The sequence below is a fragment of the Actinoallomurus sp. CA-142502 genome (assembly GCF_050936355.1).
Lineage (GTDB): Bacteria > Actinomycetota > Actinomycetes > Streptosporangiales > Streptosporangiaceae > Actinoallomurus > Actinoallomurus iriomotensis.
Genome location: NZ_JBNJMY010000001.1, coordinates 6,541,464 through 6,652,165, shown reverse-complemented (window position 1 = coordinate 6,652,165; position 110,702 = coordinate 6,541,464). Strand labels below are relative to the sequence as shown.

Sequence of the window (110,702 nt, the reverse complement as noted above, 5' to 3'; positions counted from 1 at the left end):
GAAATAAACAATGAGACTGCTGGAAGATTCGTCGGAGACGGTGTGAAGGGTCGTCGGCATGCCAATCACAGACCGGCAGCAATTGCGCACCCTGCGCGTTGACGGACGTGTCCGTTCGGTCAGCGCCGATGCTAATCGGGCAGTCCAGAAATGACTAGTGGTGTCATTTTTGCGATTTCTCATGCATAATCTTCGCGCTGTGATCATCGGCGTGCCGGGGCGACCCGGCGCCCAGGCGGGAGGTTGCCGGATGAGCGACGGTCGGATGGCGCAGCCGTTGGAGACCGACCGCCCGACCCCCTTCGATCCCCCCGTGGAGCTGCGGAGACGAGCCTCGCTCACCCGGCTGGCCTACCCCGACGGTCACGTCGGCTGGGTGGCCACCGGCTACGGCGTCACCCGGGCCATCCTGGCGGACCCGCGCTTCAGCACCCGGCGCGAGCTGCTGCACCAGCCGGTCGGGAACGAGCGCGCGCACGAGCGGCCGACTCCGGCGGAGCCGGGCATCTTCCCGCACATGGACCCGCCCGAGCACACCCGGTACCGCCGCCTGCTGAGCCGCCACTTCGGGCCCCGGCGCGTCGCCGAGCTGACGCCCGCGATCCGGCGGTACACCGCGGAGGCGCTCGACCGCATGGCGGACGGCGGGTCGCCCGCCGACCTCGTCGCCGCGTTCGCCGTGCCGGTTCCGGCGCTGGTGATCTGCGAGCTGCTGGGCGTACCGCCGGAGGACCGGCACGCGATCCAGGCGGCGACCGCGGTGATGAACGACCTGGAATCGACCCCCGAGCGGGCGGTCGAGGCCGTCCTGTCGATCACCGGAACGGTGCGCGGCCTCCTCACCCGCCTGCGCGGCCGGTCCACCACGCCGGAGGACGGGCTGCTGGCGCACGCCGTGGCGACCGGCGACCTCAGCGACGACGAGCTCACCAACCTCGGGATGGTGCTGCTGGCCACCGGCCACCTGCCCACGTCGAGCATGCTCGCGCTCGGGACGTTCGTGCTGCTGACCGAACCGGCCGAGCGGGCCCGGCTGACCGCGGACCCCGGACTCGCCGAGCCGGCGGTCGAGGAACTGCTGCGCTACCTGTCGATCCTGCAGTTCGACGTACGGCGCACCGCGCTGGTCGACGTCGAGATCGACGGCCACGTCATCGCGGCGGGTGAGACGGTGGTGCTGGCGCTGCCGGTGGCGAACCGGGATCCGGGACGCTTCCCCGACCCGGACACGCTGGACGTGGCACGCTCCGCGACCGGGCACCTGGCGTTCGGGCATGGTATCCACCAGTGTCTCGGGCAGCATCTCGCGCGCGCCGAGCTCCGCATCGCGCTGACCGCGCTCTTCGAGCGCTTCGCGGACCTGCGCCTGGCCGTTCCGGCGGCCGAGGTGCCGACCCGCGAACGCATGGCGGTGTACGGAGTGGACCGGCTGCCGGTCGCCTGGGGCGCCGTACCGGCCGAGGGATAGGGAGGATCATGCGCTACAGGACCTTGGGCGACTCGGGCCTTCGGGTGTCGGTGGTCGGGCTGGGCTGCAACAACATCGGTGCGCGCATCGACGTCACCCGTACCCGGGAGGTGGTGGACGCGGCGATCGACGAGGGGGTCACGCTCTTCGACACCGCCGAGTCGTACGGCGCGTCGCCGGGCGCCTCCGAGGAACTCCTCGGCGAGGTGCTGGCCGGTCGGCGCGACAAGGTCGTGCTGGCCACCAAGTTCGGCAGCCGCGGGAAACGCCCCGACTACGGGCAGGGCGAGGCGCACGGAGCGCTCGGCGGCCGGTCGTACATCCGGCGGGCGGTGGAGGGGTCGCTGAGCCGCCTGCGCACCGACCACATCGACCTCTACCAGTACCACTTTCCCGACGGCGTCACTCCGATCGAGGAGACCCTCGACGCGCTGACCGAGCTGGTGCGCGAGGGCAAGGTGCGCTACATCGGCAGCTCCAACCTCAGCGGCTGGCAGATCGCCGAGGCCGCGCACGTCGCCCGCGCGCGAGGCTGCGCGTCGTTCGTGTCGGCGCAGAACCACTGGTCGCTGCTGGGCCGGAACGCCGAGCGCGAGGTGGTCCCGGCGGCCCTGCACTACGGGGTCGGCGTGCTGCCGTACTTCCCGCTGGCCCACGGGCTGCTGACGGGCAAGGTGCGACGCGGGCAGGAGCCCCCGGCCGGAAGCCGGCTCGCCGAGCGCTCCCAGCTCATCACGCCGGAGCGGCTGGACCGGGTGGAGGCGCTGACGTCCTGGGCGGAGAAGCACGGCCGGTCGCTCCTGGACCTGGCCATCGGCGCGCTGGCCGCGCTGCCCGGCTGCGGTTCGGTGATCGCCGGTGCGACCCACCCGGACCAGGTACGGGCCAATGTGGCCGCCGGCGACTGGGCGCCGACCGCCGAGGAACTGGCCGAGATCACCGCGCTGGTGCCGCTCGGCTGACGCTCACCAGGTGACGGGCATGGCGTGCAGCCCGAACAGGCCGGAGTCGTAGGCGAAGGGCAGCGCGTCGAGCCCGGCCGCCAGGTGCAGTGTCGGCATCCGGGCCAGCAGGGTGCCGTAGGCGATCTCCAGCACGGCTCGGGCCAGGTTGTGGCCGACGCACTGGTGCACCCCGTGGCCGAAGGCGAGATGGTGGTGCGCGGACCGGTGGACGTCGAACTCGTCGGGGTTCTCGAACGCCCGCTCGTCCCGGTTGGCGGAGGCGGCCAGCACCGTCAGCCGGTCGCCGGCGCGGATCCGCAACCCGCCGATGTCGAGGTCGTCCGCCGCCGCCCGGTCGAAGCTGACCCAGTCCTGCACCGAGTGGAAGCGCAGCAGTTCCTCGGTCGCACCCGGCAGCAGGCCCGGATCGGCGCGCAAGGCCGCGAGCTGCGCCGGGTGCTCCAGGAGCGTCACCACGCCCAGCGAGATCATGTTCGCCGGCGACTCGTAGCCCGCGAGCAGCAGCAGGAACCCGATGTTGATCAGCGCGTCGGCGGTCAGCTCCCCGGTGGGCAGGTGCCGGCCGGCCAGCCGCCCGATGAGGCCGTCGTGTGGCGCGTGCTCGGCGCGGCGGATCAGCTCGCCCAGGTAGCCGCGCAGGTCACGGGACGCCTGGGGCGCTCTCGGGTCGATGGTCATCACGCTCAGCATCCGGAGCCGTGACTCGAAGAACTCATGATCGGCGACCGGGACGCCGAGCAGCTCGCAGACCACGCGCGCCGGGACGGGGCGCGCGAACGACTCGACGAGGTCGGCGGGCGGCCCGGCCTCCAGCATGGTGTCGATCGCCGCGTCGACGATGCGCTGGACGCGCGGCCGCATGGCGGCCACCGGGCGGGCGCCCAGCTCCGAGATCAGCAACCGCCGGTACCGGCTGTGCTCGGGCGGGTCCATGTCGATGAAGAAGCCCTCGTCGGGCCGATCGTCGTCGGGCCCCCGCGGGCGTTCGGGCCGTCCGGTGTCCGAGCTGATCCGCGGGTCGCTGAGGATCTGCCGCGCCTCGGCGTGCCGGGTGACCGCCCAGACCGGCGCGCCGTTGGGAAGCACGGCACGGACGAGCGGCCCGTCGGCGCGCATCCGCCGATATTCGGCCGGTGGAGCGAACGGGCAGGTCCGCTCCATCGGGAAGGCCGGTGAAGCGAGCATGTCGTGCTCGGATGGGCTCATCGCGGTTCTCCCTCGGCGCGCGCTCCAGGATGCCGCCGCGCCGTGGGCCGTGTCCAGAGGCCGACGAGGCGGTGGCGATCATGCGTCGGGAGCGAGTGCCGGTATCCTGAACCCGCGGGGCCGAGTGGCCCCCGCGCGGCGGTGGGGCCTGCCGTACCCGAACCGCGGCACTCGTGTCGCCAACGGTCCCTGCTTGTGACAGCACACGCCCGCGCACTCACGTGGGCGTCTCGCGAGTAGGGAGATCGGTACGCATGACGGCACCCGACAACCGGGTCCACGAGCCCATCGATCCTGACATCGACCTGAGGATGCGCGCGCGGCGACATGAGCTGACACGCGGCCAGGCGCCCGTGGTGGCGGTCGTCGCGGCCGGCGGCGCGCTCGGCGCGGCCGCCCGCTACGGCGCCGGGCTGATCTGGCCGACCGCGCCGGGGACCTTTCCGTGGGCCACGCTGGCGATCAACGCGCTCGGCTGCGCGATCATCGGCGTGTTCATGGTGGTCATCACCGACGGATGGTCGGTGCACCGGCTGGTACGGCCGTTCGTCGGCACCGGCGTCCTGGGCGGTTTCACCACCTTCTCCACCTACGCCGTCGACATCTCTCACCTCATCGACGCCGGCCGCGCGCGTACCGCGCTCGGCTACCTCGCGCTGACCCTCGTCGTGGCACTCGGCGCGGTGTGGGCGGCGGCGGCCACCACACGTCGTCTGATCGCAAGGAGACGGTCATGACACGCCTTCACGGTTCGGCACTACGCCTGACGATCTTCATCGGGGAGAGCGACCAGTGGCATCACAAGCCCCTGTTCACCGAGATCGTGCACCGCGCGCACAAGGCCGGCCTGGCCGGCGCGACCGTCATCCGGGGGTGCGAGGGCTTCGGGGCCTCGTCCCTGATCCACACCAGCCGGCTGCTGTCGCTGAGTGAGGACCTGCCGATCGTCGTCATCATCGTCGACGCCGAGCCGCGCATCCGGGACTTCCTCCCCGAGCTGGACGAACTGGTGACCGAGGGTCTGGTGGTACTGGACGAGGTCGAGGTGCTGCGCTACACCGGGCGCGAGGAGCCGCGGTGAACTGGCTGCTCGTGATCGTCGGCGCCATGGCCGGGGCGCCTCTGCGCTACCTCGCCGACCGGGCCGTCCAGACCCGCCACGACGCCGTCTTCCCCTGGGGGACCTTCACCGTCAACGTCGCCGGCTCCCTGATCCTGGGGTTGCTGGCCGGCGCGGTCACGTACCACGCGGCCCCGGCCGGCGTGCAGCTGCTCCTCGGCACCGGCCTGTGCGGCGCCCTGACCACCTACTCCACCTTCTCCTACGAGACGCTGCGGCTGGCCGAGACCGGCGCGAGGTTCTTCGCCGCCGCCAACGTCATCGCCAGCGTCGTCGCGGGGCTGGGAGCGGCCTTCACCGGCACCGCCATCGCCGAAGCGCTCTGGGCCCACTGACGCGGCCCGCGACGCCTCCGCGCGAGGGAGCGCCTCGGGCCGCCGCAGAATCTTGTCCCATGCGTTACCGCAGGTCACAGCCCTTCCTGTGGCTCACAAGGGTCGTGTTCCGTGACTTGTCAACTCGCCCATGGGAGCGATAGACAGTTGGGAGCCGGTGGTTTCGACACCACGTCATCGAGCGATAGACCGCCGCAGGCCCGACCGGCTCGCGGCTCGCACATCATCCACACCTGACATTGCATCCTGGGCCAACGATCGGCCGGTGTTTCCCCGGAACGCCTGCGCGATCGCATCGGCGGTACTTTCCCCCACCGCGGAGCACCGGCCCGGGCAGGCAGCCACCGGCATCGGCGAGGAAGGGGGAACCTCATGGTCGCGGACAAGATTCCGCCGCTGTTCTCGGCGTCATCGCGTCACACCGGTCCATGTCCGGTGCTGGAGGTGGCCGGCGAGATCGACCTGGCCACCGCGCCCTGGCTGCAGGACCACCTGATCGAGGTCATCAACGCCCAGGACGGGTCGGCCGACCTCATCCTGGACATGACGAAGGTGGAGTTCTGCGACGCCAGCGGCCTGCGCGTCCTGGTGAGCGCCCAGCGGTGGATCCGGCAGCGCGGAGGACGGCTCCGCGTGATCTGCCCCGAAGGCCCACTCCTGCGCATCCTGCGCATCACCACGCTGACCCGCCTGCTGTCCGTCCACCCGACCATCGAAGACGCCCTCGCCGAGTCCCCGCCGTGCGGCACCGCACCGGGCACCCGGTCGCCGGCGGTACGCACCGGGGCGGGATGAGTTTTTCCGGCTGATCCGCCTGCTGTCCGTCTTCAGGGGGCGTCCGGCTGGTGTGTGGGCGCCCAGAGTCGGTCGGCGTCGCCGGCGGCGAGCCGGCCTCGGTAGACGTCGATCTTGTGGTCGATGAGCTGGAGGTGCTGCTGGATCTCCGCGAGTCTGGTGAGTACCTCGGCGATGGTCACGCCCGCCGGGGGAATGGAGGCGGTCTCCGGCTGTGAATCGACTTCGAGCACGCTCTAAATCCTAGCGTCGCGTCTCGGCGGCGCCGGTCGCGCGTGCGCCGCGTCCTCACCTCCGGGCCGCCCGCGCGGCCGTGCGTCAGCTGTCTTCGGCCTGGAGCGGGTCGATCGGGATCGTGGGCAGCTCGCCCAGGGCGCGCTGTTTCGCCGTGGCGGCCGAGAGGGCGGCGATCTCGTCGTTGAAGTTGCCCAGATAGGCCGCGTACGCGCTCGAACTCGTCAGCTTCATGTCCGTCTCGTCGTTGTGGTAAAGCGCGTTGGTCGTGTAATTCGCCGAGCCGGTCATCACGATCTGCCGTCCGCTGACGCCGTCGTAGCGGCCGTTGATCAGCAGGTACTTGTTGTGCGTGTAGTACGAGGCGTAGCCGTCGGCGTTCGTACCCTGAGTCGTGTCCCGTACGTCGACCTTTGATTTGGCCAGCGTCGACCGGACGCCCGAGGAGACCTGGTCCTTGGTATAGATGACGGCGACCTTGCATCCCTTCGACGCCATGCTCGCCAGCTGTTTCGCGACCGCGACCCGGTTGTCGCTCCACTGGTACATCGCGATGCGGACCTGGGTGGCATAGGTCTTCGAGCAGGTGACGAGCTTCAGCATGCCCAGGATCGTGTCACTGGCGCCGCTCGCCTTCGGCCAGTAGTACGCCTTGGGATTGGAGCCGTACGTCCAGTAGTAGTTCGTCTTGTGGGTTCCCGCCGAGCCCTTCGACATGTCGGTGAAGTTCTTCACGTAGGCGTCGTACAGGCCACTGTTGCCGACAATGGTGTAGCTGTTGTTCCAGGTCACCTCGGCCTGGATCGCCGTCGGGTTCGCGCTGGTCAGCGTCACGGTCGGCTTGCCGCCGCCAGAGAACAGAAAGAACTTGGTGTGCAGCCAGGAAACCGGCTTGCCGCCCGAATAATGGTGCGCCATGCACCCGCCGTAGCACAGGGCGGCGTAACTGCTCGCGCTCTTGGTGCTGACCTTGCTGCCGAGCTCGGCGACGAGACGGTTCCAGAGGCTGTTCTTCGCGTGCTGGTCCATGAGGACCTTCACGTGAACGCCGCGTTTGTGCGCGGCGATCAGGGCGTTGGCGACCTCGTCCAGGTCCATGCTGTAGACCGCGACCCGGATGACCGACCCCTTCGGGGCGGCGGCGATATCGGTCTCGATCTGCTGCATGATGGCGTACTGCTGACTGTGCGTGCCCTCGGGGTCATTGAAAATCGCCCCGGCCCGCGGCGCGAACGCCGCGTCGGCCTCGCCGGCGGTCCAATAGCCGAGGCCGGTGGCTACGAGGCCGGTACTCGCGAGCAGTGCGACGCTGCGTCTCTTCCAGTCGGTCATGCATTCCCCCTCAAAGCCGCCGCGACTCTACCTAGACGGACAGTAGGGGCAACAGCCCTTACCGAGGCAATCCACTCGTGAATTAACAGCCAGTTAACTTTCGCTGACTCGATCGTCCGCCAGGTTGGGGAGCCGGCCGCCGTCATGGCGGTCTCCAACTTTTGGGGGTAACCTCCTTTTGGTAGTTACCTCTGATCGTCGACAGTGAGGAACCTCCATGACTGGCGCCGGTGGACGCAAGTGGTGGGCCCTGGCCGCCGTCAACCTGTGCGTGCTGGTGGTGACCCTGGACGGCACCGTCCTGTCGGTGGCGTTGCCGGAGCTGGCGAAGGCGCTCTCGGCCACGGAGTCGGGCCTGCAGTGGTTCCTGTCCGGCTACCTGCTGACTCTCGCGGCCGGTGTGCTCCCGGCCGGCCTGGCCGGGGACAGGTGGGGCCGGAAGAAGGTGATGCTCGTGTCACTGGCGGCCTTCGGGGCCGGATCGGTGCTGTGCGCCTACGCGCCCTCTCCGGGCATCTTCCTGACCGCGCGGTTGCTCATGGGGTTCGCGGGCTCCGGCATCACGGTCATGGCGATGTCGGCGCTGACCGTCCTGTTCGACGACCGTGAGCGGGGTGCGGCGGTGGGCGTGTACGAGGTCGCCAACTTCCTGGCCCTCCCGGCCGGACCGATCCTCGGCGGTTGGATGCTGACGCACCTGTGGTGGGGCTGGGTGTTCCTGATCAACGTCCCGGTCGTCGCCGTCGGGCTGATCGTCGGCACCGTCCTGGTGCCGGAATCACGTGCCACCAAGCGTCCCGACCTCGACCTGACCGGGATGATCTCGTCGGTCATCGGGCTCGTGGTGCTGACGTACGGCCTGATCGAAGCGGGTGAGCGCGGCTGGAGTGCGGCCGTCACGCTGACGACGACCGCCGGCGGCATCGCGATACTGGGCGGATTCTTCGCCTGGGAGCGGCGGCTCGGCGGCCGGGGCGGCATGCCGATGGTCGATCCCGCGCTGTTCCGGTCCAGGGCGTTCTCCTGGGGAGCCGTCCTGAGCGGGACGGCGGGGCTGTGCGTGGCGGGGCTGCTGTTCAGCATGCCGCAGTACTTCCAGGCGGTGCAGGGGGCCGACGCCATGGAGTCGGGCCTCAAGATGCTTCCCTTCGTCATCGGCCTCGTCCTCGGCGCCCTGCCCGCCGGCCCGCTCGCGAAGGCCGCCGGCGCGAGGCTTACCATCGCGCTGGGCTTCGTGCTGGCCGGTGTGGGTGCTGGGATCGGCGCCGTCACCAGCGCCGTCTCGGCCACCGCGTTCGTCGTGGTCTGGATGGCGGTGCTGTGCGCGGGTGTCGGGCTGGCCCTGACCGCCACGACGTCGGTCGCACTGTCCGAACTGTCCGTTGAGCGCAGCGGGATCGGCTCCGCGGTGGTCCAGACGTTCCAGAAGACCTGCGCTCCGCTCGGCAGCGCCGTCATGGGAAGCGTGCTCGCCGCGTCGTATCAGGCGCGCCTGGGCCACGCCGGCCTTCCGGTCGGCGCCGCTCCGGAGATCCGCCACAGCGTCTTCAGCGGACTGGCCATCGCCGATCGGCTTGGCTCGCTCTCGCTCGAGCGCAGGATCCGGGACGCCTTCGCGTACGGCCTGGACGTCTCGCTGCTGGCCACGGCCGGCATCGCCCTCACCGGCCTCATCCTGACCTTGACGTTCGCACCCCGGACCAGACCCGCCGGGCATGCCGGGGCGACGATCCCGGATGGCGCTCATGCGGGCAGAAGCTGACCGCCCGGGGTCTCTCTCGCGGGGGTGCGCCGGAGCCCACCGGCCGCGTACGCGGAGATGATCGCCGAGGTCCCGCTCGTACGGTCAGGTGTGAGGGAGAGGAACGGTCAGGCCTACGGCCCGCTGATTCGTCAGGCGGGCGGCCGGTCCGTGGATGCTGAGGCCGGTAACGGGCGCGTTCGTCTGTGCGGCGAGGTTGTGGTCGTACGGGTGGGGCGGCCGGTTCGCGGTCGCCGAGGTCGGCAGCGGGGCGTATTCGCGCGCGTTCGCCTGTACGGCCGGGCCATGGCCGTGCGGGCGGGGTGATGCCGTCTCGGTGGCGTACTTCGCGACCGCGACGATCGTGCCGGGCCCGGCGCCCGCCGTGTGGAGCCACCCGGCGACGGGACTCCGCCGACCGCTCCATCGCGACCGTGCGCCGCGACGCGGCTGCCCGCGCGGCCGGCGCGCGCCAGGTCGGCGATCACCTCCGCGCGCGGCGACGCCACAGTGACTTCGCGCGGGCGCCGTGTGGAGGTGATGGTCGTTCCGCGGGGCGCGGATCAGTGCGCGCCGACACCGCTCAGCAGCGTGTCGACCACCACGTCGGCGGCCTGTGCGGCACTCAGCTCGGGCAGGTTCTCCGCGGCGCGCCGTATCAGCGGTGGCAGGAGCGAACTCACCCAGCCGGGCGGCAGGTCGGACCGCAGCAGCCCTTCCTCGGTAGCGCGCCGCAAGAAGGCGTCGACCTCATCGATCAGGCGCTGACGGCGCTCGCGGATCGTCTCCTCGGTGAGCAGGAGGCTCGTCTCCACCGGCCATTTGCGGTTGACCGCGACGATGCCCTCCACGTAACGGTGCAGCGCGACCGCGGGCGGGGCCTCGCGCAGCCTGGCGGCCTCGATGGCCTCCTCGACCGCGTCGTACCGGACCTTGTACACGGCGGCCAGGAGTTCCTCGCGGGAGGAGAAGCGGCGGTAGACGGTGCGCCGGTCCACTCCGGCGGCCGCGGCGATGGAGGCGATGCTCGCCGAGGGGTCGTCGGCGAGCAGGCGGGCCCCCGTGCGCAGGACGAGTTCCAGGTTGCGTGTCGCGTCTGCTCTCACCCGGCTCAAGATACCTGTTCGTGCAGCAGATGAAGGGTTTTTCGCCACACTTTGGGAGACTATACCTATCCAAATGCTACCCATATGAGGCAACTAGAGCTCAATCGTGTAGCACATCGCTGATCACTTGGCTCGCCAACGAGGTAACTCTGATCGTAAGTGCTACTCTGTAGAGACAGTTGACCGGATGTGGAGGAGCGGAACATGGCTAGGACATGGTTGATCACCGGGGCGTCGCGTGGTTTCGGCCGCCGTCTGACCGAGGCGGTCCTGGAGGTGGGGGACCAGGTCGTCGCCACCGCGCGACGGCCGGAGCAGTTGGACGACCTGTCGGCCCGGTACGGTGAGCGGATTCGGGCGGTCGCACTGGACGTCACCGACGCCGCCGCGGCCTCCGGTGCGGTGAAGGAGGCCACCGAGGCCTTCGGCCGCCTCGATGTGGTCGTCAACAACGCGGGCTACGCCAACAGCGCGCCGATCGAGGAGATGGCGGAAGACGACTTCCGCGCCCAGATCGAGACCAACCTCTTCGGAGTCGTGAACGTGACACGGGCCGCGCTGCCCGTCCTGCGCGCCCAGCGGTCGGGGACCTTCGTGCAGTTCTCCTCCATCGGGGGACGCGTCGGCGGCACGCCTGGGATGGGCGCGTACCAGACCGCGAAGTTCGCGGTCGAGGGCTTCTCCGAGGTGCTCGCCAGCGAGGTCGCACCGTTCGGCGTGAAGGTGGTCATCGTCGAGCCGGGCGCGTTCCGTACCGACTGGCAGGGCTCGTCCATGCGAATCCCGCCCGTCGGACCCGACTACGAGGAGACGGTGGGCGCCATCAACCGCTATCGGCGGGCCAGCGACGGCACCCAGCCAGGCGACCCGTCCCGCGCCGCCAAAATCATCATCGACGTGGTCGCGGCCGACGACCCGCCACGACGCCTCATCCTCGGCGGCGGCGCCGTCACGCTCGCGCGGGAGGCCGCGGAGGCCCGCGCCGCCGAGACCGAGAAGTGGGCCGACGTGAGTCGCTCCGCCGACTATCCGGCGGAGGAACGCTAGCCCGTCCCCGCCGGCGTACCCGCAGCGATCCGGAGGCGAGTACGCGTACTCGTGCCGAGACCGTGGTCGTTTCCGACGAGCGTGAGGCGAGTCATGCCGCACAGTGTGGGGACCGAAATAATTCTCACCTCAGGCGGGTCGCCATAGGTGGCCGCCTCACTCGACATGCCGCTCGGACCGGCCGATCCGCCGGTGCTATGCGATGGTCTTGAGGATGTTGATCAGCGCGGTGGTCGCGGGTGGGTCCGGCGGCTCGCCGTAGGTCGCGGCGAAGATCTGCCGTGTGTTGCCGGTGATCTCGGTGGCGTGGATCCCCGGCGTACGGTGGGCTTCGAGTGCGAGCCCGGGGAGGGTGGCGACGCCCATGCCGGCCGCCACGAGCGACTGGACCACGACCATGTCGTCGCTGAAGTAGGAGATCCGCGGGGTGAAGCCGGCACGCTCACAGGCGTCGACCATCGCCGCGCGACAGCGTTCGCACCCGCCGACCCAGGCGGAGTCGCGGTGGTCTTCCAGGCGCTGGTCCGGCTTCTGGCTGATCAAGTAGAGCGGATCGTCCAGCAGGTGGGTCAACCGGAGACCCTCCGCCTCGTCCGGGGTGTCGGAGTGCCGGAAGACCAGGGCGATGTCGACGTGCCCGGCGCGCAGCATCCGCAGTGCCTCGACCGCGTGCACGTCGGTGAGGATCAGCTCGATGCCCGGGTACGACGCGGACAGCTCGGCCGCCGCCTTGGGGACGATCGTGCTGAGGACCGTCTGGAAGCCGGCGACGCGGACCCGTCCGGCCCGGAGCCCGACCTGGGTGGCCAGCTCCACGGAGGCCGCGTCCACGCGTCCGATGATCTCTCTGGCCCGCCGGGCGAGGAGCTCGCCCTCGGGGGTGAGCCGGATGCCGCGGACCACGCGCTGGACGAGCCGGGCCCCGGTCGCGGCCTCCAGCCGCCGGAGGTGGTGGCTGACCGAGGGCTGGGAGTAGTGCAGTTCCTTGGCCGCCTCGGTCACCGACCCGTGGCGGGCGACGGCCTCCAGCACTCGCAGGTGCGTCAGGTTCATAAATCAACATTCTCTATGCGAAGTCGATGTTTTTGGCATTGGACGTCATGAAACAGGACCGGGAGCATCGTCGTCATGACGGAGCAGCTCAGTTCGCCACCGATGGTGGCTTCCGGCGTCGACTCGCCACCCAGGCCCGGCCTGGCCGAACTCGTCGCGCGTATCGGGCCACGCGCCCGACGGCGCGCCGATCCGCGGACCATCGCGCAGCAGGTGGCCGACGTACTCGAGGAGACGATGCCGAGCGTCGACCTGCTCACCGCGGCCGAGCGCGCCGGCTCGCCCGACGGCTACACCCGGCACACCCTGCATACCGAGGCGACGTTCTCGGTGTCCGCCGTGGTGTGGAGACCGGGCCAGGTGACGGACATCCACGACCACCTGGTGTGGTGCTCATTCGTGGTGCTGCAGGGCGCCGAGACCGAGACCCTGTACGACATCGACGGCGACCGGCTGGTCGAGATCGGCGAGCGACGGCGGCCCGCCGGCTCGGTCACCGGCGTCGCCCCACCCGACGACATCCACCGGGTCCGCAACACCGGTGACACGACCGCGATCACGCTTCACGTGTACGGCGCGGACCTCAGCAGCGGCACCAGCGTGCGCCGTACCTACGCGTTGAAGGACGACCGGTGAAGCCGGACGAGATCAGCGAGGTTCTGAACCGGCCGATCAGCCAGGAACTGCTGGCCCGCGACGTGACCCGCCTGGCCTACGTCGCCAAGGACGGCACGCCCCGCAACATCCCGATCGCGTTCGCCTGGAACGGCTCCCAGGTGGTCATGTGCACCGCGAAGAACGCCCCGAAGCTGACGGCCCTGCGTCACAACCCGGCGGTCGCCCTGACGATCGACACCGAGGTGCACCCACCCAAGATCTTGCTCATCCGCGGTCAGGCCGAGCTGGACTTCGTCGATGGAATCCCGGACGAGTATCTCCAGGAGACCAGTTCGTACGAGATGACGCCCGAGCAACGGGTCGAGTGGGAGGCCGGCGTCCGCTCGCTCTATCACGACGGCATGGTCCGGATCGTCGTGACCCCGACGTGGGCGAAGCTGATCGACTTCGAGACGACCCTCCCGAGCGCGGTCGAGGAACTGATCCGGCAGCAGGAAGAACGTCAACGCGGCTGACGGATCGCCAGGATGGCCTCCGCAGACGAGATACTGAGGTGTACGAGAAATGACATTTGCTGCAGTCGGCGCCACGCGGAAACTCGTGGTCCAGCAGTGGGTTACCGTCGACAACATCGCGGCGGAGGAGGACGGCGGGCTCAGCTTCGTGTCGGGGGAGCCCTTTTCCGAGAAGAGCGACCCTGCGTTCAAGGCGAGCGTGATGGGGTTCATCGACTCGGTCGACACGATGATCCTCGGCGCGAACACCTACGCCCAGTCCAAGGACTACTGGCCGTACGCCGACGAGCAGGGTGAGTACGGCGAGAAGCTCAACAACCTCACCAAGTTCGTCGTCTCCTCGAAACTGGATGAGGCCTCCTGGGGCGACTTTCCCGCCGCGACCGTGACCCGTGACCCGGTCGCCACCATCCGGGAGCTCAAGGCGCAGAGCGGCAAGGACATCTGGCTGTGGGGGAGCTTGACGCTCATGCGCTCCCTGCTGGACGCCGGCGTCGTCGACGAAGTCCAGATGCGAGTCTGCCCGGCATCACGGGGCAGGGGAACGCGCGTTTTCGAGGATCGGCAAGACCTGAAGCTGGTCGAGGCGACCCCGTTCGAGAACGGTGTGGCGCTTCTGCGCTACGAGATCAGGCAATAGGCGAAGTTCTTTCGGAGAGTTGGACGCCGGTGATGCCGCTCGTCGGGCATCGGCCGGCGTTCGCTCTTCCGCTACCGGCCGTCCCGACGGTGAGCGGGTCACCTGTACCTTCGTTCAGCCGGAAAGCCCGGCGTCGAACCGGCCCAGCTCGGCGAGGCGAGCGAAGTCCGGCAGCTGCGACATCTCGACCGGATCACCGGAGGATACGGTCAGCGGCATCGGCAGGTACGCACCGCGAACCCGTTCGCAGTTCAAGCCACCTCTCTCCGTGCCAACCGCCATCACTCGGCAGGCTTCACGATCGCAAGGCCTACACCGCGACCCGCACGGTGATCGTTCCCGTGTACATGGCTCCGCACGTGGGTCCGTACGCCAACGTGGGTGCTGTTACACCCGCGGCGATCGCCGTCGCGCTGGCCTGTTACGCCCAGATCTGGTGACCTGCCAGGACACCGTTGACCGAGGACCGCCAGGAAACCTCACACCAGGGTTCCCGAGTGGTCTCCTTCCGCCGCCGTCATGACGGCAGGAAGATGGCGGTCGCCTCGTCGGCGAGTACGGCGGAGTGCGGGGCGTCCGGATCGGTCTGTGCGAGGTGCAGCAGTCCGAGGATGGCCGCGTAGGCGACCCGTGCCCGAGACGTCGCCCGGTCCGGAGGCAGGCCGAGCTCGCGGTAGGTGCGAGCCAGGAGTTCCAGCCGGGCCTGGTTCACCTGGTGAACCGCGTCCCTGACCCGGGGGTCGTTGCGGTCGCCGAGCAGGCTCAGGTGCACCGACGGCGCCAGCGGCTGGACGGCCTGCACGACGGTGGTGAGCAGCTCGCGCAACCGCCGTGCCGGATCGGCGATCGCGGCGAATTCGGCGAGTCCCTCGGCGCCGTGACTTCGCGCCCACTCCGTGAGTGCCGCGGTGATCAGCTCGTCCCGGTTTCGGTAGTGCGCGTAGAAGCTGCCCTTGGTCACGCCGAGCGTCCGCGCCAGCGGTTCGACCGCGACCGCGGCCAGCCCGCCGTCCGCGATCGCCTTCAGCGCGGCCCGCGCCCAGTCCTGGGCGGACAGCCGGGACGACTCGTTCACCACGGGCAACAGGATACGCCAGCGTATTGACGGGTTCGTCAAGCGAAAGATACGGTGGCGTATCAATACGCCACCGTATCCATATGCGACAGTATTAAAGAGAGGTCGGATGGAGCACATGAAGGTTCGCCGAGTTGTCACCGGCCACGACGCCCAGGGCAAGGCCCGCGTGGTCGACGACCGTGATGTCGAGCCCATCACTTCGGAGCTGATGCCCGGCTGCGCGTTCTTCCGGCTGTGGGGCCGGGACGAGCGACCCACGTTCCCCGACGACGGCTCGCCGCGCCGTGCCGAGGCGTGGTACCCGCCCCGAGACGGATCGCGCTTCATGATCAACACCGTCCCGCCGGGTGAGCTGCTCCCGGCTCCGGATCTGGACGTGGCCGCCGCTCTGGAGGAGCTGGAGCGGCAGATGCCGGGGGCGATGGCCGCGAATGAGCCCGGCGCCTCGGGGATGCACACCACCGACAGCCTCGACTACGTCCTGGTCGTCTCGGGCGAGGTCACACTGGAACTCGACGACGGGGAGCAGACGGTGCTGCGGGCGGGTGACGTGGTCGTCCAGAACGGCACCCGGCACGCCTGGCACAACCGCGGCACCGAACCCTGCACGATCGTCGGCGTCGCCATCGGCGCGGACCGCACCCGGCCCGCGTAGCGCCACAGGGCGGTGATCCGCCGCCCCTCGACGGCGCGAAGCCGATGTCTGGGCCGAGGAGGTGCGCCAGGGCCCGTCGTGGATGTGCCGTCCCGCGCTGCGCGTCGACTCCACGGCCAGGCCCGTTGGTAACAGGCGCCGTGCCCGCCCAGGTGCCGGGCGTGCACGGGCCTTCCGGAGGTACGGCAGGCCGGCCACCACGGGCTGTCGGCGCTCACCGCGGTGGTCGACCGCAACCGGCTGCAACAGGGCGCTCGCACCGAGGACACCAAGCGGCTGGAGCCGCTCGCCGACAAGTGGATCAGCTTCGGGTGGGACGTTCGCGAGTGCGACGGCCACGACCACCGCCGGCTGCTGGTCGCGTTAGCCCCGGCCACCGGCGACAAGCCGGTCTGCGTCATCGCCCACACCACGAAGGGCAAGGGCGTGTCGTTCATGGAGGACCGCGTCGAGTGGCATCACAAGGTGCCCTCCGCTGAGCAGGCCACCGCGGCCTTCGAGGAGCTGGCCCGATGACCGACACCGTCACCACCGCGCCGCTCTTCGACCGCAGGCCGTCACCGTCGTCCCGGCACGGACCGAAGCGTCCCCGGTGAGCGCCCGCACCACGTGTGCATGCGCTTCTTCGACGAGCGCGGGGCTCGGCCGTTCACGGCTAACGGACGGTGAGGACGACGCACGCACCTGACCAGCGTCGCCGAGCAGCGCAGCCAGGCCAGGGCGGCGCTGGCCCGGCTGCGTCAGGACATCGACCCCGACACGCTGGTCGGCGACCTGCCGATCGGCACCCAGCAGCTGGTGGAGATCGCCCGGGTGCTGTCCCAGGACGTCCGCATCCTGATCATGGACGAGCCGACCTCGGCGCTGAGCAACGCCGAGGTCGACGTGCTGTTCGAGGTGATGGACGACCTGCGGACGCAGAACGTCACCATCATCTACATCTCTCACAAGCTGGACGAGTTCCGCCGGATCGGCGACTACGTGACCGTGCTGCGCGACGGCGGGCTCGTGGCCGAGGCGCCGATGAGCACGCGGCATCGACGTCGGCGCCAAGACCGAGATCTTCCGCATCATGAGCGGCCTGGCCACCGAGGGCCTGGGCGTGCTGTTCGTCAGCTCGGAACTGGCCGAGGTGATGGGCATGTCCGACCGGATCCTCGTCATGGCCCGTGGCCGCATCACCGCCGACCTGCCCCGCGCTGAAGCGACTGAGGAACGGCTCGTCAGCGCCTCCGCCTCCACGACCGTCATGAAGGTGAGCCCATGAGCACCAGCGCGGAACCTGAAATCGAGAACAGCGCGTCGGCCGATCCGGTCACGCCGGTCTCGCGCGCCGGTCGCGGGACGCAGCTGGCGATGCTCTCCCTGCGGGGCCGCACCCTCATCGTGCTGATCGTCCTGGTGATCATGTTCGGCCTGATCTCCGGCGACTATCTGACCACGAGCAACCTGCTGCTGATGAGCGAGCACGTGTCCATCACCGGGCTGATGGCCATCGGCGTCACCTTCGTCATCCTCACCGGCGGCATCGACCTGTCGGTGGGCTCCGTCGCCGGCCTGGCCGGGATGATCGCCGGTGGGCTGCTGTACGAGGGGCTGAAACTGCCCGGCGGTGACACCCTGTGGTTCTCCACCGTCATGGTGATCGCCCTCGCGATCCTGGCCGGTGCCGTGGTTGGACTGATCAACGGTCTGCTGGTCACCAAGCTCAAGGTGGCGCCCTTCATCGCCACCCTCGGTGTCCTGTACGCGGCCCGCGGCCTGGCCGACCTGCGGAGCAACGGCGCGACCTTTCCCAACCTCGCCGGGTCGCCCGCCCGGCACGACACCGGTTTCTCCACTCTCGGCATCAAGAGCTGGCTCGGCGTGCCCGTCGCCATCTGGATCATGGTCCTGGTCGCGGCGGTCGCGGTCCGCATCACCACGCGCACGCCGTTCGGCCGCCGCGTGTACGCCGTCGGCGGCAACGAACGCGCCGCCGAGCTGGCCGGCATCCGTACCTCCCGCGTGAAGATCGCGGCGTACGTCATCTCGGGGGCGTGCGCCGCGCTGGCCGGGCTGATCCTCACCTCCGAGCTCGGCGCCGCCTACCCCGACAGCGCCACGACCTACGAGCTCAACGCCATCGCCGCCGCGGTGCTGGGCGGGACGTCGCTGACGGGCGTCAAGGGCACCGTCATCGTGCTGGCCGTCGTCATGGAACAGACGCAGGAGCGCGTCAAGACCCGCTTGACCACATAGCCGCGCCCCGCAGGCTCGCATCCCGTCCCCGGACCACATCCGCCCGAAAGGAAGACCGACCGTGCGTCGTCTCTCTAACCGTAGCCGCGTCATCGGCTTCGCCAGCGTCACCCTCGCCGCCGCCCTCAGCCTGAGCGCCTGCGGCGGCGAAGCGCCAACTGGGACCAGACCGAGGCGCTGCAGAAGGTGCAGACCATGCTGCAGGCCCACTCCAACGTCAAGGGCATCATCGCCGGCAACGACACCATGGCGCTGGGCGCGTGGTCGGCGCTGCAGGCCGCCAAGAAGACCAACGTCGTCGTCACCGGCCTCGACGGCAGCCCGGACGTGGCCGCGTCCATCCTCAAGCACGGCATCAAGGCCACCGTTCTGCAGCCGGCGGCGAAGATCTCCCAGATGGCCGTCGACCAGGCCGACAAGTACCTCAAGAGCGGCTCCACCGGCCAGCCGGAGAAGCAGTCCGTCGACTGCGTGCTCATCAACGCCGACAACGCCGACAAGCTCCACAACTTCTCGCTGGACTCCTGAGCGCCGGTCGACGCACGCGGACGCCTCCCGATGACCTGACAGGGTGGTCGGGAGGCGGCGCGCGTTGTGAGTGGGGCTCGCCGTGGAGCCGGTACCAGCATCGTGGCCGGACCCGAGTCGGCGCCGCCCAGGGCCCTGGGACTTGGCGAACGATGTCCGAATCCGGGGAGTGCCATGAAGGCACGGGTGGCACGCCTTCAGGGTGGGCCGGCTCCGCCGTGAGCCGCTCTCCCGGGAGGGTCTGGTGGCCGAGGAACTGTCGCCGGTGGTCGTCGGCGTGGATGGTTCGGATCCGTCGCGCGTCGCGTTGAGGTGGGCGGCCGAGGAGGCCGTACGGCGTGGCCGGCCGCTGCGGATCATGCACGCGCTGGAGCCCTGGGGCGAGGTGCCGTTCTACCCGGTTCCCATGATGACGGAGATTCTCCAGCAGGCCGGCGGGGCGATCCTCGAGCAGGCGATAGGTGAGGTACGCGGGTGGGAGCCCGGGCTGCCGGTGACGACGGCGCTCGTCGCCGAGCCGGCGTCCGTGGCGCTGCGGCGCCAGGCCGAGGAGGCGTACGAGGTGGTCGTCGGCCACCGGGGGCGCGGCGGCTTCGCGAGCCTGCTGCTCGGTTCGGTGAGCCTGCACACGGCGGGCTACGCGGACGCCCCGGTCGTGGTGGTACGGGACGGCGACGGCCCCGAGCGACGGCGGATCGTCGTCGGCATCGACCTGTCGGAGCATGCGGCCACGGCACTGCGGTACGCGTTCGAAGCGGCGGTCGTGCGCGAGGCGTCGCTTCGGGTGATCTACGCCTGGTGCCCGCCGGAGGGCCCGTACGCGGTGATGGAGGTCGGTGAGCTGGCCCAGGTCGCCCACCGGGAGGCGCATGACATCGTGGCGCCCTGGCGCGACCGGTACCCCCAGGTCGCGGTGGCCGAGGACTGTCCTCGCGACCATCCCGTCAAGGCGCTCGTGGCGGCCTCGGCCGACGCGGACCTCATCGTCGTCGCGGCGCGCGGGCACACCGGGCTGCGGCTCGGTTCGGTCAGCCACGGCCTGATCCACCACGCCCGCTGCCCCGTGGCGGTGGTGCCGTCCGGTGCGAAGGGCGAGGCCGGATAGATGCAGCGGATGAGCGGCATCGACGCCGGGATGTTCTTCGCCGAGAACGAGACGAGGCCGTTGCAGATCGCCTCGGTGAGCGTCTTCGACGGTCCGGCGCCCACCTACGGGGAGTTCGTCCGCGCGCTGGTCGCCCGGCTGCTGGGCCTGCCGAGATTCCGCCAGCGGGTGCGTCGGGTGCCACTGGACCTCGGCCGCCCGGTATGGGTGGACGACCCGCACTTCCAGCTTCTCTACCACGTGCGTCACACCGCCGTGCCGGCGCCCGGGGGAGCGGAGGAACTGCGCAACCTCGCCGGCCGGGTGCTCGGGCAGCGACTGGATCTCAGCCGCCCGCTGTGGGAGATGTGGCTGGTCGAGGGGCTGGAGGAGGACCGGTGGGCGATCATCAGCAAGGTCCACCACTGCATGGTCGACGGCGTCGGCGGCAGCGACCTGATGACCAGCCTGTTCGACCTGAGCCCCGGGGAGGTGCCCGTACGGGACGAGCGCGGCCCGATTCCGCTTCCCGAGGCCGAGCCGGAGCCCTCCCGCCCGTCGCTCGTGCTCGCGGGCGTCGTCGGTACGACGATGGAGCAGCTCCGGCAGGTGGCCCGCCTGCCGGAGCTGACGCGCCACTGCCCCGCGACGGCACGGTTCGTCCGCGGCCTGCCGGCGTACGCCCGGCGGCTGCGGGAGGGCCGCGGCGCGTCGTCCCTCAACGGCCCGACGAGCCCGCACCGCCGGTGGGCCTGGACCGAGGCGGATCTCGGGGAGGCGCGCCGTATCAGCGATGCCCTCGGCGGGACCGTCAACGACGTCGTGCTGGCGGCGGTCGCCCGGGGCTTTCGTGACCTGCTCGCCGAACGCGACGAGCTGCGCCCCGACACCGTCGTACGGACCCTGGTGCCGGTCTCGGTCCGCCTGCCCGACGAGAAGGGAACGCTGACGAATCGCGTGTCGGGCGTGCTCGTGAGCCTGCCGTGCGGACGGCCGGATCCCCTGTGCCGCCATGAGCTGATCTGCCGGCAGACCACGGCGCTCAAGGCCAGTCACCAGGCGGTGGGCCCGACGGTCTTCACCCGGATGCTCGGCCTGGCGCCCAACGTCCTGGCGGTCGCGGCCCGTACGGCGCTGCGCATGCGGCAGCCGTACATCCAGACGATCACCACCAACGTGCCCGGCCCGCCCGTCCCCCTGTACGCGATGGGACGACGGCTGGCGGCGATCTATCCGTACGTGCCGCTGGCCGCCGGAATACGCGTGTCGACCGGGGTCGTCTCCTACCTCGACACGCTCTATCTCGGCATCACCGGTGACTTCGACGCGATGCCCGACATCGAGCTGTTCAGCCGTGGGGTCCGGCACGGGTTCGACGAACTCGCCGAGGCCGCGTCGCCCGATCCCGTCGTCGTGTGACGATCAGGGCCCCGGCGAGGGGCGCGTCGCTCCCGCCCGGTCCTCCTCGGCGTGGCCCATCTCATCGATCACACCGACGACGCCGTCGACGGCGGCCGTGAGCCGGACCGCGATCGAGATGAGGTTCTCCTGCGGCAGCGTCCCGGACAGGGTCACGACGCCGTTGCGGACCCGGACCGAGACCGCTGCGGGGTCGGTCAGCAGCAGACGGGCGAACACCTGCTGCAGGACCTCATCGCGGATCTCCTCGTCGGTGCGGGCGAAGACGTGGAGCAGGTCGCGCCGGCTGACGATCCCGACGAGACGGCCCTGGTCGTCGACCACCGGCAGGCGCTTGATCCCGCGCCGGTCGAGGAGCTGCGCGGCCCGTACGATCGTGGTCTCCGGCCGCACGCTCACGGCCGGCGTCGTCATCAGGTCCGCGGCCGTGGTCGCCCGGCCGCCGTGGCGCCTGCGCAGCCCGAGCCGTCTCGGCCGGGCCTCGACCGCCTCCTTGGCGAGCAGGTCGGACTCGGAGACGAACCCCAGCACCCGATGGTCCTCATCGATCACCGGCAGGGCCGTGATGCCGCGTTCGATCATGACGTGGACGATCTCGTGGAACGGGGCGTCCGGGTACGCGCTCACCACGGACTTCGTCATGACGTCCGCTACCGTCCGATGCCTCATATGGGTCCCCCCTTCACGTCCGCGTGGTGCCTCAGCCGGGCGCCAGCTGCGGGCGGCGATGCCAGACGTGAGCGGCCCCGGGCGGACGGATGGCGCACAGGGCGAGCTCGACGGACTTCTCGACGGGCCCGGAGGTGTCGACGGGTACGGCGTCGGGCCAGGGGGCCGCCGTCTCGGCCATCCGGGCCGCGATCGCCGGGTCCGCGTCGGACACGCCGCCGGTGCGCGTGAGCAGGCGCTCCTCGGCGAGGTGCGTATGGCAGTTCAGGGCGGTCAGGTCGGCGTGCTCGGCGAGCGCGGCGGCCTCCGCCCGGAACTCGGCGGAGGTCCAGGAGGCGTCGAGGATGACCGATTCGCCGTACGAGAGGAGCCTTGTCGCGCGCCTGAGCAGCTCGGCGTAGGTGCGCCGGTTCCAGAAGGCGGTGTAGATCCCGGCGCCGAACGCCGCCGCGGCGGAGACGTCCGGGGAGACGTCGGCGAGTTCCTTGCGGATCCGGTCGCTGCCCAGGACGGTGCAGCCGAGCCGGTCGCCGAGAGCCTCGCTGAGCGCGGACTTGCCGGTGCCGGGCAGCCCGCCGACGAGGATGACGCGTACGGCGCCGGCGTTCAGATGGCGCAGGGCGATCTCGGCGTACCGTCCGGCGGTGGCCGCCGCCCCGGCCTCGCCCTGGCCCCAGCGCAGGCAGGAGACCTTGGCGCGGACGAACGCCCGGTAGGCGATGTAGTGGTGACGCAGCGAGGGCGGCGCGGGGTCGTCGGCGTACTCGGAGTACCAGGAGAGGAAGTGCTCGCCGAGCCGCGGCGCGTTCAGGCGCTCCAGGTCCATGCAGAGGAACGCCGCGTCGTCGAGGCCGTCCAGCCGGCGCAGCCGGTCGTCGAAGTCCAGGCAGTCCAGCACCCGAGGGCCGTCGTCGAGGCAGAAGATGTCATCGGCCATCAGGTCGCCGTGCCCGTCGACGACGCGGCCTTCGCGGATCCTGGCGTCGAACAGGCGCTCTCGCCCGTCCAGGAAGCGCAGCGCCCGCCGTTCGATCTCGGTGGCCTCCCGGGCGTCGATCGCCCGCCCGTGAAACGGCCTGACCTGGTCGAAGCCGTCGGTCCAGCGCCGCCGTACGGCATCGCGGGTGGCCTCCGCGGAGATCTGCTCCCCACGGGGGGCGCTCGCGTGCACGCGAGCGAGCAGGCGGGCGATCGCCCGCAGCGCGTCATCCACCGGCACGCCCGTCTCCACGAGGTGGGAGAGCCGCCGTTCGGCGGGCATCCGGCGCATGATGACGAGGTGGTCGCAGGGCAGCCCCGACGACAGGGTCACGTCGGCGACGCCGAGGTAGACGTCGGGGGAGAAGCGCCGGTTGAGCTCGACCTCGCGGTGGCAGGCGCGTTCGCGGCGCTCGCGCGTGGAGAAGTCGAGGAAACCGAGGTTCACCGGCTTCTTCAGCTTGAACGCGCGGTCGCCGACGAAGAACACCACCCCGGCATGGGTCTCCGCGACCCCGGCGGCGCTCATCGCCCCGGCTCTCCGGTGAAGGTCGCTGGCATGGTCTGGCTCCTCCCGTGCTCTCCCACTCTGGCCCACTCTGGCCCCCGGAGGTCGCGGCATCCAGGGCCATCCGTCCCCTGCCGGTGGGGCAGAACGGCCGTGATCGCCGAACCGGGCCGAAGGTCCCTCGACACGCGTCCATGCGCCCCTGCCCGCCGGGCCACGGGCTGGCGAGCATGTGGACATGCCGACCCTGCGCGACTTCCTGCGGCGCTGGCGTCCGGCGGTCGCTCCCGGCGCCGCCGCACGCACGGGCGTACCGGCTGATCGGCCGGCCGGGCCGGCCGAGGAGCTGATGGCGGTCTTCCGCGCGCTGGAGCCGGTCCACGCCGAATGCCGGGCGATCGGCGACGCCGCGAGGCGTGACGCGAGCGCCGAGACCGCGGGGGCACGGGAACGGGCCGAGGCGATCGTCGCCGAGGCGCGAGCGGCGGCTCCCACGCGGCGGCGCGAAGCCATGGCGGATGCCCGTGCGCGTAGTGCGGCGGAGAACGCGGCCGTCATCACCGAGGCCGAACGGCAGGCCGACGACATCCGCCGCCTCGCCGCGGAGCGGATGCCCGAGATGATCGACAAAGCCGTGGGACTTCTCGAACGGGAGTTGCGGTGAGCCGGCGCCCGTACGCGAACGCCGCCGGAGCCCGCGCCGGACCGTGAGGATCGGCGGGACGTCGTGACGGCCGCCTGGGTGGCGGGAACCACGCGAGCGAGGGCTCTCGCCCGGCGCTGCGCCGGGCCCGACGTCGCGCGCCGGGTCGCGTCCTCGCCCGCCCTGGAAGGGGCGCTGGCCCGGCTCGACGCGACGCCGTATCGGCGCGGGGTCCGTCCCGGTCAGAGCCTCGTCGAGGCCCAGCACGCGCTCCTCGGCACGCTGCTCTGGCAGGTGCGGGTGCTCGCCGGCTGGCTGCCCGGCACCGGCGCCGCGGCGCTGCGGGCGCTGGCGGGCTGGTTCGAGATCGCGAACGTCGACGCGCTGATGTCGGGCGGCCCGTTCTTCGAGCTGGGCACGATGGCCACCGCCTGGTCCGACCTGCGGAACGCGCCCGATCTCCGCCGCGCGCTCGCCGCGTCGCCCTGGGGCGACCCCGGCGGGGACGACGCGCGGAGCATCCAGCTCCGCATGAGGACGCAGTGGGCCCGCCGCGTCGCCGCCATCTCGCCGGACACCCGGCCCTGGGCCGCCGGCGCCCTCGCACTGCTCGTCGCGCGCGAACGCTTCGCCGAAGAGCACCCGGTGCCGGAACCTCCCGCCGACCTCGTCGGGAGTCGGACCGTACGGGCGGGTGACCTCGCCGAGTTCGGCCGCCGTCTCCCCGACCATGCCGCCTGGGCGCTCCGGGGAGTCCGGCACCCCGCCGACCTGTGGGCCGCCGAGGCGCGCTGGTGGTCCCGGCTGGAACGCGACGGGCTCGCGCTCCTGGCGGGCGCACGCCTGGATCTGGGACCGGTGCTCGGCGCGGTGGCGGTGCTCGCGGCCGACGCGCGGCGGGTGCGCGCCGCGCTGGAGCTGGCCTCACGTGGCGGTCACCCTCGGGAGGCGTTCGATGCGGTCATGGCGTGAGTCCCTTCGACCGGTGCGGATGGACCGGATCGCCGTGGTGGCCCCGGCGGACCGGATGAGAGCCGTCCTCGTACGGCTGGCCGGCACCGGGACCGTCGAGTTCGACGACGCGACGCCGGCTCCCGCGCCGGAGGCGGTCCTGTCGGTCCTGCCTCCGCCCGCCACGGGCCGGCCCGAACTCCTCGCGGGAGAGGCGGCACTGCGGGCACACTCGCGGGCCTCGACCACCCGCGACGGGGTGAGCGCCATCGCCGGCTGGGCCCCGGCCGACACGGTCGGGCGCCTGTCCGCGGACCTCGAGGCCGTGGACGGGGCGGTCGTCGTCCTGTCCCGTCCCCGCGGCGTGGAGATCCCGTCGATGCTGCGTCCCGGCGGCGTGCGCGGGTCGCTCGGCTCGCTCGTCGAGACGTACGGCACGGTTCCGTACCGGGACGTCGATCCGACGCCCGTCGCCGTGGGGGCGTTCCTGCTGATGTTCGGGATGATGTTCGGGGACGTCGGCCACGGGGCGCTGCTGCTGCTGATCGCCGCCGCACTAGCGTTCTGGCACCGCCTGGCGCGGTTCCGGCGGGCCTGGCCGTTCGCCGCCGGCACGGGCCTGGCCGGGATCGTCTTCGGCGCGCTGTACGGGGAGTTCTTCGGCCCCACCGGCGTGCTGCCGGCACTGTGGCTACGGCCGCTGGAGCGTCCGGTGGCGCTGATGGCGGCGGCGGTCTTCGTGGGCGCGGCGCTGCTGGCCGGCGCATTGGCTCTCGGCACCGTCAACCGCGTTCGCGAGGCGGGCTGGAGGGCCGCGCTGTACGCCTCTTCGGGGATCGCCGGAGTCGCGCTGTTCGCCGGGCTGGCGGTCGTCGCGGCCGGCTGGTACGCGAGCCTGGTGCCGCTGGTCGTCCTGGGCGCGGTGCTGGCGTCGCTGGGAATGGTCCTGATCTTCGTCGGCTTCACGGGCGAAGGAGGCGTCTTCGAAGCCTGTGTCGAACTGTTCGACACCGTCCTCGGCCTCGGTTCGAACGTGGCCTCGTTCACACGGCTCGCGGCCTTCGGGCTCACGCACGCGGCACTGGGCTCGATCGTCTGGGCGGGCACCCGTGCCCTGTGGCCGCGGGGAACGGCCGGCGCCGCCGGGGCGGTCGCCGTCTTCGTCGCCGGAAACCTGCTCGCCTTCGCGCTGGAGGGCCTGGTGGTGGCCGTTCAGGCGCTGCGTCTGGAGTACTACGAGCTGTTCTCCCGGGTCTTCCAGGCCCAGGGACGCCCGTTCCGCCCCTGGCGGCTACCCGTCATCACGGAGGAGGTCTCCCCATGGCCGCATGGCTCGCCGGCCTCCCGCTGATCGTCGCCGGACTCGTCGTCGCCCGGCTCCTGCGCCGTCGCGGTCCGGGCGTGGTCCGGCTGCTCCTGCTCGCCGACGCCGCGGTGGCGGTGGCCGCCCTCGTCGTCCTGGCGATCGCGCTGACCGCGGAGCCGTCGTCGGCGTCGCACGTGACCGCCGCGGTGGCCGCCGGCGCGGGCGCCACGAGGAACCCGGCCGCCCTGCTCGGCGCCGGAATCGCCGTCGCCGGCTCGACCATCGGCGCCGGGATCGCGGTGGCCTACACAGGGGCGGCGGCGGTGGCCGCCATGAGCGAGCGCCCGGAGTTGTTCGGGCGGGTGCTCGTGATCGTCGGCCTCTCCGAGGGCATCGCCATCTACGGGCTGGTCATCGGCATCCTGCTCCTCGGAAAGGCGTGACATGGCCGAACCCCGGTACGGAGAGGAAGGCGCGAGGCCGCTCGTCACGGCCGCCCTCGATCCCGTCGCGGGCTCGCTGCTGCGGAAGGCGAGGCGCGACGCCGCGCGGATCCGCACGGAGGCACACGCCGCCGCGGACGCCCTGCTCACGCAGGCCCGCGCCGAGGCGGGTCGGATCCTCGCCGAAGCCCACGCGACCGGCCGCTCGGAGGCCACCGCCTCGGCACGCGCGGAACGGGTACGGGCACGGCGGAGGGCGAGGACGATCGTCCTCGCCGCTCGCCGGGAGGCGTACGAGGAGCTTCGCCGCCGGGTCCGGTCCGCGGTGGCCTCGCTGTGCGCGGACAGCCCGGTGACCGTGGACCGGCTGCGGCGGCTGGCGTGCGACCGCGCCGGGGGCGGTGCGCGGACCGTCACCGCTCCGGGCGGCGGCGTCATCGCCGTCGCCGCGGACCGCCGCGTGGACTGCTCGGCCGCCGCGCTCGCCGATCACGCCGTGGACGTTCTCGGCGCGGAGGTGGAACGACTGTGGGAGTCCTGACCCGGGTCGACGGCCCGCTGGTGGAGGTGTGCGGCCTTCCGGAGGCGGGGATGTTCACGCTCGTCGGCCTGGGCACGGCCGGCATCCCGGGAGAGGTCGTCGCGATCCGCGGCGACAGCGCGACCGTTCAGGCGTACGAGTACACCGGGGGACTGGCACCCGGCGATCCGGCCGAGGCGTACGGCGAGCCGCTGTCCGCGCCCCTCGGGCCCCACCTGCTGGGCGGGGTGTTCGACGGGCTCCTGCGTCCGCTGACGGACGCGGGCACCTGGCTGACGGCCGTGCGGAGCGCACCGCGCCCGAAGGAGTGGCGCTTCACCCCGGCCGTCCCGCAGGGCCACGAACTCGGCGCGGGAGAGCCGGTCGGCACCGTCGAAGGGGCGGGCGCCGTGCCCTACGCCGTCCTCACTCCCGTGCCGGGACGGGTCACCGCGATCCGCCCACCAGGCCGCTGCGCGCCGGACGTGCCGGTGGCGTCCGTCGGCGACCGCGACATCACGCTGTGCCGCAGGCGGCCGGTCCGCAGCCCCGCACCGTACCGGGAACGTCTGGAGGAACTCGTCCCGCTGGTCACCGGGCAACGGGTCGTCGACCTGCTGTTGCCGGTACCGCGCGGTGGCGCGGCGGCCGTCCCCGGCGGGTTCGGCACCGGCAAGACCGTGCTGCTCCAGCAGATCGCCAAGTGGTGCGACGCCGACGTCGTCGTCTACGTCGGGTGCGGCGAGCGCGGCAACGAGATGGCCGACGTGGTCGCCGAACTCGCCGAGCTGACCGATCCGCGGACGGGCGGCCGCCTCGCCGACCGTACGGTCGTCATCGCCAACACCTCCAACATGCCGATGATGGCGCGCGAGGCCTGCGTGCACACCGCCATGACCGTGGCCGAACACTTCCGCGACATGGGCTGTGACGTCGTGGTCATCGCCGACTCCACCTCCCGTTGGGCGGAGGCTCGCCGGGAGTTCGCGTCGCGGCACGGAGAGCTGCCCGCCGAAGAGGGCTATCCCGCGGACCTCGCGTCGGCCCTGGCGGCGTTCTATGAGCGCGCCGGCCGGGTCACCACGCTCGGCGGCCGGATCGGGTCGGTCACCGTGATCGGCGCGGTCTCCCCGCCGGGCGGCGACATGACCGAGCCGGTGACCACCCTCACGCAGCGCTTCGTCCGCTGCCTGTGGAGCCTGGACCGCGACCTGGCCTACTCCCGGCACTATCCCGCCGTGTCGTGGGCGTCCTCGTTCGCCCGGGACGCGGACACCCTCGCCGGCTGGTACGCCCGGCACGGGATGCCCGGCTGGGGTGAGCGCCGCCGGCGGGTGGCGTCCATACTCGCCGAGGCCGACCGGCTCGGCCTGCTGGCCGAGCTCGTCGGAGCCGAGTCCCTGCCCGCGCACGAGCGTGTGGCGCTCCTGGCCGGCCGGATGCTGCGGGAGGGCGTGCTGCGGCAGAGCGCGCTGAGCGCCGTCGACGCCTTCAGCGCGCCCGAGCGCACCGCCGCGCTCACCGACGGGATCCTCGCCGCCGTCGCCGAATGCGAGGCCATGGCGGCGCGCGGGGTCCCGGCCGAGGAGATCGAGGGACGCGACTTCTCTCGTCTGCTGCGGGCCAAGGAGCAGCGGGCCGGGCCCGGCGCCGCGGGTCCGGGCTGAGGCGGTGCTGATCGATGTGGCCCGAGCCGGAGTACACCGACGTCACCGACCTGCGCGGTCCACTGATCGTCGTGCGGGGCGTCTCCGGCGTGGGCTGGGACGAGTACGCCCGCGTCCGGCTCGACTCCGGTGAGGAACGCGGCGGGCTCGTCCTCGAGGTGGACCGGGACCTGGCGGTCGTCCAGGTCTTCGAGGGCACCGACGCGATGACCCGGCGGAGCGTCCGGGTGGCGTTCACCGGAAGTCCGCTCAAGATCCCGGTCGGCGACGGCTGGCTCGGCCGGGTCTGCGACGGCCGCGGACGGCCCAGAGACGGCGGACCTCCCGTCCTCGGCGCCGCCGACGCGCCGGTCGGCGGCGCACCGCTCAACCCGACACGGCGAAGCCCACCCGCGGAGCCGGTTCTCACCGGCATCTCGGCGATCGACGCCCTGACCACGCTCGTACGGGGGCAGAAGATCGCGATCTTCTCCGCGCCGGGACTCCCGCACCTGGAACTCGCCGCCCAGATCGGCGCGCAGGCCGGCGCCGGAGGCGAGCCGTTCTGCGTCGTCTTCGCCGCCATGGGCCTCACCCACGCCGACGCCGCGACCGTGCGCGACACGCTGGAGGAGCGCTCCGCGGCGGGAGAACTGACGCTCCTGCTCAACCTGGCGGACGACCCCGTCATCGAGCGTGTCCTCACCCCACGGCTGGCCCTCACCATCGCCGAGAACCTGGCGTTCACCGGCGGACGGCACGTTCTCGTCGTCCTGGCGGACATGACGAGTTACTGCGAGGCGCTGCGCGAGGTGTCGGTGGCACGGGGCGAGATCCCGGCCAGGCGCGCCTACCCCGGCTACCTCTACAGCGACCTGGCCTCCCTGTACGAGCGGTGCGGGCGGATCCGCGACAGGGCGGGCTCGATCACCGTGCTGCCGGTCCTCACCATGCCGGCCGGAGACATGACCCATCCGGTGCCGGACCTCACCGGATACATCACCGAGGGCCAGATCGTGCTGGCCCCCGACGTCGACGTCCGCCCGCCGATCGACGTCCTGGCGTCACTGTCCCGGCTGATGCGTGCCGCCGTGACGCCGGCCCACATGGATCTGGCCGCACAGATCCTCGCCGCTCTCGCCCGCGCTCGCCAGGCGCGTGAGCTCGCCGAGCTGATCGGCGCGTCCGCGCTCAGCGAGACGGACCGGCGTTTCATCGACTTCGAACTGAGCTTCCGGCACCGCGTCCTGGCCCAGCGTCCGGGCGAGAGCCGTGCGCTGGAAGAGACCATGGACCGGGCGTGGCAGGCGCTGAGCACGCTGCCACGGCCGGAACTGACCATGATCGACTCCGCTGAGCTGGACGCACGCCTTCCCAAGGAGGACGAGCGAGGTGGGACGCGATGACCATCCTGGCGCGCGTCCCACCGGGCCGGGCCGGCCGGCTGTGGCTTCGCCGCCGGCTGGAGGTCACCCGGCGCGGCGTCGACGTCCTCCAGCGCCAACTCCGGATCCTCGTGCGAGAGCATGACCGGCTGGCGTCCGTCGCCGAGCGGACCCGCCGCGCGTGGGAGTCCGCGTGCGCGGACGCCGACATGTGGGCCCTGCGCGCCTGCATGGCGGACGGACGCCGGGCTCTGCGGCCGTCGCCACCGGCCGACGTTACGGTCCGCTGGGAGGAGACCATGGGCCTGCGCCATCCCGCCGCCGCGACCTGCCGACCGGCCGGGGATCCACCGCCGATGGCCTGCTCGGCGGCCCTCGCCGAGGCGCGGAGAGCCGCGCGGACCGCGCTCCAGGCCGCCGTCGACCACGCCGTGGCGCGGGAGGCCGAACGCCGGGTGGCGCGGCGGATCGCCGTCATCCGGCAGCGGATCCGAGCGCTCGAAGATCGCTGGCTTCCCCGCCTGACCGCCGCCATCAAGGAGATCGACCTGGCGCTCGAAGAGGCGGAGCGCGCCGACGCCGCCCGTCTCCGGCGGGCCGGCCGGGCCGGTCTGGGCCCTTCGGGCGACCGTGCCGGGACCGAAGCCCCTGGTCACGGGCCGTCGTGATCGGCGAGGTTGGGGAGGCGAAGAGGGGGCCACGATGAGAACCAGGATCAACGGCGGCTGCGTACTCGGCGAATCGGCGCACAGCGTCACATCGGTGATCTTCGGAGTGGACGCCATCGTCGACGGCGCCCAGACCACCGCGGCGGCGTGGAAGACGGCGCTCGATCCGTTTCTGCGGGCCCACGCGGCGGTCCACGAGACGACCTTCACGCCCTTCGACGTCCGCGCGGACTACCTGCGGTACATGTGCGGACGGCCGCGGCTGGAGGGTCTGCGCGCCTTTCTCGCCTCCCGGGACATCGTCCTGCCCTTCGACGATCTCCGTGGCCTGGCCATGAGCCAGGAGGAGTTCTTCCTCGGCGAGGTCCGCCGGTACGGCCTTCGTCCCTTCGCCTCCACGCTCGCGGCCGTACGCCGGCTGCACCGGGACGGCGTCCGTACGGCGGCGGTCTCGGTCCATCCCGAGGGCGCCGAGATACTCAGGAGGGCGGGGGCGACGGACCTGTTCGACGTGGTCGTGGACGGCCTCGACGCACCCGGCACCGCGTTGCCCGAACACCCCAGCGCACAGCTGTACCTGCAGGTGGCGCAGCGGTTGGGCGCCTCGCCCGGGCACACGGCGGTCATCGAGGCGTCCGCGGCCGGGGTGGCGGCGGCGCGCGAAGGCGGTTTCGGCGTCGTCGTCGGCGTCGACCGTACGGGGGCGACGGGCCTTCGCGAGCACGGAGCCGATCCGGTGCTCACGGATCTGGCCGAACTGCGGTTCCGCAGGACGCGTGCCGCCTGAACGCGCGCGGACCACGGGGCCCTGGTGCGTCGTCTACCAGGGGTTCGATCCCGCCGAGGTGCGGCTGCGCGAGGCGCTGTGCACGCTGGGGAACGGCTACTTCGCCACCAGGGGAGCGGCGCCTGAGGCCAGCGCCGGGAGCGTGCATTACCCCGGCACCTACATCGCGGGTTGTTATGACCGCCTGTCCTCGTGGATCGCCGGTCGCAGGGTGGTCAACGAGGACCTGGTCAACGCCCCCAACTGGCTGCCGCTGACCTTCCGCGCGGAGAACGGCCGCTGGTTCGCCCCCGAGGGCTTCCGGCTGCTGGAGCACCGCCAGGAGCTGGACCTGCGCCACGGCCTGCTGCGCCGGTGGCTGCGCTACCAGGACGAGGCGGGGCGGGTGACCGCCGTGGATCAGCAGCGGCTCGTGTCGATGGACGACCCGCACCTCGCGGCCATGCTGACCACGATCCGCGCCGAGAACTGGTCGGGTTCGCTGGAGCTCCGATCCGGCCTCGACACCCGGGTGCGCAACCGCGGCGTCGCGCGCTATCGCGGACTGGCGGACCGGCATCTGATCGTCGACTCGGCCGGCGCGGACGGCGATCTCCTCTGGCTGACCGTCGACACGGCCACCTCCGCGGTCCGGATCGCCCTGGCGTGCCGCGACGCCGTCCACGCGTGCGAGGCCACGCGCCGCGAGACGCACGGCGAGCCCGGCTGGATCGCCCGCCATGTGACCGTGGAGATGAGCCCGGGCGAGGCCGTGACGATCGAGAAGGTGGCCGGCCTGCACACCTCGCTCGACTCTTCGGCCGAGCCACCGGCCGCCGCGGCTCGGCGATCCGCGGCGAGCGCACCCTGCTTCGCCGAACTGCGCGCCCGGCACGGCCGGGCGTGGGAGCGCCTGTGGCGTCGTGCGCGCCTCGACGTCGGCGGCGGCCCGGCGCAGCGGACCGTCAACCTGCACATGTTCCACGTGCTGCAGACGGTGTCGCCGCACACCGCCGGGGTGGACGCCGGCGTGCCCGCTCGCGGTCTCCACGGCGAGGCCTACCGTGGGCACGTCTTCTGGGACGAGCTGTTCGTGCTGCCCTTCCTCAGCCTGCGGTTCCCCGAGGTGGTCCGCGCCCTGCTGCGATACCGTCGGCGGCGACTACCGGCGGCCAGGCGCGCGGCCCGGGAGGCCGGCCACACCGGCGCGATGTACCCCTGGCAGAGCGGGAGCGACGGCCGTGAGGAGACGCAGGTCCTCCATCTCAACCCTCGCTCCGGCCGCTGGCTGCCGGACAACTCGCGCCTGCAGCGACACGTCGGGCTGGCGATCGCCTACAACATCTGGCAGTACCACCAGGCGTCCGGAGATCTGGAGTTCCTCTGCGAGGAGGGCGCGGAGACGCTGCTGGAGATCGCCCGGTTCTGGGCGGACGTCGCGACCTACGACCGCTCACGCGGCCGGTACGACATCCGCGGTGTCATGGGACCCGATGAGTACCACGACGCCTACCCGGACGCCGACCGCCCCGGTCTGGACAACAACGCCTACACCAACGTCATGGCGGCCTGGACGCTGTGGCGGGCGCTGGACGTGCTGGACCTGCTGCCGCCGGGACGGCGAGCCGTACTCCGGGAGCGGCTGGCCCTGACGGACGAAGAGCTGGCGCGGTTCGACGACGTCAGCCGGCGGCTGCGGGTGGTCTTTCATCGGGACGGGGTCATCAGCCAGTTCGAGGGCTACGAGGAGCTGGCCGAGCTCGACTGGGAGGGCTACCGGAACAGGTACGGCGACATCCGGCGTCTCGATCGCATCCTCGAGGCCGAGGGCGACACTCCGAACCGCTACAAGGCGTCCAAACAGGCCGATGTGCTGATGCTCTTCTACCTGCTGACCGCCGACGAACTGCGTGCGCTGTTCGCCCGGCTCGGCTACCGCTTCGCCCCCGCGACGATCCCCGAGACGGTGCGGTACTACCTCGCCCGCACCTCACACGGCTCGACGCTGAGCGCCGTCGTGCACGCCTGGGTGCTCGCCCGCTCCGACCGCCCCGCCTCCTGGCGGTTCTTCCTCGAAGCCCTCGACGGCGACCTGCACGACGTCCAGGGCGGCACCACGAGCGAGGGCATCCACCTCGGCGCCATGGCGGGAACGCTCGATCTCGCCCAGCGGTGCTACACCGGACTCGAGCTGCGCGACGGCGTCCTCCGTGTCGACCCGGCGCTGCCGCCGGACCTGCCCGGGCTGGCGATGGAGCTGGAGTACCGGGGCCACTCGGGCCTGCGCCTGTCCGCCGACAACAGGGCGGTCCGTCTCGCCCTGCCGCTCTCCACCCGGCCGGCGGTCCGGGTCGCGGTGGACGACGGACCCGTCACCGTCCTCGCGGCGGGAAGGTCGGTCCGGTTCGGGCTCGGCGGTGAGGACGGAACGGGATGACCGGAGCCGGCGCGGGCCGCGTCGCCCTGGCGGCCGGGACCGCCGGGCCGCTGGCGGCCGGAGGGCTCTGCCGCGCCCTCGGGCTCGCCGGGCCGGCCGACGTCCTGTGGGCCGGCGCGACGCTCTTCGCACTGGTCCCGGCGGTGTGGTGGGTCCTGGTCGCCCTCCGGCAGCGGCGGCTCGGCGTCGACCTGATCGCGGTCCTCGCCCTCCTGGGCTCCCTTCTGGTCCGCGAGTACCTCGCCGGCGCGCTGATCGCGGTCATGCTGGCGACGGGGCGGTCGCTGGAGGACTACGCGAGCGGCCGGGCGCGACGGGACCTGCGGGCCCTGCTGGAGCGCACTCCCCACGAGGCGCGGCGCTACGAGGACGGTGCCGTACGGCGCGTGCCGGTCGAGGACGTCGTGCGCGGTGACCGCCTGCTCGTGCCCGCGGGTTCGGTCGTGCCGGTGGACGGCGTGGTCGAACGCGAGGCCGCGTTCCTGGACGAGTCCGCGCTCACCGGCGAGGCGCTGCCGGTGGAACACGACGTGGGCGCGGCCGTGCGCAGCGGGACGCTCAACGCGGGTGACCCGTTCGACCTGCGCGCCACCGCGACCGCCGAGGAGAGCACGTACGCCGGGGTCGTGCGCCTGGCGCGAGAGGCGCAGGCGGAGAGCGCGCCGGTCGTCCGCCTCGCCGACCGTTTCGCGGTGCTCTTCCTCCCGTTGAGCCTGGCCGTGGCGGGCGGGGCGTGGCTGGCGTCCGGGCAGCTCGTCCGCGCGGTCGCCGTGCTCGTCGTCGCGACGCCCTGCCCGTTGCTGCTGGCCGCGCCGGCGGCCATCGTCGCCGGCATCTCGCGTACGGCCCGTCACGGGGTCGTCGTCAAGGGCGGCGCGGCCCTGGAGACCCTCGGCCACGCCCGTACCCTGATCCTCGACAAGACCGGCACGCTGACCACCGGCCGTCCCGAGGTCACCGACGTGGTCACCGACGCGGAGACGGACCCGGCCGAGCTGCTGCGGCTGGCGGCCGCCATCGACCAGATGTCCGCGCACACGCTCGCCGAGGCCGTGGTCCGGGCCGCTCATGAGCGCGGCCTGAGCCTGCCCCGGCCCTGCGAGGTCCGGGAGGTTCCCGGCCGCGGTGCGCGAGGCCGGGTCGACGGCCGGCGCGTGACCGTCGGCAAGGCGGTCTCGGAGGCCGCCTGGATGTCCGGCGTGCGGGCCCGCGCGGCGCTCGACGGCGCCATGACCGTGTGGGTGACCCTGGACGGAAGAACGCGAGGGGTCGTCCTGCTCCGCGACGCCGTCCGCGCCGACGCGCCGCGCACGCTGCGGCGGCTGCGTTCCGCGGGGATCCGGCGGATCGTCATGCTGACGGGCGACCGCGCCGACGTCGCCGAGAGCGTGGCGACCGTGCTGGGCGTCGACCAGGTCCAGGCCGAGTGCTCACCGGCGGAGAAGGTACGGGCGGTCCGCGACGAGCCGGACGTCAGCGCGATGGTGGGGGACGGCATCAACGACGGCCCGGCGCTGGCCGCCGCCGACGTCGGCGTCGCCATGGGGGCGCGGGGCGCCGCCGCGTCCTCCCAGGCCGCCGACATCGTCATCACCACCGACCGGCTCGGCCGCCTGGCCGACGCCATGGACGTCGCGCGCCGGGCGCGGAGGATCGCCGTGCAGAGCGCGGGCGCCGGCATGCTGCTGTCGCTCGTGGCGATGGCCGGGGCGGCCCTCGGCCTGATCCCGCCCGCGGCCGGCGCGCTGCTGCAGGAGGGCATCGACGCCGCGGTGATCCTCAACGCCCTGCGGGCCCTGCGCGGGGGCCGGGGCACCCGCGTCCCGCTCGATCTCGCGACGGACGCGCTGCTGCGCCGGTTCGGCCGGGAGCACGCCTTTCTCCGGCCACCGCTGGAGAACCTCCGGACGGTCGCCGACACCCTCTCGGCGACGCCCGAGGCGCTGGAGCGTCTCCATGACGTGCACCGGTTCCTCGTCGGCACGCTCCTGCCGCACGAACGCGGCGAGGAGACCCGGCTGTATCCCGCCGTGGCACGGGCGCTCGGCGGTACGGAGACGACGACCACCATGAGCCGCGGGCACGCCGAGATCGAGCGTCTCGTCCGCCGGCTGGGCCACCACCTCGGCCTCGCCGCCGAGGGCGGTCTGCGGCCGGACCAGCTCGACGATCTCAAGGCGTGCCTCTACGGTCTCCACGCCGTGCTGACCTTGCATTTCGCCCAGGAGGAAGAGGCGTACTTCTCCTTGTCATCCGGGGCTCAGGCCTTCTGATCCGCGATCCGGCTCACGAGGACGAGGCGCCGGTGCCCTCCTGACCGAGCCGGTCCCGCGCCTGCTCGAAGGCGCGCGCGTGCCGTCCCTCGTCCTTCGCGGTGTCGGAGAACATGCGGGCGGCGTCGGTGTCTCCGGCGCCCGTGGCGCGGTCGGCGAAGGAGGGGTACATCGTCGTTGATTCGTACCGTTCGCCGGCGATGGCCTTGCTCAGGTTGTCGCGGGTGCTGCCGACCAGTCCGGCCAGCTCCGCCGTCTCGGCGAAGTGCTCCTGGCGTTCCACCTCGCCGGTGCCGTGGAACAGGCGTCCGACGTCCGGGTCGCCCTTGTCGGTGGCCCGCTCGCCCCACAGGTTGTACTTCGTGTACGCCTCCGCCTCGCCGTGCATGGCGGTGTCGAGGTTGGTCCTCGTCCGCTCCGCGCGGACCTTGGCCGGGCCCGCCGACACCTGGTGAGGGGTCACGTCCGGCGCCGCCGGAACGGCTCCCCGTCCGGTCTGGACGACTTTCAGGGCGGTGCGGAACGCGGTCTCGTGCCGGCCCTCGTCGCGGCCTATCTCCGCGAAGCGGTCCGAGGCGTTGGCGTCGCCGTCCTTTGCGGCCTGCCGGGCGAACCCCGGGTACATCGTGTTGTGCTCGTAGTGTTCGCCGGCGATGGCGGCCCGCAGATTCGCCGCGTCGTCGCCGACCAGGCCGGCCATCCGCGCGCTTTCGGCGAAGTGCTCGTCCCGCTCGGTCGCGGCCGTCCGCTCGAACAGGTGGGCCACCGACGGCAGTCCCTCCCGGCGGGCCTGGTCGGCGTAGAGGCGGTACGAGACGTTCGCGAAGGCCTCGCCCCGCATGGCCTTCGCCAGGTCGGCGCGTGTCTGCGGGCTCGGCGTACGGGCGACCACGTCGGCGCTCGCGCTGCCCGCCGCGGCCGCGGCAAAGGCTCCGTAAAGCGGAATGCTCAGTGCGGCCGTGACCGTACTGCCCAGCAGGAACCGCGTCGGCAGGCTCGTCATGGTGCCTCCTCGCACTATCGCGTTCGGCCCGTGATCCCGGGCGTCTTCCTCCGCTGTCACCTCCAACCTGACCGCCGTGGTACTCGGGGGGTAGGAGTCGCAGCTCACGACGACGAAGGACGAAAGGTCCCGGTTTCCCATGACTTCCGTCCGCCAGGAGGATGACGCCCGGTCATCTAACGTGGGAGATGGCATGACCGGCCAGCGGAGACGACCATCGGTGCTCGCGGTCGGCCCCGCCGAGCTGACCGCCGAACCCGATCCCGCCGCCTAGTAGTGCTTTGTTAGGTGGGTAAGGCGAGGGGTTGTTGGCAGGTGGGGCAGTGGCCTGTCCAGGTGGCGAGCAGAGCTTGGAGCTCGCGGACGATCTTGTAGAGGGTCAGGCTGCCCCGGCTGCTTTTGGGCTGGTCAGGCGCAGGGTTGTGAGGAACAGGTGGGCGGCGGTCACGAGGGTGACGTGGCGGTTCCAGCCTCTCCAGGAGCGTCCTTCGTAGTGGTCCAGGCCCAGACCGGTTTTGAGTTCGCGGTAGTCGTGTTCGATCCGCCAGCGGATCTTTCCCAACCGGACCAGATCAGCCAGTGAGGTCTCGGCGGGCAGGTTCGACAGCCAATACTTGACCGGCTCGTCCTCATCCGCCGGCCACTGGGCGATCAGCCAGGCTTGGGCCAAGGTGCCGTCGGGGGCGTAGCGAGGTTTGCGTCCGGCCGGGCGGACGCGCAGCGCGATGAAGTCACCGGCCAACTCGCCTTTGGAACCTTGGCGCCAGCAGATCCGCTGAGCGCTGGTGCGGCCGGCGGCCAGCACATGCTCCCGCAACGAGACCGGCCTGGTGCGATAACGCGGCAGGCCACGCCAGCCCTTGCCCTTAGAGGGCAGCAGTTCAGGAACGGCGTCGGCGGCATGGGCGGTGCAGGTGCCCTTGACCTGAACGATGTAACCCAAGCCACGCTCGGCCAGCGCGGCCCGGAACACAGCGTTGTCGCCGTAACCGGCGTCCGCGCAGATCACCGGTGTCTCCAAGCCCCAGCCGCGTAGTTCGTCCAGCATCTCGATCGCCAACCGCCACTTCGGCCGGTTCCGCTCGGCAGCCGGGATACTCGACCGCGTGCGCCTGCCTTTGATCTCCTCGGCCACGGCCGGATCGTCGGTGCAGGCATCGTCCCAGCACTCGGGGATGAACAACCGCCAGTCCAACGGCGCTGAAGCATCGTCGGTGACCGCGTGCACGCTCACCCCGATCTGACAACTGGCGACCTTGCCCAACGTGCCCGAATACTGCCGGGCCACCCCCGGCGAGGATGAACCGTACTTGGGGAACCCGGTGTCATCGATCACCCACGCCACCAACGCCACCACCTGCTCGACCCGGGCCGCCAACCGACGCCGCACCCCCACAAAATCCCACGTCGAAGACGTCATGAACTGCTGCAACCGCTGATGATCCACCCCCAGCCGCTCCGCCATCGGCTGCATCGACTTACGCTGCCCATCCAGCAACAAACCCCGCACATACAACCCACCGGTCGCACGCTGATCCGACCGCGGCAACCCCGCGAACACCTCCGCCGCGAACTCCTCCAACCGCGACCGGACCGCGGCAACCTCCCCAGACCTCACACACGATCATCGCAACCAAGATCACAAACGTAACAAAGCACTACTAGGGACCTAACAACGGGCTTCGCGGCTGAGCGCCGTGATGCGGTCGGCGACCTCGGTCACGGCCCGTACGACCCGTGGGCTCAGGCCGTCGCCGAAGCCGAAGTCGGCGCCCTCGATGAGGTAGATCCGCAGCGCGGCGGGCATCCGGCCGAGGGCCTCGCCCAGCCGTGTCGCGACGCCGAGGCCCAGAGCGTGGCTGCTCGTGCCCGACGCGACGTCGCCCACGGTGCCGAGTTCGCGGACGCGGCCGGGTTCGCCGGTGGACGGCACGGCGTCGACCACCACGGCGAGGTCCGCGCCCGCCCACAGGTCGAGGAGGCGGCTCGGCTCTCCGTCGGAGACCGCCAGGGTCGCCCCCTCCAGCGGCCGGCTCCGCAGCTCCTCGACGACGGCCGGCCCGGCGCCGTCGTCGCGGCGGAGCTCGTTGCCGACGCCGATGACGATCACGAGCGCTCCACGGTCAGGTCGAGGAAGTGCGTCGCGCAGGAGATGCACGGGTCGTAGTTGCGGATCGCCCGTTCACAGACGGCCGTCAGCGCCGCGTCGTCCAGGTCGAGGCGCGCCTGCACCACGGCGCGCATGTCGTCCTCGATCGCCGCCTGGTTCTGCGAGGTCGGCGGCACGATGCGCGCCGAACCGATCAGGCCGGCGGGGTCGAGCTCATAGCGGTGGAACAGCACTCCTCGCGGCGCCTCCGTCGCCCCGCGTCCGATGCCGGCGCGCGGCGGTACGGCGACGTACGGGTCCGGCGGCGGCCGGTACGCATCGATGAGCCGCAGTGCCTCCTCGACCGCGTAGACGACCTCGACGGCGCGTACGACGATGCTCTGGAAGGGATTGCGGCACACCGGTCCGAGGCCCGCCGCGCGGGCGGCGTCGCGGGCGAGCGGCGACAGCCGATCCCGGTTGAGCGCGTACCGCGCCAGGGGGCCGGTCAGGTAACGGCCGCCTCCGGCGAGACGGGCGTGCAGGGCCGTGGAGTGGGGCACCTGCTCCTCGATGATGTGGTCTTCGAAGTCGGCGACCTCGAACGTCCGTCCGCCGGTGGTGCGCGGCACGCCGCCCTCGATCGGGTACACGTCGGCGGTCAGGGCCAGGAACTCGTGGTCGAGCCGGTCGTCGGGCATGTCGAAGCCGGCCACCCACTCGACCGTGGCGAGGGCGTCGTCGAGGGCGCGGCGCAGCGGGCCGGTCAGCGCGGCGAGCTCCGCTCGGGTGGGTGCGCGGTAGAAGCCGCCGACCCGGACGTTGATCGGGTGGATGGGCCGGCCGCCGATCAGTTCCATGATCGTGTTTCCGGCCTTCTTCAGCGCGAGGCCGCGTTCGACGACGTGCCGGTGGTCCCGCGCCATCTCCACGGCGCCGGGGTAACCGAGGAAGTCCGGGGCGTGCAGCAGGTAGATGTGCAGGGTGTGGCTCTCGATCCACTCGCCGCAGTACAGCAGGCGCCGCAGCGCCTCCAGGGGTTCGCTGAGGGTGACGCCGCAGGCGGCCTCGATGGCCCGGCACGCGCTCATCTGGTACGCGACCGGGCAGATCCCGCAGATCCGGGCGGTGATGTCGGGCGGTTCGGTGTGGGCGCGGCCGCGCAGGAACGCCTCGAAGAACCGCGGCGGCTCATAGATGTCGAGCCGGACCTCCTCGACCCGGCCGTCGCGGGCCCGCACGTACATCGCGCCCTGGCCCTCGACGCGTGCCAGGGCGCCCACCCGTAAGGTGCGCTCACGGTGGGTCATCCGGCTGCTCCTCGAACGCGGCGACGTTGAAGGTGGCGAACGCCCGGTCCACGTCCGGGCGTGACATGCCGATACTGCCCAGCCACGTCTTCAGCGAACCCAGGTTCGGCCTGGTCGCGGGGCCGAAGCAGCCATAGCAGCCGCGCCCGTACGCCGGGCAGATCGCACCGCAGCCGGTGTGGGTCACCGGTCCCAGGCACGGGGTGCCGTGGGCGACCATCACACAGACGGTGCCGCGCATCTTGCACTCGAAGCAGACCGGGTGGTCGGGGATGCCGGGCCTGCGGCCGGCGAGGTAGGCCGAGATCACCTCCAGCAGCTGGCTCCGGTCGATCGGGCAGCCGCGCAGCTCGAAGTCGACCGGAACGTGCGCGGAGATCGGGGTGGAGCCGGCGAGCGTCGCGACGTACTCGGGCTTGGCGTAGACGACCGAGCGGTACTCCTCGGTGTCGGCGTAGTTCCGCAGGGCCTGGATGCCGCCCGCGGTGGCGCAGGCCCCGATCGTGACCAGCCGCCGGGAGACGCGCCGGATGTGCCTGATGCGTTCGGCGTCGGCGGGTGTGGAGATGGATCCCTCGACCAGCGAGACGTCGTACGGTCCGGGCGCGATCATGGAGGAGGCCTCCAGGAAATGGGAGATCTCGACTTCGCCGGCGAGCGTCAGCAACTCGTCCTCGCAGTCGAGGAGGCTGAGCTGGCAGCCGTCGCACGAGGCGAACTTCCACACGGCCAGCTTGGGAGGCACCGTCGGCTCCCTTCCTAGAGTTCCCTCACACTGAGCAGCGGCGCGGCGTCGCGGTAGGGCACGACCGGACCGTCGCGGCAGAGCAGCCACGGGCCGAGCTGGCAGTGACCGCACCAGCCGATTCCGCAGCGCATGTTCCGTTCCAGGGAGATCCGGACGTCATCGATCCCCTGGGCGAGGAGTTCCCGCGCGGTGAGGCGCATCATGATCTCCGGTCCGCAGACGAACGCCACGGCGTCCGGCGCGGCGTCGAGGTGGGAGACGAGCGTGGTGATCAGGCCGACCTGCCCGTCCCAGCCCGAGTGCGCCCGGTCGACGGTCACCTCGACCCGTACCCCTAGCCCGCGCCAGTCCGCCATTTCGGCGGCGTACAGCAGGTCCCCGGGCGTACGGGCGCCGACCAGGAGCGTGATGTCGCCGTAGGAGGCGCGGTGCTCCAGGGCGTACAGCAGCGCGGAGCGCAGCGGTGCCAGCCCGATGCCGCCCGCGGCGAGGACGACGTCGCGGCCGGTGGTCTCCTCGATGCCCCAGCCGACGCCGAGGGGGCCGCGGACGCCGATCATCTGTCCCGGCCCGGCGACGGTCAGGGCGTGGCTGACCGCGCCGACGTCGCGGACGGTCTGGTCGAGGAGCGGCCCGGTGTCGCTGACCGAGATGGGCGCCTCCCCGACGCCGAAGGCGTACAGCATGGTGAACTGCCCGGGCCGGACCGGCGCGATCGCCGCGTCGCACGGCTCCAGGGTGAGGGTGACCGTGTCGTGCGTCTCCGCGCGCCGGGAGACCACCCGGTACGGCGTCGGCGTCATCGCGGTCACCAGGGGCCTCCCGCCGGCGCGCCGTACAGGTCGAGAAGGCGCATGCGGGTGTTCTGCAGCCGGTCGAGCATGACCGCGGCGAACCGGCGGGTCAGCTCGTACCCGAGCGCCGGATCGGCGGCGCACCCGACCCGTACGGCCGTGGCGTCGAACACGATGGCGCGGACCGGCTCGGCCGCGACGGCCCCGAACCTCCACTCGTAGGGCGGGAAGAGCCAGGACCAGCCCAGCACCGTCCCGGGTCCGAGCGACTCGATGATCAGGTCGCCGCGCCCGGGCACGTGGAGGTCGAGCACGACGCGACCGGACCGGATCAACCAGAACCGGTCGGCCGGGCCGCCCTCGTCGAAGAGACGATGACCCGCGGGCAGGTCCTCGGCCCTGGCCACCGACGCCAGCCGGTCCAGGTGGTGCGCCGGCATGCCCCGGAAGAGCCCGTGAGCGGCGAGAAGAGATCCGGACAGACGCTCAGTCACGCCGTTCCTCCTGCTCTTCGCGCAGGGCGGCGACCTCCTCGGTCAGGTCGATGCCGACGGGACACCACACGATGCAGCGGCCACATCCGACACAGCCGGAGGAGCCGAACTGGTCGTGCCAGGTGCCCAGCTTGTGCGTCAGCCACTGGCGGTAGCGGCTCTTGCCGGAGGTGCGCACGCTTCCGCCGGGCAGGTGGGAGAAGTCCAGATCGAAGCAGGAGTCCCAGCGCTGCCGGCGTTCGGCGTGCTCGCCGGTCAGGTCGGTGACGTCCTCGACGGTCGTGCAGAAGCACGTCGGGCAGACCATCGTGCAGTTGCCGCAGGTCAGGCAGCGGGAGGCGACGTCGTCCCAGCGGGCCGCGTCCAGGCTGCCGGCCAGCAGGTCCCGCAGTCCCTCGGGTTCGGGCATCTCCCGGCCCATCCGGTCGGCGGCGGCCGCGACCTCGGCCAGCGCCCCCTCCGTCACGGCCTCGTCCGCCTCCTCGCGGGGGATCCGGTCGAGCAGCGCGGCGCCCGCGCCGGTGCCGACCTCGGCGAGGAACCGTCCTTCGCCGATCAGCTCGGTGAGCACCAGGTCGTAACCCGTGTCCGCGCGCGGGCCGGTGCCCATGGACGCGCAGAAGCAGGTCTCGCCGGGCTCGGTGCAGTTGACCGCGATGATGAACGCGCCGGTACGGCGCGCGCCGTACGCCTCGTCGGGGTGCGCGCCGCCGATCATCACGTGGTCCAGCACGCCGATCGCCCGCAGGTCGCAGGGGCGGACCCCGAGAAAGGCGTAGCGCGGTGGGGTCTCTTCCTCGGTCTCGATCGAGAAGCCGCCGTCCTCGGTGCGCCGGCCCTCCCACAGCTTCACGCGCGGCGGGTGCAGGAACGGCTTCCAGGACTGGGGCCCCGCGGAGTGGGCGAACGCCGCGTCGTCCTCGCGGCGGCGGGTGCGGTATCCGCCCGGTTCGAGAGTGACGCCCCAGCCGTAGGGGAGATCGTCGGCCGACGCGAGCTCGGCGAGGACGATCGCCCCGTCGCGATACGTCGGGCCGATCACGGTGTAGCCGTCGGCGCGCAGCGCGCCGTGCAGATCGGCGAGGCCGTCCAGGATCCACGGCATGGTCATCCCCCTTGCTCAGAGTGACCGCTGCGGCCGGCGTCCCGTACGGGGCGAAGGTCCCCTGACCCCAGGCCGTTCGACACTCACGACGTGCCGCGACGCAAGCGAGTCTTGTGAATGGAGGAGGCGGTGATGCGGCACATCCCGGCGGTCGTCGTCGTGGGCACCGACGGATCGGACCGCGGCATGTCCGCGGTCGCGTGGGCGGCCGACGAGGCGGCGCTCCGCGACCACACCCTGCACGTCATCCACACCGTGCCCTGGCTGTACGGCACGCCGATCGATCCGGAGACCGGGGTCGTACCGGAGGACGTGATCGCGCGCGGCCGGGACGTGCTCGAGGCGGCCGTCTCCGCCGCCCGCGAGCGTTGCCCCGGCCTGCCCGTCGAGGGCGAGCTCAAGGCCGGCTCGCCCGCCCGGGTCCTGCTGGAACGGGCGCGTACCGCGTCGCTCGTCGTGGTCGGCGCCCACGGGACCGGCCTGGCCGCCCGGCTGGCGATCGGCTCCACGGCTCTGCAGGTCGCCACGCACGCGCCCGTGCCCGCCGTGGTCGTACGCGAGGCGGAGCACGTCCCATGGCACGAGGTGACCGTGGGGATGGACCGGGGTGAGACGGAAGGCCCGGCCATCCGCTTCGCGTTCGAGGAGGCGGCCATGCGGAAGGCGCGCCTCCACGCGATCCATGTCTGGTCGCATCCCGGCTCGGCGGGACCGGGCGACATGGAGCCGCTGGTCTACGACCCGGCCGTGGTCGGCGACGAGCAGGGCCGGGCGCTCGACGAGTCCCTGGCGGCCTGGCGGGCCGAGTTCCCGGACGTGGAGGTGTGCGGCGAGGCGGTGCACGGCCGCCCGGCCCGGATCCTGGCGGGTGCCTCGGCGCGTTCGGACCTTCTCGTGGTCGGCTCGCGCGGGCGCGGAGGGTTCCCCGGTCTGCTGCTCGGCTCCGTGGGCCACGCGGTGCTGCACTCCGCGCACTGCCCCGTGGCCGTGGTGCGGCCCGTGTCCCGGCAGGAGGAATCATGAACGTCACCCATGCCGTGTCCGAACAGGACACCGCGCACTTCCTCGTCGACGCCGCCGCGTGGGCGCCGTCGGTGCACAACACCCAGCCCTGGTGGTTCGGCACGCGAGGCTCGACCGTGACCCTGCACGCCGACCCCGAACGCCGGCTGAACGTGGCGGACCCGGACGGCCGGGAGATGCTGATGAGCTGCGGCGCGGCGCTGTGCACGCTCCGCCTCGCGGCCCGCCGTCTCGGCCACAGCCCGCAGGTACGGATGGCGTCCGACCCGGACCGGCCCGGGCTGATCGCCGACGTGACGCTGGGACCGGCCCGGCCGGCCGGCGAGGAGGAGAACCGGATGTACGACCAGATCCGGCGCCGCCGCACCCACCGTGGCGGCTTCCGGCCCGAGGGACTGCCGGCCGGGCTGCTGCAGGCGCTCCGTACCTGCGCCCTCGACGAGAACGCCGCGCTCCGTGTCGTCGCGGACCCGCGGGCGAGGATCGCGCTCGGCGCCCTCACCGAGGTCGCCGAGCAACTGCTGCGCCAGAACCCGGACTACTGCGCCGAGATGGCCCGCTGGGCGCCGCGTCCCGGCAGCCGCCGGCGGGACGGCGTGCACGAGGACGCCTACCCGCACGACCCCGGGCGCACGGATCCGCCGTTCGCGCAGCGCGACTTCGCACGGGGCCACGGCTGGGGTCTCCCTGCCGGCGAACGGCACGGCGCGGCGGGGGTGGTGGCCCTGCTGACGACGAGGACGGACGAGCGTGGCGCGTGGCTCGAGGCCGGGCAGGCGCTGCAACACGTGCTGCTGCGCGCCGCGCAGGACGGCGTCTCCGCGGCGTTCCACACCCAGGCGCTGGAGATCCCGGAGCTGCGCGAGTTGATCCGCGCCCGCTTCTGCGACGGCGCGCATCCGCAGACGATCATGAGACTGGGCGTCGCCGAGAGGGAGGGGAGGAGCGTCCGGCGGCCGCCCGAGGAGCTCATCCGCCCCGAGCCGTGAGCCGGGCGGTTCCGAGGCGGACGCGAACGCCGTGTGGACCGGAACGGCGTTCGCGTCCTTGCGGCGGGGGATCAACGTTCGACGGGCACCCGCCGGGTGGCCTCCTTCTGCTCCTGGAGCGGCATCGTGATGGTCACGATGCCCTGGTCGTAGGTGGCCTTGATCTCGTCTTCCCTGATGTTCTCCGGGAGCCGGATGTGCCGCTCGTAGGAGCCGTAGCGGAACTCGGAGTGGCGCCGTCCCTCCCGCGACTCCTGGCGTTCGGCGCGAATGGTCAGCACGCCGCGCGACACGCTGATCTCCAGGTCCTTCTCCGGATCGATGCCGGGCATCTCGGCTCGGACGACGTACCGGTCGTCCTCGATGGCGTCCTCCACCCGGATGGCCTGACCGGTCTGGCCGGTGAACGGGCGCAGGGCCGTGAGCGGCATCTCGAACAGGTCGAACAGGTCGGGGAACATTCCCCTGGTCTCTCTGCGGGCCGGCACACTCATCGTCTCCTCCTCAGCTCGCCTGCTCTCCCATTCCGTCCGATGACCGGCGCGCGGTGTAGAGGCGGTCTTCCCGCGGACGCGGGACTTCCGTCCCGACGCGGCGTCCCCTGAGTCCGGTGTGCGCGGAGGGACCGAAGGTCCTGTGCGGGGGTGACCTCGGCCCGCTGCCCGGAACCTGCCGCGGATCGATGCTGGGAGACATGGTGGAGCCGGCGGCCCCGGTCTACGCGCTGCTCACGGACGGCACGGCGGTGGCGATCCGTGAGGTGCTGCCGGGCGATCTCGACGCCGTTCACAAACTTCATCGCGACATGTCACCGGAGAACCTCTATCTCCGGTTCTTCGGGATCAGCCCGCGGATCGCCGACGAGGTGGCGGCGCGCCTGTGCCGGGAACCCGGTCCCGATCACGCGGTGCTCGGCGCCTGGCTCGCCGGCGAGCTCATCGGGGTCGGCGAGTACGACCGCACCGCGACGGCCGGCGAGGCGGAGATCGCGCTCGCCGTCGCCGACAGGATGCACAACCGCGGCGTGGGCACCCTGCTGCTGGAGCATCTCGTCTCGCTGGCCCGATCCCGCGGCCTCGTCGCGTTCCGCGCCGAGACCCTGGCCCAGAACGTCGCGATGTCGCGGGTGTTCGCCTGCGCGGGCCTGCCGGTCGAGCGCCGCACCGTGAACGGGGTCGTCGAGGTGACGATCCCGCTGACCGGGGACGGGACGTACCTCGACGCCGTCGCCGAGCGCGAACGGCTCGCCGACGTCGAGAGCCTGCGTCACCTGCTGTGCCCGGCGTCCGTCGCGGTCGTGGGCGCCGGCCGCCGGGCCGGGTCCGTCGGCCGGGCGATCCTCCGCAACCTCCTCGCCGGCGGTTTCGGCGGCCGGGTCTACGCGGTCAACCCGAACGCGGGCCGGGAGCTCGCGGGTGTCCCGTGCTTCCCCTCGGTGTCCGCGCTGCCCGAGGGCCCCGACCTCGCGGTGATCGCGACACCGCCGGGCGCGATCACCGAGGTCGCCGAGGAATGCGGGCGCCGCGGCGTGCGATCACTCGTGGTGATCACTTCGGGCCTGCACGGGAGCGCGTTGCCCGGCACCTGCCGCCGGTACGGCATGCGGCTCGTCGGGCCCAACTGCTTCGGCATCGCCAACACCGCCGTACGGCTCGACGCGACGTTCGCCGCGCGCGCGGCGAACGCCGGCCGCGCCGGGGTCGTCGTCCAGTCGGGCGGCATCGGCATCGCCCTGCGCGACCACCTGTCGCGCCTGCACATCGGGGTCTCGACCTTCGTCTCGACCGGCGACAAGTACGACGTCAGCAGCAACGACCTGCTGCTGTGGTGGGAGTCCGACCCCGCCACCCGGCTGGGCGTCCTGTACCTGGAGTCCTTCGGCAACCCGCGCAAGTTCTCCCGGACCGCCCGGCGCCTCGGCCGCCGGATGCCGCTGCTCACCGTCGTCGCGGGACGCTCCGCGGCCGGCCACCGGGCGGCGGCCTCCCACACCGCCGCGGCGGCCACACCCGCCGTCACGCAGGAGGCGCTGTTCCAGCAGGCCGGCGTCATCGCCGCCGCGGGCCTCGGCGAGCTCCTTGACACCGCCACGCTGCTCGCCCACCAGCCGCTGCCGGCCGGGCCTCGCGTCGCGGTCGTCTCGAACGCGGGCGGGGCGGGCGTCCTGGCCGCCGACGCCTGCGCCGACGCCGGACTGACCGCCGCCGGCCTCGGCGACGCGACCGTACGGGAGCTGACGGGGCTGCTCCCACCGGGAGCCGCATGCGCCGGTCCGGTCGACACCACCGCGGCCATCGACCCGGGCCGGTTCACCCGCTGCCTGGACATCGTCGCCGCCGACCCCGAGGTCGACGCGGTGATCGCCATCGTGGTGCCCACGGCGGCCTCCGACCTCGTCTCCGCGGTCACCACCGGCGGCACCGCGCGTCCCCTGGCGGCGGTCGTCCTGGGCCAGGACGAGACCGTCCGCGCCCGGCCCGGGCCGGGCGGACGCCGCGTCCCCTCGTACGCGTTCCCCGAACACGCCGCGCGCGCCGTCGCCCGCGCCTGGTCCTACCGCCGATGGCTCGACCGTCCCCAGGGACGCGAGCCGGACCTGGGCGCGATCACGGCTCCTCCAGTGGCACGGATCATCCAGGACGCGCTCGCCCGATCGCCGGAGGGGGACTGGCTCTCACCGGCCGATTGCATGGACGTGCTGACCGCCTACGGCATACCCGTGATCGAGTGGCGCCGGGCCTCGTCGGCCGATGAGGCCGTACGTGCCGCGGCCGGGCTGTACGGCCATGTCGCGCTCAAGGCCCACGTACCCGGGCTCGTGCACAAGAGCGACGCGGGCGCCGTCGCACTGGACCTACACGGCGAACAGGACGTACGGCACGCCTACACGCGGTTCGTGCACCTGTTCGGCGACCGGCTCCGCGGCGTGCTCGTCCAGCGGATGGCCCGTACGGGCGTGGAGGTCCTGTGCGGCGTCGTCCAGGAACCCGTTTTCGGCCCGCTCGTCGTCTTCGGCCTCGGCGGCGTGACCACCGACGTGCTCGGGGACCGCTCCGCGCGGCTCACCCCGCTGACCGACCTGGACGCCGCCGAGCTGATCCGCTCCATCCGCGGTGCGCCGCTCCTCTTCGGCCACCGCGGAGCGCCGGCCGTCGACACCGCGGCACTGGAGGACACCCTGCTCCGGCTGTCCCGTCTCGCCGACGACCACCCGGAGATCGCCGAGATCGACCTCAACCCGATCATCGCCCGCCCGGACGGCGTCATCGCCGTCGACGCCCGGATCCACGTCCTGCCGCAGCGCCGCTGGGACCCCCACCTGCGCCGTCTCCGCTGACTCTGAGCCCCCCACGCCGAGGCCCGACACGCACGCGGACGGGCGACCGCCCGAGCAAGCACCGGAAGATCGTCGGTCCGTCGACGCCCGGGCCCGGACGGGGCCGGGCCTCACGGCCGCTCCACGGTCCGGGCGGCAGATCATCCCAGCGCGGCCCGGGCCGGGTCGCCCGCTCGCTGGACGGCGAGGGCGATCCCGCCCAGGAGCTCGGCCCGGTTCTCCAGCGTCCCGGTCGTCACGGTCACCGTCCGTGCCACCCCCGGCTGGGCGTAGCGCGCGATCGCCTCACGGATGCCGTCGGCGAGCGCGCCGTCCGGCCGGCTGAGCTCGCCGCCGACGATGACCACCTCCGGGTCGAGCACGTTGCACATGTCGGCCAGCGACCGGCCGATCGTGCGGCCGGCGTCGCCGACGACACGTACGGCCCCGGAGTCCTCCGCCGCGAGCAGCCGGACCACGTCGGCGGTCGTGAGCGGCTCCGCGTGCATCGGCTGCAGGGCGGCGATGATGTGCGGTGTCGAGACCAGCGTCTCCAGGCAGCCACGGCTGCCGCACCGGCACAGCAGCCCGTTCGCCTCGACCTGAACGTGCCCCAGTTCGCCCGCGTAGCCGCTGGCGCCCCGGTACAGGCGCCCGTCGAAGATCAGTCCCGCGCCGACGCCGGTGGAGACCTTGACGAACACCAGGTCGTGCAGGCCGGTGCCCGCTCCGTAGGTCATCTCGCCGATGGCACCGAGGTTGACGGCGTTCTCCGGGAACACCGGCCGGCCGATGCGTTCTTCCAGACCGCCGGCCGGATCCAGGTCGACCCATCCGGGCAGGATGTTGTTGACCACCACCCGGCCGGTGCGCCGGTCGAGCGGGGCCGGCAGGCCGACGACGACGTTGCTGACGTCTTCCGCCACGTGGCCGATTTCGCGCAATACCGCGCTGAATTCGTCGGCGGCGGTGTCGAGGGCCGCGGCCACGGAGTTGTCCACCGCGAGCCCCACATGCCGCTCGGCGAGGACCTCGCCCGACAACGTCGCCACGGCGACGCGGAGGTCGCCGTGGCCGAAGGCCATGCCGGAGACGAGCCCCGCCGACTCGGTCAGCGCCAGCCGGGCCGGCGGTCGGCCCGGACCGGTGGCCGTGTCCCCCTGTCCGTCCGGGGGCAGCTCTCGCAGGGTGCCGTCGTCGATGAGCCGCGCGACGAGCGCGGCCACGGTCGCGCGGGACAGCTCGGTCATCCGTTCGAGGTCCGCCCGGGTGACCGCCCCGCGCTCACGCACCGCCGCGACCACGCGGTCGAGGTTGTACGCGCGGTGCGACCTCGGCCCGGACCGTGCTCTCGCTGGGCTCATGGTGTCCTCACCGCGCACGGGGGTTCGATTAATTCTGTCATGTTCTCTGCATAATACGGCCAGATTCGGCACTGCCAAGTCCATTGACACGACAGAAATACCGTTTTAACTTCGCGGAAATCCCCCGGCGTGCGCGCACCGAGGGCGGTAGAACCCTGACTCGACGAGGAGGGTCCATGAGCAGACCCGCACGAAGATCCCTCCGGCGCACGGCGGTCGCCGGTGCGCTCGCCCTCACCCTTCCGGTGAGCCTCACGCTCACCTCGGCACCGGCCGGCGCCCGGACGCCCACGTCCGGCACCACGGTCGCGGTGGGCGCCGACGGCGGTTACACCATCGACACCGGCACCCCGCACTACCACTTCGCCGGTTCGGTCGGCGCCCCGGTGAGCCACGTCAGGCACGTGACGGGCCGGGACGGCGCCGGCGCCTACCACGAGGTCGACTTCGACTACACGGCCGGCGGCGTCGCCCGGAGCAGCGGCATCCGGACCTACGACGGCAGTCCGGTGGTGCTCTTCAGCACCACGTACCAGCAGGCGGCGGCCAACGCCTACCCGTTCCCGGCGCTGTCGGCCCGGCCCTCGCTGCCGCACACCGAGACCTTCGCCGGCTGCTTCGCCAACCGCCAGTTCGACGTCAAGGGCGACGCGGGCTTCAGCCCCTACCTGGCGTTCGACGCCTCCGGCAGCGGCTACCTGCTCTCCGCCGCGTCGAACTTCACCACCGCGGTCACCAAGTACGACTCCGCGGGCGCGCTGACCAGCGGCGTCTCCTCGGGGGTCAGCAGCCTGCCCGCCGGGTTCACCCAGCGCACCGTGCTCGCGTACGGGCACGGGATCAACGACGTGTACGGCACCTGGGGCAAAACGCTGACCGCCCTGTCCGGCAAGCACCGCCCGTCGCAGGACGCCACGAACACACTCGCCAAGCTCGGCTACTGGACCGACAACGGCGCCACGTACTACTACAACTACGACAAGAGCCTCGGCTACGCCGGCACGCTGAAAGCGGTCCGCGACGACTGGAAGGCCAAGGGCCTCCCGATGGGCAACCTCCAGCTGGACAGCTGGTTCTACCCCAAGGGCCCGAACGCCGTCTGGGACGACAACCCCGAGGGCGAGTACCGGTACGAGGCGGACAAGACCCTGTTCCCCGACGGGCTCAAGGCGTTCCAGCAGAGCGTGGGCGTGCCCATGATCACGCACGCCCGGTGGATCGACCCGTCCAGCCCGTACCACCAGGAGTACAAGATGTCCGGGAAGGTGGTCACCGACCCGGCGTTCTGGAACGACCGGATGCGATACCTCAAGTCGTCCGGGGTCGACACCTTCGAGCAGGACTGGCTGTGCTCGAACGCGCAGCCCGACTTCAACCTCACCGACCGCGCCGCGTTCCTCACCAACATGGCCAAGGCCGCCGCGGCGAACGGCCTCGACATCCAGTACTGCATGCCGCTGCCCCAGGACTTCCTGCAGAGCACGCTGTACGACAGCGTCACCAACTCCCGGGTCTCGAACGACCGGTTCGAGCGCTCCAAGTGGGACTCGTTCCTGTACGCCTCACGCCTGGCCGGCGCGCTCGGCGTGTGGCCGTGGGCGGACGTGGCGATGAGCACGGAGACGCAGAACCTGCTGCTGCAGAACCTGTCCGCCGGTCCGGTCGGCGTCGGCGACGCGGTCGGCAAGGAGAGCGTCGCCAACCTGAACAAGGTGGCCGAGGCGGACGGCACGATCGTCAAGCCGGACACCCCGATCGTCCCCGACGACGCCACGTACGTCCGTGACGCAGCCCAGCCGGGTGGCGCCATGGTGGCCACGACCGGCAGCCGGCACGGCTCCCTGTCCGCCGGCTACGTCTTCGCCTACGCGCGTTCCGTCCCGACGCCGAAGCCGGACACGACCTATGAGGCGGAGGACGCCACGCTGTCCGGGCCCGTCGTGAACACCGATCACGCCGGCTACACCGGTCGCGGTTTCGCCGACTACCAGCACGACTCCGGCGACTACGTGCAGTGGAACGTCGACGTGCCGGCCGACGGCAAGTACACGCTGCTGTTCCGGTACGCCAACGGCGGTTTCGGGCCGCGGCCCCTCGCGGTCTCGGTGGACGGCGGCACGGCCTCCACGCAGCCGTTCGACACGACCGGGGACTGGGGCACATGGTCGGCGCAGCCGGTCGTGGTCACCCTTTCCGCCGGCCGGCACACCGTACGGGCGACCGCCACGGGTGCGAACGGCCCGAACATCGACAACCTCGGCATCAGCGCCGGTGCGATCACCGTCCCGACGACCGAGGACGCCACCTTCCGGCCCGCCGATCTCGGCGTCACCGGCAAGGCGTACCTGTACGACTACTTCGCCGGCACCGGCAAGGTGGTCGGCGCGGCCGACGACTACACCGCGCAGGTGACGCGCGACGGGTCGTACTTCCAGGTGGTCCCGGTCGGCAGGTCGGGCATCGCCTTCCTCGGTGACGCGGGCAAGTTCGTGTCCCTGGGCAGCCAGCGGATCCGGTCGCTGTCGGACAACGGCACGGTCCACGCCACGGTCGCGTTCGCCCACGGCGACGGGCCGGTCACGCTGCACGGGTACTCCCCGACACCGGTCTCGGCCTCCGCGGCCGGCGGCAGCGCCGGTCAGGTCGGCTACGACACCGCCACGCACCTGTTCTCGGTGACCGTCAGCCCCGGTCACGGCGCCACCGTGGCCGTGACCCTGACCCGGCGGTAGTGCCACGGCCGGTCTCCTCTCCCGCCCGGCGGGAGAGGAGACCGGCCACCACGAGCGCGTCGTCATGGCATGGGACGGCGAGCATTTCCGGTTCGCTTCGGCGTTCCTATGATTCGCCCATGGGAAATGAGCAGGAATCGTGGTCCTCGCCGGGCGCCACTCGATACGTCGAAACCAGGTTCGGCCGGGTCGCCTACACGGATACCGATCCCGGCCGTTCATTCGCCGGGCCGCCGCTGCTGTTCGTGCACGGGAACTCCTCGTCGCGCAAGGTGTTCCACGCGCAGCTCGCCGATGACTTCGGGCCGAGGCGGCTGCTGGCCCTCGACCTGCTGGGCCACGGCGACTCCGACGACGCCACGGATCCCGAACGCGCCTACACCCAACGGGGATACGCGGCGACGATCACGGAATTCCTCGATGCGCTGGGCGTCGAGCGAGTCGTCGTCGTGGGCTGGTCGCTCGGAGGGCATATCGGCCTGGAACTCATCCCGCGGTTCTCCGGCCTGGCGGGCCTCGTCGTGACGGGCACGCCACCGGTCAACAAGGACACGCTGACCGCGGGTTTCCAGCCGGCCGTGAGCTACGCGGGCGTCGAGCACATCACGGGCGACCAGGCGGCGGAGTTCGCCGGCCAGATCACGGTCTCCCCGCCGCCGGAATGGGCGGTCGAGGACGTCCGGCGTACGGACGGGCGGGCCCGGCGCATCATGTTCGCGTCCTTCAGCGCGGGTCACGACTCGGATCAGAAGGCGCTCGTCGCGCAGTCGCCCCTACCGCTCGCGATCATCGACGGGCGCGACGATCCGTTCATCGGCCACGACTACATCGCCTCCCTCACGTACGCCGCCCTGTGGCGCGGGACCCCCACGGTCCTGGAAGGCCGGCGGCACGCGGCGTTCCTGGAGGATCCCTCCCGCTACGACGAACTCCTCCGCGCCTTCCTCCACGACAACCGGCTCTGAGACGCGCGTACGGGCAGCAGCCGAACGTCGCACGGGGAACCCGCCCTCCCGTATGTCGCTTCCTGCCCAAGCCGATCCAGCTGATCTGTGTGCGCCGAAGTACGCTCGGCGGGTGAGCGGTGAAGCGTCGGATTCCCCGGAGGACCGGCCGGCCCGGGACCGGCCTCGGCGGCCACGCCGGTTGCGGCACGTCCATCCGACGCGGCGCGGTCTCATCCTCGCCTGGTGGGGGTTCACCGCCACATTCGCCGGGTTGCGCGCGTTGACGTGGGCGATTCACGTTCACGTGAGGGGATTGGGCAACGTCCATGTCGGTCGTGTGCACATCCACCACTACATCTGGGGAATCCTCCTGCTGATCGTCGTCGGCGCGTGCGGACTGGTCGAGAGAACCCCGGTCTGGCGGACGTGGATGGGCCTCGCCTTCGGGATCGGGCTGGCGCTCGTGGTCGACGAAGCCGCGTTGCTCATCGAGTTGAAGGACGTGTACTGGAACCGCCAGGGCGGGATCAGCATCGCCATCGCGATCATCCTCATCGGTGTGGCGGGAAGCATCCTCGCCTTCACCCGCGCGCCCCACGCCGAGACCACCACGCGCTGAACGCCGCGTCGAGTCCACCGGCTTCGGTGACGCGTGCGAGGCCGCGGGCCGGGCGCCGTACGGATCGCGGTGATCGCGGTTGAACCCGGGCGCATGGGTAGGGCGGGCCCTTCACGAGCACGGGAGGCATCCATGGGGCCGGAAGGTCAGACGCGAGAGGCCGTCCAGCACGAGGCGGCACAGACGGCCGAGCACGCGAGATCCGCCACGGCCGAGGTGGCCGAGACCGCCGGGGAGCAGGCGCGGCAGGTCCCGCGCGAAGCCGGTGAGCGGGCCCGCCACGTGGTGGACGACGCCCGGCAGCGGCTGAGCGGAGAGCTCGATTCGCGGACCGGACGCGCGGCGGGCGGCCTGCGGCAGTGGGCGGACGAGCTCGACCGCATGGCCGAGTCGGGCGCCGACGGCTCGCCGGTGCGTACGGCGGTGACGCGGTTGTCCCAGGGCGGCCGGCAGGCCGCCGGCTACCTGGACGAACACGGTGTCGCCGGGGTCGCCGAACGTGTGGGGGAGTTCGCCCGGCGCAGGCCCGGGACGTTCCTGATCGGTGCGGCGGTGACCGGCTTCCTGGCCGGCCGCCTGGCGAAGGCCACGGCCTCGGCCGGTTCCGCGGAGGATTCAGCCGAGACGCCGGGCCGGAGCCCGTCGTCGCCCGCCGCGAGCCTCTCACCTGATACGCCGGCGCCCCCGGTGCCGGCCGTCGGCGGCTCGTACGGCGCGACGCCGTACGAGAACGGCGCGCAGGCGACGCCCCCGCCCGGTCCGAGCGGTCAGGTGCGCTGAGATGGCGGCCTCGACCTCCGGTCCGGCGGAGGAACAGGTGACGACCAGGGACGACGCGTCGCTCGGCGAACTCATCACGGACGCCGCCGGGGACGTGCAGAAGCTGCTGCGGCAGGAACTGGCGCTGGCAAAGGCCGAACTGCGGGAAGAGGCGACCCGCGCCGGCAAGGCCGCCGGCATGTACGGAGGAGCCGGGTACGCCGGCTTCATGGTGCTCGCCCTGCTGTCGGCCGCGGCCGTCATCGGGCTCGGTCACCTGATCGGCTACGGATGGTCCGCCCTGATCATCGCGATGGTCTGGGCGATCGTCGGCGCGGTCCTGTACACCACCGGCCGAAAGCAGATGCGGACCGTCTCCCCGAAGCCCGAGCAGACGATCGAGACGCTGAAGGAGGACGCGCGATGGGCACGACACCCGACGAGATGAGGAACGAGATCGAGCACACCCGGGCCGGTCCCGGCGCGGACGTCGACCGCATCGTCGACCGCGCCGGCCCCCGCCAGGCGGAGCGGGCACGCGCGGCCGTACGCGGCGTCCGGGAACGGCTCATGGGCCTGCCGGACACCCGCCCGCAGGAATCCGGCGCAGGAGACGGGATCACCGGACCGGCGCGTGACGCCGCCGAGACCGTACGCGAGCGCGGCCCAGGCGGCCCGGGCCGCGCGGCGACCCTCTCGCCGCGGGTGTGGTCGCGTTCGGCGTGGGGCTCGTGGCGGCGTCGCTGCCGCCGTCCGCACCGCCCGCGCGAACGGCGGGCCGCCGCGTACACGAGCGTGCCCATGAGGTGACCGAGCCGATCTCGCGGGTGGCGGCCGAACCCGCGCGGCGACTGGCGAGCGAAACCGGCGACACCGCCCGGCAGGCCGCACGACACGTCGGTGAGGCCGCGGCCGACGCCGCCCGAACCACCGGCGAGCAGGCCCGCGAGCACGGCCAGGACGTGGCCGGCCACGCACGCGAGTCCGCCGGCGACGTACGTGACCAGGCCCGCCTCGTCGTAGAGGCGGTAGACGATGCCGCGTCCTTGCCGGTCGCCGGTGACGAGGCCGAGGTGGCGGAGGTGGCGGAGCTGGTGTGAGACCGCCGAGCGTTCCATGCCGACGGCGTCGGCGAGTTCGCCGACCGGGCAGGGGCCCTTGCGGTGCCGGGCCATGATGAGCAGCCGGCTGGGTGTGGCGTTCCATGGCCGATACGGGCTGAACTTACTCCTACATGTCGTAGGAGGTAATGTCATCTCGCACGTCTCTGGTGACGCGCTCCGCCCGCCCTGGCGGCTCGGCGTGTACGGGCATCCGTGCCCAGCTGGAGTTGAAACGGTTGTCGCATTTGGGGCCGATGTTGTGTTTGATTACGGTCTTTACTACGTTGCGTCGTAGCCGGGCTGTGGCATGCCTTCATCCGAAGGCGGAGCCCGGACGCCTAATCCGGTGGCGCCACCAGCGTCACCGGAGCCGGGGACCCATGTCTTTGGGGTGAATCCGCCGTGTGCGGTAGGGCTTCTCCTGGCCCGAACCCGTCAGCTAACCCGGTCGGCGGGTGAAGGAGAGATATGGATCCGGTAGGCCAGAAGCTGCTGCACGTCGCGAGGACCGAACTCGGTTATCGCGAGAAGGGCAGCGGCTACACCAAGTTCGGAGACTGGTACGGCAAGCACGTCGCCCATGGCGGCGGCTACGACTACGCACCCTGGTGCGACATGTTCCTCGCCTGGGCCGCCGACAAGGCGGGAGTCGAGGATTGGGCGGGGCAGTTCGCCTCCACGCCCGCTCACGCGAGCTGGTTCCAGAAGCACCACGCGTGGGGTCACAAGCCAGAGCCGGGCGCCATCGTGTTCTTCTCGTTCTCGGGCGGCAAGAGCATCGGCGACATCGAACACGTCGGGATCGTGGAGAAGGTCCACGGCGACAAGCTCACCACCATCGAGGCGAACCACAACGACCAGCTCGGGCGCGCCGATCGCGATGTCAGTCAGGTCGTCGGCTTCGGCTATCCCGCCAAGGTCAAGGTGAAGGGCAAGCCCGTACCGGGCACTGAGGTCAAGTACCAGCCGAAGCACTCGGCTCCGGCGCTGTCGCCGCGGGAGATCGTCGGGATCCCCGGATCGGAGCAGCAGGTGGCGCAGACCTCGCACTCGGCGCCGGAGCAGCCGTTGGTCGACCAGAGCGGCATGCTGACCGGGTTGCTGGCCGTCGTGGTGTTCGGCACGGCCACGCTGGCGATCGCCAGAGCAAGGGTCAAGGTCCCCGTCCCCGCATCCGGCGTGCAGCTCCGCAAGCACGGAAAGCACCACCGCAAGCCGGTCGAGCTGCCCGCCGATGTCACCCCGGCGCAACTCGACGAGGCGGACACGGGCACGGCGGTGATGCCCGCGCTCACGGCCGAGGCGGCGGTCCAAGCGGAGGACCGTGAGTTCTGGGGCAAGATCTCCGTCCTGGAGGAGGACGAGGAACTGGCGTTCTGGGACTCGATGCACTCGGTGATGGCGAACGCTCACCCGTCGGAGCGCGCGTCGGCCATGGCCGGTATGTAGTAGCCGGGTGAGCACGAAACCGTCCGCTGCGGCGATCCGTGCGGTCCGGCCCCTGGAGGGCGGGCTGCCCGTGCAGACCTTCGAGGAGTACCGGTCTGCGGGGCAGCTCGTCCGCCGGGAGCTGGATGAGGCGGAGCGCCTGCGCCGTGAACTTCTCCGTGGACGTACGGCACCTCACCGGTTCCCGCCCCCCGTGGCGGGGCGGCTGCTGGCGGTCTGGAACGCCTACGTGCTGCAAATCGTGGGGGAGCACCTGCTCGACGCGGTGCGGGTTCGCTCCCTCGGCACCGTGCGCGCCGGTGCGGCGGCCCGGATCCTGGCGTTCCTCGGCCCGGCCGACCGTTGGATGTGCCAGGCCCGCCGGCTGGCGAGAGACGCCTCCTACCGAGTCGACGAGCAGGTACGTCTTCCGGCCGAGCCGCCGGCCTGGCCGAACCGGACGGACGGTACTTACCCGCTGGCGACCGCGATGGAGACCGCGCTCCGGGCGATCCACGTACGGTGCGGCTCCACTCTGGCCGACTACACCCGGTCGCCGGTCAGGCAGGAAGAGGATCTGCTGCGGCTCCGGTGGATACTCGACTGCGCCTCGGCCGCGATCGCGTACGCGGCGGAGCCGGACCTCGATGACCCCTCATGGTCCAGATCCACCCCTGCCTACCTCCGGTACGCGCTGCGGATGCTCTTCCTCTTCGGGCAGGTCGCCGCGATGCCGACTCTGCTCGACGCCCGGGATCCCGCGACCACGGTCTCCCTCGTCGCGCACGGCCCGTCGAGGATCGACATCTGGTCCCTCACCGATCCGGGGCAGCGCGCGCAGTGGCGCTCACGTCCGTCGGCGCGCGCGGCGGTCGAGAAGATGTGGGCCGCGGATCCGCGGCCGAGGGTGACCGCTCATGTCCAGGCTCAGATCGACGCGGCGCTCCGGAGCGGCGCGATCGTCTTCGCCACCGACCGGCACGGGGAGCGGCTCGGATGCCATCACCGGTGTCCCTGGCCGGCGGTGTACGAGGTGCGCACGCCCGTCACGATCGGCGGCACCCACCTGCTGCCGATGGAGCAGTTCACCTTCGACGCGCTCGGTGAAGGGGACGGCCGGATCATCGTGTCGGTGTTCGTGCCCGCCGACGCCGTGGGCGGGTGAGGCAGGAGCCACGCGGTCCGAGGCACGGGGCCGAAGCCCGGCGAGCCGGCTCGCCGGGCCGTCCGTAGGTCCCGGGACCCGTCAGGGCCGGCTGGCGCCCACGTAGTGCGAGACGTACCAGGGGTTGGACATGCTGTCGAACTTCACGACGCTGCCGGTGTGGGGGGCGTGGATGAATCTGCCGCCGCCGACGTACATGCCCTCGTGGCCGAGACCGTCGAAGTAGACCAGGTCGCCGGGCTGCAGGTCCGACTTGGCGACGTGGCGGGTCGCGGCGTACTGGTCGGGCACGACGCGGGGCAGGCTCACGCCGGCGGCGCGCCAGGACATCATGGTCAGCCCGGAGCAGTCATAGCCCTTCGGGCCGGTGCCGCCGTAGATGTAGGGCTTGCCGAGCTGGGCGTAGGCGTATTCGAGGGCCTTGCGCGGCGGGCCGGAGGCGGGGCCGGTGTACGTCCCGCCGATCGGCCCCCCGGGGCCGCCGAGAACTCCGGCTTTGCGTAGGAGCTCCTTCTGCTGACTGATCGCCTTCTCGACGGTCGTCTTCTGCTTCTTGACGCTCGCGGTGTGCTTCTGGACGACCTGGAGGGCGTACTGCGCCATGGCCTGCTCACGACGGAGGCGCTGGGCCGAGTCGACGAACGCCTTGAGCTCCTGGCTGCGGCTGCTCGACAGCTGGGTGAACGCCGACATCTGGCTCAGCGCCGTGTTCGGATCCCGTGCCGCCAGCAGGGAGGTCGTGTAGTCGAGGGTCCCGTTCTTGTAGGCGGCCGCGGCGATCCGCGCCACCCGGGTGTGCATGCTCTTGTACGTGCGTTCCTCGGCCGTGACCTGGCCGTTGAGCGCCTTGAGCTGTTTCTTGGCCGCGTCCAGCTGGGTCTTGGCCTTGTCGTACCGGTCGACGAGCTTGTCGACCTGACTGTTGAGCTTCGCCAGCTTCTTCTTCGTCGCGGCGACCGACGGCTTGGGAGCGGCGTCGGCACCGGGAACGGGCGCGAGCAGAGTGGCGGTGACCGCGAGGGCCGCCAGGCCCGCGGAGCGGCGCGAGTACGAGGTCGCCACGGGTGAACTCCTGGTCGGGGGGATTCGGCGGGCCGGCTGTGCTTCCTGTGAAGCAGGGGGAACCGACACTCTGACGGAGTGTAGGAGATCGTGATCTCGCATGCCACTCGTCTCACTCGTTCGACGTCATCCGCCGCGAGCGTGCTGCCTCAGCACAACAACGGAGTCGCGGAGATCCACGCGGCGCAGATGAGGACCGGCACCGCCACGGACGTCGCCGCGGTGACCCGCGTCAGGCGCCGTACCTGTGCGTCGTCGGCCGGGGGCGAGGCCTCGAGCCTGGCGAGGCGCTGGTCCAGCTGTGTGTGATCGGAACCGCCGGCGGCCAGGCCTCCGGCCGGGCTCGGTGAGATGGCGAGCTTGCGCAGGGCCGTGGCCACGGTCTGGCGACCGCAGCGTCGGGCGGCGATCTCGTCCGCGGTCATCTCCAGCAGCAGCGGCAGGTGGCGGCGCGCGTCGCGGAAGGTGGGCAGCCAGGCGAGCGCGGCGGCCAGCGCGTCGACCACCGTGAGAAGGACGTGATGACGGTGGCGCAGGTGTGCTCGTTCGTGCGCGAGCACCGCACGGAGCTCGCCGTCGGCCAACTGGTCGAGCGCGCCGCTGCTCACCACGATCGGCCGGGTCCGCGCGGGGACGCAGTACGCGACCGGGACGGGATGGTCGAGTACGCAGACATCGTCCAGTTCGGTCGAGGCGCGGACGACGAACTGGAGGGCCTCATGATGCCGGCGTCGCTGCAGCAACGTACGCCGGTAGCGGCGCGCCGCCACGTACACCGCGGTGAGTGTCGCGCCGAGCACCATCGCGTTGAGCGCGTACCACCTGGTGTCGCCGCCCTCATGATGGTGCCAGCAGTTGACCAGCCACTCCGCGATGCGATGTCCGAGGCCCCGGTGTCCCGTCGAGACGACCGCGACCACGCCCACGGCGGCGGCGATGGCGCCGGCCAGCGCTCCCGCCCACGCGAAGACGGCGGCCCTGGGCAGCCGATGGCTCCACGCGCCTTTGCTCAGCAGCGGTCCGGCGCCGGCGCCCAGCGCCAGAACGATCAGGCCGAGCCCCCCGAGCAGGATCACGGGCGCCGGCCCTCGCCGGAGGGAGCCGACCGCTGCGCCAACTCGATCAGGAGCCGGTGTGCGTCCTGCGGGTCGATCGTCTCCACGAACCGCGCGAGGACCGGGCCCCGGTCCGGCGCACCGGCCAGCGCCTCGGCCATGACCCCCGCGACATGTTCTTCGCGGCTGCGCGTCGGGGCGTACCGCCAGGCGTTGCGGTCCAGCGTGCGCGTCAGCAAACCCTTCTGCACGAGCCGGTCGGCCACGGTCTGCACCGTCGTGTAGGCCGACGGCTTCGGCGAGCCGGCGTTGACGGGCACCAGCAGTTCACGGATGAGGAGCGGCCGGTCGGCGTCCCACAACGCCTCCATGATCGCGCGTTCGAGAGGCCCTGCGATCGGCATCTGCCACCTCCGTCATCGGCTCGCCACACTGAGCTCCATTCTCCACCGCTTCCTACGGAGATTAGGACGATTGGCGGGAGGCGACCCGTGGCGGGCCGCCTCCCAAAGCGATCCGTCCGTGGTCAGCCGAGCAGCTTCCGCATCGTCGTGATCTCGGCGGACTGCGAGGTCACGATGTCGTTGGCCATGGCCTTCGCTTCGGGGAAGGAGCCCCGGGCCTGTTCGGATCGGGCCATCGCGACGGCGCCCTGGTGATGCTTGATCATCATTTGCAGGAACGCCTTGTCGAACGCCTTACCGGACAACGTGTCCAGCTTCTTCATGTCCTGGTCGGACATCATCCCGTCGCCCATGTGCATGCCGTCGCCCGGCGACGTCGACGCGCCCCAGGTCCGGAGCCAGCCGGTCATCTTCTGGATCTCCGGGGCCTGGGCGTGTTCGATCCGGCCGGCGAGCCGCTTGACCTCTGGTGAGGACGCCTTCGTGGCGGCCTGCCCGGCCATGGTGATCGCCTGCCGATGGTGCGGAATCATCATCTGCGCGAACATCACGTCCTGAGCGTTGTGCCCGGCCGCGGGCGCGGAGGCGGTCGCCATGCGGTGACCGCTCATGTCGTGGCCGGGCCCCTCACCGCCACCGCCGCAGGCGGCGAGCGTGAGTGCGGCGACCGGCACGATGAGCAGGGAGCATGCGCGTTTCATGCGTCTTCTTCCATTTCATTCCGTCTGCTGACGTGTTGATCGAGGCGTCGTGGCTCGAACGAGCCCAGACGCCTGTCACAGCCGGAGCACGGAAAGCTGGAAGATCGACGGAGGAGGAGGCGAACGCCCGGAGTGCCCGTGTCCGGGGACGGCCGCGCCCGGCGGCGGCGTCGTCCGGCCGGGCACGGATCGAACGAGCAGGGCGCCGAACAGCAGCAGGGATCCGAGGACCAGCAGAGCCAGGCACATCTGCCCGCCCGGATGATGGTGACCGTCGCAGGGGCAAGAGTGCCCGACGGCGTGCTCGCCATGCCCGGCCGGCATGGACGTCGTCGTGGCCGGCATGAGCGGGACGCCGCGGATGTCGGTCGGGCTCGCCGAGGACTGAACCCCGTGCATGAGCAACAGACCGGCGGTGACGAACAACAGGAGCAGCATGCCCGCCACTCCCGGGGCGCGTCGCGACAGCTGCCGGCCGTTCACACCGACCGAGACTATCCCGGCGACGAGGTCGCACGCGCCGTTCTGGACGTGGAGCCGACGCAGCGTGTCATCTCCATCACGGAGGCGATAGCGTGTCGCGATCATGAAGTCGCGATGTACATCGCGTGATCGTTGAAAGGCTGCACGTGACGGAGCGGATGAAGATCGTTGGTGGGCTGCTGCTTCTCATGCTCATGGCGGTGCTGGGCATCGTCGCCAAGACACCGACGCTCACCCGTGCCGACATCCGGCTGGACGAACATCTCGTGCCGATACGGGACGCCGTACTCACCCTGGGCGCGAAGGGGGCCACGGCCGTCGCCCAGGCGGAGGTCGGCGCGGTCATCGCGGTCGTCGTTCCGGTCGGCCTGTGGCTGCTGCGCCGGCGCCGGGACGCGTTGATCACCGCTTGCCTGATGGCGGGGTCGCTCGCGGTCGCGTTCGCCGCCAAGATCCTGCTGGCCGAACATCGGCCGCCGCAGCGGCTGTGGGTGATCCCGCCGGACAACGAGGAGAGCTTTCCCAGCGGGCACGCCACCGTGGCGGCGGCCGTCGCGCTGCTGTTGTTCCTCCTCGTACGGGGGCGGCTGCGGGCGCTCGTGGCGATCCTCGGCGTGTTGTTCGCGCTCGGGGTGGGGTTCGCCCGGGTCTACCTCGGGGTGCACTATCCGGTGGATGTCGTCGGCGGCTACCTTGTCGCGGCCGGAGTCTCGCTCGTGGTCGTCGGTATCTTCGACATCCCGTCGATTCGCCGCGGCCTGGAGGACGTCGGAACGCCCGCGTCCGGCCGCCACCACGCGAGACGTGCGTCCCGGACCATGGCGGAGCGCCACTGACCTCCGGCGCTCAGCCGGTCGTGCAGGTCGTGCCGTTGAGGGTGAAGGACGTCGGGGCGGCGTCGCCGCTCGTCCAGGTTCCCTGGAATCCGAACGACACGTCGGCCCCGGGGGCGATCGTGCCGTTGTACGACACGTTCTTCGCGGTCACCGCCGCTCCGGTCTGCGTCACCGTGGCGTTCCAGGCGCTGGTCACCTTCGTGTCGCCCGGGAAGGCGAACGCCAGTGTCCAGCCGTTGACGGCGCTGGTCCCGTTGTTGGTGACGGTGATGCCGGCGGTGAGACCGCCCGGCCACTCGTTCTTCGTGTAGCTCACCCGGCAGGCGCCGCCGCCCCCGCCGCCGCCCGGGTGGAGTTGGACGACGACGAGCGAGTACGCCGGGATGGTCTGGCTCGTGGCGCTGCCGGTGGTCGTGGAGGTGATGGACGTGGCGTTCTGCGCGTACGTGTACACGGTGGGCGTGGCCGACGACGGGGTGAATCCGCTGTAGGAGAGGTTCGCCGTGTACGCGTTGGACGGGTCCTTGTTGATGAACAGCAGGTCCACGTCTCCGTTGCTCCGTTTGACCGCGTGCACGGTCAGGAGCGGCTGGGTGCTGCTCGCGCGTACGAGTGTGTCGCCGGGCGCGCCGAGCCTGGTCATCAGCTGGATGCCGTAGTAGGGCGCGAACGGCGTCTCCGCGGCGGGTTCGCTGCCCGAGGCGTTGGACAGTACGCCTTCGTCGTTGTAGTCGGTGGCGCCGTTCACGGTGGTGGTGCCGTTGGACCCGTTGTGCAGGTTCCACCAGTCGATGTTGAACGCGCCGTTCTCCAGCCAGGTCAGGTAGTCGTCCGGTGCGAACAGCGCGGCCGGGTGGGTGTCCTTGTCGATCGTGGAGTTGGTCTCGGTGACGGCGATGCCGACGTTGGGGGCGTTCGCGCCGGCGTACTGGTCGATCAGTGAACGTAGCGTGGCGGTGATGGTGCCGATCTGGGCCTGCGGCTTGGTGAGCAGGTCGGCGGGGCTGTCGCCGCCCGGATACCAGTGCACGACCACAAAGTCGATCTTCGAGCCGGCGATCGACATGACGGTGTGGTTCCAGTCGGCGCCGTCGCCCGGCCCGGTGATCCCGTCCGGCCAGCTTCCCGGGGTGGTCAGCACCGCGCCGATCTTGATGGTGGGGTCGGCCGCCTTCATCGCCGTGACGTACTGCAGCAGGTTCTGGGCGTACGTGGTCGCGCTCTTGCTGGAGTGGGTGTCGTTCTCCCAACCGGAGCCGTACTCGCCGTTGCCGTAGACCTCGTTGCCGATCTCCCAGTACTTGGCGCCGTACCCCTTGGTCACGTTGGCGTAGCGCACCCAGTCCGCGGCCTCCTGCGGCGTGCCGGACCCGTAGTTCGCGATGATGATCGGCTGCGCGCCGGCCGAGCGGACCGTGCTCATGTACGAGTCGAAGTCGGTGTTCGGCGCGACGTATCCGCCGTCGGCGGTGTTGGTCTTCCAGTGGTAGATGTCGGCATAGGAGCCGCCCGGGTAGCGCACGGCGCCGATCCCGGCGCCCTTGAGCAGGCCCGCGACGGGGGAGTCGTTCATGTAACCGTCGTAGACGGCCACGTTCATGCCGAACGCGGAGGACGGTATCGAGGCCAGCGCCCGGCCGGCGTCGACCGACACGCCGGCGGACGTCGCGGCCGAGGCGGGTGTCGCGCCGATCGGGGCCAGGGCGGCCGCGGCCAGAGCCACGGCCGCGGCGAGCGTACGGAGTAGAGACCGAGGCGGGCATGCAAATCTGAGTCGTCGCACGGGTACTCCCACGGAAATCTCACTGAATGCTCTTCGCAGGGCATTCTCTGGCCCGGAGTTCCGACAACATACGTCGGGACGATGAGGCGTGCAACGGGCTTTCATCGCCGCGTCATTTTTCATTTGTTTTCACGCTCCGGCGCCGCTGCCAGTGGCGCGTCGAAAATGTCCTCTACAACGGCTCCCCGCCCACGAACGGCAGTCCAGGTGGCTCGCGAGCGGTAGCTGGGCGGTCACCTACCATGACGAGGTGGTCGACCATGAGGCCGGCACTGGACAGGATCACCCGGCTCCGCCTTGAGAGACGACGATGCGTGGGAGCGGACATGCTGCCTCCGAATCATTGGAATTCTGGTGACGTCGAATACCCGTCCACGAATGGTCAAGGCGTAGAACCGGTGGGGACAGCCCGTGCGCCATCGCAGTGGAAGCTCAGTTTTCATGCTGCTTTCAAACGCCCATTGGCCCGTACGTCGCCACCCGTGACCAGCGCCGTACGGCGTCATCTGCGACGCCCGCCTGCGGCACGATCACCGGCGGATCCGGCCGAGCGAGGCGGGGGGACGGCTCCGAGGCAGGGCGACCGTCCTCGCGTCCTCCCGTACGGGGAAACAGGCGTCGGTCTCGAGCAGCGTCGGGAGACCGGTTCCATCTCCACATGCGGGAACGCCGCCTCCACGGTGTTCGCCACCTCTCGCCGCACGCGACCTTCAGGACCCGCTCCACCAGCCCGTTCAGTCGCCCGGGTGTGGTCAGGCGCGGGTTACCAGGATTCCGTCGTCGTCGCTGAACAGGCGGGTGCCGGGGTGGAACGTGACGCCGCCGAAGGAGACCGGGACGTCACGGTCGCCGAGTCCCTCTTTGCGGCTCTTACGCGGGTTGGACCCCAGCGCCTTGATGCCGAGGTCGATGGTGCGCAGCGCGACGGTGTCGCGGACGGCGCCGTTGATGACGACTCCGGCCCAGCGGTTGTCGGCGGCGAGAGTGGCGATGAGGTCGCCCATCAGCGCGGCACGGAGTGATCCGCCGCCGTCGACGACCAGGACACGTCCTTCCCCTGGTTCGGTCAGGACGGATTTGAGCAGCACGTTGTCCTCGTGGCAGCGGACCGTGGTGACGTCTCCGTGGAACGCGGTGCGGCGACCGAACTGACGCAGCTGGAGTTCGCACGACTGCAGGTCGTCTCCGTGCTCGTCGTAGAGATCCGCGGTGATGATCGTCATGTTGTTCCCTCCGGGTCAGGGGAGCGGACTGTCGGTGGTGGATTCCGTGCGAGTCGACCGGCAGGCGGCGACGCCGGCCCGGCCGAGGCCCGGTGCGGTGGCGTACAGTACCCCGCCCGCGCCCAGTCTCGCCGTGATGAGCCCGGCGGCGCGGTTGCCATCCAACGTCGTCCTCTATCGCGCGGGGATCGAGGACGACGGCCCGGTCTCGTCTACCTCGTCGCCGGATCGCGTCTCCGCCAGGTGCACTTCGCCGACAGCGACCGGAGAGCGGCGACATCGACTTCGCGCTGCACCACCTCGACTCGCTCAACCGGTAGCCGAACGCGACCGCGTGCGGATCGAAGACGGGAGCCAGGACCGGTGAAACAACGCTGGACTCGCCGGTCGGCCTCGTAGCCGATGGAGCGAGCCAGGGTCGAGGGGTGCTGCGGGCATTCGGCCGGGGTCGCCAAAGGTCGGCCGGCGATCTCGCCTCGCTCGATCGGCCGACGCCACGACCATCGCCGGCGAGGCTGGGTCGCGGAGCGACCCCAGGTCGGGGACGTGCTCCTCCGGCGTGGGGATCCCGGGCGGCGCGTCGCTGGAGATGCGCCGGCTCGTGCCGGTCGTCGATCAAGACTCAGGGTCGGGTCCGGGTCGAGCGACAGTGGAGGAGGCCACCAGACGCCGCTGCTGCGATGGACCGATGCGGATCATCTTCACGACATGGGCGTGGCCTTCTCACCTGTACGCGATGGTCCCGGTCGCGTGGGCCTGCCGGACGGGTGGCCACGAGGTGCTGGTGGCGAGCCCGCCGGCGCTCGCCGATACGGCCGCCCGGACCGGTCTTCCGGTCGCCTCGGTCGGTCACGACGTCGACGCGGTCGCGGTGTTCCGGCAGATCGCCTCGTCGCCGTCGCCGTCGCCGTCGCCGTCGCCGTCGGCGGGCGGGCCGCGGCCGAAGCGCGGAGGCCCGCGTGTCCTCGGCCTGCTGGCCACGCTCGCGGAGGCCATGGTCGACGACCTGATCGTGCTCGCTCGTCGCTGGGGGGCGGATCTCATCGTGTTCGAGCCCACCGCCTTCGCCGGGCCGGCGGCGGCGGCCGTACTGGGCATCCCCGCGGTGCGTCACCTGTACGGCGTCGACCTGATGAGCGCCGCCGGGGACTTCCTGCGGGACGCGCTCGCCCCGCTGCGTGCCCGGCTGGGGTTGGACGAGCTCGACGTGTACGGGGCCGCGACCGTCGATCCGTGCCCGGACGGGATGCAGGCCGAGGCCCCCTCGCCCCGGCTGCCGGTGCGGTACGTGCCCTACAACGGCCCCGGAGCTCCGCCCGTGCTGCCCCCGCCGGACGGCCGACCTCGCGTGTGCGTCACCTGGGGTACGACGCTGAGCCGGCTGGACCCCGCGTTCTTCCTCACCGGCCAGGTGGCACGGGCGATCGGCGACCTCGATGTGGAGCCGGTGCTCGCGGTCACCCCCGGCCAGCGGACGTTGCTCGGCCCGCTTCCACCGGGCACGCGCGTCGTCGAGTCGGCGCCACTGCACCTGCTCCTGCCCACCTGCGACGCCGTGGTCGCCCACGGCGGCGCGGGCACGTCGTTGACCGGCGTCGCGTACGGTCTGCCCCAGCTCCTCGTCACGCGTCTTCCCGACCACGTCCGTCACGCGGCCGGACTCGCCGGCGCGGGGGCGGGCATCACCGTCGAGGCGTCCAAGGCGGAGCCGCGAGTGATCCGGGAACGTCTGGCGGAACTGCTGAGCGACCCGTCGTACCGTGCCGCCGCCGAGCGGCTGCGCCGCGAGACACACGACCGTCCCTCCCCGGACCGGGTCGTGACCGACATCGAGCGCCTGGTGAGCGCCGCGCGGTAGGCCGGCGGGCACCGGGACTGGCCTCGGAGGCACCGGTGGCGGACCGATCGGACACCGGCTGGCGCCATCCGCGTGCGGTGGGCGGTCGCGGACGGCGCGGACCGATGTCGCCCGGCGTCACCGTTGAGCGGCTGCGGCGCGAGGCACGTGACCGTCGCTCTCCGGATCGGGTGGTGACCTGCGGCGAGTGTCTGGTGAGTGCCGTGCGGTGGGGCGGTGGGCGCCGGGACAGGACCTGGAGGCGTTGGCGGCGGATCGGTCGGACACCGCGTCCGCGCCATCCGCGGCCGGTGGGCGGTCGTGGATGGCGCGGACCGATGCCGTTCGGCGGCGTCCTGGTCCTAACGCTCGGACTCCCGTCTGAACTGGTCGTCCAGTCCGAGCAAAAGACGGCGTTCCTCGGTGGGCAGGTCGTCATAGGGGGTGATGTGGTCCGGGTCGCGGTGCGCCTCCGCCCCCGTCCCCGTGTGCTGGGCCGAGAGGGCGGTGAAGACCTCCGGGCTTATCCACATGGCCGCCCCGATGTACGTCAGTCCACCGAGCAACCCGCGCAGCGCGCGGCGTGGGAGCCCCCGTACGAGGGCGCGCCCGGCCGTCATCCGCAGCTGCCGGTGTCGCGCAGCAGCGACGTGTAGGGGCCGTCGCTGGAGGAGTCGTCCAGATCGCCGGGCCCGAACAGCGCGTCCTTCGTGCGCCCCATGAAGTGGACGATCTCCTCGCTGTTCGTCGTGGTCGTGAACGACTCGACCCCGATCCGGTAGTAAAGGTCGAGGGTGATCGTGGCGGGATCCGTGTCGGGCCGTTCTCCGGCGCGCAACTGGGCGACGATCCGGGGGACGTCGTAGGCGAGCGTGATGCCGGTGCGCACCGCGTACTCGTCGTCGCCGATGAGCATCGTCGACACCCCGTCGGCGAACCCTCCGTTCTCGTTCCGGTACACCGGCTGGGTGAGCAGGTCGTAGCGGAAGATCTCATCCAGCACCGGCGCCTGTTCGGCCGGCAGCGACGGCCGGATCGACTCCTCCCACCAGCGCTCCAGCAGCCGCTTGGCCTCCGGGTCGCGGTACAGGTAGTCGATCGCCGCCCCGGGCGTCGCCGTGCCGATCGTGCAGGCCTCCCGGAGCGGGACGGCGGCCGGGTCGTCGGTGGCGGCGATCCACTCGTCCATGCGCCGCAGCACCTGCGACTGGGTGACCTCGCCGAGTTCGCGCAGCGCGACCCAGGAGTGCCGGAACACGGCCGCGTCGGCGAGCACCCGGCTCCAGAAGAGGAAGCGCTGCATCTTCTGGTTGTCCGCCATCGTCATCGTGTTGTGCGCCAGCACGTACTCGAAGTCGTCGGTGTCACCGCGGACGCAGACGATCCCGTACTCCTCCTTCTTCTCGGAGTAGTCGGTGTTGGGCAGCAGCAGGATGGGATAGACCGCGATGCGCGACACGTAGCTGGACAACCGGTCATAGCCCTCCAGGAACGACTCGACGGTTTCGCCCGGCGCGCCCCAGATGAGCTCTGCGTAGCATTCGAGGTTCTCGCTGTTGAGCCAGGCGACGAGGTCCTCCCACTCGTTCACCTTCATGTTCTTGCGGTTCATCAGCCGCAGCGCCTCGGGGTTCAGCGTCTGTAGTGCGAGCGTGAAGGAGCTGCGCAGGCCGGCTTCCTTCATCTTGCGGACGATGCGGTAGAAGACCTTGGACTTGTTCTTGGCCCAGGAGCTCTCGAGCGCCCTCGGGTAACCGGTGCGTTCGCGGATCTCGATGACGTCGTCGACGAACTCCTCGTCGATCGGGAGCAGGCCGAAGTTCGCGTCGCACAGGCAGATCGTGTGGACCTTCAGGCTCGCGTACAGCTCGAGCTCCTGGCGCAGCCGCTCCCGGGAGAACGCGCGGACCCGCTGCCCGATCGCGCCGCCCCAGTAGCAGAAGGCGCACTTGTACGGGCAGCCCCGGTTGGTCTCCATGAGCGCGACGTCGTAGCGGAACGCGCCGTTGTCGTCGGTCAGTTCGAGCGCGCCGGTGAGCACCGGCGAGGGGATGACGTCGAGGTCCTGGATGCGGTCCCGCGGCAGGGTCGTGACGATGTCGCCGTCGAGGCCGCGGAACGAGATCCCGTTCACCGTGCCCAGCCGGTGCCGTGACGTGCCGTCGAGGTAGCGGTTCAGCAGGTCGGGGAAGACGAGTTCCCCTTCTCCGTTCACGATGATGTCCACGTCGGAGAACATGGAGAACGTCCGGCGCGCCTGGTCGGTGACGTGGGTGCCGCCGAAGATGACCCAGCCGTCCGGGTTCAGCTGCTTGAACGTCTCGGCCAGCGAGCCGAACGTCCGGAAGTTCCAGCCGAGGACGGAACAGGCGAGGATGTCGGGCGCCCCGTCGGTGAAGATCTCGTTGGCCATCTCCGTGAGCGTGACTCCGCCCCGGTAGTTGAAGATCTTGATGTCGGCGGACTGCCGGATGCGGTCGTCCGTGAGTGCCGCGGCCTTCAGGTACCCCGAGGCGAGCGGCATGGATTCGAGCGGCATGTCCCAGATCCCCTGCTGTAAGAGGTAGACCGAGACCTTTCCATCAGGTGTCACCGGGACGGCTCCCTTCTCCGTGACAAGGCCGGGGTCAATCTCGCAATGCGGCTTCGCATGCCGCTGGATCCGTGCTCGAACGCGAATCGCCGTTCCCGGGCCCTCGGGGGGACGACCGGTCGTCCCGGTCTCCAGTCGCCTTCGATCGGCGCGCGAAGCGCCGCCCGCAGCATGGCCGGGAGCATCCGTCGAAAGGAGCGCCGCGTGCAGCATCGGAGTCTGATCGTCGCCCGCATGGATCCGGCCAAAGCGGATGAGGTAGCCGAAATTTGGGCGGAGTCCGACGCCACCGAGCTGCCCTACATGGTCGGAGTGTCGCGTCGGACCGTTCTCCGCTTCCACGAGCTGTACTTCCAGCTGATCGAGGCGGACCACGACATCACGCCGGACCTCTACAAGGTGCGTGGGCACCCCCTGTTCGCCGACGTCAACAAGAAGCTCGCCCAGCACATCCGGCCGTACGACCCGAACTGGAAGGAGCCGAAGGACGCGATGGCCATCCCCTTCTACGTCTGGGAGGCCGACCGTGCCTGAGACACGGACCGGTCCGGTCGCCGCGGCGGACGTGCCGGTGAACCGGCGTCGAGGCGGCGACCTGCGCGTGGTGCTCGGCCCGAAGACGTGCGGCGCCACGACCGGGTTCATGGGCACCCTCGTCCTCGCCCCGGGCGAGTTCGTCTCCGAGCACTACCACCCGTACTCGGAGGAGTTCCTCTACGTCGTCCGCGGCCGCCTCACCGTACGGCTCGACGGCACGGACGAGCTGTCGGTGGGGGCCGGCGAGGGACTGATGGTCCCCAAGAACGTCCGCCACCGGGTGACGAACACCGAAGACGCCGAGGCGTTCGCGGTGTTCCAGCTCTGCCCGCTGGCGCCTCGGCCCGAGCTCGGCCACGTCGACACGGAGCCACCGCCGAACGGCGCGGTGGGCCAGCCGGAGGTCGGCGCCCCCGGCGGGAGCCACCAGTGATCGACGACGACGCGCGGGTGGTGATCACCGGCATCGGGGTGGTGGCGCCGGGCGACCCGGGAACGAAGGCGTTCTGGGACCTGATCACCTCCGGCCGCACCGCGACGCGGGCCATCACGCTGTTCGACGCCGAGCCCTTCCGGTCGCGCGTCGCCGCCGAGTGCGACTTCGACCCCGCCGCCGAGGGGCTGTCCCCGCAGGAGATCCGCCGAATGGACCGCGCCGGCCAGTTCGGTGTGGTCTGCGCGCGTCAGGCCCTGGCCGACAGCGGTCTGGACACCGGCGTCGTCCCGCCCGAACGCGTCGCCGTCAGCGTCGGCAGCGCGGTCGGCTGCACGATGGGCCTGGAGGAGGAGTACGTCGTCCTCAGCGACGGCGGCCGGAACTGGCTGGTCGATCCCTCGTACGCGGTCCCGCACCTGTACGGGTACATGGTGCCCAGCACCCTGGCCACCGAGGTCGCGTGGGCGTCCTGCGCGGAGGGCCCGGTCGGGCTGATCTCGACGGGCTGCACGGCCGGCCTCGACGCGGTCGGGTACGCGTGCCGGCTGCTGTGGGAGGGCTCCGCGGACGTCGTCGTCGCCGGCGCGACCGACGCCCCGATCTCCCCGATCACGTCCGCGTGCTTCGACGCGATCAAAGCGACGTCGCCGAACAACGAGGACCCCGGGCACGCGTCCCGGCCGTTCGACGCGGAACGGGACGGGTTCGTGCTCGGCGAGGGTGCGGCGATCATGGTGCTGGAGCGCCGTGACGCGGCGCGCCGGCGCGGAGCGCAGATATACGCGGAGATCCTGGGCTTCGCGAGCCGCAGCAACGCCTACCACATGACGGGGCTGAAGCCCGACGGCCGGGAGATGGCCGAGGCGATCACGGAGACCCTCGGACAGGCCCGCCTCGGCCCGGAGGACATCGACTACATCAACGCGCACGGGTCGGGCACCAAGCAGAACGACCGCCACGAGACCGCCGCGTTCAAGCGCAGCCTCGGCGGACGCGCGTACGAGGTCCCGGTCAGCTCGATCAAGTCGATGATCGGGCACTCGCTGGGCGCGATCGGGTCGATCGAGGTCGCCGCGTGCGCGCTGGCGCTGCACCACGGCGTCGTACCGCCCACCGCCAACCTGCACAACCCGGACCCCGAGTGCGACCTGGACTACGTGCCGCTGACCGCCAGGGAGGCCGACCTCGACGTGGTGCTGAGCGTCGGCAGCGGCTTCGGCGGCTTCCAGTCGGCCATGCTGCTCGGCCGGGCGGCCCGGCCATGACCGCTGCGCTGGTCACCGGCCTCGGCGTGGCCGCGCCGAACGGCCTGGGCACCGAGGAGTACTGGTCGGCGACCCTGGCGGGGCGGACGGGTATCGGGCGGATCACCCGTTTCGACCCGGAGCGCTATCCGGTCCGGCTCGCCGGCGAGGTGCCGGGGTTCGCCGCGGTTGAGGCGATACCGGGCCGGCTGATCCCGCAGACCGATCACTGGACCCACCTCGCGCTGGCCGCCACCGACATGGCGCTCGATGACGCCGGGGTCGACCCGGCCGAGCTGCCCGAGTACGAGATGACCGTCGTGACGGCGAGTTCCTCCGGCGGCACCGAGTTCGGGCAGCGCGAGATCGAGCGGCTGTGGGACAAGGGCCCCGGCTGGGTCGGCGCGTACCAGTCGATCGCCTGGTTCTACGCCGCCACCACCGGCCAGGTCTCGATCCGGCACGGGATGCGCGGCCCGTGCGGCGTCATCTGCGCCGAACAGGCCGGCGGGCTGGACGCGGCCGCGCATGCCGTGCGGATGCTCCGCAGCGGGGCGCGCCTCGCGGTCACCGGCGGCACCGACGCGTCGCTGTGCCCGTACGGGCTGGTCGCCCAGCTCGCGACCGGTGCGCTGAGCACGAGTGACGACCCCGGCCGCGCCTACCTGCCGTTCGACCGGGAGGCGTCCGGCTACGTGCCAGGGGAGGGCGGCGCGATCCTGGTCATCGAGCCGGACGACGTCGCACGGGCCCGCGGCGTCCACGGCTACGGGTGCCTCGCGGGGCACGGCGCGACGTTCGACCCGCCGCCGGGCTCGGGACGGGAGCCCGGCCTGCGGCGCGCGGCCGAGATCGCCCTCGACCGGGCGGGGCTGGCTCCCCGGGACGTCGACGTGGTCTTCGCGGACGCCCTCGGCGTACCGGCACGGGACCGCGAGGAGGCCCGCGCGATCGAGGCGCTGTTCGGGCCGCGCGCCGTCCCGGTCACCGCGCCGAAGACGATGACCGGCCGGCTGTACGCCGGAGGCGCCGCGCTCGACATGGCCGCCGCGCTGCTCGCGATGCGGGACGGCGTGGTGCCGCCCACGGTGGGCGTGACCGAACTGGCCGACGGGTGCGGCCTGGACCTCGTACGCGAACCGCGCGAGATGCCGGTCCGCGCCGCGCTCGTGCTCGCCCGCGGCCACGGCGGCTTCAACTCCGCGGTCGCCCTGACCGCCGTTCGACGAACGCAAAACTGAAGGAGGGGAAATGGCACGGCTCACCTTCGAGGACCTGGCCGGCATCATGCGCGAGTGCGCGGGCGCCGACGAGTCCGCCGACCTCATCGCCGGCACGACGTTCGAGGAACTCGGATGCGACTCGTTGGCGGTGCTCCAGATCGCCAGCCAGATCCAGAACCGGTACCAGGTCAAGATTCCCGACGAGGCGATCGAGGAGCTGACCAGTCCGACGTCGATGGTCGATTACGTCAACCAGCGGCTCGCGGCCGCCTGACGCGAAGCGGTGAAGTGATGGCAGGACACACGGACAACAGGATCGTCATCCACGCCCCTATGGACCTGGTGTGGGAGATGACCAACGACGTCGAGGCATGGCCGGGGCTGTTCGGCGAGTACGCCTCCGCCGAGATCCTCAAGCGGGAGGGCGACACCGTCACCTTCCGGCTCACCATGCATCCCGACGAGGAGGGGCGGGTGTGGAGCTGGGTCTCCGAGCGCACGCCCGACCCCGCCACCCGCACCGTTCGCGCGCGTCGCGTGGAGACGGGGCCCTTCGAGTACATGAACCTCCGCTGGGAGTACCGCGAGCTTCCCGCGAGCGGCGTCGAGATGCGGTGGATCCAGGACTTCCACATGAAACCGCAGGCGCCCGCGGACGACGACGGCATGACCGCGCACCTGAACCGCACCACAACCGTCGAGATGGCGCGCATCAAGCGGCTCGTCGAGGAGGCCGCCGCGCGTACCCCGGCCCGGGGAGGGGCGGACGCGTGATCCGCGTGCTGGTGCCGTTGACGCTGCTCGGGAACGGCATCGGGGCCGGTGTCATGCTCTCCACGGTCCTCGGCGTCGTCCCGCTGACCCTGGTGCTGCCCTACGAACGCTACATCCGGACGATCCAGTTCCTCTGGCCGCGCTACGACCCGTTCATGCCGGCGGTGAACGCGTTGACCTTCGTTCTGGACATCGTCGTCGCGGTGCTCGCGCCGGACGCGACCGGCCGGATCCTGTTCACGTCCGCGGCGGTGCTCCTCGCGGCCGTGATGTTCATTTCCGTGATCAAGAACGTGCCCATCAACAAGTACGTGACGTCCCTGGACCCCGACCGGCCGCCGGACGACTGGACGGCCCGTGACCCACGGGTGCGCTGGCGCAACTGGAACCTGGCCCGGACGTCCCTCGCCCTGCTCGCGCTCGCGATGAACGTCGCGGGCACCGGGGCACTGCTCTAGGAGGTGTCATGCGGCTCGATGGAAAGAAGGCTCTGGTCACCGGAGGAACCCGCGGGCTCGGACGGGCGATCGTCCTCGACCTGGCCCGGTCCGGCGCGCACGTGGTGACCTGCGGGCGGCGGGAGGGCGAGGCCGCGCGCGACCTCGCCCGCGAACTGAAGGAGATCGGTGGCGACCACCACGTCATGGCGGCCGACGTGGCGGTCCCCGACGACGTGACGCGGCTGGTGAACGAGTGCCGCGACCGGTTCGGATCGCTCGACGTCGTCGTTCACAACGCGGGCGTCATCAGCCATGTGCCGTTCGGTGAACTCACGCCGAGCCAGTGGAGCGAGGTGCTCGACGTCAACCTCGGCGCCGCGTGCTTCATCACCCAGGCGGCGCTGCCGCTGCTGACGCCGAAGGCGTCGGTGGTCTACGTCGGCTCCCGGGTCGCCACGGTCGGCATTCCGCTGCGCTCGCACTACACGGCGGCCAAGGCCGGGCTGATCGGCCTGGCCCGTTCGCTGGCCAAGGAGCTCGGGCCCCGGGGCGTCCGGGTCAACGTGGTGGCACCCGGGCCGATCGAGACGGAGGCCGAGGTCCCGCCGGAGGTGCGCGAGCGCTACCAGCGGATCATCGCGCTCGGCCGGCTCGGCCGCCCGGAGGACGTCGCGCGCGCGGTGACCTTCCTCGCCGGCGACGACGCGGCGTTCATCACCGGGGAGACGCTCCACGTGGACGGGGGCATCTGACCGTGGCCGGCCAGAACGTCTTCCGGGTCATGCTGCGCATGCAGATCCATCCCGGGATGGAGCGCGAGTTCGAGGAGACCTGGTACGCCATCGGCGACGGGATCACCGGTCACCCGGCGAACCTCGGCCAGTGGCTCGCCAAGAGCGCGGAAGAGGACGGCGTCTACTACGTGACCAGCGACTGGGTCGACGAACCGCGGTTCCGGGAGTTCGAGCGCAGCGAGCGGCACCTGGAACACCGGACCCGGCTCCACCCGTACCGCTCGGGCGGGTCGATGACGACCATGCGGGTGGTCTACGCGATGCGGGGAGCGCGGACATGACCGCCTCCCACGTCCGCGTGGTGATCCACGCCGTGGCGCCGGAGCACGACGCCGGCGCGGTCGAGGCCGCGTACCACCGGATCAGCCGTGATCTCCAGGGCACACCCGGGCTCATCGGCAACGAGCTGCTCCGCTCGGTGGCCGAGCACGGCGACTTCGTCGTGATGAGCGAGTGGGAGAGCCTCGACGCCTTCCGGTCGTGGGAGGCGGGGGCCGCGCACCGCCAGGTCACGGCCCCGCTGCGGCCGTACCAGAAGGCAGACGGCGGAACCGCCGTCGGGATCTACGAGGTCGCCGCGGCCTACTGACGCGGCGGCGCCGGACGACATCGCGAAGGGAGTACGTGTGGACCTCGGACTGACCGGACGCCGCGTGCTGGTCACCGGCGGCACGTGCGGCATCGGCAGAGCCACCGTGCGCGTGCTGGCGAAGGCCGGCGCGCACGTCATCACCTGTCACCGCGGCGAGTCGCCGGCGGACGACCTCGTCACCGAGCTGAAGGAGATCGGCGGCCCGCACCGGGTCGAGGTGGCCGACGTCACCGACGCCGCGGACGTGGCCGAGCTGGCCGCGACCTGCCGGGAGACGTTCGGCGGACTCGACGTGCTGATCAACAACGCCGGGATCGACGGCCGTGCCGAGATCGACCGGCTCACCGCGGAGGAGTGGAACCGCGTCATGTCGGTCAACCTCACCGGCTGCTACCACGTCACCCAGGCCGTTCTGCCGCTGCTCGCCGACGGCGGATCGGTGATCAACCTGGGCGCCTCGGCGGCGATGCGCGGACGCCCCGGAAGCGCGCACTACACCGCGTCGAAGGCGGCGGTGATCGGGCTCACCCGGTCCCTCGCCAAGGAACTCGGACCTCGGGGCATCCGGGTGAACTGTGTGGCGCCCGGCGTCGTCGCCCAGCCCGGGGACGACCTTCCGGCGCCGCTCCGTACCCGCCTCACCGCGATGACCGCGCTGGGCAGGCTCGGTGAACCGGACGACGTGGCGGGAGCCGTCCTGTTCTTCTCCAGTGACCTGTCCGGCTACGTCTCCGGAGTCACTCTCAACGTCGATGGAGGAATCTGATGCCGTACGCGGCGATCACTTACGATGTGCAGCCGGGACACGAGGACGAGATCGCCGAGATCTTCGCCGGTTTCCGTCGTGTCGACACTCCCGAGCTGCGCGACGAGTCCGGCCGGCCGTCCGGTCGGCTGCTCGGCACCGCCGTCTTCATCAAGGACGACCTCATGGTGCGGATCATCCACTACGAAGGCGACCTCGCCGACGTCGCGCGCCACATGAGCCGGCAGTCCGGTGTCCACGCGCTGGAGGAGAAGCTGGCCCCGTACCTGAAGCGCCGGCGCGACACCGGCACCGAGGAGGCCTTCGGCGCGTACTTCCGCAACGCGACGATGCGCTGTATCTCCCAGCTCTCGGTGGAGACCCACCCCGCCACGTGAGGGGCGAGACATGGACATCGGAGTGGGCCTGCCGGCCACGCTCCCCGGCGTGCCGGCACGTGAGCTGCTGACCTGGGCCACGACGGCCGAACGCCTCGGCTTCGCCCGGCTCGGCGTGCTCGACCGGCTCGTGTACTCCAGCCACGAGCCGCTCGTCGCGCTGGCCGGCGCGGCGGCCGTGACCGAGCGGATCGGGCTCGCCACCACCATTCTCGTCGCCGCCTGCCGGACCGACGTCGCGTTGCTGGCCAAGCAGCTCGCCGCCGTGCACGAGCTGTCGGCGGGACGGCTGGTGGTCGGCGTCGCGGCGGGCGGCCGGGAGGACGACTTCGCGATGGCGGGCGCCTCCTTCCGGGACCGGGGGCGCCGGCTGGATGAGAACCTCGCCCGGATCCGGCGGGTCTGGGCCGACGAGCGCCTGGTGCCGCCGCTGCTCGTCGGCCCGCCGCCGATCGTCGTCGGCGGCCACTCGCCCGCCGCCATGCGCCGCGCGGCGCGCCACGGCGATGGCTGGATCATGGGAGGCGGCTCGGCGCACGCCTATCCGGAGCTGGTGGCACGCATGAGGGACGCATGGACGTCGGCGGGCCGGCCGGGCGCGCCGCGAATGATGGCGATCGCCTACACGGCGCTCGGGCCGGGAGCGCGCGACCGCGCGGAACAGTACCTGCGGGACTACTACGCGGGAACGGGGCCGTACCGCGACCGCGTCGTCCGCGGCCTGCTCACCGATGAGAAGGCCGTGGACGCCATGGTGCGCGACCACGCGGCCGCCGGCTGCGACGAGCTGATCTTCTTCCCGTGCGTCCCCGACCTCGGCCAGTTGGAGCTCCTGGCCGAGGTCACGGGGTAGCGCCGATGGCCGGCGCTCGGCGTACGGCACTGGTGACCGGCGCGGGACGCGGCCTCGGCGCCGCCGTCGCGGCGGGCCTGCACGCGCTCGGCCATCGCGTCATCGTCGCGGCACGGACCGAGGACGACGCCCACCGGGTCGCGGGCGCGCTGGGCGACGGCGCCGTCGGCGTCGGGCTCGACGTCACGGCCTCCGGGGCGGCGGACTCGGTCCGCGACCGCCTCGGTCCGGTCGACATCCTCGTCAACAACGCCGGGCTCCTGCTCGACGCCGGCATGCTGCCCTCCACGGTGCCGCTGGAACTCGTGGAACGTCAGCTGGCCACGAACACGCTCGGTGCCTGGAGAGTGTGCCAGGCGTTTGTGCCGGCGATGCTGGACCGGAAGTGGGGCCGGATCGTCATGGTCTCCAGCGGCACCGGCATGTTCAGCAACGGCATCTTCCCCGGCACTCCCGGGTACTCGGTCTCCAAGGCCGCGCTCAACGCGCTGACGGTGGCGCTCGCCGAGGAGACGCGGGAGCGCGGTGTTCTGGTCAACGCCGTGAATCCGGGCCTGGTGCGCACGAGGATGCGCCCGGACGCGGCGACCTCCCCGGACGACGCGGCCCGTCACGTGGTGTGGGCGGCGGTCCTTCCGGATGGTGGGCCGACCGGACGGATCTTCCGGGCTCGCCGGCCGGTGGACTGGTAAGTGAATTACACGCCGCCCGAGAGCCGGAAATCGTACCTGTCGGGCATGGGTTCTCGGGCGCTCCGATGAATGGGCGACGACGAAACGATGAGGTGAATCGCCTGCCAATTAATGATCATGTTCGCCGGAGAAGCATCCGGTATTTCTGAGAGCCGGTGCGCGGCCCCGCGGTCACCTTGTATTTGACCGTGATTCGAGGGCGATTCCAGCGTTCCACCGTACGCTGACCCGGTGGTGGATACGGGGTTTACTTCGAATACCGGCAGCGGCGGGGCGACGCCCGCCGCGGTCATCGGAGCCACGGGGTTCATCGGCACGTGGCTCATGGCGGCTCTCGCCCGGGCGGGCGTACCGACGTCCGGTTACTCGCGGGCGGAGCCGTTCGCCCGGGACGGCCGCGCCGCCGCCGGCCTGGCCGGCGCGCGCACGGTGTTCTTCGTCGCGCAGACCGCGACGATCGCGCAGGCCGAGCGCGAGCCATGGCGTGCGCGGGCCGACCTGGAGACGTTCCGGCTGCTGCTCGACGTGGTCCGGCGGGACGGCGACCGGCCCACGATGGTGCTCGCCGGTTCGGGTGGCGCCGTCTACGGCACCGCGGCCGAGCCGCCGCACGCCGAGACGTCGCCGGTTCACCCCGCGACGGTCTACGGGCGGGTGAAGCTGGAGATGGAGCGGGAGATGCTCTCGGCGACCGACGCCGTCGAGCCCGTCGCGCTGCGCATCGCGACCGTCTACGGCCCGGGACAGCGGCGCGCCGGCGGCCAGGGCGTCATCAACCACTGGCTGACCGCGGTGGCGCGGGGCGAGCCCCTCCGGATCTACGGGGATCCGGGTGCGACGCGTGACTTCGTCCATGTCGAGGACGTCGTCAGGGCGATGGTCCGCGTCCATGCGATGACGGCGGACGGAGGCCGCGTGCGCCCGCCGGTGCTGAACATCGGGAGCGGTCGGCCCGTGTCCCTGGCCGAGGTCGTGGAGGTGGTGCGGAAGGTCGTCACCGGCCGGTCGGTGACCGTGACCCGCCTTCCCGGGCGCGAGGTCGATCGTCGGCATTCGTGGCTCGACGTGCGGAACGCGGCGGACGCGCTCGGCTGGCGCCCCCGCATCACCTTGGAGGAGGGGATGCGGACGATGTGGCGTCAGATCGCGCCGTAGGCGCTGGGTAAGGGTTCGCTGACATCGCGTGATCCCGGCCGGTCATCGTCAGTAACACAAGGACGAAATTTCCCCAAACGCTGACTTCTTTTACTCGCGCTAACGAGATTCCATAAAAAGGAAAGGCCCTATTTTCGGTGCCTCGCTGGCCGGATGTGGTCTTCGATGGCTGTGCTTGATTGAAGGGGCCAAAGGTACGATCCGGACTAGTCGCCTCCCGACTATCTGCTGCTCATTCCGTCGGTTGCCGGTTACATGGAGTGGCGAAATGAAGTTCCGACTGCTCGGTCCGTTTCAATTGTTACACGAAGAGAAGGAGCTGACGCCTACGGCTCCAAAAGTACGGTGTGTCTTGGCTCTGCTGGTGCTCCGGCACAACCGGGTCGTCCAGAGTGGCCAGTTGATTCGGGAGCTGTGGGGCGACCGGCCACCGGTCAGCGCACAGCCCACTCTTCAGACCTACATTTACAAGATCCGCAAGATGCTGGACGAAAACGGTCAGGGCCCGGACGTCGCGCTCCTCACCCGGCCGTACGGCTACATGCTGACGTCGCCGCCCGAAGACGTGGACGTCTACCACTTCGAGCGGCTGGTCGACGACGGGCGGTCGGCCCTGTCGAGCGACCCGGTCAAGGCCGTCGAGCTGTTGACGCAGGCGCTCGATCTGTGGCGCGGCCCGGCATTCGCCGACGTGGCGACCGGCGAGCTGCTGTCCGCCCAGCTGACCCAGCTGGAGGAGCGCCGCCTCGGCGCCCTCGAGCTGAAGATCGAGGCCAAGCTCCAGATGGGCGACCACGACACGTGCATCAGCGAGCTGAAGGACCTCACGGCGACGCATCCGCTGCGCGAGGGTTTCTACGCGAAGCTCATGCTGGCGCTCTACCGGTCCGGTCGCCGCTCAGAAGCACTGGAGACCTACCAGAGGCTGCGTCGCACCATCATCAACGAGCTCGGGTTAGAGCCCTCCAAGCCGCTTCGAGAGATGCAGCAGGCGATCCTGTCCGCCGACGCCTCACTGGACATGGCGCCGGCGCACGTGGAGCCGGTCCGGCAGAAGGCGCACCTTCCGGCCACGCCGGCGCAGCTGCCGCCGAACATCGCCTCGCTCGTCGGCCGGGAGGACCTCCTGCGGTCCCTGGAGACACGGGTGCTCGCGGACATGGAGAGCGGGGGCACCGCGGCCATCACGGTGATCACCGGGATGCCCGGAGTCGGGAAGTCGGCGACCGCGCTCGCGCTCGCCCACGCGATCGAGGCCCACTTTCCCGACGGCCAGTTCTACGCGCAGTTACAGAACCGGGACGGGTCGGCGGTCGCACCGGCCGACATCCTCGCGGAGTTCCTCCAGGCAATCGGGATCGCTCAGCGAGACCTGCCCCGCGGGCTGGAGGAGCGCGGCAAGGTGTTCCGCAGCTGGTGCGCGAAGCGGCGAGTGCTCGTCCTGCTCAACGACGTCGTCCGCACCGAGCAGGTGCCGCCGCTGCTGCCCGGCGCGCGCCGTTGCGCGACCATCGTGACCAGCACGTCCGGTCTGGGCGTCCTGGCGGACGCCTTGACGGTGAAGCTCGAACCGCTCGAACTCGACCCGAGCGTGCGGGTGCTGGAGACCATCGCCGGACGCGAGCGTGTCGAGGAGGAGCGCGGGGCCGCGGAACGCATCGCCCGGCGCTGCTGCGGGATTCCGCTGGCCCTCCGGTGCGCCGGTGGCCGGCTGGCCGAGCTGCCGGGTCTGCCGCTGGACAAGTTCGCCGACCAGCTGGCGAACTACGGCAGGCTCCTGGAGGAGCTGGGCTACTCCGGGCTGGACATACGACAGCGTTTCGACCTCAGCTACGCTCAGCTGCTTCCCGAGGAACGTTCCGCCCTACGGCTTCTGTGCATGCTCCCTCGCCGGGAGTTCGGCGCCCGGCAGGCGGCCGGGCTGCTGTGCCGGGACGAGGGCCAGGCCGAGACGATCCTCGCGCGTCTCGTCCAGCACCACTTCCTCCGCGTCGCCTCCGTGAACGGTGAGGTCCACTACAGCTTCCACGACCTCCACTGGATCTACGCGCGTACGCGGCTCGACCAGGAGATCGCCGAGGGCGGCTGGGACCTGAGCTTCCTGCCGAACGCGCCGAGCGTCTGACGACACCCGGCGACGGGTTTCGAGCATTCCTCGCCCGGACCTCCAGATGCCCGGGAGACCGTGGTCCGCAGCGACCATCAGGCCGACCGAGACACGAGTGGGAGAGGTGCGGATGCGATTTCTGCCAGAGGGGACCAGCCTTTCCGTGGCCGTCGTCGGCTTCGGTTACGTCGGTTCCTGCCTCGGCGCCACCCTGGCCGGCGGTGACATCACCGTGCTCGGAGTGGACAGCGATCGAGGCATGGTCGAGGAGATGAACGCGGGCCGGTGCAGGTTCGGCGAACCGGGGCTGGCCGGCCTTCTGGCCGGTGCCCTGGAGTCCGGCGCCCTGCAGGTCACCGCCGACTACGAACTGATCGCCAAGACCGACGTCATCGTGGTCACCGTCGGTACTCCCATCGACGACGCCGGCTCCGCGCTGACGGGGCAGCTCGAGGCGGCGTGCCGTGAGCTGGCCCCGCGGCTGCGCCCCGGCCAGCTGGTCATCCTGAAGAGCACCGTCCCGCCCGGGACGATGCGCCGGCTCGTGCTACCTCTTCTCGAGGCGGGCGGCCTGCGCCAGGGAACGGACTTCGGCCTCGCGTTCTGCCCCGAGCGGCTGGCGGAAGGCGCCGCGCTCGACCAGCTGCGGCGGCTGCCCATCGTGGTCGGCGGAGTGGACCCGGACAGCACCTCGGCGGCGGCGGCGTTCTGGCAGCGTGCGCTCGGCGTGCGCACCATCGGCTTCGACGCCCCGGAGGTCGCCGAGTTCGTGAAGCTGGCGGACAACTGGTGGATCGATCTCAACATCGCGATGGCCAATGAGCTGGCCAAGGTCTGCGCCGCCTACGACACCGACGTGCTCGACGTCATCACGGCCGCCAACTCCCTTCCCAAGGGCGACTCGTTCGTCAACATCCTGCGGCCGAGCATCGGCGTGGGCGGGTCCTGCCTGACGAAGGACCCGTGGATGGTGTGGCACGCCGCGCGGGATCACGGCGTCGCCCTGCGCACGGTCGAGGCGGCACGCGCCGTCAACGACGGCATGCCCGGCTACACCTTCGACGTGGTGACCCGCGGGCTCGCCGCGCTCGGCCGGCCGGGCCCCGCCCGCGTGGCGGTGCTCGGCGTCTCGTTCAAGAGCGACACCGGCGACATGCGCCGGACCCCGGTCAAGCCCGTCATCGGCGCCCTGCGGGCGGCGGGCCACGACGTCACCGTCTACGACCCGCTCGTCCCCCGCTCGGACGCCGAGGCGGTCCTCGGCGTCCCGGCCGCGCGGACGCCGCGGGAGGCGGCGGAGGGGGCCGCATGCGTGGCGGTCCTTGCGGGTCACCGGGAGTTCCAGGAGCTGGACTTCGGTGACCTGCGGAGTGTGGTGGAGATGCCGTGCCTGATTCTCGACGGGCGTGCGTACTACTCGCGGGAGAAGATCGATGAACTCGGCCGGCTCGGCTTCGTCTACCGCGGGATCGGGCGCTGACATGTCCCGCATCGTGATCACAGGAGGCTGTGGATTCCTCGGCGGTCATCTGGTGGACCGGCTCGTCGGCCAGGGCACCGACGTCACCGTGTACGACATGGCGCCGCCTCCGCCCGACCGGGAGATCGGGCCGGGGCGGGTGCGCCATGTCGTCGGCGACGTCCGCGACGCCGAGACGCTCGCGTCGGCGATCACCGCCGACACCGAGATCGTCTATCACCTGTCCGCGGTCGTCGGCGTCGACCGCTATCTCAGCCGGCCGCTCGACGTCATCGACACGAACGTCATGGGCACGCGGAACGTGCTGCGCCGCGCCCTGGACGTCGGGGCGAAGGTGCTCCTCGCCAGCACCAGCGAGGTCTACGGCAGGAACCCGGCCGTTCCCTGGAACGAGGGCTCCGACCGGGTGCTGGGCGCCACGTCGGCGGAACGGTGGTCCTACTCGTCGAGCAAGGCGCTGGCCGAGCACCTGACGTACGCCTTCATGCGGCAGGCCGGCCTTCGCGCCACGATCGTGCGCTACTTCAACCTCTACGGCCCGCGCCAGCGGCCCTCGTACGTCATCAGCAGGAGCGTCCACCGGGTGCTGAACGGACTGCCGCCGATCCGCTACGACGACGGCCGGCAGACCCGATGCTTCACCTACGTCGCGGACGCGGTGGCGGGCACCGTCATGGCGGCCGAGTCCGGCCGGGCCGACGGCGAGTGCCTCAACATCGGCAGTGACCGGGAGACGCCGATCGGCGAGGCCATCGACCTGGTCTGCCGGCTCGCCGGGGCGAACGCCGAGCCGCTCGCCTTCGACACCGCGGCCCGGCTGGGCGACGGTTACGAGGACGTGCCCCGCCGGATCCCCGACACGGCCAAGGCGGGGCGGCTCCTGGGGTGGCGCTGTGAGACGTCGCTGCACGACGGACTCGTCAAGACGATCGAATGGGCCCGCCGGTCACCCTGGTGGCGAGAGTCACCGGTGCCGGACCGGCAGGCCGGGTGACGGCGAACGGCACGAGAAGGGAGTCATTCGTGTTCCGTGTGCTGACCATCGTCGCCCTGATCGGGAGCGGTACGACGACCGGGGTGCTGTTCGGGGTCGCGGTCAGCGTCGTACCGGCGTTGCTGGTGATGGCGCCCGACAACTTCGTCTACACGCATCAGCTCCTGGGCCGTAACTGGGATCCGGTCATGCCGGCGATCGTCCTCGGCTCGACGGCGGCGGACGTCGTACTGGCCGTGCTCGCCGACGGGACCGGGCAGAGCACGCTGTACGGCGCCGCCGCGGTCCTCCTGTTCGGCGTGTCCGTGGTGTCGCACCTGTGCAACGTGCCGATCAACCGGCAGATCAAGGCGTGGCGGTCGGGGGCCCTGCCCGACGACTGGCAGGACCCGCGTCCCCGCTGGCGCAACTGGCATCTGCTGCGGACGGCGCTCGCGATACTCGCGCTGACCGTCAACAGCCTGGCCGTGACGCTCGGCTGACGCCCCGGCCGGCGCAGCGTTCAGTCCGCGTCCGCGCCGGCCGGCCGGCGGTCCAGCTCGCAGACCACCGCGGCGTCCGCGTCGCCCCTGCCCACGGCGACGACCTCGCCGAACCGCCGGCCGGCCTCGGCGGTGACGGGCAGGGTCAGGCCGGCCTCCGCCGCGGTCTCGACCGCGAGCCGCAGATCCTTGGCCATCAGGCGGGCCCGGAACCCGGCCGGCTCGTAACCCCGGGTCCGCATCAGCTCCGCGCGGAAGTTGAGCACCGGCGAGCCCCAGCCGCTCCGCGTGATGGCCGTCAGGACGAGCTCCCGGTCCAGGCCGGCGGACGCGGTCAGGGCCAGGGCCTCACCCAGCGCCGCGGTCTGCGCGCCCAGGATGAGGTTGAACGCGAGCTTCATGGCGCCGGCGCGCCCGGTGGCGCCGAGGTAGAGGGGCTCCCGTGCGCCGATCGCGGTCAGCACGTCGCCCGCCTGCTCGAAGGTCCGGCGCTCACCGGAGCCGAGCACCCGCAGTTCGCCCGCCCGTGCCATCGCCGGGTTCCCGATGAGGCACGCCTCGATCCGCGGGCAGCCGAGCGCGGCCAGCCGCTCCTCCGCGTCGCGGGCGTACGCGGGGGAGACGGTCGACGTGTCGACCACCACGGTGCCGGCGCGGAGCCCCTTGACGGCGTCCCCGAAGAGCACCTGCTCGACCGCCTCCTCGTCGCCGAGGCTGAGGAGCACGACGTCCGCGTCCCGTACGGCCTCGGCGGCGTACGGCGCGACCGTCGCGCCCGCCTCGGCGAGGGGCAGCGCCTTGGCGCCCGTCCGGTTGTGGACGGTCACCGCGAACGAGGACTCGATGAGCCGGTGAGCGATGCCCGCGCCCATCGCGCCCAGGCCGATCACCGTGACTTTCCGCGCCGCCATGGGCCACCTCTCCCGTCGAAGGATCCACCGCTCCGATGCTGTTCGCGCGGGCTCGCGAAGGGCTCGCGATCCGGTCGAGGGACGGCGTTCCACCGGCGTTCCAGCGGGCCACTAGGAGGTGCGGCGAAGGTCGTGGCCGGTGTGGCGGAGATCGCGAGCGGATGGTGAGAATGTTCGAGAGACCGGCGGTCACGACGACCCGGCGGGCGCGCGGCGCCGCCGCCGACGCCACGCCGCCGGCGGCGTGGGTGAGCTGCCCGGCGTGCCGGGCGTTGCTGTACGGCAAGCGTTTCGAGCGAGACCTCAAGGTCTGCTCGATGTGCGGGCACCACGCCCGGCTGACGGCGCCGGAGCGGATCGCCCAGCTTCTCGACCCCGGGTCCGCGGTCGCGATCGAGGTGTCCCCGGTCGCCGACGACCCGCTGGGTTTCGTGGACCTACGGCCGTACCGCGAGCGGCTGGACGCGGCACGGGCCGCCACCGGGCTGCGCGAGGCGGTCCTCGCCGTACGGGGCCGGCTGGACGGCACCCCCGTGGTCCTGGCCGTCATGGACTTCCGGTTCCTCGGCGGCAGCCTCGGCTCCGCCGTGGGCGAGCAGATCACGAACGCCGCCGAGACCTCCCTCGCCGACGGGGTTCCGCTGGTTCTCGTCACGGCGTCCGGCGGCGCCCGCATGCAGGAGGGCGCCCTGTCGCTGATGCAGATGGTGAAGACGAGCCAGGCGCTCGCGCGGTTGAACGAGGCCGGGATCCTCACGATCTCGCTGGTGACCGACCCGACCTACGGCGGAGTCGCGGCGTCGTTCGCGACGCTCGCCGACGTCATCATCGCCGAGCCCGGCGCCCGGCTCGGGTTCGCCGGGCCGAGGGTGATCAAACAGACGATCGGCGTCGAGCTTCCCGACGGTTTCCAGACGGCCGAGTTCCTGCTGGCCCACGGTCTCGTCGACGAGGTGCAGCGGCGCGGCGCGCTCCGCGGGACGCTCGCCCGGCTGCTGGCGGCCGCGTCCGGCCGGCGCCGTGAGGCGGCGCCGCCCGAGGACGACGGCGGTTCCGCCGCGCGGACGCCGGAGGCGTTGATCCGGCGGCCCGACCGCCTCGCGGAACGGTCGGCCTGGGAGATCGTCCAGCTCGCCCGGCACCCCGACCGGCCCACCACGCTCGACTACGTCACGCACGCCTTCGACGGTTTCCAGGAGCTCCACGGCGACCGGGCGTCCGGCGACTGCCGGGCGATCGTCGCGGGGGTCGGCCGGCTCGACGACGACCCGGTCGTCCTCATCGGCCACCAGAAGGGCCGGGACACCCGCGAGCGGATCGATCGCAACTTCGGCATGCCCTCGCCGGAGGGGTACCGCAAGACGGCCCGCCTCATGAGACTCGCCGCCAAGCTCGGCCTGCCGGTCGTGACGTTCATCGACACCCCCGGCGCCGACCCCGGCCTGGGCGCGGAGGAGCGGGGCCAGGCCGGGGCCATCGCCGAGAACCTCGCCCTCATGTCCGGGCTGCCGACCCCGATCGTCGCGGTCGTGACCGGCGAGGGCGGCAGCGGCGGCGCGCTGGCACTGGCGGTCGCCGACCGGGTGCTGATGCTGTCGAACGCCGTCTACTCGGTCATCAGCCCGGAGGGATGCGCGGCGATCCTGTGGAAGGACGGCGGCGCCGCCGAACGGGCGGCGACGGCGCTGAAGATCGACGCCCGCGAGCTCCTGAGCATCGGCGTGGTGGACGCCGTCGTCCCCGAGCCCGCGGGGGGCGCCCATCGCGACCCGGTCGGGACGGCCGAGCTGGTCCGCGCCGCCGTCGCCTCGACCCTCCGCGAGCTTTCGGGACGGGACCCGGCCCGGCTGGTACGGGACCGCCGGGCGCGCTTCCGCGCCTTCGGGAATCACAGGATCGGATGATCGAGGAGGCTCCATGGGCGAGTCGTTGGACTCGGGCGCACTGCTGGAGACGCTCTGCCGGCAGGCCAGGGAACTGATCGGCGCGGCGGACGCCCTGCCCCGGACGGTTCGCGTACGCGCCGGTGAGATGAGCGTCGAGGTGGAGTACGCCGAGGCCCCCGCGGCACCGCCGGCGGCGGCCGGACAGGACGGCGCGCCGGGCGAGACCGCCCCTGCGACGGCCGGAGGACACGTCATCCGTGCCCCGCTGGTCGGAACGTTCTACCGGGCGCCCGAGCCGGGCGCCGACCCGTTCGTCTCCATCGGCGACGAGGTCGAGGCCGGACAGCAGATCGGCATCCTCGAGGCCATGAAGCTCATGAACCCGGTCGACGCCGACCGCGCGGGCCGGGTCGTCGACATCCTCGTGCCGGACCAGACCCCGGTCGACTTCGACGCGCCTCTGCTCGTGCTCGCCCCCGCCGACTCCTGACCACATTGGAGCTCTCGTGTTCGAAACGGTTCTCATCGCCAACCGCGGGGAGATCGCGTTACGCGTCGCCCGTACCTGCCGTGAGCTGGGCATCCGGGTCGTGATGGTGCACTCGACGGCCGACCGTGAGACCTGGCCGGTGCGTTTCGCCGACCGGTCCGTGCAGATCGGACCGCCACCGGCCAGGCACAGCTACCTCAACCCGGCCGGCATCGTGGAGGCCGCGCTCCGCGAGGGCGCCGAGGCCGTTCATCCCGGGTACGGGTTCCTCTCCGAGGACCGCGACTTCGCCGAGATCTGTGAGACCCACGGCATCACGTTCATCGGACCGCCGGCGACGGTCATCGAGCGCCTGGGCGACAAGGCCGAGGCGCGGCGCGTCGCGGTGGACGCCGGCGTCCCGGTGCTGCCGGGCAGCCTCGAAGCGCTCGGCAACGCGGTCGAGGCCAAGCGTGTCGCCGACCGGATCGGCTACCCGGTGATCATCAAGGCGGTGGCCGGAGGCGGCGGCCGCGGCATGGCCGTGGTCCGCGACGGCCATGAGTTCCTGCAGGTGTTCCGGGAGACCCGCGCGGTGGCCCAGGCGGTCTTCGGCGACGGCCGGGTCTACGTCGAACGGTTCCTGGAGACGGCTCGCCACGTCGAGGTGCAGGTGCTCGCGGACCGGCACGGACGGGTCATCCACCTCGGCGAGCGCGACTGCACCGTGCAGCGGTCGCGGCAGAAGCTGATCGAGGAGACTCCGGCCCCCGCCCTCCCCGCCGACCTGCGCGCCCGGCTCGGCGAGGCCGCCGTCCGATGCGCCCGGGAGGTCGGCTACGTCGGCGCCGGGACCGTCGAGTTCGTCGTCGACGACGAGAACAACTTCTACTTCATCGAGGCCAACTGCCGGATCCAGGTGGAGCATCCGGTCACCGAGATGGTGACCGGCATTGACCTGATCCGCGAACAGCTGCTGGTCGCGGCCGGACATCCGCTGTCGGTGCGCCAGGAGGAGGTCTCGCCGCGCGGCGTCGCGATCGAGTGCCGGGTCAACACCGAGGATCCCGACCGCGGTTTCCTGCCCGCCCCGGGGGTGCTCGACGTCTTCGAACCTCCGGGCGGCCCGTTCACCCGCGTCGACACGTACGGGCGGGCGGGACTCGCGATCACCCCGTACTACGACTCCCTGCTGGCCAAGGTTGTCGTCTGGGCGCCCGACCGCCCCGGCGCCATCGCCCGCATGGAGAGGGCGCTGAGCGAGTTCACCGTCGCCGGCGCGGGCGTGCACACCACGATCGCCTTCCTGCGGGACGTGCTCGCCCATCCGCTGTTCCGGGACGCCAAGCACCGCACCTCGCTGGTCGACCAGATGCTCGCCGTATCGGCGTGCGACGCCGGGATCCGTACCGCCTCCTAGGAGGGTCGCCTCGTGACCGACCTGCTCTCATCCAGAACCGGTGTGCACCGCATCGACGTGCATCACCACGCGCTGCCGACGTCCGTCGGCGCGATGCTCGCCGAACGCGGCGCGCCGAACCCCTGCCCCGGCTGGTGCGTGAACCGCACCATCGAGGTCATGGACGCCAACGGGATCGAGCTGGGCGTGGTGTCCAACGCCATCCCGGCCGAAATCTTCCCGACCGCGTCGGAGGCCGACGACTTCACCCGCCGGACCAACGAGGCGGTCGCCGACCTGGTCCGCGAGCGGCCGGGCCGGTTCGGCCTGTTCGCCGCCCTGCCGATGCCGCATCTCGACGAGGCGCTGGAGGCGCTGCGGCACAACCTGGACGTCCTGGGAGCGGACGGTGTGACGCTCCTGCCGCACGCGGGGGACCGGTACCTCGGCGACCCTCTGTTCGATCCGCTGTTCGAGGAGCTCGACCGGCGCGCGGCGGTCGTCCTGGTCCATCCGCTCGCCCTGCCCGCGGGCGCGGCGCCCGGCGTGCCCCCAGTGTTCGCCGACTTCCTGCTCGACACCACACGTGCGGCGGTCGCCATGATCAGGGCGGGTGTCCCGCAGCGATTCCCGCGGGTCTCGATCATCCTCTCCCACGCCGGGGGCTTCGCGCCGTACGCGGCCACCAGGCTGGAGGCGGTCGCCGAGACGGCGGGGACGCCGGCGGCCGACGTCCGGGACGCGCTCCGGCACTTCTACTACGACCTCGCACTGTCCGCTCCGTCCGCCGTGCCCAGCCTCCTGTCGGTGGCCGACCCCTCGCGGATCCTGTTCGGCACGGACTGGTGCGCCGCCTCCGCCGAGGCGGTCGAGCGGGGCACCCGCGCGTTCGAGGCGTTCCCCGGGCTCGGTGCGGAGGAGAAGGCGGCGATCGGCCGGGCGAACGCGCTGCGGCTCCTGCCGTCCGTCGCGCGGCGGCTGTCCGTGGCCGCGAGATAGGTCTTCGATGACTCCTCTAGCGGTGAGGGACACGATCGGCCGGTCATTGACGTGCGGAAGGGAGTCCCGTTGATCACCACGCCCCTGCCTGTGTTCTCCGACGGCCGGTCCCCCCAGGACCAGGTCCTGATGATGCTGACCGGAAAGTGGGTCTCCCAGATCCTTCACGTGCTCGCCCGCCTCGGCGTCGCCGATCTCCTCGCCGACGGGCCGCGGACTCCGGCGGACCTGGCGGCCGCCACCGACACCGACGAGCGTTCGCTCTACCGGTTCCTGCGCGCGGCGGCCTCGCTCGGGGTGTTCGCCGAACGCCCGGACGGCGGGTTCGAGCTCACGCCGACCGCCGAGTACCTGCGCAGCGACGTTCCCGGGACGATGCGCTACATGGCCATGTTCTGGGGAGAGGCCGCGTCCTGGGGCTGCTACCGACATGTGATGGACACCGTGCGCACCGGCGAGCCCATCGCGGACAAGGAACTCGGAGGACGGTCCTGGTTCGAGTACCTGGAGCAGAACCCCGGCACCGCCGAGACGTTCCACCGGGCGATGACCTCGGTCAACTGGCGCGCGGCGGAGATCGCCGACCGCTTCGACTTCGGCGCCTTCGGCCGGATCGCCGACATCGGCGGCGGTCAGGGTCGTCTCCTGGCCTCGATCCTGCGGAAGAACCCCGGCGTCCAGGGCATCCTGTTCGATCTGCCCACCGCGATCGACGGCGCCCAGCCGGTCCTGAAGGAGGAGGGCGTCGCCGACCGTGTGGAGTGCGTCAGAGGAGACTTCTTCGGGCCGGTGCCCGAGGCCGACGCCTACCTCCTCAGGGCGATCCTGCACGACTGGGACGACGAGAAGAGCGTGCTCATCCTTCGCCGCATCCGCGAGGCGATCGGCACGAACGCCGACGCCCGGGTGCTGATCATCGAGGCGGTGCTCCCGCCGCTCAACGAGTGGCACTACAGCAAGCTCATGGACGTCGACATGATGGTGTGCCTCGGCGGCGGCGAGCGTACCCGCGACGAATGGGGACGGCTGCTCGCGACGGCCGGGTTCGAGCTGGCCGGCGTGACCGATGGGGTGCCGCCCCACTCGATCGTCGAAGCCCGTCCGGTCTGAGCGGGGCGGACGTGAGGCTCGGGGTCAACCTCGTCCACGACGGGGCCACGGTCGTGGCGTGTGAGGCCGAGCGGCTCGGCTACGAGTCCGCGCTGGTGGCCGAGGGCTACCGGTCCGACGCGGCCACGGTGCTGGGCATGGTGGCGGGAGCCACCCGGCGCCTCGGGCTGGTCTCCAGCGTCTTCCAGATCCCGGCGCGCACGCCCGGGCTGACGGCCCTGACGGCGTCGACGCTCGACGCGGTCTCGGGCGGGCGCTTCCGGCTCGGGCTCGGCATCTCCAATCCGGACGTCTCCGAAGGCTGGTACGGCGTCGCGTTCGACGATCCTCTCGCCCGCACGCGGGAGTACGTGGACGTGGTGCGTTCCGCCCTGCGGCGCGAGCCCGTGCGGTACCAGGGCACGCACGTCCGGCTCCCGCCGCCGGGACGCACGGGGGAGCCGCTGCGCCTGTTCACCGAGCCCGTCCGGGCGGACATGCCGATCTACCTCGCCGCGGTGGGACCGCGGAACCTGCGGCTGACCGGCGAGATCGCCGACGGCTGGATCGCGACCTTCTGCTCACCGACGCGGGTCTCAGAGTCGGTCGCCGTCATCGCGGAGAGCCGCGCCGCCGCCCGCCGGGGCCGGCCGGTCCCGGCGGACGGCGCCGGCGACGGCTTCGAAGTGATCGCCTGCGTGCCCGTGGCCCCGGCGGAGGACGTGCGGACCGCGGCCGACGCCGTCCGTCCCTATCTCGCCCACTTCCTGGGGATGGGGTCGTTCGACCGGAACTTCTACTGCGCGGTGGCCGAGCAGATGGGGTTCGGGCACCAGGCCATGGAGGTGCACCAGCGCGTCCAGCGCGGCGATCGGCGCGGCGCGGCCGACGCCGTGCCGTTCGCGTTCATCGATGAGATTTCCATCCTCGGTCCGGTCGGCCGGATCGCCGGTCGCATGAAGGAGTACGCCGCCGCGGGTGTCACCACCCTGGGCGTCTCCGCCTTCGCGCCGACGACGGACGGCCGGTGCGCGATCCTGCGGGCGGCCCGTGAGGCATGCGACGTCGCCGGGCTGGACCACTGAACCAGGAGGGGTTGCCCATGAACGACTACCTACGACCAATACGCGACGTCGACCTCGGCGACGCCGGCCTGGTCGGCCGGAAGGCCGCCGTCCTCGGCGCGCTGCTGAACGCGGGATTCCCCGTCCCCGACGGTGTCGTGGTGACCGTGAACGCCTTCGACCGGGCCCTCGCCGGGGATCCGTCCGCCGACGTGTCGATGCCGGCGGACATCGCCGCCCGGCTGGCGGAGATCGATCCGGCATTACGGGACCAGTCCCTCGCCGTGCGGTCGTCCGCGGCGGAGGAGGACCTGCGGGACGCGTCGTACGCCGGTCAGTACCTGACCGTGCTCCACGTCAAGGGGGAGCGGGAGCTGCTCGACGCCGTCCGTGACTGCTGGCGCTCCGCCTTCTCCGAACAGGTGACCACGTACGCGCAGAGCCATGGGACCGCGCGGGCCTCCCGCGTCGCCGTGCTCGTCCAGCGGATGGTCCCGGCGGTCTGCGCGGGCAACGCCTTCAGCGCCGACCCGGTCACCGGCGAACGCGGCCAGGTCGTCGTGAACGCCGTCTCCGGCGTCGGAGACCTGATGATGTCGGGCCAGGCGTCACCGGAGGAGTGGGTGGTCCGGGACGGCGAGGCCGCCCGCAGGTCGACGGGCCAGGGCGCGATCACCGAGGAGCAGGCCAGGGCCGTCGCCGACCTGGCGCGCCGGGTCGAGGCGCGGCTCGGTGCGCCGCAGGACATCGAGTGGGCCTTCGACGACGACCGCCTGTGGCTCCTGCAGGCGCGGCCCATCACGGCTCTTCCGGACCCGCCGCCCGTGCGGGTGCCGATCCCCGTCGAGGTGCCGGAGGGCTTCTGGCGACGAGACGACTACGGCTCTCGCGTGCCCTGGTCACCCATGCGCAGGTCGATCTTCATGGACGTCTACAACGCGACGCGCCACCACATGTTCCAGTACAGCTTCCTCGCGGGCGTCGAGTACCGCGAGGTGGGCGGCTGGATGTACACCCGCATGGTGCCGCTGGACGGTCTGGACAAGATCATGCAACGGGTCTCGGAGATCGTCGCGGCGGTCCGGAGCGACGACGCGTGGCGGCTGATCGACGAATGGAACGAGCGCGGCCAGGACGCCCTCGCGACGAAGACGGCCGCACTGCGTGACGTCGACCTCGGCGCGCTGGACGACGAGGCGCTGCTCCGGCACGTGTCCGTCGTCCTCGACCTCGTCGAAGAGGTCCACGAGACGCACTTCAGGCTCGCCTCGGCCTCGATGTTCCTCGTCGGGGAGTTCGGCCTGCTCGTGCGCGACCTGCTCGGCTGGGACGTACGGCAGACCATGCGTCTGCTCAGCGGCGGTCCGGGCAAGACGACGGAGCCGGCGCTCGCGCTGGCCGAGTGCGCCCGCGTCGCCCGGTCCAGGCCGGCCGTCCGGAAACTGCTCGACGACCCGGAGGAGGCGCTGTCCGGCGGGCTGGCGGACGCGGACGCCGAGTTCGCCGAACGCTTCGCCGCCTATCTGCGGGACTTCTGCCACCGCAGCGTGGGCGTCGACCTGACCGAGCAGACGCTCGCGGAGCGTCCGGTCCTGGTCCTCGGGCTGATCCGCGACCAGATGAACCGGCCGGAGCTGCGGACCGCAGGGCTGCTGGAGGCACGCGACGAGGCCGTGGCCGAGGCCCGCGCGCTGCTCGCCGAGCGACCCGACACCGACCGGGAGCGGTTCGACCGGGCGCTCGTCCGGGCCCAGGCGGCCTACCCGGTCCGCGACGACAAGGCCTTCTACACCGCGCTGACCGGCGGCCTGGTCCGGTACGCCGTGCTCGAACTCGGCCGGAGGCTGGCCCGGCGGGAGCAGATCGGCCGGGAGGCCGACGTGTTCCTGCTGACGATCGAGGAGGCGCTGGCCGCACTGGGCGACGGGGAGCCCCGGCGAACACTGGTCGCACGCCGAGAGGGCGAGCGGGAGTGGGCGCGGGTCAACCCCGGTCCGCCGGTGTACGGGGAGCCGCCCGCCGGCTGGGGCGGCGGGGACATGGAGGACAAGTTCTCCCGGCTGCCGGAGGAGGCCCAGTACGCGCTGCGAGTCTTCGGCTGGGTGACGAGCGAGTTCCAGTCCGCGCAGGGCTCCGAGGGGGAGCCGGAGAACGGCGCTCTGCGCGGGGTCGCCGCGTCTCCGGGGACCTACACGGGCCCGGTGCGCGTCATCGCGGACGTGTCGGAGTTCGGCAAGCTCCGTCCGGGTGACGTGCTCGTCTGTCCGGAGACCAGCCCGGAATGGTCGGTGCTGTTCCCGTGCGTCGGCGCGCTCGTCACTGACAGCGGCGGGCTGCTGTCGCACCCGGCGATCATTGCGCGTGAGTACCGGGTGCCGGCCGTCCTGGCGACGGGCCGGGCCACTCGTACGCTGCGCGACGGGCAGGTCGTCACGGTCGACGGGCAGAGCGGCGTGGTCGAGACCGTGGAGTAGGGGCGGTTCACGGCACGCGACGATGCCGGGGACGCGAACGCGTCCCCGGCATCGTCACGACCGGCGGCCGCTCACGTGGTGTCGGCGGTCGTGTAGCGGACGGCGTCGCCGTGGCTCGTCACCGTGGTGACCGGATTCCCGGACGGGTCGTGGATGGTGCCGGTCCCGTCGCAGGTGAACGCGGTGGAGGAGGTCAGCCTCCCGGTCTGCGCCACGTGGATCTCACCGACGTAGGCCCCGGTCGCGTCGAAGGCTTGCTCGCGGAAGACGAACGCGAACGTACTGGCCCCGGTCATGCGCCAGGAGCCGATGCCCGGGTACTTCGAGCGGGTGTTGGTCTCGATGATCACACCGCCGGGCATGAACGCGAACAGGCCCCGCTCGGACTCCTGGGTGCTGCCGGGAAACGTGATGGTGACCGCCCAGCTTCCGACCAATGAGCCCGAGGTGTCCGTTTCGGCGTCCGCGGACGCCGCAAGGCCGCCCAGGAGCGTGGCCGCGAGTCCGGCCGGTGCGGCGACGGCACCGGTTCTCAGCAGGCGCCGGCGGTTCAGCGCGGCGCGCTCGTCAGACATGTCATCTCCCACGTCGGCCATGGCATCTCCTGTGACGTCGGTTCCCGCCGGAGGTCCGGGCGGGTTCTGCCGACCGACAGTGTCGGCAGAACCCGGTCGAACCGTGCTGGAGCATCTCTGAAGCGGCAGCTACCGGAACGCCCGTGCGGCGAACCGCCCGCGCGACCGGCCGCGGTGCGGCGAGGCGCCCCAACCTCGCTGGAGCGGTTCTCCAGCCGGTGTTGGCAGGATGCCGCCTCGATCGCGACCACGGGCCGCGGCGCCGGCGGGCGGCGGCCTTCGACTCCGGGAGGCATCCTGTGCACGCGGACCCCATCGCCTTTCCCTTCGCGTGGCCCAGCCCGCTGGAGCCGCCGAAGGAGCTCCTCACGCTGCGCGACCGGCCCGTCGTCCCGGCGGTACTCCCGGACGGCTCGACGGCCTGGCTGGTGACGCGGTACGAGGACATCAGGACGGTCCTCTCCGACCCCCGGTTGAGCCGGAACCGCAACCGGCCGGACGGCGAGCGGATGGTCAAGGAGCGCAAGAAGGCGATCGGCTTCGTGGACATGGACCCTCCGGAGCACACGCGCATGCGCCGCATCCTCGCCAGGGCGTTCACCGCCGGCCGCGTCGAGCGGATGCGCCCGCTGATCCGCGAGGCCGCGCGGGACCTCCTCGCCGCGATGACGTCGGGTTCACCGCCCGCCGACCTGCTGGCCTCGTTCGCCGCGCCGTTCTCCGTACGCGTGCTCGGCGACCTGCTCGGCGTGCCACGGGACGAGCAGGACGCCCTGTGCTCGGCGTCGGCCCGCGAGATGTGGCTGCGGATGCAGGGCCTGGTCGCCGCGAGGCGGGAGAAGCCGGCGAACGACCTGATCAGCGCGCTCATCGAGGTCGGTGACTCCGAGGACGGGCGCCTCAGCGAACATGAGCTGCTGCACTGGTGCGTGGCGATCCTCATGGCGGGGAACGAGACGACCGCCACCGAGCTCGGCGGTCTCGTGGTCACCCTGCTGGGCCATCCCGACCAGCTCGCGCTGCTCAGAGACGACCTGAGCCTGATGCGCGGGGCCGTGGACGAGCTGCTGCGCTGCCAGGTGGTGGGGTGCTCGCTGTCCATGCTCCGGTATGTCAAGGAGGACATCGAGGTCGCCGGCGTGACCGTGCCGAAGGGCGCGAGCCTGATCTGCGTGCTGGAGTCGGGGAACTACGACGAGACCGTGTTCCCCGAACCGTTCCGGCTCGACATCACCCGCGGCGGGAACCACCATCTCGCGTTCAGCGTGGGGCCGCACTACTGCCTCGGCGCCGCGCTGGCCCGCGTGCAGCTGGAGATCGCGCTGGAGGAACTGCTGGTCACCCTGCCAGACCTGCGGCTCGCGGTCCCCGTCGGCGAGCTGCGCCGCCACGACGACTCGTTCATGCAGGGCTTCGTCCAGGTTCCCGTCGCCTGGTGAGGCCGCCGTCGTCGAGCGAAGGTCGCGTTCGCCGCGAGCCGGCGGTGCGACCGTGGGCCTGCCATGTCGTTCCCCGGCCGTGTCGTCGGTCCCGGGCATCGTCGCCAGAGGAGGGCACATGACTGAGACTCCCTGCCCCTACCCGTTCCGGCGCGCCGCCGCGCTGGATCCGCCCGAGGAGCTCCGGACCCTGCGGGACGAGCCGGTCGTGCCCGCGACGCTGCCGAGCGGCGACGTCGCCTGGCTCGTGACGCGGTACGAGGACATCCGCACGCTGCTGTGCCACCCTCACGTCAGCCGCAACATCATGCGTCCGGGCGCCGCGCGGATGAGCAAGAACAACATGATGTTCCAGGACTCGAAGATGGATCCGGACCCGCCCGCCCACACCCGTCTGCGCCGTCTCGTCATGAAGGCGTTCACCGCGACCCGCGTGGAGAACCTGCGCCCGCACGTGCAGAAGGTGGCCGACGAGCTCGTCGACGGCATGATCGCCGCTGGTCCGCCCGCGGACCTGAACACGGCGCTGTCGTTCCCGATGACGATCAGGATCATCTGCGAGCTGCTCGGCGTGCCGGTGGAGGACCGGGATCGCTTCCGCGGCTGGACCGACGCGTTCCTGTCGGTGAGCAAGTTCGACCGCGAGGAGATCGGCCGGGCGATGGGCGAGCTGAACGGGTACATGGCCGACCTGATCAAGGAGAAGCGGGAACGCCCGAGGGACGACCTCATCAGCGCCCTGATCGGCGTACGGGACACCGAGGACGGCCGGCTCAGCGAGTACGAGCTGCACTGGTGGTCCCGCCTGCTGCTGCTCGTCGGCTACGAGACCACGGCCGCGCAGCTGAGCGCGAGCGTGGCCGTGCTGCTCACCCACCCCGACCAGGCGAAGAAGCTGCGGGAGGATCCGGGCCTGGTCCCGCAGGCGGTGGAGGAGCTGCTCCGCCTCAAGCTGCTCGGCTCCTCGCTGTCGATGCTGCGCTACGTGACCGAGGACATCGAGATCGGCGGCCGGACGATCCCGAAGGGGACGAGCGTCATCCCGGTCATCGAGTCGGCGAACGTCGACGCCTCGGTCATCGACCGGCCCGACGAGTTCGACGTCGGCCGCGGGGAGGCGCACCACCTCACGTTCAGCGTCGGGCCGCACTTCTGCGTCGGCGCCGCTCTGGCGCGTCTCCAGCTCCAGGTGGCGATCGAGACCCTGCTCCGCCGGCTGCCGGAGCTGCGACTGACCGTCTCCCCGGCGGAGCTGCGACGCAATGAGGGCGCCCTGATGGAGGGGCTCCTCGAAGTGCCGGTCGCCTGGTGAACCGATGAACGTTCTCGTCGACCCGGACCGGTGCTGCAGCAGCGGCCTCTGCGTCCTCGCGGTCCCCTCGGTCTTCGAGCAGGACGAGGACTGCGTGGTACGCCTCGCCGATCCGCGCCCGCCCCAGGACACGCACCAGCGGGTGCGCGAGGCCGCGCGCCGTTGCCCCGGCCGGGCGATCACCGTGCTGGAAGACGGCGTGTCACGTCACACACTGATGGAGGAGTAATGCCCGACAGCGCAGACCGCACGGCGGCGCCCGCCACGGCCGCCGACATCCTCGCGCTCGGCAAGGCCTTCAGCGCCGCGAAGGTGTTGCTGAGCGCCACGGAGCTGGGCGTGTTCACCGCACTCGCCGACGAGCCCGGCACGGCCGCGGATCTCACCGGGCGGCTGAGCCTGCACCCGCGCGGCGTCCGTGACTTCCTCGACAGCCTCGTCGCACTGGGCCTGCTGGAACGCGTCGACGACCGGTACCGCAACGCGCCCGCCGCCCAGCGCCATCTCGTACGCGGGCGGCCGGAGTACGTGGGCGGCTTCCTGGAGCGGGTGAACCACGTGCTGTACCCCGCGTGGGGCGGGCTCACCGAGGTGTTGCGGACCGGCCTGCCGCGAAGCGGCGCCCAGCCGTCGTTCGACGCGATGACCCGCGACGACGACCAGCGGCGTGCGTACCTGGCGATGATGGACGCCGCGAGCGGCCACGCCGCCGAGGCGCTCAGCGAGATCATCTCGTGGGAGGACCACGCGTCGCTGCTCGACGTCGGCGGGGCCCGCGGAAACCTCGTGGCACGCGTGCTCTCCGCGCACCCCCACCTGACCGGGACCGTCTTCGACCTGCCCCAGATGGAGACGTCCTTCGGTGAGCACATGGTCCGGCACGGCGTGGACGGACGCGCGACCTTCCGAGGCGGGGACTTCTTCGCGGACCCGCTGCCGGGGGCGGACGTCGCCGTCGTCGGGCACGTACTGCACAACTGGCCCGTCGAGCGGCGCCGCGAACTCATCCGCAAGGCCGCCGGCGCGGTCGGCCCCGGCGGGCTCGTGCTCGTCTACGACCCGATGCTCGACGAGAAGGCGGCCGGGATCGACAACCTTCTCATCAGCCTCGACATGCTGCTCGTGACCGAGGGCGGCTCGGAGTACACCGCGACCGAGTGCCGGTCCTGGATGGAGGAGGCGGGGCTCCGCGACGTCTCCGTGCACCCCCTGGACCGGAACGAGACCCTGGTGGTCGGCCGGCGACCGTGACCGTGACGCATGGCCGTGTGAGGGGGCATGCCCCTCACACGGCCGGCGCCACGCTGCTGTGGTCGCCCAGAATGAGGGAGCACGGCCCGGACGTCTCCGCCCGGCGTACGTCCGCGTCCCGGCCGATCAGCGAGTCGCGCATTCCGGGGATCCCGTGCAGCGAGGACCCGCCCAAGATGATCGAGTTCTCCACCACACTGCGGTTCACGGTGCACTTCGCGCCGATCGACGTGTAGGGGCCGATCCGGCTCTCCGACACCGTGGCGCCCGAGCCGATGACGGCGGGCCCGATGACGCGTGACCTCGACACCGTCGCGTTCTCCTCCACGACCACCGGGCCGATCAGCTCACTCGCGTCGTCCACGCTCCCCAGGACCGCGGGGGTGATCGCACCGAGCATCGCGCGGTTGCAGTCGAGCACGCCGGCGAAGGTGCCCGTGTCCTGCCAGTACCCGGAGGAGACGTGCGCCTCGACGATGTGGTCGTGGGCGACCAGCCAGGACAGCGCGTCGGTGATCTCCCGCTCGCCGCGTTCGCTCGGCTCGATGGCGGCGATCGCCTCGTGCACGGCGGGGGAGAAGACGTAGGCGCCGATCATCGCGAGGTCACTGCGCGGGACCGCCGGCTTCTCCGCGAGCCGCAGGACGCGCCCGTCCGGGCCCACCTCCGCGACGCCGAACCGGCGGGGGTCGCCCACCTTGCCCAGCATCACCCTCGCGGCCGGCCGGGTACGGCCGAAGGCCGAGACGATCGGCTCGACACCGTCGCCGATGACGTTGTCGCCGAGGTACATCACGAAGTCCTCGTCCGCGAGGAAGTCGCGGGCGATCGACACGCAGTGCGCGAGGCCCAGCGGCAGGTCCTGACGGATGTAGGTGATCTTCAGGCCGAAGGAGGCCCCGTCGCCCACGGCCTGCCTGATGGCCTCCGCGTGATCTCCCACGACCACGCCGACATCATGGACGCCGGCGGCGCCGATGGCCTCCAGGCCGTAGAACAGGACCGGCCTGTTCGCGATGGGGAACAGCTGCTTGGGCATGCTGTGCGTGAAGGGGCGGAGGCGTACTCCGGAACCTCCGGCGAGGACCAGCGCTTTCATGGGCCGCCTTACTGCTCGGTGGCATGACGGTGGCCCCTGATGCTGTCAACCGCTGCTGGTACCCGCCTCGAGCACGGCTCGACCGGTCAGGTGTCGTCGGACGTGCCCTCCAGCGGCCAGCTGAGCTTCCCGCTCGCGGCGCTCTCCGTCAGGGAGCGCACCCACGCCAGCTCGGCCTTGCGGATGGTCAGCAGGTAGTCGGCGTCCAGCAGCAGGTAGCGGGGCAGACCCATCTCGAGCAGCTTGTCCAAGGACCCCTCGGTCGCGGCGATATCGGTCTCCAGCGCCGACGCGCGCGCCTTCAGCAGTTCGACCGCGGTGTCGGGCGTCACGTGGTTGATGAACGCCACGGCCCCGGCGAACTGCGGGTACTCGCGGACCGGTTCGGAGATCAGCTCGCGCAGCCAGTTCTGGAACTCCTCGCGCCCGGCGTCCGTGAGCGCGTACACCGTGCGTTCCGGCCAGCGGCCTTCCCGGCTGGTCTCGGTGGGTTCGATGAGCCCGGCGTCCTGCAGGCGCTGCACCGTGGTGTAGAGCGAGCTGTGCCGCAGCTTCAGCGCGTGGTCGAGGCGGCGCTCACGCATCCGCCGACGCATCTCGTAGGGATGGACCGGCTCCTGGTGGAGAAGCGCCAGGATGGCCAGGGCGAGCGGTGTACGCGGTGATGACATGGTGCCCTTCTCCAGCGACGATCAACACCATCGTAGAAGAGCCGGGCGTCACCGGCACGGGGTCGCCGGTGGGCGGCGCGGCGGCCGCGCCGGCCCGGCGGGCGTGCGCACGCCGGGCGCGACGGGCCGCCTCCGAGGTCAGAACGTGATCGGGTCGAGCTGGCTCCGGTCCTCGTCGCCCTGGGCCTCCGCGTGGTGTTTCTTGATCGCGATGCAGACGACGCCGGCCAGCAGGCACGCGCCGATCACCAGGTACAGGGTGAAGCGCAGGGCGTCGATGAACGCGTGCGCGACCACCGTGCCGCTGAGGTTCTGCATCTGCTGCAACGTGGCCGGCGCGATGCCGGCCGGGAACCGCAGCTGCGTGCCGGCCGAGCCGGAACCGACCTGGAGGCCGCTGCGCGCCAGCTCGTCGAACGCGGAGACGAACGGGGCACGGGCGTCGGCCGGCAGCCGGGTCGCCTGCGCCACCGCCTCATGGTGCAGCGCCCCGGCCATCTTCCGTTCCAGCAGGGCGCCCACGGCGGCCGCCGCGAGGAGGAAGCCGATCTGGCGGATCGCGTTGAAGGCGCCGGAGGCGGCCGCGCTGAGGCGGGTGGGCACGTCGCGCACCGCGACGGTCACCAGCGGGCTGAAGATCGCCGCCTGGGCGAGCCCGAGCATGATGAGGCCGGGGAGGAAGTCCCACCGGGAGGCGTGGATCCGCGTGACGTGGGCGATGTCCGCGATGGCGATGGCGTTGAGCACGAACCCGCCGATGACGAGCTGCTTCTCCTTCACCCACTTGCCGAGGGCGCCGACGATCCCGAAGCCGGCCATGATGGCGAGCGACGACGGCGCGATGGTGAGGCCGGCCGAGAGCGCCGACAGCCCGAGCATGCTCTGCAGGTAGATCGTGAGGCCGAAGGCGGCGGCGACGAGCGTGAACGACAGCACCAGCCCGACGAAACTCATGATCGAGAAGTCTCGGTTGCGGAACAGCTCCAGCGGCATCAGCGGGTCCTTGCGGTACGCCTGGCTGACGATGAAGAGGCCCAGGAGGACGACGCCCGTGACGATCAGCCCCGGGATCGTCACGAAGGACCGGACCGTCCCCCAGTCGTAGTGCTCGCCCTCCACCAGGGCGAAGGTGATCGCGAACAGGGCCAGGCTGACCAGCGCGACACCGAGGAGATCGAGCCGCCGCCGCTGGCCCACGCGCAGGTCGGGAATGAGCAGGATCGCCGCGATCAGGGTGATCACCCCGACCGGCACGTTCACGTAGAAGATCCAGCGCCAGCTCCAGTGGGTCACGAGCAGGCCGCCGACGGTCGGCCCCGCGACGCCGGCCACGCCGGCGGCGAACCCCCAGATGACGCTCGGAACCGCTCGCTTGTCGGGCGGGAAGATCGCCATGAGGAGCGTGAGTGTCTGCGGCGTCATTAACGCGGCCCCGACGCCCTGGACGGCACGCGCCGCGATGAGCTGCCCCGGACTCTGGGACGCGCCGCAGGCCGCCGACGCCGCGGTGAACAGCACCAGGCCGGCGATGAAGACGTTGCGCGGCCCCACGATGGCGCCCAGACCCCCGGCCGTGATGATCAGAACGCCGAGGCCGAAGACGTAGACGCTGATGACCCAGATCAGGTCGTCGAGGTTGGCTCCCAGGTCATGGGACATGCTCGGCAGCGCGATGTTCACGATCGTGGTGTCCAGGAGTGTCATGAAGAACCCCAGGCACAGGATCACGAGCGTGACCCAGGGATTCCCTTTGACTCGCGGCATTGGTGGGCTCCTGCTCTCTTCGTATGCATGTCGGCGGTGGCTAGCGCCTTCGCCTAGCCTAGAGCAATCTAGTCGCCGCCGACTAGTAATGAACGACTAGTCGGCGAGGTAACGAGAAAGACCCGTCGCCGATCGGTGCGGCGACGGGCCGGGTTTCCCTATGCGGGAGGTGAGGGTGGTGGTCGCGCGCTCAGCCGACGACGACGCCCTCGATCATCCAGAACGGCGTCGAGGTGTCGGTGACCGCGGAGAGCCGGAGGCCGGAGCGCTCGAACAGCGCGGCCCACTCCTCCCGTGTGCGTTCGCGGCCGCCGGAGACCAGCATCATGTGCAGGTCCATGTACGCCACTTCCGGAGTCGGCTGGTCCGTCATGAGGCGTTCGAGGACGATGACGCGCGCACCCGGGCGAGCCGCCTCGACGCAGTTGCGGAGCACACTGACGCAGACGTCGTCACTCCACATGTGCAGCGCCATCTTGATCGTGTAGACGTCCGCGGCGCAGGTGACGGCCTGCTGGAAGTCGCCGGCGACCAGCGAGCACCGGTCGGCCAGCGGTCCGTCGGCGAGTTCGGGCACGACCGTACGCAGCGTGATGGGGGTCTCGAAGAGGATGCCGGACAGGTGCGGGTTGCGCTCGAGGACCGTCCGGAGCAGGGCGCCGTTGCCGCCGCCCACGTCGGCGATCACGTGCGCGTCACCCAGGTCCATGGTCTCGGCGATCCGGGCGTGGAACATCTGCGCCCATGTCGTCACGCCGCCGTAACACAGGCTCTGGACCTCGGGGTGCTGGTCGAAGTAGGAGAACAGGTCCATGCCGAAGTGGGACTCGAAGGCGCATCGGCCGGTCATGACGTTGTCGCCGAGGAGCCCCCACAGCGTCCAGCCCCAGTCCATCGATGTGCTCAGGAGGCTGCTGAGGTTGCCGGGGGCGTCCTGGCGCATGGCCCGCGACATCGGCGTGTGCACGAACTTTCCGCCCCCGACGTGCTCGAAGAGCCCGAGGGACGACGACGCGCGAAGCAGCCGGAACAGCGCGTCCGCGTCGGCGCCGACCTTCTCGGCCAGCGCCGCCGCCGTGACCGGCTCGTCGTCCACCGCGTCGGCGACTCCCACCCGGACCAGCGCGAGGACGATGCTGCTGGCCTTCATGGCCTCCGTGAGCTCGCGAACCGTGTCCGCCGGAGACCGCCGCGATCGGTCATTCGTCATGTGCTCGCCATCTCCTTCAGCTCGATGTCGGGCGAAACGGCGATGAGTTCGCCCGCGTGTCCCGCGCCGCGAGCAGCGTGACCGCACCGCCTCGTACGGCTCTCGAACCAGGCTGGAGGGGCGCCGACCGGCGGCTCCAGCGGATCACCAGCGCCTGCGGGCAGATTGCTGCCGTCGAGGGGAGGAACCGCATGGATCTGGGGCTGGCCGACAGAGTCGTTCTGATCACCGGCGGCAGCGGCGGCATCGGCGGGCCGGTGGCCCACGTCTTCGCCGAGGAGAACGCCCGTGTGGCGATCGCCTATCGCCGCAATCCGGACGCTGCCCGGAAGGTGGCCGATCAGGTCGAGCAGAACGGCGGCAAGGCGCTGGTCGTGCCGTACGAGCTCACCGATCCGGCCGCGATCCGGGCCGCGGTCGAGACGATCACTCAGGAGTGGGGCGGAGTCGACGTGCTCGTCCACAGCGCGTCGCCGGCCGGCGGTCCGAGCCTGGCCCCCGTCCCGTTCGAGGAACTCTCCATCGAGACGTGGCGGCCGCAGGTCCGCGCCGAGGTGGAAGGCGCGTTCGCCACCGCGCAGGCGGTGCTGCCGTCGATGAAGGAGCGCGGCTGGGGCCGGTTCGTGTTCCTGTCGGCGGCCATCGTCGGCCGCGGGCGCACCGGGGACGAGGCCTACGTCGCGAGCAAGATGGCTCTGCACGGCCTCAGCCGGACCCTGGCCACGGAGACCCTGGGCCACGGGATCCTCAGCAACGTCGTCGCTCCGGGGCCGACGGTGACCGAGGGCTACCTGCGCTGGGCGCCGGAGGAACTGCGCCGCCGGATCGAGGGAATGCCGCCGGAGGAGATCCGCGAGCAGATGGCGGGACTCTCCCCGCACGTGCGCATCTCGACGCCGCGGGAGGTCGCGGCCGCCATCGTGTTCCTCGCGTCCGCCGCGAACGGGAACATCACCGGCAGCGTGATCCACGTCAGCGGCGGGTCATGAAGGAGACGAACGTGCCGACCGAGAAGACCAGGACCGATTCCCCCGCCACGGAGGCGTACGACCACGGGTTCTTCGAGGGGCTGGGGGAGGGCACCCGGAGTTCCGCGCAGGCGGTGGTCCCCTTTCTCATGGACCTGCTGTCACCGGCGTCCGTGCTCGACATCGGCTGCGGCACGGGCACCTGGCTCGCGGAGTTCCGGCGTGCCGGAGCCGCTCACGTGCGCGGGATCGACGGGCCCTGGGTGGCCCCCGACCAGCTCGAGATCCCGGCCGGGGACTTCGAGAGGGTGGACCTGACGGCCCTCGGCCCGCTGGAGGGCCGTCACGACCTCGCCGTCTGCCTGGAGGTCGCCGAGCACCTGCCCGAACGGGCGGGTCAGGAGGTCGTCGCCGCTCTCACCTCCTCCGCCCCCGTCGTGGTGTTCTCGGCGGCGGTTCCCGGTCAGGGCGGGATCGGTCACGTGAACGAGCGCTGGCCGGACCACTGGCGCGCGGCCTTCGACGCGCACGGCTTCGAGCTGTTCGACGTCGTCCGGCCCCGCGTCTGGGAGGACGAGCGGGTCGAGCCCTGGTACGCCCAGAACGCCCTGGTCTTCGCGGACCGGTCGGCGGACCCGTCGCTCCTCGCCCGGCTGCGCTCGGCGGCCCGGCCGGGCTTCCCCCTCCGGGTGGTGCATCCCCGCACGTTCGAGACGGCCCAGCGGTACCTCCGCCGCGCGCTGCGAACGCTCGACGCCGATCAACTCCCCGACCACCTGCGGGAATGGATCGGCTGACGAACCGCCAGAACGCCAGTCCAGGGTGAGACGTCCTCAGAGAGAGGCGAACCATGCGAGTGCTCTTCGTGCTGTGGGCCTACCGGACGCACTACTACCACCTCGCCCCGCTCTGCTGGGCGCTCCGTGCGGCCGGCCACGAGGTGCGGGTCGCCACACAGCCGTCCCTGCGTGACGTGGTCACCGCGGCCGGCGGTGTCTTCGTGGCCGCGGGCGCGGACCTGGACCGTGACGAGCTGCGACGGCGGCGGACGGAGAAGCCGTTCCTCGACGAGTTGCCGGCGACGCCGTCGCGCGACCTGGCCGACGACGACTGGCGCGGCGGCTGGCGCGCGAAGACGCTGGACGCGTTGAACGGCTTCGCCATCAGGGCCGATGACATGGTCGACGACGTCATCGCCTTCGGCCGGGCCTGGCGTCCGGACCTGGTCGTCCACGAGGCCACGAGCTACGCCGGGCCGCTGGCGGCCGCGGTGCTCGGCGTGCCGTCGGTCCGGGTGCCCCTCGGCCTCGACAGCCCGGGCCTGCTGGATGAGTACACCCCGGCGCTGCTGGCCTCCGTCGCCGGCCGCCTCGGCCTGCCGTCCGTGGACACGCACGGCACCGTGACGGTGGACAACACGCCGGTCTCGATGCGGCTGCCCTCCTCCGACCGGCGCCTGGCCGCCCGGTTCGTCCCGTACAACGGCGGGCCGGAGATCGTGAGCCCGTGGCTGCTGGAGCCGGCCGGCGGGCGTCGTGTCTGCGTCACCTGGGGTACGGCCGCGGTCACCCGCGGGGCGAACCTCCTCGCCGGCGACGTCGCCGAGGCCCTGTCCGCCGTGGACGCGGAGATCGTCATGCTGATGACAGAGCAGGACATCCGGCGCATCGAACCGGCGCCGCCCGGCGTCCGGCTGGTCACCTCGCTGCCGCTGCACCTTCTCCTGCCGAGCTGCGACGCGATCGTGAACCAGGGGGGCTCCGGGTCCGTGCTCACGGCCATCGACCGGGGCGTGCCCCAGCTCGTGGTGCCCCAGCTGCCCGACGAGGTGCTGTGCGGCCGGGCGTACGCGGGGACCGGAGCGGGCGAGGTCCTGACCGACCTGCGCGCGGACCTGCTTCGGGAGAGTGTCACGCGGCTCCTGGCCGAACCGGCCTACCGCGACGCGGCGGCCAAGCTGCGGGAGGAGGCCCACGGCCAACTGTCCCCGGCGGCGTTGGTCGGGGAGCTCGAACGACTGGCGTCGTGACGGCGGGGCGGCAACGCGGGAAGGCGCGGCGCGTCATACTCGCCAGTAGTCGAGGTGATCTCAGTGAGCCTTCGCCAACCTGATCATGCGCTGGCGATCATGAGGGTCTGGACTGCGGCGATGAGCTTGTCGGCGTTGTCGGGGCTGGAGCGGATCTTGCGCAGGATTTCCCAGGTCTTCAGCTCGACGTTGACCCGCTCGCCGGGTCCGCGGCGGGCGTGGGGCTTCGTTCACGTCTATTGTGCGAGGAGGAGCGGGCGCAGCTCTGCGCGGCTCGGCCCGCCTGGCCACCCGGCTCCCGGACCCCTGCTGTGCGGTGAGTCGCCCTCGGCGACCGGTTCTGCGTAGGCGTCGGCCACGGTGTTACGGGCTATGCCTAGATCAGCGGCAAGGCATCGGGCCGAGGGCGGCCGGATGCCCGACACGAGCCGCCCGGTGCGCACGTGCCTCCCGCAACGCGTCCATGAGCCCGGCGCGCAATCCGGATCCGCTCAGTTCCAGATGCAGGGCGACGCCGGCCACGGACGGCGGTGGAGTACCACGCGTCGATCAGCCTGCCTTTGACGCTGGTGGTCTGCTCGCCCAGCCGGTCGCTGGCGAACAGCTTGCCATCCAGAATGACGTAACTCTTCGGGTCGCCTACTCGACCGTTCTCCCGGAACGGGCCGCCAACATGATCTTGGTAAGATCACCTCACTCCGCTGCCGGAAGTGGAGGCGTTCGTCGAGCTCGTCGGGGGACTGGCCTCCGGCGACGTGATCGGGGGCACTCCCGAGTCGGTCGCCGACGAGCTCGTCGGCGGGCCGAGGCCCTGGCGGAGGCCGCCGACAGAAGCGGCACGTCATCCGGCGAGCTGCACGCCAAGCCCGTGGTGGCGAACGCGATGGCCGAGAGCGCGAACCTGCAGGCGGAGATCCTGCTGGGCGCGGAGGCGACGCCCCTGTTCCCGGACGGCCTGGTCAGCACGCTGGACGGACTGCACTGGACCTACCCGCGCGCGTCTCCGGCGCCGCGGTGACCCAGCCCTCTCAGGGACCGATCCGGGCCAGCACCAGCTGCCGCACGTTCGTGGTCTCCAGCCGGGCGAGCCGCCGGGCCTGCGGGTCGAGCAGCACCACCCGGCCGTTGTCGTTGTGCGCGTAGAGCAGGTGGCCGGTCGCCTCGGCTCCGTTCAGCTCCCGGCGGAGCCACACCACGCCCCTGGTGTCCGGGCCGGGCTCGCCGACCGCTCTGATGACCGTGTCCCAGTCCGCGCACGGTCCCACTTCGGCGGTCGGGAAGTGACCCCGGATGAACTCATTCCACCAGCCGGCCGATTCGTGCTCCGGCCGCCAGGGCGGCGCCGGTGCCGGAGCCGGGGCGCCGGAGATCGCCGCGTGCGCCGCGAGGACGCAGCCGCGGGCGTTGGTGCGGCGCGCCTGCACGACGGGGTCGCGGGGACGCGGATCGCGGTCGAAGCCGGCCAGGTCCGCCCACGGGTCGTCGGTGGCCGGGTGGAAGGGCGGTGCGCCGTTCTTCGGCACACAGACCAGGGCCGTCAGCATCGGCGCCGGCGAGGTCACCGGCGGGGCTCCGGGCACAGGCAGCTGGGCGACGCTGAACAACCACGCCTGGGCCGTCTCGGCCACCGGGCCGGAGCCGGCCAGCCGCAGTGGAAAGCCGTAGCAGCGCTGAAGCCAGTGGTCGGCCAGCCGGCGCGGATCGGGCATCGGGCCCAACCTCCTCAACGGTGACGACGCCGTGGCGGTGCGCGACGAGGCCGGCGATCACGGAGTCGCCGTGGGTACGTCGGCGACGGGCGGGGCGAGG

At 71.5% G+C, this 110,702-nt stretch carries 112 protein-coding genes, 3 pseudogenes and 1 riboswitch (2 of these 116 cut by a window edge); of the genes and pseudogenes, 78 read left to right on the top strand and 37 right to left on the bottom strand.

The features are described from left to right. A protein-coding gene (locus tag ACQEV1_RS31445) for an FAD-dependent monooxygenase (protein WP_433398238.1) crosses the window boundary here: on the bottom strand, nt 1-82 show its beginning. Its footprint begins 1,544 nt before the window's first position; the window shows 82 of its 1,626 coding nt (coding positions 1-82); its start codon is at nt 80-82; its stop codon lies off the left edge, out of view. A 168-nt stretch (nt 83-250) separates the two neighbouring features. On the opposite strand from ACQEV1_RS31445, the gene ACQEV1_RS31440 reads away from it, so the two are divergent. After that, a complete protein-coding gene (locus ACQEV1_RS31440) occupies nt 251-1,468 on the top strand; it encodes a cytochrome P450 (protein WP_433398236.1) in 1,218 nt (405 codons plus the stop codon). Nucleotides 1,469-1,476: 8 nt separating this feature from the next. Then, a complete protein-coding gene (locus tag ACQEV1_RS31435; RefSeq protein ID WP_433398234.1) occupies nt 1,477-2,430 on the top strand; it encodes an aldo/keto reductase in 954 nt (317 codons plus the stop codon). A 3-nt stretch (nt 2,431-2,433) separates the two neighbouring features. Here ACQEV1_RS31435 and ACQEV1_RS31430 read toward each other — a convergent pair whose 3' ends face one another. Further along, nucleotides 2,434-3,639 (bottom strand): cytochrome P450, encoded by a 1,206-nt coding sequence (locus ACQEV1_RS31430; RefSeq protein ID WP_433398232.1) that lies wholly within the window; start codon nt 3,637-3,639, stop codon nt 2,434-2,436. 254 nt (nt 3,640-3,893) lie between these two features. Here ACQEV1_RS31430 and ACQEV1_RS31425 point away from each other — a divergent pair, with 254 nt between their 5' ends. The 4 genes from ACQEV1_RS31425 to ACQEV1_RS31410 all read left to right on the top strand — a co-directional run bounded on the left by ACQEV1_RS31425 (nt 3,894) and on the right by ACQEV1_RS31410 (nt 5,889). Further along, the gene (locus ACQEV1_RS31425; RefSeq protein WP_433398230.1) at nt 3,894-4,376 is read left to right on the top strand and encodes a fluoride efflux transporter FluC; all 483 of its coding nucleotides are present in this window, start codon (nt 3,894-3,896) and stop codon (nt 4,374-4,376) included. Further along, complete coding sequence (locus ACQEV1_RS31420; RefSeq protein ID WP_285622793.1) at nt 4,373-4,720, top strand: DUF190 domain-containing protein; 348 nt, start codon at nt 4,373-4,375, stop codon at nt 4,718-4,720. Before ACQEV1_RS31425 ends, ACQEV1_RS31420 begins: the two co-directional genes overlap by 4 nt. Next, nucleotides 4,717-5,094 carry a fluoride efflux transporter CrcB gene (gene crcB, locus ACQEV1_RS31415; protein WP_433398228.1) on the top strand — a complete coding sequence of 126 codons (378 nt, stop codon included), beginning with the start codon at nt 4,717-4,719 and terminating at the stop codon, nt 5,092-5,094. The genes ACQEV1_RS31420 and crcB overlap by 4 nt, the downstream gene beginning before the upstream one ends. Before the next feature lie 372 nt (nt 5,095-5,466). After that, nucleotides 5,467-5,889 (top strand): STAS domain-containing protein, encoded by a 423-nt coding sequence (locus ACQEV1_RS31410; protein WP_433398227.1) that lies wholly within the window; start codon nt 5,467-5,469, stop codon nt 5,887-5,889. Between the two features lie 32 nt (nt 5,890-5,921). On the opposite strand, the gene ACQEV1_RS31405 is transcribed toward ACQEV1_RS31410, so the two are convergent. Further along, the gene (locus ACQEV1_RS31405; RefSeq protein WP_433398225.1) at nt 5,922-6,122 is read right to left on the bottom strand and encodes a hypothetical protein; all 201 of its coding nucleotides are present in this window, start codon (nt 6,120-6,122) and stop codon (nt 5,922-5,924) included. An 85-nt stretch (nt 6,123-6,207) separates the two neighbouring features. Next, the gene (locus ACQEV1_RS31400) at nt 6,208-7,455 is read right to left on the bottom strand and encodes a phospholipase D-like domain-containing protein (RefSeq protein WP_285622786.1); all 1,248 of its coding nucleotides are present in this window, start codon (nt 7,453-7,455) and stop codon (nt 6,208-6,210) included. A 217-nt stretch (nt 7,456-7,672) separates the two neighbouring features. Between ACQEV1_RS31400 and ACQEV1_RS31395 the strand changes: the two genes are divergently transcribed. Continuing rightward, nucleotides 7,673-9,217, top strand: coding sequence for an MFS transporter (locus tag ACQEV1_RS31395; protein WP_433398223.1), 1,545 nt, complete (start codon nt 7,673-7,675; stop codon nt 9,215-9,217). A 542-nt stretch (nt 9,218-9,759) separates the two neighbouring features. On the opposite strand, the gene ACQEV1_RS31390 is transcribed toward ACQEV1_RS31395, so the two are convergent. Further along, the gene (locus ACQEV1_RS31390) at nt 9,760-10,302 is read right to left on the bottom strand and encodes a TetR/AcrR family transcriptional regulator (protein ID WP_285622781.1); all 543 of its coding nucleotides are present in this window, start codon (nt 10,300-10,302) and stop codon (nt 9,760-9,762) included. A gap of 204 nt (nt 10,303-10,506) precedes the next feature. Here ACQEV1_RS31390 and ACQEV1_RS31385 point away from each other — a divergent pair, with 204 nt between their 5' ends. Further along, nucleotides 10,507-11,349 carry an oxidoreductase gene (locus ACQEV1_RS31385; RefSeq protein WP_285622778.1) on the top strand — a complete coding sequence of 281 codons (843 nt, stop codon included), beginning with the start codon at nt 10,507-10,509 and terminating at the stop codon, nt 11,347-11,349. A gap of 195 nt (nt 11,350-11,544) precedes the next feature. Here the strand turns inward: ACQEV1_RS31385 and ACQEV1_RS31380 are convergent, their stop codons facing one another. Beyond that, nucleotides 11,545-12,402 carry a LysR family transcriptional regulator gene (locus ACQEV1_RS31380; RefSeq protein WP_433398221.1) on the bottom strand — a complete coding sequence of 286 codons (858 nt, stop codon included), beginning with the start codon at nt 12,400-12,402 and terminating at the stop codon, nt 11,545-11,547. A 75-nt stretch (nt 12,403-12,477) separates the two neighbouring features. Between ACQEV1_RS31380 and ACQEV1_RS31375 the strand changes: the two genes are divergently transcribed. Genes ACQEV1_RS31375 through ACQEV1_RS31365 form a run of 3 tightly spaced genes read left to right on the top strand, consistent with a single transcriptional unit; the run spans nt 12,478 to nt 14,175 of the window. Continuing rightward, nucleotides 12,478-13,038 carry a cysteine dioxygenase gene (locus ACQEV1_RS31375; protein WP_433398219.1) on the top strand — a complete coding sequence of 187 codons (561 nt, stop codon included), beginning with the start codon at nt 12,478-12,480 and terminating at the stop codon, nt 13,036-13,038. Beyond that, nucleotides 13,035-13,535, top strand: coding sequence for a pyridoxamine 5'-phosphate oxidase family protein (locus ACQEV1_RS31370; RefSeq protein ID WP_433398215.1), 501 nt, complete (start codon nt 13,035-13,037; stop codon nt 13,533-13,535). The genes ACQEV1_RS31375 and ACQEV1_RS31370 overlap by 4 nt, the downstream gene beginning before the upstream one ends. Before the next feature lie 49 nt (nt 13,536-13,584). Continuing rightward, entirely contained in the window at nt 13,585-14,175 is a 591-nt protein-coding gene (locus ACQEV1_RS31365) for a dihydrofolate reductase family protein (protein WP_433398213.1), read from the top strand. A 517-nt stretch (nt 14,176-14,692) separates the two neighbouring features. Here ACQEV1_RS31365 and ACQEV1_RS31360 read toward each other — a convergent pair. Then, nucleotides 14,693-15,253, bottom strand: a complete 561-nt coding sequence (locus tag ACQEV1_RS31360) for a TetR/AcrR family transcriptional regulator (protein WP_285622764.1) — start codon at nt 15,251-15,253, stop codon at nt 14,693-14,695. 115 nt (nt 15,254-15,368) lie between these two features. On the opposite strand from ACQEV1_RS31360, the gene ACQEV1_RS31355 reads away from it, so the two are divergent. The 8 genes and pseudogenes from ACQEV1_RS31355 (at nt 15,369) to ACQEV1_RS31320 (ending at nt 21,180) form a co-directional block, all read left to right on the top strand. Continuing rightward, complete coding sequence (locus ACQEV1_RS31355) at nt 15,369-15,908, top strand: cupin domain-containing protein (protein WP_285622762.1); 540 nt, start codon at nt 15,369-15,371, stop codon at nt 15,906-15,908. A 198-nt stretch (nt 15,909-16,106) separates the two neighbouring features. Beyond that, nucleotides 16,107-16,424, top strand: a pseudogene (locus tag ACQEV1_RS31350) (hypothetical protein); the annotation flags it as partial. A 168-nt stretch (nt 16,425-16,592) separates the two neighbouring features. Next, nucleotides 16,593-16,709 (top strand): annotated as a pseudogene (locus ACQEV1_RS31345) (hypothetical protein); the annotation flags it as partial. Between the two features lie 271 nt (nt 16,710-16,980). Continuing rightward, the gene (locus ACQEV1_RS31340) at nt 16,981-17,175 is read left to right on the top strand and encodes a hypothetical protein (RefSeq protein WP_433398211.1); all 195 of its coding nucleotides are present in this window, start codon (nt 16,981-16,983) and stop codon (nt 17,173-17,175) included. Next, a complete protein-coding gene (locus ACQEV1_RS31335) occupies nt 17,172-18,149 on the top strand; it encodes an ABC transporter permease (RefSeq protein WP_433398209.1) in 978 nt (325 codons plus the stop codon). Before ACQEV1_RS31340 ends, ACQEV1_RS31335 begins: the two co-directional genes overlap by 4 nt. 138 nt (nt 18,150-18,287) lie before the next feature. Continuing rightward, nucleotides 18,288-18,677, top strand: coding sequence for a substrate-binding domain-containing protein (locus ACQEV1_RS31330; RefSeq protein ID WP_433406015.1), 390 nt, complete (start codon nt 18,288-18,290; stop codon nt 18,675-18,677). Nucleotides 18,678-18,921: 244 nt separating this feature from the next. Continuing rightward, complete coding sequence (locus ACQEV1_RS31325; protein ID WP_285622759.1) at nt 18,922-19,782, top strand: universal stress protein; 861 nt, start codon at nt 18,922-18,924, stop codon at nt 19,780-19,782. A gap of 9 nt (nt 19,783-19,791) precedes the next feature. Continuing rightward, entirely contained in the window at nt 19,792-21,180 is a 1,389-nt protein-coding gene (locus ACQEV1_RS31320) for a WS/DGAT/MGAT family O-acyltransferase (protein ID WP_433398206.1), read from the top strand. A 3-nt stretch (nt 21,181-21,183) separates the two neighbouring features. Here ACQEV1_RS31320 and ACQEV1_RS31315 read toward each other — a convergent pair whose 3' ends face one another. Further along, nucleotides 21,184-21,822 (bottom strand): CBS domain-containing protein, encoded by a 639-nt coding sequence (locus tag ACQEV1_RS31315; RefSeq protein WP_433398204.1) that lies wholly within the window; start codon nt 21,820-21,822, stop codon nt 21,184-21,186. Between the two features lie 58 nt (nt 21,823-21,880). Beyond that, complete coding sequence (locus tag ACQEV1_RS31310; protein ID WP_285622752.1) at nt 21,881-23,356, bottom strand: AAA family ATPase; 1,476 nt, start codon at nt 23,354-23,356, stop codon at nt 21,881-21,883. Nucleotides 23,357-23,573: 217 nt separating this feature from the next. On the opposite strand from ACQEV1_RS31310, the gene ACQEV1_RS31305 reads away from it, so the two are divergent. From ACQEV1_RS31305 to ACQEV1_RS31255, 11 genes are all read left to right on the top strand, one after another. Further along, entirely contained in the window at nt 23,574-23,999 is a 426-nt protein-coding gene (locus tag ACQEV1_RS31305) for a hypothetical protein (protein ID WP_433398202.1), read from the top strand. A gap of 63 nt (nt 24,000-24,062) precedes the next feature. After that, nucleotides 24,063-24,950: a hypothetical protein gene (locus ACQEV1_RS31300; RefSeq protein ID WP_433398200.1), complete on the top strand. Its 888-nt coding sequence runs from the start codon at nt 24,063-24,065 to the stop codon at nt 24,948-24,950. Next, nucleotides 24,934-26,280 (top strand): V-type ATPase 116kDa subunit family protein, encoded by a 1,347-nt coding sequence (locus tag ACQEV1_RS31295; protein ID WP_285622744.1) that lies wholly within the window; start codon nt 24,934-24,936, stop codon nt 26,278-26,280. The genes ACQEV1_RS31300 and ACQEV1_RS31295 overlap by 17 nt, the downstream gene beginning before the upstream one ends. Beyond that, nucleotides 26,250-26,678 (top strand): ATP synthase subunit C, encoded by a 429-nt coding sequence (locus ACQEV1_RS31290; RefSeq protein WP_285622742.1) that lies wholly within the window; start codon nt 26,250-26,252, stop codon nt 26,676-26,678. Before ACQEV1_RS31295 ends, ACQEV1_RS31290 begins: the two co-directional genes overlap by 31 nt. Before the next feature lies 1 nt (nt 26,679). Then, on the top strand, nt 26,680-27,219 hold the full coding sequence (locus ACQEV1_RS31285) for a hypothetical protein (protein WP_433398198.1): 540 nt from the start codon (nt 26,680-26,682) through the stop codon (nt 27,217-27,219). Next, nucleotides 27,207-28,865 (top strand): V-type ATP synthase subunit A, encoded by a 1,659-nt coding sequence (locus ACQEV1_RS31280; protein ID WP_433398196.1) that lies wholly within the window; start codon nt 27,207-27,209, stop codon nt 28,863-28,865. Before ACQEV1_RS31285 ends, ACQEV1_RS31280 begins: the two co-directional genes overlap by 13 nt. Before the next feature lie 14 nt (nt 28,866-28,879). Further along, the gene (locus ACQEV1_RS31275) at nt 28,880-30,250 is read left to right on the top strand and encodes a V-type ATP synthase subunit B (RefSeq protein WP_433398194.1); all 1,371 of its coding nucleotides are present in this window, start codon (nt 28,880-28,882) and stop codon (nt 30,248-30,250) included. After that, on the top strand, nt 30,247-30,897 hold the full coding sequence (locus ACQEV1_RS31270; protein ID WP_433398192.1) for a V-type ATP synthase subunit D: 651 nt from the start codon (nt 30,247-30,249) through the stop codon (nt 30,895-30,897). Before ACQEV1_RS31275 ends, ACQEV1_RS31270 begins: the two co-directional genes overlap by 4 nt. Nucleotides 30,898-30,931: 34 nt before the next feature. Beyond that, nucleotides 30,932-31,684 (top strand): HAD family hydrolase, encoded by a 753-nt coding sequence (locus ACQEV1_RS31265; RefSeq protein WP_433398190.1) that lies wholly within the window; start codon nt 30,932-30,934, stop codon nt 31,682-31,684. After that, nucleotides 31,674-34,100, top strand: coding sequence for a glycoside hydrolase family 65 protein (locus tag ACQEV1_RS31260; protein ID WP_433398188.1), 2,427 nt, complete (start codon nt 31,674-31,676; stop codon nt 34,098-34,100). The genes ACQEV1_RS31265 and ACQEV1_RS31260 overlap by 11 nt, the downstream gene beginning before the upstream one ends. Next, nucleotides 34,097-36,373, top strand: coding sequence for a heavy metal translocating P-type ATPase (locus tag ACQEV1_RS31255; protein WP_433398186.1), 2,277 nt, complete (start codon nt 34,097-34,099; stop codon nt 36,371-36,373). Before ACQEV1_RS31260 ends, ACQEV1_RS31255 begins: the two co-directional genes overlap by 4 nt. A gap of 13 nt (nt 36,374-36,386) precedes the next feature. Here the strand turns inward: ACQEV1_RS31255 and ACQEV1_RS31250 are convergent, their stop codons facing one another. The 8 genes from ACQEV1_RS31250 to ACQEV1_RS31215 form a co-directional block, all read right to left on the bottom strand. Continuing rightward, nucleotides 36,387-37,376, bottom strand: coding sequence for a ferritin family protein (locus ACQEV1_RS31250; RefSeq protein WP_433398184.1), 990 nt, complete (start codon nt 37,374-37,376; stop codon nt 36,387-36,389). A 379-nt stretch (nt 37,377-37,755) separates the two neighbouring features. Continuing rightward, the gene (locus ACQEV1_RS31245) at nt 37,756-38,994 is read right to left on the bottom strand and encodes an IS701 family transposase (protein WP_433398183.1); all 1,239 of its coding nucleotides are present in this window, start codon (nt 38,992-38,994) and stop codon (nt 37,756-37,758) included. Nucleotides 38,995-39,045: 51 nt separating this feature from the next. After that, a complete protein-coding gene (locus ACQEV1_RS31240) occupies nt 39,046-39,486 on the bottom strand; it encodes a hydrogenase maturation protease (protein ID WP_433398182.1) in 441 nt (146 codons plus the stop codon). Then, nucleotides 39,483-40,775 (bottom strand): Ni/Fe hydrogenase subunit alpha, encoded by a 1,293-nt coding sequence (locus ACQEV1_RS31235; RefSeq protein WP_433398180.1) that lies wholly within the window; start codon nt 40,773-40,775, stop codon nt 39,483-39,485. Before ACQEV1_RS31235 ends, ACQEV1_RS31240 begins: the two co-directional genes overlap by 4 nt. After that, nucleotides 40,762-41,520, bottom strand: a complete 759-nt coding sequence (locus ACQEV1_RS31230; RefSeq protein ID WP_285622709.1) for an oxidoreductase — start codon at nt 41,518-41,520, stop codon at nt 40,762-40,764. The genes ACQEV1_RS31235 and ACQEV1_RS31230 overlap by 14 nt, the downstream gene beginning before the upstream one ends. 14 nt (nt 41,521-41,534) lie before the next feature. Beyond that, on the bottom strand, nt 41,535-42,326 hold the full coding sequence (locus tag ACQEV1_RS31225; protein ID WP_433406013.1) for an FAD/NAD(P)-binding protein: 792 nt from the start codon (nt 42,324-42,326) through the stop codon (nt 41,535-41,537). A 5-nt stretch (nt 42,327-42,331) separates the two neighbouring features. Further along, the gene (locus tag ACQEV1_RS31220) at nt 42,332-42,811 is read right to left on the bottom strand and encodes a cyclic nucleotide-binding domain-containing protein (protein ID WP_285622706.1); all 480 of its coding nucleotides are present in this window, start codon (nt 42,809-42,811) and stop codon (nt 42,332-42,334) included. After that, a complete protein-coding gene (locus tag ACQEV1_RS31215; protein ID WP_285571826.1) occupies nt 42,804-43,916 on the bottom strand; it encodes a 4Fe-4S dicluster domain-containing protein in 1,113 nt (370 codons plus the stop codon). Before ACQEV1_RS31215 ends, ACQEV1_RS31220 begins: the two co-directional genes overlap by 8 nt. Before the next feature lie 132 nt (nt 43,917-44,048). On the opposite strand from ACQEV1_RS31215, the gene ACQEV1_RS31210 reads away from it, so the two are divergent. Both ACQEV1_RS31210 and ACQEV1_RS31205 read left to right on the top strand, forming a co-directional pair. Next, nucleotides 44,049-44,939, top strand: a complete 891-nt coding sequence (locus tag ACQEV1_RS31210) for a universal stress protein (protein WP_433398177.1) — start codon at nt 44,049-44,051, stop codon at nt 44,937-44,939. Further along, the gene (locus ACQEV1_RS31205; RefSeq protein ID WP_433398175.1) at nt 44,936-45,928 is read left to right on the top strand and encodes an Acg family FMN-binding oxidoreductase; all 993 of its coding nucleotides are present in this window, start codon (nt 44,936-44,938) and stop codon (nt 45,926-45,928) included. The genes ACQEV1_RS31210 and ACQEV1_RS31205 overlap by 4 nt, the downstream gene beginning before the upstream one ends. Before the next feature lie 71 nt (nt 45,929-45,999). Here ACQEV1_RS31205 and ACQEV1_RS31200 read toward each other — a convergent pair whose 3' ends face one another. Further along, complete coding sequence (locus tag ACQEV1_RS31200; RefSeq protein ID WP_285622699.1) at nt 46,000-46,422, bottom strand: Hsp20/alpha crystallin family protein; 423 nt, start codon at nt 46,420-46,422, stop codon at nt 46,000-46,002. Between the two features lie 200 nt (nt 46,423-46,622). Here ACQEV1_RS31200 and ACQEV1_RS31195 point away from each other — a divergent pair, with 200 nt between their 5' ends. After that, nucleotides 46,623-49,265: a GNAT family N-acetyltransferase gene (locus ACQEV1_RS31195; RefSeq protein WP_433398172.1), complete on the top strand. Its 2,643-nt coding sequence runs from the start codon at nt 46,623-46,625 to the stop codon at nt 49,263-49,265. A gap of 140 nt (nt 49,266-49,405) precedes the next feature. Here the strand turns inward: ACQEV1_RS31195 and ACQEV1_RS31190 are convergent, their stop codons facing one another. Beyond that, a complete protein-coding gene (locus ACQEV1_RS31190; RefSeq protein WP_433398171.1) occupies nt 49,406-50,608 on the bottom strand; it encodes an ROK family protein in 1,203 nt (400 codons plus the stop codon). A 176-nt stretch (nt 50,609-50,784) separates the two neighbouring features. Here ACQEV1_RS31190 and ACQEV1_RS31185 point away from each other — a divergent pair, with 176 nt between their 5' ends. From ACQEV1_RS31185 to ACQEV1_RS31155, 7 genes are all read left to right on the top strand, one after another. After that, entirely contained in the window at nt 50,785-53,340 is a 2,556-nt protein-coding gene (locus tag ACQEV1_RS31185) for a CBM35 domain-containing protein (RefSeq protein WP_433398169.1), read from the top strand. A 119-nt stretch (nt 53,341-53,459) separates the two neighbouring features. Continuing rightward, nucleotides 53,460-54,305, top strand: coding sequence for an alpha/beta fold hydrolase (locus tag ACQEV1_RS31180; RefSeq protein WP_433398168.1), 846 nt, complete (start codon nt 53,460-53,462; stop codon nt 54,303-54,305). A 295-nt stretch (nt 54,306-54,600) separates the two neighbouring features. Beyond that, nucleotides 54,601-54,906: a hypothetical protein gene (locus tag ACQEV1_RS31175; RefSeq protein ID WP_433398166.1), complete on the top strand. Its 306-nt coding sequence runs from the start codon at nt 54,601-54,603 to the stop codon at nt 54,904-54,906. Nucleotides 54,907-55,038: 132 nt separating this feature from the next. Continuing rightward, complete coding sequence (locus tag ACQEV1_RS31170) at nt 55,039-55,686, top strand: hypothetical protein (protein WP_433398164.1); 648 nt, start codon at nt 55,039-55,041, stop codon at nt 55,684-55,686. Between the two features lies 1 nt (nt 55,687). Then, the gene (locus ACQEV1_RS31165; RefSeq protein ID WP_433398162.1) at nt 55,688-56,113 is read left to right on the top strand and encodes a phage holin family protein; all 426 of its coding nucleotides are present in this window, start codon (nt 55,688-55,690) and stop codon (nt 56,111-56,113) included. Then, complete coding sequence (locus tag ACQEV1_RS31160; RefSeq protein ID WP_433406203.1) at nt 56,089-56,475, top strand: DUF3618 domain-containing protein; 387 nt, start codon at nt 56,089-56,091, stop codon at nt 56,473-56,475. The genes ACQEV1_RS31165 and ACQEV1_RS31160 overlap by 25 nt, the downstream gene beginning before the upstream one ends. Beyond that, nucleotides 56,472-56,765 (top strand): hypothetical protein, encoded by a 294-nt coding sequence (locus tag ACQEV1_RS31155; protein ID WP_433406201.1) that lies wholly within the window; start codon nt 56,472-56,474, stop codon nt 56,763-56,765. The genes ACQEV1_RS31160 and ACQEV1_RS31155 overlap by 4 nt, the downstream gene beginning before the upstream one ends. Here the strand turns inward: ACQEV1_RS31155 and ACQEV1_RS31150 are convergent. Then, a pseudogene (locus ACQEV1_RS31150) lies at nt 56,739-56,840 on the bottom strand (ArsR family transcriptional regulator); the annotation flags it as partial. The gene ACQEV1_RS31155 and the pseudogene ACQEV1_RS31150 overlap by 27 nt on opposite strands. Nucleotides 56,841-57,093: 253 nt before the next feature. Further along, nucleotides 57,094-57,237, top strand: a riboswitch (cyclic di-AMP (ydaO/yuaA leader). On the opposite strand from ACQEV1_RS31150, the gene ACQEV1_RS31145 reads away from it, so the two are divergent. Further along, entirely contained in the window at nt 57,237-58,217 is a 981-nt protein-coding gene (locus ACQEV1_RS31145) for a CHAP domain-containing protein (protein WP_285622676.1), read from the top strand. It overlaps the preceding riboswitch by 1 nt. A gap of 7 nt (nt 58,218-58,224) precedes the next feature. Next, complete coding sequence (locus tag ACQEV1_RS31140) at nt 58,225-59,361, top strand: hypothetical protein (RefSeq protein WP_433398160.1); 1,137 nt, start codon at nt 58,225-58,227, stop codon at nt 59,359-59,361. Nucleotides 59,362-59,442: 81 nt separating this feature from the next. Here ACQEV1_RS31140 and ACQEV1_RS31135 read toward each other — a convergent pair whose 3' ends face one another. From ACQEV1_RS31135 to ACQEV1_RS31115, 5 genes are all read right to left on the bottom strand, one after another. Further along, nucleotides 59,443-60,423, bottom strand: a complete 981-nt coding sequence (locus ACQEV1_RS31135; protein ID WP_433398158.1) for an NlpC/P60 family protein — start codon at nt 60,421-60,423, stop codon at nt 59,443-59,445. 149 nt (nt 60,424-60,572) lie between these two features. Further along, nucleotides 60,573-61,499 carry a M56 family metallopeptidase gene (locus ACQEV1_RS31130; protein ID WP_433398157.1) on the bottom strand — a complete coding sequence of 309 codons (927 nt, stop codon included), beginning with the start codon at nt 61,497-61,499 and terminating at the stop codon, nt 60,573-60,575. Beyond that, entirely contained in the window at nt 61,496-61,882 is a 387-nt protein-coding gene (locus tag ACQEV1_RS31125; protein WP_285622667.1) for a BlaI/MecI/CopY family transcriptional regulator, read from the bottom strand. The genes ACQEV1_RS31130 and ACQEV1_RS31125 overlap by 4 nt, the downstream gene beginning before the upstream one ends. Nucleotides 61,883-62,004: 122 nt before the next feature. Further along, nucleotides 62,005-62,583 (bottom strand): DUF305 domain-containing protein, encoded by a 579-nt coding sequence (locus ACQEV1_RS31120; protein WP_433398155.1) that lies wholly within the window; start codon nt 62,581-62,583, stop codon nt 62,005-62,007. A gap of 75 nt (nt 62,584-62,658) precedes the next feature. Next, a complete protein-coding gene (locus ACQEV1_RS31115) occupies nt 62,659-63,171 on the bottom strand; it encodes a DUF6153 family protein (protein ID WP_433398153.1) in 513 nt (170 codons plus the stop codon). A 53-nt stretch (nt 63,172-63,224) separates the two neighbouring features. Here ACQEV1_RS31115 and ACQEV1_RS31110 point away from each other — a divergent pair, with 53 nt between their 5' ends. Then, nucleotides 63,225-63,902, top strand: a complete 678-nt coding sequence (locus ACQEV1_RS31110) for a phosphatase PAP2 family protein (protein ID WP_433398151.1) — start codon at nt 63,225-63,227, stop codon at nt 63,900-63,902. 10 nt (nt 63,903-63,912) lie between these two features. Here the strand turns inward: ACQEV1_RS31110 and ACQEV1_RS31105 are convergent, their stop codons facing one another. Both ACQEV1_RS31105 and rraA read right to left on the bottom strand, forming a co-directional pair. Next, nucleotides 63,913-65,625: a cellulose binding domain-containing protein gene (locus ACQEV1_RS31105; protein WP_433398150.1), complete on the bottom strand. Its 1,713-nt coding sequence runs from the start codon at nt 65,623-65,625 to the stop codon at nt 63,913-63,915. An 812-nt stretch (nt 65,626-66,437) separates the two neighbouring features. Beyond that, nucleotides 66,438-66,908, bottom strand: a complete 471-nt coding sequence (gene rraA / locus ACQEV1_RS31100; protein ID WP_285622657.1) for a ribonuclease E activity regulator RraA — start codon at nt 66,906-66,908, stop codon at nt 66,438-66,440. A 688-nt stretch (nt 66,909-67,596) separates the two neighbouring features. Between rraA and ACQEV1_RS31095 the strand changes: the two genes are divergently transcribed. Then, nucleotides 67,597-68,766, top strand: coding sequence for a nucleotide disphospho-sugar-binding domain-containing protein (locus ACQEV1_RS31095; RefSeq protein WP_433398148.1), 1,170 nt, complete (start codon nt 67,597-67,599; stop codon nt 68,764-68,766). 341 nt (nt 68,767-69,107) lie between these two features. On the opposite strand, the gene ACQEV1_RS31090 is transcribed toward ACQEV1_RS31095, so the two are convergent. Together ACQEV1_RS31090 and ACQEV1_RS31085 are read right to left on the bottom strand one after the other, a co-directional pair. Further along, on the bottom strand, nt 69,108-69,365 hold the full coding sequence (locus ACQEV1_RS31090) for a hypothetical protein (RefSeq protein WP_433398146.1): 258 nt from the start codon (nt 69,363-69,365) through the stop codon (nt 69,108-69,110). After that, nucleotides 69,362-71,338 (bottom strand): KedN5 family methylcobalamin-dependent radical SAM C-methyltransferase, encoded by a 1,977-nt coding sequence (locus tag ACQEV1_RS31085; protein WP_433398144.1) that lies wholly within the window; start codon nt 71,336-71,338, stop codon nt 69,362-69,364. The genes ACQEV1_RS31090 and ACQEV1_RS31085 overlap by 4 nt, the downstream gene beginning before the upstream one ends. 204 nt (nt 71,339-71,542) lie before the next feature. On the opposite strand from ACQEV1_RS31085, the gene ACQEV1_RS31080 reads away from it, so the two are divergent. From ACQEV1_RS31080 to ACQEV1_RS30990, 19 genes are all read left to right on the top strand, one after another. Continuing rightward, on the top strand, nt 71,543-71,872 hold the full coding sequence (locus ACQEV1_RS31080) for a TcmI family type II polyketide cyclase (RefSeq protein ID WP_285571756.1): 330 nt from the start codon (nt 71,543-71,545) through the stop codon (nt 71,870-71,872). Beyond that, nucleotides 71,865-72,308 (top strand): cupin domain-containing protein, encoded by a 444-nt coding sequence (locus ACQEV1_RS31075; protein ID WP_285571753.1) that lies wholly within the window; start codon nt 71,865-71,867, stop codon nt 72,306-72,308. The genes ACQEV1_RS31080 and ACQEV1_RS31075 overlap by 8 nt, the downstream gene beginning before the upstream one ends. Beyond that, a complete protein-coding gene (locus ACQEV1_RS31070) occupies nt 72,305-73,576 on the top strand; it encodes a beta-ketoacyl-[acyl-carrier-protein] synthase family protein (RefSeq protein ID WP_433398141.1) in 1,272 nt (423 codons plus the stop codon). The genes ACQEV1_RS31075 and ACQEV1_RS31070 overlap by 4 nt, the downstream gene beginning before the upstream one ends. Then, nucleotides 73,573-74,796, top strand: a complete 1,224-nt coding sequence (locus ACQEV1_RS31065; protein ID WP_433398139.1) for a ketosynthase chain-length factor — start codon at nt 73,573-73,575, stop codon at nt 74,794-74,796. Before ACQEV1_RS31070 ends, ACQEV1_RS31065 begins: the two co-directional genes overlap by 4 nt. A 10-nt stretch (nt 74,797-74,806) precedes the next feature. Next, complete coding sequence (locus ACQEV1_RS31060; protein WP_285571748.1) at nt 74,807-75,052, top strand: acyl carrier protein; 246 nt, start codon at nt 74,807-74,809, stop codon at nt 75,050-75,052. 17 nt (nt 75,053-75,069) lie between these two features. Beyond that, the gene (locus ACQEV1_RS31055; protein WP_433398137.1) at nt 75,070-75,552 is read left to right on the top strand and encodes an SRPBCC family protein; all 483 of its coding nucleotides are present in this window, start codon (nt 75,070-75,072) and stop codon (nt 75,550-75,552) included. After that, nucleotides 75,549-76,010, top strand: a complete 462-nt coding sequence (locus ACQEV1_RS31050) for a DUF1772 domain-containing protein (protein WP_285622641.1) — start codon at nt 75,549-75,551, stop codon at nt 76,008-76,010. The genes ACQEV1_RS31055 and ACQEV1_RS31050 overlap by 4 nt, the downstream gene beginning before the upstream one ends. Nucleotides 76,011-76,018: 8 nt before the next feature. Continuing rightward, nucleotides 76,019-76,744, top strand: coding sequence for an SDR family NAD(P)-dependent oxidoreductase (locus tag ACQEV1_RS31045; protein ID WP_285622640.1), 726 nt, complete (start codon nt 76,019-76,021; stop codon nt 76,742-76,744). Nucleotides 76,745-76,746: 2 nt separating this feature from the next. Continuing rightward, on the top strand, nt 76,747-77,067 hold the full coding sequence (locus tag ACQEV1_RS31040) for an antibiotic biosynthesis monooxygenase family protein (protein WP_285571740.1): 321 nt from the start codon (nt 76,747-76,749) through the stop codon (nt 77,065-77,067). Then, nucleotides 77,064-77,375, top strand: a complete 312-nt coding sequence (locus ACQEV1_RS31035; protein WP_433398134.1) for an antibiotic biosynthesis monooxygenase family protein — start codon at nt 77,064-77,066, stop codon at nt 77,373-77,375. The genes ACQEV1_RS31040 and ACQEV1_RS31035 overlap by 4 nt, the downstream gene beginning before the upstream one ends. A gap of 37 nt (nt 77,376-77,412) precedes the next feature. Then, entirely contained in the window at nt 77,413-78,144 is a 732-nt protein-coding gene (locus tag ACQEV1_RS31030) for an SDR family NAD(P)-dependent oxidoreductase (RefSeq protein ID WP_433398132.1), read from the top strand. Beyond that, nucleotides 78,144-78,521 carry a SchA/CurD-like domain-containing protein gene (locus tag ACQEV1_RS31025; RefSeq protein ID WP_285571731.1) on the top strand — a complete coding sequence of 126 codons (378 nt, stop codon included), beginning with the start codon at nt 78,144-78,146 and terminating at the stop codon, nt 78,519-78,521. The genes ACQEV1_RS31030 and ACQEV1_RS31025 overlap by 1 nt, the downstream gene beginning before the upstream one ends. A 10-nt stretch (nt 78,522-78,531) precedes the next feature. Continuing rightward, complete coding sequence (locus ACQEV1_RS31020; protein ID WP_433398130.1) at nt 78,532-79,374, top strand: LLM class flavin-dependent oxidoreductase; 843 nt, start codon at nt 78,532-78,534, stop codon at nt 79,372-79,374. 5 nt (nt 79,375-79,379) lie between these two features. Then, complete coding sequence (locus ACQEV1_RS31015) at nt 79,380-80,066, top strand: SDR family NAD(P)-dependent oxidoreductase (RefSeq protein WP_433398128.1); 687 nt, start codon at nt 79,380-79,382, stop codon at nt 80,064-80,066. A gap of 231 nt (nt 80,067-80,297) precedes the next feature. After that, nucleotides 80,298-81,221, top strand: a complete 924-nt coding sequence (locus tag ACQEV1_RS31010) for an NAD-dependent epimerase/dehydratase family protein (protein ID WP_433398126.1) — start codon at nt 80,298-80,300, stop codon at nt 81,219-81,221. A gap of 268 nt (nt 81,222-81,489) precedes the next feature. After that, nucleotides 81,490-83,346 carry a BTAD domain-containing putative transcriptional regulator gene (locus tag ACQEV1_RS31005; protein ID WP_433398124.1) on the top strand — a complete coding sequence of 619 codons (1,857 nt, stop codon included), beginning with the start codon at nt 81,490-81,492 and terminating at the stop codon, nt 83,344-83,346. A 112-nt stretch (nt 83,347-83,458) separates the two neighbouring features. Continuing rightward, a complete protein-coding gene (locus ACQEV1_RS31000; protein WP_285622627.1) occupies nt 83,459-84,808 on the top strand; it encodes a nucleotide sugar dehydrogenase in 1,350 nt (449 codons plus the stop codon). Between the two features lies 1 nt (nt 84,809). Beyond that, nucleotides 84,810-85,802 carry an NAD-dependent epimerase/dehydratase family protein gene (locus ACQEV1_RS30995; protein WP_433398122.1) on the top strand — a complete coding sequence of 331 codons (993 nt, stop codon included), beginning with the start codon at nt 84,810-84,812 and terminating at the stop codon, nt 85,800-85,802. Between the two features lie 29 nt (nt 85,803-85,831). Continuing rightward, nucleotides 85,832-86,284, top strand: a complete 453-nt coding sequence (locus tag ACQEV1_RS30990) for a DUF1772 domain-containing protein (protein WP_285571715.1) — start codon at nt 85,832-85,834, stop codon at nt 86,282-86,284. Between the two features lie 20 nt (nt 86,285-86,304). On the opposite strand, the gene ACQEV1_RS30985 is transcribed toward ACQEV1_RS30990, so the two are convergent. Continuing rightward, a complete protein-coding gene (locus ACQEV1_RS30985) occupies nt 86,305-87,288 on the bottom strand; it encodes an NAD(P)-dependent oxidoreductase (RefSeq protein ID WP_433398119.1) in 984 nt (327 codons plus the stop codon). 77 nt (nt 87,289-87,365) lie between these two features. Here ACQEV1_RS30985 and ACQEV1_RS30980 point away from each other — a divergent pair, with 77 nt between their 5' ends. From ACQEV1_RS30980 to ACQEV1_RS30950, 7 genes are all read left to right on the top strand, one after another. Beyond that, nucleotides 87,366-89,099, top strand: coding sequence for an acetyl-CoA carboxylase carboxyltransferase subunit alpha (locus ACQEV1_RS30980; RefSeq protein WP_433398117.1), 1,734 nt, complete (start codon nt 87,366-87,368; stop codon nt 89,097-89,099). Nucleotides 89,100-89,112: 13 nt separating this feature from the next. Then, a complete protein-coding gene (locus ACQEV1_RS30975; protein ID WP_433398115.1) occupies nt 89,113-89,571 on the top strand; it encodes an acetyl-CoA carboxylase biotin carboxyl carrier protein in 459 nt (152 codons plus the stop codon). Between the two features lie 16 nt (nt 89,572-89,587). Further along, entirely contained in the window at nt 89,588-90,970 is a 1,383-nt protein-coding gene (locus ACQEV1_RS30970) for an acetyl-CoA carboxylase biotin carboxylase subunit (RefSeq protein WP_433398113.1), read from the top strand. A 12-nt stretch (nt 90,971-90,982) separates the two neighbouring features. Beyond that, nucleotides 90,983-91,948: an amidohydrolase family protein gene (locus tag ACQEV1_RS30965; RefSeq protein WP_433398111.1), complete on the top strand. Its 966-nt coding sequence runs from the start codon at nt 90,983-90,985 to the stop codon at nt 91,946-91,948. A gap of 69 nt (nt 91,949-92,017) precedes the next feature. After that, entirely contained in the window at nt 92,018-93,058 is a 1,041-nt protein-coding gene (locus ACQEV1_RS30960; protein ID WP_285571703.1) for a methyltransferase, read from the top strand. Nucleotides 93,059-93,069: 11 nt separating this feature from the next. Beyond that, entirely contained in the window at nt 93,070-94,122 is a 1,053-nt protein-coding gene (locus tag ACQEV1_RS30955) for an LLM class flavin-dependent oxidoreductase (RefSeq protein WP_433398109.1), read from the top strand. A gap of 17 nt (nt 94,123-94,139) precedes the next feature. Continuing rightward, nucleotides 94,140-96,575, top strand: coding sequence for a PEP/pyruvate-binding domain-containing protein (locus tag ACQEV1_RS30950; protein WP_433398107.1), 2,436 nt, complete (start codon nt 94,140-94,142; stop codon nt 96,573-96,575). Between the two features lie 71 nt (nt 96,576-96,646). Here the strand turns inward: ACQEV1_RS30950 and ACQEV1_RS30945 are convergent, their stop codons facing one another. Then, on the bottom strand, nt 96,647-97,150 hold the full coding sequence (locus ACQEV1_RS30945; RefSeq protein ID WP_285622605.1) for a hypothetical protein: 504 nt from the start codon (nt 97,148-97,150) through the stop codon (nt 96,647-96,649). A gap of 299 nt (nt 97,151-97,449) precedes the next feature. On the opposite strand from ACQEV1_RS30945, the gene ACQEV1_RS30940 reads away from it, so the two are divergent. The 4 genes from ACQEV1_RS30940 to ACQEV1_RS30925 all read left to right on the top strand — a co-directional run bounded on the left by ACQEV1_RS30940 (nt 97,450) and on the right by ACQEV1_RS30925 (nt 101,152). Next, nucleotides 97,450-98,589 (top strand): cytochrome P450, encoded by a 1,140-nt coding sequence (locus ACQEV1_RS30940; protein ID WP_433398104.1) that lies wholly within the window; start codon nt 97,450-97,452, stop codon nt 98,587-98,589. 118 nt (nt 98,590-98,707) lie between these two features. Further along, a complete protein-coding gene (locus ACQEV1_RS30935) occupies nt 98,708-99,901 on the top strand; it encodes a cytochrome P450 (protein WP_433398102.1) in 1,194 nt (397 codons plus the stop codon). 4 nt (nt 99,902-99,905) lie between these two features. Then, a complete protein-coding gene (locus ACQEV1_RS30930; protein WP_433398100.1) occupies nt 99,906-100,130 on the top strand; it encodes a ferredoxin in 225 nt (74 codons plus the stop codon). Then, a complete protein-coding gene (locus ACQEV1_RS30925) occupies nt 100,130-101,152 on the top strand; it encodes a methyltransferase (RefSeq protein WP_433398098.1) in 1,023 nt (340 codons plus the stop codon). The genes ACQEV1_RS30930 and ACQEV1_RS30925 overlap by 1 nt, the downstream gene beginning before the upstream one ends. Nucleotides 101,153-101,186: 34 nt before the next feature. On the opposite strand, the gene ACQEV1_RS30920 is transcribed toward ACQEV1_RS30925, so the two are convergent. The 4 genes from ACQEV1_RS30920 to ACQEV1_RS30905 all read right to left on the bottom strand — a co-directional run bounded on the left by ACQEV1_RS30920 (nt 101,187) and on the right by ACQEV1_RS30905 (nt 105,896). Then, nucleotides 101,187-102,251 carry a glucose-1-phosphate thymidylyltransferase gene (locus tag ACQEV1_RS30920; RefSeq protein ID WP_433398096.1) on the bottom strand — a complete coding sequence of 355 codons (1,065 nt, stop codon included), beginning with the start codon at nt 102,249-102,251 and terminating at the stop codon, nt 101,187-101,189. An 86-nt stretch (nt 102,252-102,337) separates the two neighbouring features. After that, a complete protein-coding gene (locus ACQEV1_RS30915) occupies nt 102,338-102,922 on the bottom strand; it encodes a helix-turn-helix transcriptional regulator (protein ID WP_433398094.1) in 585 nt (194 codons plus the stop codon). 138 nt (nt 102,923-103,060) lie between these two features. Next, a complete protein-coding gene (locus ACQEV1_RS30910; protein ID WP_285622592.1) occupies nt 103,061-104,686 on the bottom strand; it encodes a DHA2 family efflux MFS transporter permease subunit in 1,626 nt (541 codons plus the stop codon). 190 nt (nt 104,687-104,876) lie between these two features. Beyond that, complete coding sequence (locus tag ACQEV1_RS30905) at nt 104,877-105,896, bottom strand: methyltransferase (RefSeq protein ID WP_285622590.1); 1,020 nt, start codon at nt 105,894-105,896, stop codon at nt 104,877-104,879. Between the two features lie 191 nt (nt 105,897-106,087). Here ACQEV1_RS30905 and ACQEV1_RS30900 point away from each other — a divergent pair, with 191 nt between their 5' ends. The 4 genes from ACQEV1_RS30900 (at nt 106,088) to ACQEV1_RS30885 (ending at nt 109,911) form a co-directional block, all read left to right on the top strand. After that, nucleotides 106,088-106,885 carry an SDR family NAD(P)-dependent oxidoreductase gene (locus tag ACQEV1_RS30900; protein WP_433398091.1) on the top strand — a complete coding sequence of 266 codons (798 nt, stop codon included), beginning with the start codon at nt 106,088-106,090 and terminating at the stop codon, nt 106,883-106,885. Nucleotides 106,886-106,896: 11 nt separating this feature from the next. Then, nucleotides 106,897-107,661 (top strand): class I SAM-dependent methyltransferase, encoded by a 765-nt coding sequence (locus tag ACQEV1_RS30895; RefSeq protein ID WP_433398089.1) that lies wholly within the window; start codon nt 106,897-106,899, stop codon nt 107,659-107,661. A 53-nt stretch (nt 107,662-107,714) separates the two neighbouring features. Then, entirely contained in the window at nt 107,715-108,893 is a 1,179-nt protein-coding gene (locus tag ACQEV1_RS30890) for a nucleotide disphospho-sugar-binding domain-containing protein (protein WP_433398087.1), read from the top strand. An 883-nt stretch (nt 108,894-109,776) separates the two neighbouring features. After that, nucleotides 109,777-109,911 carry a hypothetical protein gene (locus ACQEV1_RS30885; RefSeq protein ID WP_433398085.1) on the top strand — a complete coding sequence of 45 codons (135 nt, stop codon included), beginning with the start codon at nt 109,777-109,779 and terminating at the stop codon, nt 109,909-109,911. Between the two features lie 10 nt (nt 109,912-109,921). Here ACQEV1_RS30885 and ACQEV1_RS30880 read toward each other — a convergent pair whose 3' ends face one another. Continuing rightward, nucleotides 109,922-110,602: a toxin glutamine deamidase domain-containing protein gene (locus tag ACQEV1_RS30880; RefSeq protein ID WP_433398083.1), complete on the bottom strand. Its 681-nt coding sequence runs from the start codon at nt 110,600-110,602 to the stop codon at nt 109,922-109,924. 57 nt (nt 110,603-110,659) lie between these two features. Further along, on the bottom strand, nt 110,660-110,702 hold the 3' portion of the coding sequence (locus tag ACQEV1_RS30875) for a TetR/AcrR family transcriptional regulator (RefSeq protein ID WP_285622570.1). It continues 608 nt past the right edge of the window; the window shows 43 of its 651 coding nt (coding positions 609-651); its start codon lies beyond the right edge, outside the window; it ends in the stop codon at nt 110,660-110,662.

What these genes read in the sequence shown, in the direction of transcription:
- ACQEV1_RS31440 (WP_433398236.1), top strand. Translation starts at nt 251, where the DNA reads ATGAGCGACGGTCGGATGGCGCAGCCGTTGGAGACCGACCGCCCGACC.
- ACQEV1_RS31435 (WP_433398234.1), top strand. Translation starts at nt 1,477, where the DNA reads ATGCGCTACAGGACCTTGGGCGACTCGGGCCTTCGGGTGTCGGTGGTC.
- ACQEV1_RS31430 (WP_433398232.1), bottom strand. Translation starts at nt 3,639, where the DNA reads ATGAGCCCATCCGAGCACGACATGCTCGCTTCACCGGCCTTCCCGATG.
- ACQEV1_RS31425 (WP_433398230.1), top strand. Translation starts at nt 3,894, where the DNA reads ATGACGGCACCCGACAACCGGGTCCACGAGCCCATCGATCCTGACATC.
- ACQEV1_RS31420 (WP_285622793.1), top strand. Translation starts at nt 4,373, where the DNA reads ATGACACGCCTTCACGGTTCGGCACTACGCCTGACGATCTTCATCGGG.
- ACQEV1_RS31410 (WP_433398227.1), top strand. Translation starts at nt 5,467, where the DNA reads ATGGTCGCGGACAAGATTCCGCCGCTGTTCTCGGCGTCATCGCGTCAC.
- ACQEV1_RS31400 (WP_285622786.1), bottom strand. Translation starts at nt 7,455, where the DNA reads ATGACCGACTGGAAGAGACGCAGCGTCGCACTGCTCGCGAGTACCGGC.
- ACQEV1_RS31395 (WP_433398223.1), top strand. Translation starts at nt 7,673, where the DNA reads ATGACTGGCGCCGGTGGACGCAAGTGGTGGGCCCTGGCCGCCGTCAAC.
- ACQEV1_RS31385 (WP_285622778.1), top strand. Translation starts at nt 10,507, where the DNA reads ATGGCTAGGACATGGTTGATCACCGGGGCGTCGCGTGGTTTCGGCCGC.
- ACQEV1_RS31380 (WP_433398221.1), bottom strand. Translation starts at nt 12,402, where the DNA reads ATGAACCTGACGCACCTGCGAGTGCTGGAGGCCGTCGCCCGCCACGGG.
- ACQEV1_RS31375 (WP_433398219.1), top strand. Translation starts at nt 12,478, where the DNA reads ATGACGGAGCAGCTCAGTTCGCCACCGATGGTGGCTTCCGGCGTCGAC.
- ACQEV1_RS31365 (WP_433398213.1), top strand. Translation starts at nt 13,585, where the DNA reads ATGACATTTGCTGCAGTCGGCGCCACGCGGAAACTCGTGGTCCAGCAG.
- ACQEV1_RS31355 (WP_285622762.1), top strand. Translation starts at nt 15,369, where the DNA reads ATGAAGGTTCGCCGAGTTGTCACCGGCCACGACGCCCAGGGCAAGGCC.
- ACQEV1_RS31340 (WP_433398211.1), top strand. Translation starts at nt 16,981, where the DNA reads ATGAGCGGCCTGGCCACCGAGGGCCTGGGCGTGCTGTTCGTCAGCTCG.
- ACQEV1_RS31335 (WP_433398209.1), top strand. Translation starts at nt 17,172, where the DNA reads ATGAGCACCAGCGCGGAACCTGAAATCGAGAACAGCGCGTCGGCCGAT.
- ACQEV1_RS31320 (WP_433398206.1), top strand. Translation starts at nt 19,792, where the DNA reads ATGAGCGGCATCGACGCCGGGATGTTCTTCGCCGAGAACGAGACGAGG.
- ACQEV1_RS31315 (WP_433398204.1), bottom strand. Translation starts at nt 21,822, where the DNA reads ATGACGAAGTCCGTGGTGAGCGCGTACCCGGACGCCCCGTTCCACGAG.
- ACQEV1_RS31310 (WP_285622752.1), bottom strand. Translation starts at nt 23,356, where the DNA reads ATGAGCGCCGCCGGGGTCGCGGAGACCCATGCCGGGGTGGTGTTCTTC.
- ACQEV1_RS31305 (WP_433398202.1), top strand. Translation starts at nt 23,574, where the DNA reads ATGCCGACCCTGCGCGACTTCCTGCGGCGCTGGCGTCCGGCGGTCGCT.
- ACQEV1_RS31295 (WP_285622744.1), top strand. Translation starts at nt 24,934, where the DNA reads ATGCGGTCATGGCGTGAGTCCCTTCGACCGGTGCGGATGGACCGGATC.
- ACQEV1_RS31290 (WP_285622742.1), top strand. Translation starts at nt 26,250, where the DNA reads ATGGCCGCATGGCTCGCCGGCCTCCCGCTGATCGTCGCCGGACTCGTC.
- ACQEV1_RS31285 (WP_433398198.1), top strand. Translation starts at nt 26,680, where the DNA reads ATGGCCGAACCCCGGTACGGAGAGGAAGGCGCGAGGCCGCTCGTCACG.
- ACQEV1_RS31275 (WP_433398194.1), top strand. Translation starts at nt 28,880, where the DNA reads ATGTGGCCCGAGCCGGAGTACACCGACGTCACCGACCTGCGCGGTCCA.
- ACQEV1_RS31270 (WP_433398192.1), top strand. Translation starts at nt 30,247, where the DNA reads ATGACCATCCTGGCGCGCGTCCCACCGGGCCGGGCCGGCCGGCTGTGG.
- ACQEV1_RS31265 (WP_433398190.1), top strand. Translation starts at nt 30,932, where the DNA reads ATGAGAACCAGGATCAACGGCGGCTGCGTACTCGGCGAATCGGCGCAC.
- ACQEV1_RS31255 (WP_433398186.1), top strand. Translation starts at nt 34,097, where the DNA reads ATGACCGGAGCCGGCGCGGGCCGCGTCGCCCTGGCGGCCGGGACCGCC.
- ACQEV1_RS31250 (WP_433398184.1), bottom strand. Translation starts at nt 37,376, where the DNA reads ATGACGAGCCTGCCGACGCGGTTCCTGCTGGGCAGTACGGTCACGGCC.
- ACQEV1_RS31235 (WP_433398180.1), bottom strand. Translation starts at nt 40,775, where the DNA reads ATGACCCACCGTGAGCGCACCTTACGGGTGGGCGCCCTGGCACGCGTC.
- ACQEV1_RS31225 (WP_433406013.1), bottom strand. Translation starts at nt 42,326, where the DNA reads ATGACGCCGACGCCGTACCGGGTGGTCTCCCGGCGCGCGGAGACGCAC.
- ACQEV1_RS31215 (WP_285571826.1), bottom strand. Translation starts at nt 43,916, where the DNA reads ATGCCGTGGATCCTGGACGGCCTCGCCGATCTGCACGGCGCGCTGCGC.
- ACQEV1_RS31210 (WP_433398177.1), top strand. Translation starts at nt 44,049, where the DNA reads ATGCGGCACATCCCGGCGGTCGTCGTCGTGGGCACCGACGGATCGGAC.
- ACQEV1_RS31205 (WP_433398175.1), top strand. Translation starts at nt 44,936, where the DNA reads ATGAACGTCACCCATGCCGTGTCCGAACAGGACACCGCGCACTTCCTC.
- ACQEV1_RS31200 (WP_285622699.1), bottom strand. Translation starts at nt 46,422, where the DNA reads ATGAGTGTGCCGGCCCGCAGAGAGACCAGGGGAATGTTCCCCGACCTG.
- ACQEV1_RS31195 (WP_433398172.1), top strand. Translation starts at nt 46,623, where the DNA reads ATGGTGGAGCCGGCGGCCCCGGTCTACGCGCTGCTCACGGACGGCACG.
- ACQEV1_RS31190 (WP_433398171.1), bottom strand. Translation starts at nt 50,608, where the DNA reads ATGAGCCCAGCGAGAGCACGGTCCGGGCCGAGGTCGCACCGCGCGTAC.
- ACQEV1_RS31185 (WP_433398169.1), top strand. Translation starts at nt 50,785, where the DNA reads ATGAGCAGACCCGCACGAAGATCCCTCCGGCGCACGGCGGTCGCCGGT.
- ACQEV1_RS31180 (WP_433398168.1), top strand. Translation starts at nt 53,460, where the DNA reads ATGGGAAATGAGCAGGAATCGTGGTCCTCGCCGGGCGCCACTCGATAC.
- ACQEV1_RS31170 (WP_433398164.1), top strand. Translation starts at nt 55,039, where the DNA reads ATGGGGCCGGAAGGTCAGACGCGAGAGGCCGTCCAGCACGAGGCGGCA.
- ACQEV1_RS31165 (WP_433398162.1), top strand. Translation starts at nt 55,688, where the DNA reads ATGGCGGCCTCGACCTCCGGTCCGGCGGAGGAACAGGTGACGACCAGG.
- ACQEV1_RS31160 (WP_433406203.1), top strand. Translation starts at nt 56,089, where the DNA reads ATGGGCACGACACCCGACGAGATGAGGAACGAGATCGAGCACACCCGG.
- ACQEV1_RS31145 (WP_285622676.1), top strand. Translation starts at nt 57,237, where the DNA reads ATGGATCCGGTAGGCCAGAAGCTGCTGCACGTCGCGAGGACCGAACTC.
- ACQEV1_RS31125 (WP_285622667.1), bottom strand. Translation starts at nt 61,882, where the DNA reads ATGCCGATCGCAGGGCCTCTCGAACGCGCGATCATGGAGGCGTTGTGG.
- ACQEV1_RS31120 (WP_433398155.1), bottom strand. Translation starts at nt 62,583, where the DNA reads ATGAAACGCGCATGCTCCCTGCTCATCGTGCCGGTCGCCGCACTCACG.
- ACQEV1_RS31115 (WP_433398153.1), bottom strand. Translation starts at nt 63,171, where the DNA reads ATGATCGCGACACGCTATCGCCTCCGTGATGGAGATGACACGCTGCGT.
- ACQEV1_RS31110 (WP_433398151.1), top strand. Translation starts at nt 63,225, where the DNA reads ATGAAGATCGTTGGTGGGCTGCTGCTTCTCATGCTCATGGCGGTGCTG.
- rraA (WP_285622657.1), bottom strand. Translation starts at nt 66,908, where the DNA reads ATGACGATCATCACCGCGGATCTCTACGACGAGCACGGAGACGACCTG.
- ACQEV1_RS31095 (WP_433398148.1), top strand. Translation starts at nt 67,597, where the DNA reads ATGCGGATCATCTTCACGACATGGGCGTGGCCTTCTCACCTGTACGCG.
- ACQEV1_RS31090 (WP_433398146.1), bottom strand. Translation starts at nt 69,365, where the DNA reads ATGACGGCCGGGCGCGCCCTCGTACGGGGGCTCCCACGCCGCGCGCTG.
- ACQEV1_RS31065 (WP_433398139.1), top strand. Translation starts at nt 73,573, where the DNA reads ATGACCGCTGCGCTGGTCACCGGCCTCGGCGTGGCCGCGCCGAACGGC.
- ACQEV1_RS31060 (WP_285571748.1), top strand. Translation starts at nt 74,807, where the DNA reads ATGGCACGGCTCACCTTCGAGGACCTGGCCGGCATCATGCGCGAGTGC.
- ACQEV1_RS31055 (WP_433398137.1), top strand. Translation starts at nt 75,070, where the DNA reads ATGGCAGGACACACGGACAACAGGATCGTCATCCACGCCCCTATGGAC.
- ACQEV1_RS31045 (WP_285622640.1), top strand. Translation starts at nt 76,019, where the DNA reads ATGCGGCTCGATGGAAAGAAGGCTCTGGTCACCGGAGGAACCCGCGGG.
- ACQEV1_RS31035 (WP_433398134.1), top strand. Translation starts at nt 77,064, where the DNA reads ATGACCGCCTCCCACGTCCGCGTGGTGATCCACGCCGTGGCGCCGGAG.
- ACQEV1_RS31025 (WP_285571731.1), top strand. Translation starts at nt 78,144, where the DNA reads ATGCCGTACGCGGCGATCACTTACGATGTGCAGCCGGGACACGAGGAC.
- ACQEV1_RS31020 (WP_433398130.1), top strand. Translation starts at nt 78,532, where the DNA reads ATGGACATCGGAGTGGGCCTGCCGGCCACGCTCCCCGGCGTGCCGGCA.
- ACQEV1_RS31015 (WP_433398128.1), top strand. Translation starts at nt 79,380, where the DNA reads ATGGCCGGCGCTCGGCGTACGGCACTGGTGACCGGCGCGGGACGCGGC.
- ACQEV1_RS31005 (WP_433398124.1), top strand. Translation starts at nt 81,490, where the DNA reads ATGAAGTTCCGACTGCTCGGTCCGTTTCAATTGTTACACGAAGAGAAG.
- ACQEV1_RS31000 (WP_285622627.1), top strand. Translation starts at nt 83,459, where the DNA reads ATGCGATTTCTGCCAGAGGGGACCAGCCTTTCCGTGGCCGTCGTCGGC.
- ACQEV1_RS30995 (WP_433398122.1), top strand. Translation starts at nt 84,810, where the DNA reads ATGTCCCGCATCGTGATCACAGGAGGCTGTGGATTCCTCGGCGGTCAT.
- ACQEV1_RS30980 (WP_433398117.1), top strand. Translation starts at nt 87,366, where the DNA reads ATGTTCGAGAGACCGGCGGTCACGACGACCCGGCGGGCGCGCGGCGCC.
- ACQEV1_RS30975 (WP_433398115.1), top strand. Translation starts at nt 89,113, where the DNA reads ATGGGCGAGTCGTTGGACTCGGGCGCACTGCTGGAGACGCTCTGCCGG.
- ACQEV1_RS30950 (WP_433398107.1), top strand. Translation starts at nt 94,140, where the DNA reads ATGAACGACTACCTACGACCAATACGCGACGTCGACCTCGGCGACGCC.
- ACQEV1_RS30945 (WP_285622605.1), bottom strand. Translation starts at nt 97,150, where the DNA reads ATGTCTGACGAGCGCGCCGCGCTGAACCGCCGGCGCCTGCTGAGAACC.
- ACQEV1_RS30935 (WP_433398102.1), top strand. Translation starts at nt 98,708, where the DNA reads ATGACTGAGACTCCCTGCCCCTACCCGTTCCGGCGCGCCGCCGCGCTG.
- ACQEV1_RS30930 (WP_433398100.1), top strand. Translation starts at nt 99,906, where the DNA reads ATGAACGTTCTCGTCGACCCGGACCGGTGCTGCAGCAGCGGCCTCTGC.
- ACQEV1_RS30925 (WP_433398098.1), top strand. Translation starts at nt 100,130, where the DNA reads ATGCCCGACAGCGCAGACCGCACGGCGGCGCCCGCCACGGCCGCCGAC.
- ACQEV1_RS30920 (WP_433398096.1), bottom strand. Translation starts at nt 102,251, where the DNA reads ATGAAAGCGCTGGTCCTCGCCGGAGGTTCCGGAGTACGCCTCCGCCCC.
- ACQEV1_RS30915 (WP_433398094.1), bottom strand. Translation starts at nt 102,922, where the DNA reads ATGTCATCACCGCGTACACCGCTCGCCCTGGCCATCCTGGCGCTTCTC.
- ACQEV1_RS30910 (WP_285622592.1), bottom strand. Translation starts at nt 104,686, where the DNA reads ATGCCGCGAGTCAAAGGGAATCCCTGGGTCACGCTCGTGATCCTGTGC.
- ACQEV1_RS30905 (WP_285622590.1), bottom strand. Translation starts at nt 105,896, where the DNA reads ATGACGAATGACCGATCGCGGCGGTCTCCGGCGGACACGGTTCGCGAG.
- ACQEV1_RS30900 (WP_433398091.1), top strand. Translation starts at nt 106,088, where the DNA reads ATGGATCTGGGGCTGGCCGACAGAGTCGTTCTGATCACCGGCGGCAGC.
- ACQEV1_RS30890 (WP_433398087.1), top strand. Translation starts at nt 107,715, where the DNA reads ATGCGAGTGCTCTTCGTGCTGTGGGCCTACCGGACGCACTACTACCAC.
- ACQEV1_RS30885 (WP_433398085.1), top strand. Translation starts at nt 109,777, where the DNA reads ATGGCCGAGAGCGCGAACCTGCAGGCGGAGATCCTGCTGGGCGCGGAG.
- ACQEV1_RS30880 (WP_433398083.1), bottom strand. Translation starts at nt 110,602, where the DNA reads ATGCCCGATCCGCGCCGGCTGGCCGACCACTGGCTTCAGCGCTGCTAC.